The sequence below is a fragment of the Cytobacillus dafuensis genome (assembly GCF_007995155.1).
Classification (GTDB): Bacteria; Bacillota; Bacilli; order Bacillales; family Cytobacillaceae; genus Cytobacillus; species Cytobacillus dafuensis.
In genome coordinates this window covers 4,725,420-4,840,762 of the sequence record NZ_CP042593.1, presented here as the reverse complement: position 1 = coordinate 4,840,762, position 115,343 = coordinate 4,725,420, and the positions used below count along the sequence as shown (strand labels likewise).

Annotated in this window: 99 protein-coding genes, 1 pseudogene and 5 riboswitches (1 of these 105 only partly in view); of the genes and pseudogenes, 60 read left to right on the top strand and 40 right to left on the bottom strand. The window is 37.3% G+C overall.

Going from position 1 to position 115,343, the window contains the following annotated elements; all coding sequences use genetic code 11:
- Nucleotides 1-35, top strand: partial view of a response regulator gene (locus tag FSZ17_RS22885; protein ID WP_057772499.1) — the end only. The gene continues 694 nt to the left of window position 1, outside the view; 35 of the gene's 729 nt are visible here — the last part of the coding sequence; its start codon lies beyond the left edge, outside the window; its stop codon occupies nucleotides 33-35.
- Between the two features lie 52 nt (nucleotides 36-87).
- On the opposite strand, the gene FSZ17_RS22880 is transcribed toward FSZ17_RS22885, so the two are convergent.
- Entirely contained in the window at nucleotides 88-1,122 is a 1,035-nt protein-coding gene (locus FSZ17_RS22880) for a 2-hydroxyacid dehydrogenase (RefSeq protein ID WP_057772503.1), read from the bottom strand.
- A 133-nt stretch (nucleotides 1,123-1,255) separates the two neighbouring features.
- On the bottom strand, nucleotides 1,256-2,314 hold the full coding sequence (locus FSZ17_RS22875; protein ID WP_057772505.1) for an AEC family transporter: 1,059 nt from the start codon (nucleotides 2,312-2,314) through the stop codon (nucleotides 1,256-1,258).
- Nucleotides 2,315-2,708: 394 nt separating this feature from the next.
- Between FSZ17_RS22875 and lpdA the strand changes: the two genes are divergently transcribed.
- The 6 genes from lpdA (at nucleotide 2,709) to sucD (ending at nucleotide 12,186) form a co-directional block, all read left to right on the top strand.
- Complete coding sequence (gene lpdA, locus FSZ17_RS22870; RefSeq protein ID WP_057772508.1) at nucleotides 2,709-4,115, top strand: dihydrolipoyl dehydrogenase; 1,407 nt, start codon at nucleotides 2,709-2,711, stop codon at nucleotides 4,113-4,115.
- Between the two features lie 272 nt (nucleotides 4,116-4,387).
- Complete coding sequence (locus tag FSZ17_RS22865) at nucleotides 4,388-5,845, top strand: DASS family sodium-coupled anion symporter (RefSeq protein ID WP_057772510.1); 1,458 nt, start codon at nucleotides 4,388-4,390, stop codon at nucleotides 5,843-5,845.
- A gap of 62 nt (nucleotides 5,846-5,907) precedes the next feature.
- Entirely contained in the window at nucleotides 5,908-8,736 is a 2,829-nt protein-coding gene (locus tag FSZ17_RS22860; protein WP_057772512.1) for a 2-oxoglutarate dehydrogenase E1 component, read from the top strand.
- 98 nt (nucleotides 8,737-8,834) lie between these two features.
- Complete coding sequence (gene odhB / locus FSZ17_RS22855) at nucleotides 8,835-10,061, top strand: 2-oxoglutarate dehydrogenase complex dihydrolipoyllysine-residue succinyltransferase (RefSeq protein ID WP_057772514.1); 1,227 nt, start codon at nucleotides 8,835-8,837, stop codon at nucleotides 10,059-10,061.
- Between the two features lie 35 nt (nucleotides 10,062-10,096).
- Nucleotides 10,097-11,257 (top strand): ADP-forming succinate--CoA ligase subunit beta, encoded by a 1,161-nt coding sequence (gene sucC / locus FSZ17_RS22850; RefSeq protein WP_057772516.1) that lies wholly within the window; start codon nucleotides 10,097-10,099, stop codon nucleotides 11,255-11,257.
- 26 nt (nucleotides 11,258-11,283) lie between these two features.
- A complete protein-coding gene (sucD, locus tag FSZ17_RS22845) occupies nucleotides 11,284-12,186 on the top strand; it encodes a succinate--CoA ligase subunit alpha (RefSeq protein ID WP_057772518.1) in 903 nt (300 codons plus the stop codon).
- Between the two features lie 217 nt (nucleotides 12,187-12,403).
- On the opposite strand, the gene FSZ17_RS22840 is transcribed toward sucD, so the two are convergent.
- Nucleotides 12,404-17,614 carry an AAA family ATPase gene (locus FSZ17_RS22840; protein WP_057772520.1) on the bottom strand — a complete coding sequence of 1,737 codons (5,211 nt, stop codon included), beginning with the start codon at nucleotides 17,612-17,614 and terminating at the stop codon, nucleotides 12,404-12,406.
- A gap of 109 nt (nucleotides 17,615-17,723) precedes the next feature.
- Between FSZ17_RS22840 and FSZ17_RS22835 the strand changes: the two genes are divergently transcribed.
- The gene (locus tag FSZ17_RS22835) at nucleotides 17,724-17,897 is read left to right on the top strand and encodes a MerR family DNA-binding protein (protein WP_146846584.1); all 174 of its coding nucleotides are present in this window, start codon (nucleotides 17,724-17,726) and stop codon (nucleotides 17,895-17,897) included.
- Here FSZ17_RS22835 and FSZ17_RS22830 read toward each other — a convergent pair.
- Entirely contained in the window at nucleotides 17,878-18,597 is a 720-nt protein-coding gene (locus tag FSZ17_RS22830; protein ID WP_057772522.1) for a response regulator transcription factor, read from the bottom strand. The two genes, FSZ17_RS22835 and FSZ17_RS22830, sit on opposite strands and share 20 nt — an antisense overlap.
- A gap of 344 nt (nucleotides 18,598-18,941) precedes the next feature.
- Nucleotides 18,942-19,021, top strand: a riboswitch (ZMP/ZTP riboswitch).
- Between the two features lie 136 nt (nucleotides 19,022-19,157).
- Nucleotides 19,158-19,238, top strand: a riboswitch (glycine riboswitch).
- Nucleotides 19,239-19,538: 300 nt separating this feature from the next.
- Here FSZ17_RS22830 and FSZ17_RS22825 point away from each other — a divergent pair.
- Nucleotides 19,539-20,738, top strand: coding sequence for a phosphoglycerate dehydrogenase (locus FSZ17_RS22825; protein WP_057772524.1), 1,200 nt, complete (start codon nucleotides 19,539-19,541; stop codon nucleotides 20,736-20,738).
- A 321-nt stretch (nucleotides 20,739-21,059) separates the two neighbouring features.
- Here FSZ17_RS22825 and FSZ17_RS22820 read toward each other — a convergent pair whose 3' ends face one another.
- The 3 genes from FSZ17_RS22820 to FSZ17_RS22810 all read right to left on the bottom strand — a co-directional run bounded on the left by FSZ17_RS22820 (nucleotide 21,060) and on the right by FSZ17_RS22810 (nucleotide 22,566).
- Nucleotides 21,060-21,341: a hypothetical protein gene (locus FSZ17_RS22820; RefSeq protein WP_057772526.1), complete on the bottom strand. Its 282-nt coding sequence runs from the start codon at nucleotides 21,339-21,341 to the stop codon at nucleotides 21,060-21,062.
- Nucleotides 21,338-22,006: a hypothetical protein gene (locus tag FSZ17_RS22815; protein WP_057772528.1), complete on the bottom strand. Its 669-nt coding sequence runs from the start codon at nucleotides 22,004-22,006 to the stop codon at nucleotides 21,338-21,340. Before FSZ17_RS22815 ends, FSZ17_RS22820 begins: the two co-directional genes overlap by 4 nt.
- A gap of 146 nt (nucleotides 22,007-22,152) precedes the next feature.
- The gene (locus tag FSZ17_RS22810) at nucleotides 22,153-22,566 is read right to left on the bottom strand and encodes a MarR family transcriptional regulator (protein WP_057772530.1); all 414 of its coding nucleotides are present in this window, start codon (nucleotides 22,564-22,566) and stop codon (nucleotides 22,153-22,155) included.
- Between the two features lie 302 nt (nucleotides 22,567-22,868).
- On the opposite strand from FSZ17_RS22810, the gene FSZ17_RS22805 reads away from it, so the two are divergent.
- Together FSZ17_RS22805 and FSZ17_RS22800 are read left to right on the top strand one after the other, a co-directional pair.
- Nucleotides 22,869-24,125, top strand: coding sequence for a DUF445 domain-containing protein (locus FSZ17_RS22805; protein WP_057772532.1), 1,257 nt, complete (start codon nucleotides 22,869-22,871; stop codon nucleotides 24,123-24,125).
- Nucleotides 24,126-24,158: 33 nt separating this feature from the next.
- Complete coding sequence (locus FSZ17_RS22800; protein WP_057772534.1) at nucleotides 24,159-25,058, top strand: GNAT family N-acetyltransferase; 900 nt, start codon at nucleotides 24,159-24,161, stop codon at nucleotides 25,056-25,058.
- Between the two features lie 123 nt (nucleotides 25,059-25,181).
- Here the strand turns inward: FSZ17_RS22800 and FSZ17_RS22795 are convergent, their stop codons facing one another.
- Nucleotides 25,182-25,610, bottom strand: coding sequence for a MarR family winged helix-turn-helix transcriptional regulator (locus FSZ17_RS22795; protein ID WP_057772536.1), 429 nt, complete (start codon nucleotides 25,608-25,610; stop codon nucleotides 25,182-25,184).
- A gap of 120 nt (nucleotides 25,611-25,730) precedes the next feature.
- Between FSZ17_RS22795 and FSZ17_RS22790 the strand changes: the two genes are divergently transcribed.
- Entirely contained in the window at nucleotides 25,731-26,318 is a 588-nt protein-coding gene (locus FSZ17_RS22790) for an NAD(P)H-dependent oxidoreductase (protein WP_057772537.1), read from the top strand.
- Nucleotides 26,319-26,428: 110 nt separating this feature from the next.
- Here the strand turns inward: FSZ17_RS22790 and FSZ17_RS22785 are convergent, their stop codons facing one another.
- The gene (locus FSZ17_RS22785; protein ID WP_057772540.1) at nucleotides 26,429-26,617 is read right to left on the bottom strand and encodes a YgaP family membrane protein; all 189 of its coding nucleotides are present in this window, start codon (nucleotides 26,615-26,617) and stop codon (nucleotides 26,429-26,431) included.
- Between the two features lie 135 nt (nucleotides 26,618-26,752).
- The gene (locus tag FSZ17_RS22780) at nucleotides 26,753-27,436 is read right to left on the bottom strand and encodes a Crp/Fnr family transcriptional regulator (protein WP_146846582.1); all 684 of its coding nucleotides are present in this window, start codon (nucleotides 27,434-27,436) and stop codon (nucleotides 26,753-26,755) included.
- A 430-nt stretch (nucleotides 27,437-27,866) separates the two neighbouring features.
- On the opposite strand from FSZ17_RS22780, the gene FSZ17_RS22775 reads away from it, so the two are divergent.
- Entirely contained in the window at nucleotides 27,867-30,275 is a 2,409-nt protein-coding gene (locus tag FSZ17_RS22775; RefSeq protein WP_146846580.1) for an Ig-like domain-containing protein, read from the top strand.
- A 232-nt stretch (nucleotides 30,276-30,507) separates the two neighbouring features.
- Here FSZ17_RS22775 and FSZ17_RS22770 read toward each other — a convergent pair whose 3' ends face one another.
- Nucleotides 30,508-31,137, bottom strand: a complete 630-nt coding sequence (locus tag FSZ17_RS22770) for a GNAT family N-acetyltransferase (RefSeq protein WP_057772543.1) — start codon at nucleotides 31,135-31,137, stop codon at nucleotides 30,508-30,510.
- A 131-nt stretch (nucleotides 31,138-31,268) separates the two neighbouring features.
- On the opposite strand from FSZ17_RS22770, the gene FSZ17_RS22765 reads away from it, so the two are divergent.
- Entirely contained in the window at nucleotides 31,269-32,069 is an 801-nt protein-coding gene (locus tag FSZ17_RS22765; protein ID WP_057772545.1) for a MerR family transcriptional regulator, read from the top strand.
- 341 nt (nucleotides 32,070-32,410) lie between these two features.
- Here the strand turns inward: FSZ17_RS22765 and FSZ17_RS22755 are convergent, their stop codons facing one another.
- From FSZ17_RS22755 to FSZ17_RS22745, 3 genes are all read right to left on the bottom strand, one after another.
- The gene (locus FSZ17_RS22755) at nucleotides 32,411-33,634 is read right to left on the bottom strand and encodes a polysaccharide deacetylase family protein (RefSeq protein WP_057772547.1); all 1,224 of its coding nucleotides are present in this window, start codon (nucleotides 33,632-33,634) and stop codon (nucleotides 32,411-32,413) included.
- Nucleotides 33,635-33,678: 44 nt separating this feature from the next.
- The gene (locus FSZ17_RS22750; protein WP_057772549.1) at nucleotides 33,679-34,422 is read right to left on the bottom strand and encodes a hypothetical protein; all 744 of its coding nucleotides are present in this window, start codon (nucleotides 34,420-34,422) and stop codon (nucleotides 33,679-33,681) included.
- A 196-nt stretch (nucleotides 34,423-34,618) separates the two neighbouring features.
- Nucleotides 34,619-37,702 carry an efflux RND transporter permease subunit gene (locus tag FSZ17_RS22745; RefSeq protein ID WP_057772551.1) on the bottom strand — a complete coding sequence of 1,028 codons (3,084 nt, stop codon included), beginning with the start codon at nucleotides 37,700-37,702 and terminating at the stop codon, nucleotides 34,619-34,621.
- A gap of 93 nt (nucleotides 37,703-37,795) precedes the next feature.
- Between FSZ17_RS22745 and FSZ17_RS22740 the strand changes: the two genes are divergently transcribed.
- Both FSZ17_RS22740 and FSZ17_RS22735 read left to right on the top strand, forming a co-directional pair.
- The gene (locus tag FSZ17_RS22740; RefSeq protein WP_057772553.1) at nucleotides 37,796-38,629 is read left to right on the top strand and encodes a TetR/AcrR family transcriptional regulator; all 834 of its coding nucleotides are present in this window, start codon (nucleotides 37,796-37,798) and stop codon (nucleotides 38,627-38,629) included.
- 101 nt (nucleotides 38,630-38,730) lie between these two features.
- Complete coding sequence (locus FSZ17_RS22735) at nucleotides 38,731-39,213, top strand: methylated-DNA--[protein]-cysteine S-methyltransferase (RefSeq protein WP_057772555.1); 483 nt, start codon at nucleotides 38,731-38,733, stop codon at nucleotides 39,211-39,213.
- 119 nt (nucleotides 39,214-39,332) lie between these two features.
- Here FSZ17_RS22735 and FSZ17_RS22730 read toward each other — a convergent pair whose 3' ends face one another.
- The 4 genes from FSZ17_RS22730 to queF all read right to left on the bottom strand — a co-directional run bounded on the left by FSZ17_RS22730 (nucleotide 39,333) and on the right by queF (nucleotide 41,873).
- Entirely contained in the window at nucleotides 39,333-39,818 is a 486-nt protein-coding gene (locus FSZ17_RS22730; protein WP_057772557.1) for a GyrI-like domain-containing protein, read from the bottom strand.
- A 33-nt stretch (nucleotides 39,819-39,851) separates the two neighbouring features.
- Nucleotides 39,852-40,223 (bottom strand): VOC family protein, encoded by a 372-nt coding sequence (locus FSZ17_RS22725; RefSeq protein WP_057772559.1) that lies wholly within the window; start codon nucleotides 40,221-40,223, stop codon nucleotides 39,852-39,854.
- A gap of 317 nt (nucleotides 40,224-40,540) precedes the next feature.
- Nucleotides 40,541-41,173, bottom strand: coding sequence for a queuosine precursor transporter (locus tag FSZ17_RS22720; RefSeq protein WP_057772561.1), 633 nt, complete (start codon nucleotides 41,171-41,173; stop codon nucleotides 40,541-40,543).
- Nucleotides 41,174-41,372: 199 nt separating this feature from the next.
- The gene (gene queF, locus FSZ17_RS22715; protein ID WP_057772563.1) at nucleotides 41,373-41,873 is read right to left on the bottom strand and encodes a preQ(1) synthase; all 501 of its coding nucleotides are present in this window, start codon (nucleotides 41,871-41,873) and stop codon (nucleotides 41,373-41,375) included.
- Nucleotides 41,874-42,000: 127 nt separating this feature from the next.
- A riboswitch (PreQ1 riboswitch) is annotated at nucleotides 42,001-42,047 on the bottom strand.
- 254 nt (nucleotides 42,048-42,301) lie between these two features.
- Here queF and FSZ17_RS22710 point away from each other — a divergent pair.
- Complete coding sequence (locus tag FSZ17_RS22710; RefSeq protein WP_057772565.1) at nucleotides 42,302-42,832, top strand: phosphatase PAP2 family protein; 531 nt, start codon at nucleotides 42,302-42,304, stop codon at nucleotides 42,830-42,832.
- 287 nt (nucleotides 42,833-43,119) lie between these two features.
- Here the strand turns inward: FSZ17_RS22710 and FSZ17_RS22705 are convergent, their stop codons facing one another.
- Both FSZ17_RS22705 and FSZ17_RS22700 read right to left on the bottom strand, forming a co-directional pair.
- Nucleotides 43,120-44,409, bottom strand: a complete 1,290-nt coding sequence (locus FSZ17_RS22705; RefSeq protein WP_082625265.1) for an NCS2 family permease — start codon at nucleotides 44,407-44,409, stop codon at nucleotides 43,120-43,122.
- Nucleotides 44,410-44,655: 246 nt separating this feature from the next.
- Complete coding sequence (locus tag FSZ17_RS22700) at nucleotides 44,656-45,837, bottom strand: NupC/NupG family nucleoside CNT transporter (RefSeq protein WP_057772567.1); 1,182 nt, start codon at nucleotides 45,835-45,837, stop codon at nucleotides 44,656-44,658.
- Between the two features lie 377 nt (nucleotides 45,838-46,214).
- Here FSZ17_RS22700 and FSZ17_RS22695 point away from each other — a divergent pair, with 377 nt between their 5' ends.
- The 3 genes from FSZ17_RS22695 (at nucleotide 46,215) to FSZ17_RS22685 (ending at nucleotide 48,692) form a co-directional block, all read left to right on the top strand.
- Entirely contained in the window at nucleotides 46,215-46,547 is a 333-nt protein-coding gene (locus FSZ17_RS22695; RefSeq protein ID WP_057772569.1) for a PadR family transcriptional regulator, read from the top strand.
- A gap of 1 nt (nucleotide 46,548) precedes the next feature.
- Nucleotides 46,549-47,577: an HAAS signaling domain-containing protein gene (locus FSZ17_RS22690; protein WP_057772571.1), complete on the top strand. Its 1,029-nt coding sequence runs from the start codon at nucleotides 46,549-46,551 to the stop codon at nucleotides 47,575-47,577.
- 128 nt (nucleotides 47,578-47,705) lie between these two features.
- Nucleotides 47,706-48,692: a carbohydrate kinase family protein gene (locus FSZ17_RS22685; RefSeq protein ID WP_057772573.1), complete on the top strand. Its 987-nt coding sequence runs from the start codon at nucleotides 47,706-47,708 to the stop codon at nucleotides 48,690-48,692.
- A gap of 79 nt (nucleotides 48,693-48,771) precedes the next feature.
- Here the strand turns inward: FSZ17_RS22685 and FSZ17_RS22680 are convergent, their stop codons facing one another.
- Nucleotides 48,772-49,455 (bottom strand): lysoplasmalogenase, encoded by a 684-nt coding sequence (locus tag FSZ17_RS22680; protein ID WP_082625266.1) that lies wholly within the window; start codon nucleotides 49,453-49,455, stop codon nucleotides 48,772-48,774.
- Nucleotides 49,456-49,929: 474 nt separating this feature from the next.
- Between FSZ17_RS22680 and FSZ17_RS22675 the strand changes: the two genes are divergently transcribed.
- The 11 genes from FSZ17_RS22675 to FSZ17_RS22620 all read left to right on the top strand — a co-directional run bounded on the left by FSZ17_RS22675 (nucleotide 49,930) and on the right by FSZ17_RS22620 (nucleotide 64,700).
- Nucleotides 49,930-53,154, top strand: a complete 3,225-nt coding sequence (locus tag FSZ17_RS22675; protein WP_057772577.1) for a DEAD/DEAH box helicase — start codon at nucleotides 49,930-49,932, stop codon at nucleotides 53,152-53,154.
- Between the two features lie 667 nt (nucleotides 53,155-53,821).
- Nucleotides 53,822-54,757 (top strand): nuclease-related domain-containing protein, encoded by a 936-nt coding sequence (locus FSZ17_RS22670; RefSeq protein ID WP_057772578.1) that lies wholly within the window; start codon nucleotides 53,822-53,824, stop codon nucleotides 54,755-54,757.
- Between the two features lie 654 nt (nucleotides 54,758-55,411).
- Complete coding sequence (locus FSZ17_RS22665) at nucleotides 55,412-56,266, top strand: MurR/RpiR family transcriptional regulator (protein ID WP_057772580.1); 855 nt, start codon at nucleotides 55,412-55,414, stop codon at nucleotides 56,264-56,266.
- Nucleotides 56,259-57,284: a serine hydrolase domain-containing protein gene (locus FSZ17_RS22660; protein WP_057772582.1), complete on the top strand. Its 1,026-nt coding sequence runs from the start codon at nucleotides 56,259-56,261 to the stop codon at nucleotides 57,282-57,284. Before FSZ17_RS22665 ends, FSZ17_RS22660 begins: the two co-directional genes overlap by 8 nt.
- Nucleotides 57,285-57,428: 144 nt before the next feature.
- Nucleotides 57,429-58,718 (top strand): ABC transporter substrate-binding protein, encoded by a 1,290-nt coding sequence (locus tag FSZ17_RS22655; protein ID WP_057772585.1) that lies wholly within the window; start codon nucleotides 57,429-57,431, stop codon nucleotides 58,716-58,718.
- A gap of 20 nt (nucleotides 58,719-58,738) precedes the next feature.
- Nucleotides 58,739-59,689: a carbohydrate ABC transporter permease gene (locus tag FSZ17_RS22650; RefSeq protein WP_057772587.1), complete on the top strand. Its 951-nt coding sequence runs from the start codon at nucleotides 58,739-58,741 to the stop codon at nucleotides 59,687-59,689.
- Between the two features lie 12 nt (nucleotides 59,690-59,701).
- Nucleotides 59,702-60,526: a carbohydrate ABC transporter permease gene (locus FSZ17_RS22645; protein ID WP_057772589.1), complete on the top strand. Its 825-nt coding sequence runs from the start codon at nucleotides 59,702-59,704 to the stop codon at nucleotides 60,524-60,526.
- Nucleotides 60,513-61,514, top strand: a complete 1,002-nt coding sequence (locus FSZ17_RS22640; protein WP_057772590.1) for an N-acetylglucosamine kinase — start codon at nucleotides 60,513-60,515, stop codon at nucleotides 61,512-61,514. Before FSZ17_RS22645 ends, FSZ17_RS22640 begins: the two co-directional genes overlap by 14 nt.
- A 20-nt stretch (nucleotides 61,515-61,534) precedes the next feature.
- A complete protein-coding gene (gene murQ, locus FSZ17_RS22635; protein ID WP_057772593.1) occupies nucleotides 61,535-62,449 on the top strand; it encodes an N-acetylmuramic acid 6-phosphate etherase in 915 nt (304 codons plus the stop codon).
- Between the two features lie 270 nt (nucleotides 62,450-62,719).
- Nucleotides 62,720-63,454, top strand: a complete 735-nt coding sequence (locus FSZ17_RS22630) for a sulfite exporter TauE/SafE family protein (RefSeq protein WP_057772595.1) — start codon at nucleotides 62,720-62,722, stop codon at nucleotides 63,452-63,454.
- 400 nt (nucleotides 63,455-63,854) lie between these two features.
- Nucleotides 63,855-64,700, top strand: a complete 846-nt coding sequence (locus FSZ17_RS22620) for a VOC family protein (RefSeq protein ID WP_057772597.1) — start codon at nucleotides 63,855-63,857, stop codon at nucleotides 64,698-64,700.
- A 186-nt stretch (nucleotides 64,701-64,886) separates the two neighbouring features.
- Here the strand turns inward: FSZ17_RS22620 and FSZ17_RS22615 are convergent, their stop codons facing one another.
- Nucleotides 64,887-66,092, bottom strand: a complete 1,206-nt coding sequence (locus tag FSZ17_RS22615) for an MFS transporter (protein ID WP_057772598.1) — start codon at nucleotides 66,090-66,092, stop codon at nucleotides 64,887-64,889.
- A 12-nt stretch (nucleotides 66,093-66,104) separates the two neighbouring features.
- Nucleotides 66,105-66,524: a MarR family winged helix-turn-helix transcriptional regulator gene (locus tag FSZ17_RS22610; protein ID WP_057772600.1), complete on the bottom strand. Its 420-nt coding sequence runs from the start codon at nucleotides 66,522-66,524 to the stop codon at nucleotides 66,105-66,107.
- Nucleotides 66,525-66,734: 210 nt separating this feature from the next.
- Nucleotides 66,735-66,838, top strand: a riboswitch (cyclic di-GMP riboswitch).
- Nucleotides 66,839-66,936: 98 nt separating this feature from the next.
- Between FSZ17_RS22610 and FSZ17_RS22605 the strand changes: the two genes are divergently transcribed.
- The 10 genes from FSZ17_RS22605 (at nucleotide 66,937) to msrA (ending at nucleotide 78,786) form a co-directional block, all read left to right on the top strand.
- A complete protein-coding gene (locus FSZ17_RS22605) occupies nucleotides 66,937-67,503 on the top strand; it encodes a helix-turn-helix domain-containing protein (RefSeq protein ID WP_057772603.1) in 567 nt (188 codons plus the stop codon).
- 247 nt (nucleotides 67,504-67,750) lie between these two features.
- A complete protein-coding gene (locus FSZ17_RS22600) occupies nucleotides 67,751-68,515 on the top strand; it encodes an EAL domain-containing protein (RefSeq protein ID WP_057772605.1) in 765 nt (254 codons plus the stop codon).
- A 377-nt stretch (nucleotides 68,516-68,892) separates the two neighbouring features.
- Nucleotides 68,893-70,584, top strand: a complete 1,692-nt coding sequence (locus FSZ17_RS22595) for a methyl-accepting chemotaxis protein (RefSeq protein ID WP_407643418.1) — start codon at nucleotides 68,893-68,895, stop codon at nucleotides 70,582-70,584.
- A gap of 264 nt (nucleotides 70,585-70,848) precedes the next feature.
- The gene (locus FSZ17_RS22590; protein ID WP_057772607.1) at nucleotides 70,849-72,117 is read left to right on the top strand and encodes an MFS transporter; all 1,269 of its coding nucleotides are present in this window, start codon (nucleotides 70,849-70,851) and stop codon (nucleotides 72,115-72,117) included.
- 136 nt (nucleotides 72,118-72,253) lie between these two features.
- Nucleotides 72,254-73,462: an MFS transporter gene (locus FSZ17_RS22585; protein ID WP_057772609.1), complete on the top strand. Its 1,209-nt coding sequence runs from the start codon at nucleotides 72,254-72,256 to the stop codon at nucleotides 73,460-73,462.
- Between the two features lie 100 nt (nucleotides 73,463-73,562).
- Nucleotides 73,563-75,236, top strand: coding sequence for a M14 family metallopeptidase (locus FSZ17_RS22580; protein WP_057772611.1), 1,674 nt, complete (start codon nucleotides 73,563-73,565; stop codon nucleotides 75,234-75,236).
- 184 nt (nucleotides 75,237-75,420) lie between these two features.
- Complete coding sequence (locus FSZ17_RS22575) at nucleotides 75,421-75,954, top strand: sigma-70 family RNA polymerase sigma factor (protein WP_057772613.1); 534 nt, start codon at nucleotides 75,421-75,423, stop codon at nucleotides 75,952-75,954.
- Nucleotides 75,947-76,969, top strand: a complete 1,023-nt coding sequence (locus tag FSZ17_RS22570) for a DUF4179 domain-containing protein (protein ID WP_057772616.1) — start codon at nucleotides 75,947-75,949, stop codon at nucleotides 76,967-76,969. Before FSZ17_RS22575 ends, FSZ17_RS22570 begins: the two co-directional genes overlap by 8 nt.
- Before the next feature lie 325 nt (nucleotides 76,970-77,294).
- The gene (locus FSZ17_RS22560) at nucleotides 77,295-77,483 is read left to right on the top strand and encodes a hypothetical protein (protein ID WP_057772617.1); all 189 of its coding nucleotides are present in this window, start codon (nucleotides 77,295-77,297) and stop codon (nucleotides 77,481-77,483) included.
- Between the two features lie 346 nt (nucleotides 77,484-77,829).
- On the top strand, nucleotides 77,830-78,786 hold the full coding sequence (gene msrA / locus FSZ17_RS22555) for a peptide-methionine (S)-S-oxide reductase MsrA (RefSeq protein WP_057772620.1): 957 nt from the start codon (nucleotides 77,830-77,832) through the stop codon (nucleotides 78,784-78,786).
- 271 nt (nucleotides 78,787-79,057) lie between these two features.
- Here the strand turns inward: msrA and FSZ17_RS22550 are convergent, their stop codons facing one another.
- The gene (locus FSZ17_RS22550) at nucleotides 79,058-79,831 is read right to left on the bottom strand and encodes an SDR family NAD(P)-dependent oxidoreductase (RefSeq protein WP_057772621.1); all 774 of its coding nucleotides are present in this window, start codon (nucleotides 79,829-79,831) and stop codon (nucleotides 79,058-79,060) included.
- Between the two features lie 621 nt (nucleotides 79,832-80,452).
- Between FSZ17_RS22550 and FSZ17_RS22545 the strand changes: the two genes are divergently transcribed.
- On the top strand, nucleotides 80,453-81,625 hold the full coding sequence (locus FSZ17_RS22545; protein WP_057772624.1) for a ParM/StbA family protein: 1,173 nt from the start codon (nucleotides 80,453-80,455) through the stop codon (nucleotides 81,623-81,625).
- Between the two features lie 9 nt (nucleotides 81,626-81,634).
- Entirely contained in the window at nucleotides 81,635-82,246 is a 612-nt protein-coding gene (locus FSZ17_RS22540; RefSeq protein ID WP_057772626.1) for a hypothetical protein, read from the top strand.
- A gap of 258 nt (nucleotides 82,247-82,504) precedes the next feature.
- On the opposite strand, the gene dapA is transcribed toward FSZ17_RS22540, so the two are convergent.
- Both dapA and FSZ17_RS22530 read right to left on the bottom strand, forming a co-directional pair.
- Nucleotides 82,505-83,398, bottom strand: a complete 894-nt coding sequence (dapA, locus tag FSZ17_RS22535; RefSeq protein ID WP_057772628.1) for a 4-hydroxy-tetrahydrodipicolinate synthase — start codon at nucleotides 83,396-83,398, stop codon at nucleotides 82,505-82,507.
- Between the two features lie 127 nt (nucleotides 83,399-83,525).
- Nucleotides 83,526-83,705: riboswitch (Lysine riboswitch) on the bottom strand.
- A gap of 62 nt (nucleotides 83,706-83,767) precedes the next feature.
- Entirely contained in the window at nucleotides 83,768-84,160 is a 393-nt protein-coding gene (locus FSZ17_RS22530) for a VOC family protein (RefSeq protein ID WP_057772630.1), read from the bottom strand.
- A 243-nt stretch (nucleotides 84,161-84,403) separates the two neighbouring features.
- Between FSZ17_RS22530 and FSZ17_RS22525 the strand changes: the two genes are divergently transcribed.
- The 4 genes and pseudogenes from FSZ17_RS22525 (at nucleotide 84,404) to FSZ17_RS22510 (ending at nucleotide 88,107) form a co-directional block, all read left to right on the top strand.
- A complete protein-coding gene (locus FSZ17_RS22525) occupies nucleotides 84,404-85,702 on the top strand; it encodes a phytoene desaturase family protein (RefSeq protein WP_057772632.1) in 1,299 nt (432 codons plus the stop codon).
- A gap of 5 nt (nucleotides 85,703-85,707) precedes the next feature.
- A complete protein-coding gene (locus tag FSZ17_RS22520; protein ID WP_057772633.1) occupies nucleotides 85,708-86,571 on the top strand; it encodes an RNA polymerase sigma-70 factor in 864 nt (287 codons plus the stop codon).
- A 353-nt stretch (nucleotides 86,572-86,924) separates the two neighbouring features.
- Nucleotides 86,925-87,095: pseudogene (locus FSZ17_RS23840) on the top strand (MFS transporter); the annotation flags it as partial.
- A gap of 22 nt (nucleotides 87,096-87,117) precedes the next feature.
- Nucleotides 87,118-88,107 carry an ornithine cyclodeaminase family protein gene (locus tag FSZ17_RS22510; RefSeq protein ID WP_057772635.1) on the top strand — a complete coding sequence of 330 codons (990 nt, stop codon included), beginning with the start codon at nucleotides 87,118-87,120 and terminating at the stop codon, nucleotides 88,105-88,107.
- A 243-nt stretch (nucleotides 88,108-88,350) separates the two neighbouring features.
- On the opposite strand, the gene FSZ17_RS22505 is transcribed toward FSZ17_RS22510, so the two are convergent.
- Nucleotides 88,351-89,841 (bottom strand): peptide MFS transporter, encoded by a 1,491-nt coding sequence (locus FSZ17_RS22505; protein ID WP_057772637.1) that lies wholly within the window; start codon nucleotides 89,839-89,841, stop codon nucleotides 88,351-88,353.
- A gap of 263 nt (nucleotides 89,842-90,104) precedes the next feature.
- Here FSZ17_RS22505 and FSZ17_RS22500 point away from each other — a divergent pair, with 263 nt between their 5' ends.
- Complete coding sequence (locus tag FSZ17_RS22500; protein ID WP_057772640.1) at nucleotides 90,105-90,590, top strand: PaaI family thioesterase; 486 nt, start codon at nucleotides 90,105-90,107, stop codon at nucleotides 90,588-90,590.
- Nucleotides 90,591-90,642: 52 nt separating this feature from the next.
- Here the strand turns inward: FSZ17_RS22500 and FSZ17_RS22495 are convergent, their stop codons facing one another.
- A complete protein-coding gene (locus FSZ17_RS22495) occupies nucleotides 90,643-92,061 on the bottom strand; it encodes a PAS domain-containing sensor histidine kinase (protein ID WP_057772642.1) in 1,419 nt (472 codons plus the stop codon).
- A gap of 197 nt (nucleotides 92,062-92,258) precedes the next feature.
- Between FSZ17_RS22495 and ybaK the strand changes: the two genes are divergently transcribed.
- From ybaK to FSZ17_RS23835, 3 genes are all read left to right on the top strand, one after another.
- Entirely contained in the window at nucleotides 92,259-92,738 is a 480-nt protein-coding gene (gene ybaK / locus FSZ17_RS22490) for a Cys-tRNA(Pro) deacylase (RefSeq protein WP_057772643.1), read from the top strand.
- Nucleotides 92,739-92,922: 184 nt separating this feature from the next.
- Nucleotides 92,923-94,026, top strand: a complete 1,104-nt coding sequence (locus FSZ17_RS22485; RefSeq protein WP_057772645.1) for a PRK06851 family protein — start codon at nucleotides 92,923-92,925, stop codon at nucleotides 94,024-94,026.
- A gap of 293 nt (nucleotides 94,027-94,319) precedes the next feature.
- Nucleotides 94,320-95,225 (top strand): hypothetical protein, encoded by a 906-nt coding sequence (locus tag FSZ17_RS23835; RefSeq protein ID WP_228460256.1) that lies wholly within the window; start codon nucleotides 94,320-94,322, stop codon nucleotides 95,223-95,225.
- A gap of 64 nt (nucleotides 95,226-95,289) precedes the next feature.
- Here FSZ17_RS23835 and FSZ17_RS22475 read toward each other — a convergent pair whose 3' ends face one another.
- On the bottom strand, nucleotides 95,290-96,645 hold the full coding sequence (locus FSZ17_RS22475) for a YjiH family protein (protein ID WP_057772648.1): 1,356 nt from the start codon (nucleotides 96,643-96,645) through the stop codon (nucleotides 95,290-95,292).
- 184 nt (nucleotides 96,646-96,829) lie between these two features.
- Here FSZ17_RS22475 and FSZ17_RS22470 point away from each other — a divergent pair, with 184 nt between their 5' ends.
- The 3 genes from FSZ17_RS22470 to FSZ17_RS22460 are packed head-to-tail and all read left to right on the top strand — an operon-like array spanning nucleotide 96,830 to nucleotide 99,466.
- Nucleotides 96,830-97,633, top strand: coding sequence for an ABC transporter permease (locus tag FSZ17_RS22470; protein WP_057772650.1), 804 nt, complete (start codon nucleotides 96,830-96,832; stop codon nucleotides 97,631-97,633).
- A 3-nt stretch (nucleotides 97,634-97,636) separates the two neighbouring features.
- Nucleotides 97,637-98,443, top strand: coding sequence for an ABC transporter permease (locus tag FSZ17_RS22465; protein WP_057772652.1), 807 nt, complete (start codon nucleotides 97,637-97,639; stop codon nucleotides 98,441-98,443).
- Between the two features lie 15 nt (nucleotides 98,444-98,458).
- Nucleotides 98,459-99,466, top strand: coding sequence for an ABC transporter ATP-binding protein (locus FSZ17_RS22460; RefSeq protein WP_057772654.1), 1,008 nt, complete (start codon nucleotides 98,459-98,461; stop codon nucleotides 99,464-99,466).
- Nucleotides 99,467-100,328: 862 nt separating this feature from the next.
- Here FSZ17_RS22460 and FSZ17_RS22455 read toward each other — a convergent pair.
- From FSZ17_RS22455 to FSZ17_RS22445, 3 genes are all read right to left on the bottom strand, one after another.
- Complete coding sequence (locus FSZ17_RS22455; protein ID WP_057772656.1) at nucleotides 100,329-101,648, bottom strand: short-chain fatty acid transporter; 1,320 nt, start codon at nucleotides 101,646-101,648, stop codon at nucleotides 100,329-100,331.
- Nucleotides 101,649-101,801: 153 nt separating this feature from the next.
- Nucleotides 101,802-103,559 (bottom strand): ABC transporter ATP-binding protein, encoded by a 1,758-nt coding sequence (locus tag FSZ17_RS22450; RefSeq protein WP_057772658.1) that lies wholly within the window; start codon nucleotides 103,557-103,559, stop codon nucleotides 101,802-101,804.
- Entirely contained in the window at nucleotides 103,549-104,313 is a 765-nt protein-coding gene (locus FSZ17_RS22445; RefSeq protein ID WP_057772660.1) for a MerR family transcriptional regulator, read from the bottom strand. Before FSZ17_RS22445 ends, FSZ17_RS22450 begins: the two co-directional genes overlap by 11 nt.
- 315 nt (nucleotides 104,314-104,628) lie before the next feature.
- Here FSZ17_RS22445 and FSZ17_RS22440 point away from each other — a divergent pair, with 315 nt between their 5' ends.
- From FSZ17_RS22440 to FSZ17_RS22425, 4 genes are all read left to right on the top strand, one after another.
- Entirely contained in the window at nucleotides 104,629-104,820 is a 192-nt protein-coding gene (locus tag FSZ17_RS22440; protein ID WP_057772662.1) for a hypothetical protein, read from the top strand.
- A 62-nt stretch (nucleotides 104,821-104,882) separates the two neighbouring features.
- Nucleotides 104,883-105,539 carry a DNA alkylation repair protein gene (locus tag FSZ17_RS22435; protein WP_057772664.1) on the top strand — a complete coding sequence of 219 codons (657 nt, stop codon included), beginning with the start codon at nucleotides 104,883-104,885 and terminating at the stop codon, nucleotides 105,537-105,539.
- Nucleotides 105,540-105,595: 56 nt separating this feature from the next.
- A complete protein-coding gene (locus tag FSZ17_RS22430; protein ID WP_057772666.1) occupies nucleotides 105,596-106,453 on the top strand; it encodes a Cof-type HAD-IIB family hydrolase in 858 nt (285 codons plus the stop codon).
- 25 nt (nucleotides 106,454-106,478) lie between these two features.
- On the top strand, nucleotides 106,479-107,540 hold the full coding sequence (locus tag FSZ17_RS22425) for a PQQ-dependent sugar dehydrogenase (protein ID WP_057772668.1): 1,062 nt from the start codon (nucleotides 106,479-106,481) through the stop codon (nucleotides 107,538-107,540).
- A 358-nt stretch (nucleotides 107,541-107,898) separates the two neighbouring features.
- On the opposite strand, the gene FSZ17_RS23570 is transcribed toward FSZ17_RS22425, so the two are convergent.
- The 8 genes from FSZ17_RS23570 to FSZ17_RS22390 form a co-directional block, all read right to left on the bottom strand.
- Nucleotides 107,899-108,060, bottom strand: a complete 162-nt coding sequence (locus FSZ17_RS23570; RefSeq protein WP_156416243.1) for a hypothetical protein — start codon at nucleotides 108,058-108,060, stop codon at nucleotides 107,899-107,901.
- A gap of 207 nt (nucleotides 108,061-108,267) precedes the next feature.
- Nucleotides 108,268-108,915, bottom strand: coding sequence for a TetR/AcrR family transcriptional regulator (locus tag FSZ17_RS22420; protein WP_057773181.1), 648 nt, complete (start codon nucleotides 108,913-108,915; stop codon nucleotides 108,268-108,270).
- Between the two features lie 91 nt (nucleotides 108,916-109,006).
- A complete protein-coding gene (locus FSZ17_RS22415; protein ID WP_057772670.1) occupies nucleotides 109,007-110,035 on the bottom strand; it encodes an ABC transporter permease in 1,029 nt (342 codons plus the stop codon).
- Nucleotide 110,036: 1 nt separating this feature from the next.
- The gene (locus tag FSZ17_RS22410; RefSeq protein ID WP_057772672.1) at nucleotides 110,037-110,756 is read right to left on the bottom strand and encodes an ABC transporter ATP-binding protein; all 720 of its coding nucleotides are present in this window, start codon (nucleotides 110,754-110,756) and stop codon (nucleotides 110,037-110,039) included.
- Between the two features lie 180 nt (nucleotides 110,757-110,936).
- Complete coding sequence (locus FSZ17_RS22405) at nucleotides 110,937-111,662, bottom strand: hypothetical protein (protein ID WP_057772674.1); 726 nt, start codon at nucleotides 111,660-111,662, stop codon at nucleotides 110,937-110,939.
- Nucleotides 111,663-111,665: 3 nt separating this feature from the next.
- Complete coding sequence (locus FSZ17_RS22400; RefSeq protein ID WP_057772676.1) at nucleotides 111,666-112,364, bottom strand: fluoroquinolone export ABC transporter permease subunit; 699 nt, start codon at nucleotides 112,362-112,364, stop codon at nucleotides 111,666-111,668.
- Nucleotides 112,361-113,218 carry an ABC transporter ATP-binding protein gene (locus FSZ17_RS22395; protein ID WP_322107594.1) on the bottom strand — a complete coding sequence of 286 codons (858 nt, stop codon included), beginning with the start codon at nucleotides 113,216-113,218 and terminating at the stop codon, nucleotides 112,361-112,363. Before FSZ17_RS22395 ends, FSZ17_RS22400 begins: the two co-directional genes overlap by 4 nt.
- Nucleotides 113,208-113,807 (bottom strand): TetR/AcrR family transcriptional regulator, encoded by a 600-nt coding sequence (locus FSZ17_RS22390; protein WP_057772681.1) that lies wholly within the window; start codon nucleotides 113,805-113,807, stop codon nucleotides 113,208-113,210. Before FSZ17_RS22390 ends, FSZ17_RS22395 begins: the two co-directional genes overlap by 11 nt.
- A gap of 204 nt (nucleotides 113,808-114,011) precedes the next feature.
- Here FSZ17_RS22390 and FSZ17_RS22385 point away from each other — a divergent pair, with 204 nt between their 5' ends.
- Entirely contained in the window at nucleotides 114,012-114,731 is a 720-nt protein-coding gene (locus FSZ17_RS22385) for a Crp/Fnr family transcriptional regulator (protein WP_057772683.1), read from the top strand.
- A gap of 94 nt (nucleotides 114,732-114,825) precedes the next feature.
- Nucleotides 114,826-115,278 (top strand): SRPBCC family protein, encoded by a 453-nt coding sequence (locus tag FSZ17_RS22380; protein ID WP_057772686.1) that lies wholly within the window; start codon nucleotides 114,826-114,828, stop codon nucleotides 115,276-115,278.
- Nucleotides 115,279-115,343 lie beyond the last annotated feature (65 nt).

Here is a 115,343-nt window from a genome sequence, read left to right as displayed (position 1 = left end):
CTGAGAAAGAGCATTTAATCATGTCTTTTAAATAATTAAAAAGGGTCAAACTTAATACAGTTTGACCCTTTTTCATGGAAATAGTAATCAGCCCTTAGTAACAAGATCTCGTTTTTTTGGTAAAGGGACAGCATTGGCTGTGTGCCCTTTTGTGATAATATCATGTAGGTTTTCAAAGCTTGTTTCAATCATATTGGTAAGTGCTTCATCTGTATTCGATCCCATATGAGGTGTCACTAGGACACGAGGGTATAATTCCAGCAGTGCCTGTACAGTTGGATCTAAGCTTTTTGTTGTATTGTCAAATTTTTGGAAGAATATTTTTTCTTCATTCGCAAATACATCTGTTGCAAAGCCTTCTAGTTTACGAGATTGAATGGCTTTCAGAATGGCTTCATTATCTTGAAGTTCACCCCGAGCAGTGTTAATGAGAATGGCTCCATCCTTCATTTTTGAAATGAATTCAGCATTGACCATCTTTTCATTTTCTCCCGGAATATAAGGTACATGAATACTTACGATATCACTTTCTTTTAATAAATCGTCCAAATCCATAAAGGTAACCGTTTGTTTCGCTGCATCGCTTTGGAATAAATCATATCCAAGAACTTCAGCACCAAGTCCTTTAAAAAGTTTCGCTTCCGTTAACCCAATTTTACCAGTTCCAATAATACCAACTTTACAGTTTCTGATTTCCTTGCTAAACATAGCTTTATCTACTGTGAAATCTTTATTCGCTGTTTTTGTTGTCGTATAGGTAGTATGTCTTAATAATGACATGGCAAGAGTTAATGATAGCTCTGCAATGGCATTTGGAGAGTAAGAAGGAACCCTTGCAACATACATGTCGTAATCTGCTGCTGCTTGCAAATCAATATGATTATAGCCAACCGTACGTGTGAACAAATATTTTACACCGTATTCTTTTAATTTTAGAATGTTTTCCTCATCTGCTATGCAATTTCCTCTTAATAAAACAGCATCCATCCCGATAGCAGTATCTATATTGTCATGTCTAAGTAAATCTTCAATCAAGACTAGCTCAAAATGATACTTATTTAATTGATTAAAAAACGGTACCTCATTTTCCCTAACTCCGTAACAAGCTACTTTTAATGTCATGATCCATTTCTCCTTTGTTATATACTGTGTTAAAGCTCAGTGTTGATAATGCTATTTTGTTGTTGATTGGAGCGGGCCGCCCGCGATCGCTTAGTGCCTGCAGCGGAAATCAACAGGGAAGTTTAATATAGATTTATCCAAATATTCCTGTACTACTAATTAAATTAATGGCGACAATCCATATTGGAATCATCACAACGGCAGTGATCGTTGAAAGCAAAGACGCATTAGAAGCAAGAAGTGCATCCTTATCAAAACTAATTGCATAGGCAGCTGCTACAGTAGCAGTTGGTGTCGCCATCATAATGACAATAACCCCTAAGCTAACAGCACTCATCGGCAGAATTCCTGTTAGTGATAGAATCGCGAGAATAACAATATTGATAATAGGAACGAATACAATTTTGTTTACACTGTAGAATAAAGATGTACGATCTGTTATAGCTGTTTTGAAATTGACAGCACCGAGTGTTGCTCCGATAGAAAGCCAAGCAAGTGGTGAAGCGAGTCCAGATAAATAAGTCATAGGTTTATATAACCAAACGGCAGTCTGGTCGATTCGTAAAAATCCAAAATTGGATATTGTTCCATCAGCAGCTGCAACGGCCACTTGAGGCAGATAGCCTTGGAACATCCAAATGAATAGTCCTAGAAAGGTAGCAATGACAATAGGATTTAAAAACATTTCTTTTATATTTTTTGCTTCCATTTTTAGTCCACTCATTTTGATATAACCATAGGAATATAGAAAAATTCGATATCCAATATTAAAAATGGACGCGTACAGAACACCCTCAGGTCCGTATATAGCACCTACAATAGGAATACCAAAGAAGGTTGTTGAACCAAAAATGGTTAAAACACGCAAGGTATCTTGCTTGTCCCCTTTATATTTAAGATACATAGGTTTAGATACAAAAATTAAAATAATGTAAATAAGTAGTCCCCAAATTAAAATGTTCATTCCTTCAGATAAAGTTTTTTGATCAATATCCATCAAAAAGGATGTGAAGGCCATAGCAGGTAATGCAACGGTTAATACGACCTTTGATAGCATTTTTCCAATCTGATCATTAAAAATGCCTTTTTTACGACAAAAGAAGCCTAGTAGAATAATAAAGATTGTTGAAGTAATGGCACTTTGAATATTCTTGTCAGTAAGCGTTGTCTGAATAATTTCAAACATATTCATGGATTTTTCCTCCAAATCGATTCATTTGTGAACTTTTTCACAAATACCTATAAAAAATTTTAAGCCGGCTGTTTCTTACAAATCCATCATAAGTTAATTTGTCTTAAACAAAAATAAAATGTAATTAACATAATTTATGTAATTAAAGTAAGTGAAATGTTGAGCAAAGTATATGTGACTTCATCGTGATAGGAAAACGTATGCTTCCTTTCGATAATTACAAATCACTTTCTTTATTTACGTATTCTAGAAATGCTAGAATATTTTATTTACATTTAGAACGGAAATAGGATTCTATTATTTGTTCACATGAATGATATTTTACTAATGATTTGAAAGCGTTTCATTATAGACCGCTCTTGTGAACAAAATAAATGTATTAGGAGGATGAAATATGAACACAAATGAACTTCATTCAACAGACACAATTGTAATTGGGGCTGGTCCAGGAGGATATGTGGCAGCGATTCGTGCTGCACAGCTGGGACAAAAAGTTACGATTGTTGAAAAAGAGAACCTTGGAGGGGTTTGTTTAAATGTAGGCTGTATTCCATCAAAAGCATTGATTACAGCTAGCCATCACTTTCATCAAGCTCAAAATCTAGATGCATTTGGTATTTCAGTTCATAAGGTCGAGGTAGACTTTTCAAAGGTCCAAGCTTTCAAAGATGGTGTTGTCAAAAAGTTAACAGGTGGAGTCGGAACGCTTTTAAAAGGAAATAAAGTTGAAATCGAGAAAGGTACGGCTACTTTTGCTGATGCGAATACAGTGAAGATTAGCAGCAGTGAAGGAGAAAAAACAATTCGTTTTAAACATGCGATTGTGGCAACAGGATCACGTCCAGTCGAACTGCCAACTATGAAATTTTCTAATAGAATCATTGATTCGACAGGTGCATTAAATTTAAAGGAAATTCCGAAGAGTTTAGTCGTTGTTGGCGGAGGCGTAATTGGAATCGAACTAGCTGGAGTCTATGCTAATTTCGGTACAAAAGTAACAATTTTAGAGGGACAGAGTGATCTACTGGGTGGAATGGATAGTCAGATTACTTCTATTGTGAAGCGTAACATGAAGAAAAAAGGTGTTGAGATCTTTACAAAAGCTTTCGTAAAAGGTGCGAAAGAGGCAGATCAAGCAGTAGAGGTTACGTTTGAAATAAATGGAGAAGAAAAAACATTGCAAGCAGATTATCTACTTGTGAGCGTTGGAAGAAAACCGAATACAGATCAAATCGGTTTACAAGAAATTGGTGTAGAAATCGATCTTAAAGGAATCATAAAAACGGACAAGCAATGCAGAACTTCCGTACAAAATGTTTATGCAATCGGGGACATTGTAGCTGGACCGCAGCTTGCCCACAAAGCTTCCTATGAAGGGAAAGTGGCTGCTGAAGCGATTGCGGGAGAAAAGGCAGTTGTGGATTATACTTGTATACCAGCTGTTGTATTCTCAGAACCAGAAATAGCGGTTGTCGGTCTTACGGAAGAGAGTGCGAAAGAAAAAGGAATTGATGCTAAGAGTGCGAAATTCCCATTTGCAGTTAATGGAAGAGCGATTGCCCTCAACCAAACAGAAGGCTTCGTTAAACTGATTACACGACAAGATAATGGAGTTGTCATTGGAGGACAAATTATTGGACCGAGTGCTTCAGATATGATTGCTGAGCTTTCATTAGCGATTGAAGCAGGATTAACAGCTGAAGATTTGGCCTTAACCATTCATGCCCACCCAACTCTAGGGGAAATTGTAATGGAAACAGCAGAAGTCGAGCTTGGACACCCTATCCACATTGTAAAATGATAAATTGAAACTCAATCAGTGGGGGTTTTCCGACGTACAGGATGTGCTAGTGCAGATGTTGCGACACGACGTCGCGTACTTAGTCTGCACTCATCCCCCACTGATTGTTAGTTAATCTACGATAAATCGTTCGTTGGCATAAGCAAATGTGTCTAAGATGAACTATTTATGACTTCTGTAACTTATGAAAGTGATATGTAACTTTGTAAAACGCTTTCATCGTTTTCTTTTATTTTACAATAGTATTGTAAGTAAAAAAGGAGGGGAATAAGTTGGAAAAGAAAAAATTGATATCTATTTGCCTCGCATTTGCAGTATTTTTTATTATCATATTGCTTCCAAATCCTGAAAGTCTTCCGATTGCAGGACAAAGGGCACTAGCAATTTTAGCTTTAGCAGTCATTCTTTGGGTGACTGAAGCGGTGTCGTACCCAGTAAGTGCTGCCATTATCGTTGTACTCATTACGGTTTGTATAGGACTTTCACCAACGATCGAGGATCCATCCGTCACTTATACTAGTCAAGGTGCATTAAAACTAGCGTTTGGCGGATTTAGCTCTTCGGCTGTCGGACTTGTGGCAGGAGCATTATTCATCGCTGCAGCCATGGAAATAACAGGTTTGCATAAACGTCTGGCCCTATTCATTATGTCAAAAGTAGGGACAAAAACGAGCAGTTTAGTTTTTGGAACAATTTTAGTTAGTATCATTCTTGCTTTGTTCGTACCAAGTGCAACAGCACGTGCAGGAACAATCATTCCGATTCTAATGGGAATTGTAGCAGCTTTCAGTCTTCCAAAAACAAGTAGATTGGCAGCTTTACTTATCATAACAGCCGTTCAATCCATTTCTATCTGGAACATTGGTATTAAAACGGCAGCTGCGCAAAACATGGTTGGCTTAGGTTTTATGGAACAAGCATTTGGTTCTAATATTACATGGGGACAATGGTTTATATACGCAGCACCTTGGTCCATCATCATGTCCATTTTCTTATTCTTTATTATGAACAAGCTCATTAAGCCTGAAATTGGAGAATTAGAAGGCGGAAAAGAAATTATCAGTGCTCAATTAAAGGAATTAGGTAAGATTTCAACAAAAGAATTACGATTAATCATTATTTCACTCGTACTATTAGTCCTTTGGGCAACAGAAGGAATCCTACATCCATTTGATTCTACTACTGTTACCATTGCGGCAGTTGCTTATATGCTTTTCCCTGGTATTGGAATTTTTTCTTGGAAAGAAGTTGAAAGTAAAATTCCGTGGGGAACGATTATCGTATTTGCAATCGGAATTTCGTTAGGAACTGTATTATTACAAACTCAAGGTGCATCATGGTTGTCAGAAAATACATTAGAAGCTGTTGGATTAACCAGTATGCCACTTATTTTTATCATCATGATTCTAACTTTATTTAACATTTTAATCCATTTAGGTTTTGCTAGTGCAACAAGCTTAGCTTCAGCTTTTATTCCAATTGTTATTGCACTCGTGGCATCAATGGAACCAACGTCCTTTAATGGACCAGGGCTTGTGTTAATTCAACAATTTGCTATTAGCTTTGGATTTTTATTACCAGTAAGTGCACCACAAAATATGCTTGCATATGGAACAGGTGCCTTTACAACAAAAGACCTTTTGAAATCAGGTATTCCAATTACTATCGTAGGTTATGCCTTAATTGTCATTTTCAGTTTAACGTACTGGCAATGGGTAGGTTTGCTCTAAGAAAGAGGAAAAGTTCAAACTTCCTTTTAAATCGTTAACATAATTATAAGGGGTGTCAAAGTATGAATAACAAAACTAGCTCGTGGCATGATGTCTTTGGACCTAACTTAGGTTATTTGTTAGAACAGTATGATCTGTATTTGACTGATACGAATTTAGTGGACGAAAGCTTACAAGGGTTATTTGCGGCGTGGGGTGAACCACAATTAGAAATGACCCAAAATAATGAAGAAGGACCACAGCAAGGATATTCACCGACATTCGTTATGAATAAAATGAAGAAGCTTGTAGATGTATTGAAACTAGCGGAAAATATTCGCACAAATGGTCATTTAGAAGCAAATATTTATCCATTAGAAAAACAAGCTCCATCCAATTTACTCGCTTTGTCTTACTATGGTCTAACAGAAGAAGACGTGAGGGAAATCCCAGCAGAACTGATTTGTCCAGAGAAGAAGGGACAATTATCGGATGGGTTAGCAGCGATTCAATATTTAATGGACGTGTATACGGGCCATATCGGTTTCGAAATCGGGCATGTTGAACCAGAAGAAAGACTATGGCTTCAAAGCAAAATTGAAAATAATGATGGTGCATTATCCTTTTCAACAGCAAAAAAAGCGGATCTTTTAAGCAAGTTGTATAAAGCAGAAGGATTTGAACAATTTATTCAAAAAACGTATGTTGGGCAAAAACGTTTTTCTGTTGAAGGATTAGAAACGCTTGTTCCTTCCATTGAAGAATTGGTCGCTTTATCAGCAGAAGATGGAATTGAAAACGTCATGATCTCGATGGCACATAGAGGTAGATTGAATGTCCTTGCACATGTATTGGAAAAACCGTATGAAGCTATGTTTTCCCAGTTCCAACATTCAACATGGGTGAACGATAATCCTGATTATTCGGAAACAAAGGGCAGTACAGGTGATGTTAAATATCATATGGGGGCTGTAAAGAACAGACAAATCCAGGATAAAAAAATTAAAGTCACCTTAGCAAATAACCCAAGCCATCTGGAATTTGCAGGTTCAGTAGTAGAAGGTTATGCAAGAGCAGCTCAAGATGATCGTTCTGAAAAAGGTTATCCGAAGCAAGATGTATCTAAAGCACTTGCACTATTGGTGCATGGAGATGCCGCTTTCCCAGGCCAAGGTGTTGTATCAGAAACCTTGAATTATTCAAGAATAAAAGCTTATCAAACAGGTGGAACCATTCATATTATTGGGAATAACCGCATTGGCTTTACAACAGAGAGTGAAGATTCAAGATCAACAAGATATTCCAGTGATATGGCGAAAGGATATAGTATACCTGTTTTTCATGTCAATGCTGATGCTCCAGAGGCAAGCTTGGCAGTCATGCGCTTAGCATTCGAATATCGTCAAACATTCAAAAAAGATGTTTTAGTTGATTTAATTGGTTACAGAAGAATGGGCCACAATGAAATGGATGAACCAATGGCTACAAACCCAGTAACCTATAACATTGTCCGAAAGCATCCAACGATTACAGCTGTTTATAAGCAGCAGCTATTAAATGAAAAATCAATGACAGAAGAGCAAATAAAAGAAATTGAAACAACCGTATTAACGATGTTTTCAGAGGCGTATAAAAATATTGATAAAGAAGCTTCAGAAGTTCGTTCGATTGCAGAATTACAAGCGGAACATCATCATGAAATTCCAAAAGTAGATACTACTGTCGATAAAGCAACTTTAACAAATATTAATGCCGAGCTTCTAGAATGGCCTAAAGGCTTCAACGTGTTCGGCAAGCTGCAAAAAATATTGAGTCGTAGACTAGAAGTTTTTGAGAAAAAAGGAACGATTGATTGGGCGCATGCTGAAGCGTTAGCTTTTGCAACGATCTTGAAGGATGGCACTCCGATTCGATTAACTGGACAAGATTCTGAGAGAGGTACATTCTCCCACCGAAACATTGTTTTATCGGATGAAAAAACGGGTGAAAAATATTGCCCATTGCATGCAATTAGTACATCAAATGCATCCTTTGCTGTTCATAATAGTTCACTTTCGGAAGTATCAATTCTAGGCTTCGAATACGGTTACAATGTTATTTCACCTGAAACGCTTGTACTTTGGGAAGCACAATTTGGTGATTTTGCAAACGGTGCACAAGTCATCATTGACCAATTTATTTCGGCTGGTCAATCCAAATGGGGTCAAAAATCAGGAATGGTCATTTTATTGCCACACGGTTATGAAGGCCAAGGACCTGAACATTCTAGTGCTAGATTAGAACGTTTCCTTCAAATGGCAGCTGAAAATAACTGGACTGTTGCGAATCTGTCTTCCTCAGCTCAATATTTTCATATTTTGAGAAGACAAGCAGCGATATTAAATACAGATGAAGTAAGACCTTTAGTCTTAATGGCTCCAAAAAGCTTATTACGTAATGCTTCTGCTGGAGCGTATTTAGAGGAATTTACAAATGGTCAGTTCCAACCGGTTATTGAACAACCAGGGCTAGGAAGCAAACCAGAACAAGTAGAGCGAATTGTATTCTGTACAGGTCGACTTGCAGTTGAATTATCAGATCATGTGGCAGATTCAAAAGCCTTTAACTGGTTAGATATTATTAGAATTGAAGAATTGTATCCATTCCCAGAAGAGCAAATTAGAACCTTAATGGGCAAATATAAAAACCTAAAAGAAGTGATCTGGACTCAGGAAGAACCAAAAAATATGGGTGCATGGAGCTATATCGCACCAAAGTTAGTACGTTTAGTGTCAGATCAAATTAAAGTTTCCTATGCTGGTCGACCAGAAATGTCCAGCCCTTCTGAGGGAGATCCAATTATTCACAAAAACGAACAACAAAGAATCATCAATGAAGCATTAACACCAACGAAAGAAGCGGTAAGTATTTAATTGTTTTTGCGAAAGACGAAAAGCATAAGCTGACGGATTGATTTTTGAACTTGTTAATCCATTGGAAATTCATATTTATTAAAGGATGTGTAAAGAAGATGGCAGAAATAGTCGTTCCAGAATTAGCTGAATCCATTACAGAAGGTACTATTGCTCAATGGCTAAAACAACCAGGTGATCAAGTTTCAAAAGGTGATTATCTATTAGAGCTTGAAACAGATAAAGTAAATGTGGAGATTATTTCGGAATTTAGTGGTGTATTAAAAGAACAATTAAAAGCAGAAGGCGATAACGTAAATGTTGGGGAAACGATCGCTATTATTGATGAAAGTGGAGTTAGCAGTCCTGCACCACAAGCAAATGAAGAAAAAACAGTTGAAGAAAAAGCAACTCCAGAAACAGCGCCTGTTGTAGAAGCAGTTACTGAATCTTCAAGCGATGTGATTGCTTCCCCTGCGGCAAGGAAATTAGCGAGAGAACGCGGAATTGATTTACAAAATGTATCGACTGTCGATCCATTAGGAAGAGTTCGCCAACAAGATGTTGCGAACCATGTATCAGAAGGTCGTCCAGCTGCAAACACAGCACCTGCGGCAGCACCGCAACCAGCTGTAACTGATAGCAAACCAGTAGAAAGAATAAAAATGTCTCGCCGTCGTGCAACCATTGCCAAAAATCTTGTAGAAGTCCAGCATACAGCTGCCATCTTAACAACATTCAATGAAGTAGATTTGACTGCTGTTATGAATCTAAGAAAGAAAAGAAAAGACGCATTCGTGAAAGAGCATGATGTAAAACTAGGATTTATGTCGTTTTTTACAAAAGCTGTCGTCAGTGCTCTAAAAGCCTATCCGTTATTAAACGCAGAGATTCAAGGAAATGAATTAGTCGTTAAGAAATTCTATGATATTGGAGTGGCTGTTTCTACTTCTGATGGCTTAGTTGTTCCAGTTGTACGAGATGCAGACCGGTTAAATTTTGCTGAAATTGAAAAAGAGATTGGACGTTTAGCATTGAAAGCAAGAGAATCAAAACTTGCTTTATCCGATCTTCAAGGTGGTACATTCACGATCACAAACGGTGGTACATTTGGTTCTTTATTATCGACACCAATCTTAAATGCTCCACAAGTTGGTATATTGGGCATGCATTCTATTCAAAACCGACCTGTCGCTGTAGATAATGAAAGAATTGAAATTCGACCTATGATGTATCTTGCACTTTCTTATGACCACCGTATTGTAGATGGAAAAGAAGCGGTTGGATTTCTAGTGAGAATAAAACAACTTCTTGAAGACCCAGAAAAATTACTTTTAGAAGCATAAGAATAGAAAGTCTTACTTTTTGAAGGAGGCATAATATGAATATCCATGAATATCAAGGAAAAGAAGTCCTCAGACAATATGGTGTATCGGTTCCAAACGGAAAGGTAGCTTTTACTGTTGATGAAGCAGTTGAAGCGGCAAAAGAGCTTGGAACAAAGGTTTGTGTAGTTAAAGCACAAATCCATGCTGGTGGACGCGGTAAAGCTGGTGGTGTTAAGGTTGCCAAAAACCTTGAGGAAGTTCGGCTTTATGCTAATGAAATCTTAGGTAAAACGCTTGTTACACATCAAACGGGTCCTGAAGGTAAAGAGGTAAAACGGTTACTGATTGAAGAAGGCTGTGATATTCAAAAAGAATACTATGTCGGCTTAGTATTAGACCGTGCTACATCACGTGTTGTTTTGATGGCCTCTGAAGAAGGCGGAACGGAAATTGAAGAAGTTGCTGAAAAGACGCCGGAAAAAATCTTTAAGGAAGAAATTGACCCTGTTGTTGGATTAACTGCCTTCCAGGCACGCCGCATTGCTTTTAATATCAACATACCAAGCATTCTTGTTGGACAGGCTGTTAAATTTATGATGGGCTTATACAATGCCTACATTGATAAGGATTGCTCCATCGCTGAAATCAACCCGCTTGTTGTCACTGGTGATGGGAAAGTAATGGCACTGGATGCTAAGTTAAACTTCGACTCCAACGCACTATATCGTCACAAAGACATAATGGATCTTCGTGATTTGGAAGAAGAAGATGCAAAGGAAATTGAAGCTTCCAAACATGACTTAAGTTATGTAGCTTTAGATGGAAATATCGGCTGTATGGTTAATGGCGCGGGGTTAGCGATGTCCACAATGGATATTGTAAAGCACTACGGAGGAGAGCCAGCTAACTTCCTTGATGTTGGGGGCAGCGCTACAGCTGAAAAGGTAACAGAAGCATTCAAAATCATCCTTTCTGATCCAAACGTAAAAGGTATTTTTGTTAATATCTTTGGTGGAATTATGAAGTGTGATGTCATTGCAACAGGTGTTGTCGAAGCAGCAAAACAAATTGGCTTAACAGTACCTCTAGTCGTTCGTCTAGAAGGGACAAATGTTGACTTAGGCAAGAAGATTCTAGCTGAATCAGATATTGACATCATTGCAGCTGAATCTATGGCTGACGGTGCCCAAAAAATCGTTTCATTAGTGGGTTAACTGGATATCAGAAAGGGGAATTTGACGTGAGTGTATTTATTAATAAAAATACAAAAGTCATTGTTCAAGGGATAACAGGTTCAACTGCACTATTCCATACAAAACAAATGCTTGAGTACGGTACAAAAATTGTTGGTGGTGTGACTCCAGGTAAAGGTGGCCTTGAACTAGAAGGAGTTCCAGTATTCAATACAGTGAAAGAAGCAGTTCAAGCGACTGGTGCTACAGTGTCAGTTATTTATGTCCCAGCTCCATTTGCCGCTGATGCGATTATGGAAGCAGTTGACGCAGAGCTTGATCTTACAATCTGTATTACTGAACATATTCCTGTACTGGACATGGTTAAAGTAAAACGCTATATGGAAGGAAAGAAGACACGTCTTGTCGGTCCGAACTGTCCTGGTGTGATCAGTGCTGATGAGTGTAAGATTGGCATCATGCCTGGATACATCCATACGAAAGGCCATGTGGGGGTTGTATCTCGTTCTGGTACTTTAACTTATGAAGCGGTTCATCAGTTAACACAGGCTGGAATTGGACAAACCTCAGCAGTAGGGATCGGTGGTGATCCGGTAAACGGCACAAACTTTATTGATGTTTTAAAAGCCTTCAATGAAGACCCAGAAACATACGCAGTAATTATGATTGGAGAAATCGGTGGTTCTGCTGAAGAAGAAGCTGCTGAATGGGTGAAAGCCAATATGACGAAGCCTGTAGTCGGATTTATCGGCGGACGCACAGCACCGCCAGGAAAACGAATGGGACACGCAGGAGCCATTATATCTGGTGGTAAAGGAACAGCAGAAGAAAAAATTCGCGTCATGAATGAATGTGGAATTGAAGTGGCAGATACTCCATCTGTAATGGGAGAGACACTGATTAAGGTTCTTAAAGAAAAAGGGCTTTTTGAAAAGTGCAAAACAAACTAAATTTTCAGTAGGTAATAATGATAAACATTGAGGTATAACAGTCTTTTGACTTAACATTAGAAATACTTTTGGGAGCTCCTATTGTAGAAAGTTTGCTTGTGTGAACAAACATCCAACATTTCTACAATAGGAGCTTTTATGTATATGTCTACAAAATACTTTGATTAATTTACTAATTCTGGAACCTGTGAGAAGCTAGTGGGGACAGGTTCACAGTCTAAGTTTGAAAACTATTTAATTTTTTCTGTTTGTCGAAGATTAAAGGTGTAGACAGCAATTCATCTTCATCTATTTTTATCTTTGGAAGAGTAAAGTAAATGGAAGTTCCTTTGCTTACTTCACTCTCTGCCCAAATTTCTCCGCAATGTTTTCTTATAATTTCTTTGCAGATCGCGAGGCCTAAACCATGTCCTGTCTCTTTGGCCTGACCTTTTTTTGTATAGGATCTGTTAAAAATGGTTTCTATATCATTCGGTTCGATCCCGGTTCCTGAATCATGTACGGCAAAGGTTACATAATCCGATGTATCATCGATGATTAATTCAAGTTGAATTTTTCCCGCTTTTGTATATTTTATTGAGTTGTTTATTAAATTGGAAATCACTTGATCGATCCTTCTAATATCGACATAAACTAATGGATAGTACTGATCTGTTAAATTTGGAATGGTGATGATATAATCTAGGCCACTTTTCTTAACGTCCCATTCATATTGTCCGCTAAGATGGTGGAAGAGTTTGTTAACAGCGACATTTTCCATTAAGAAATGAATATTTCCTGATGTTAGCTGAGATAAATCGAATAAATCTTGAATTAAATGATTCAAGGAGATTATACGATCCCTGCTTCTTTTTAAATAAATTAATTGTTTGTCAGGTGTTTCTACTATTCCATCAATTAATGCCTCAATATATCCTTGAATGGATGTTATTGGAGTGCGGAGATCATGTGAAATATTTGCTAAAAAGTCGCGTCTAAGCGTTTCTTCCTGTTCAAGTTTTTTATTGGCTTCGGCAAGGTTGCTTATCGCAGCTTCAAGGTCAACTGTACGTGCTTTCACTTTATCTTCAAGCATCATATAAACTCGCGCATTGAAAATTGAGATAGCAGCCTGTGAAGAAAGAATCATAAGTATCTGTATTCTATCTTCTGTAAATGCGTGAGAAATCATATTGTTTTCTAAATATAAAATTCCAATTAGCAGATTTTGATACTTAATTGGCAACGAGAGTACTGATTTCGGTTTTTTTGATTTTATATATGGGTCTTCTGTAAATAATCCTATTTTACTTGCATTTTCAAGTACAATTGGCTCTTCCGTTTTATGAACATAATGAATAAGCTGCAGGGGAATTTCATGATGTAAATCATTGATGACCAATGGATAATCTAGAATAGATATTTTTTGTAAATCGCCTTGTATAGCAAGATTTAACTTGGCTTCTTCATTAAGAAATAAATACCCCTTTTCTGCACCAGCATTTTCAATCATAATTTTCATCATGACCACCATTAATTCTTCATAATTGATTTCCTTTGAAATTGCTAGCGCTGCTTTAATTATTGTTTGCGCATCGAGATTTAATCCTTTGGACGATTCTTCTCTAATATGCGGACTTAATCCTGGGTATTGGCTACTAAGATCTTCTGCTTTTCTAATTGTTCCCCAATTTAGAAATTGTTCGTATGCCATTTTCAGATAATAATGACCTAATTGCCTATAACCAATATTCATATAAAAATGACCAATACATTCATAAGTAATTGCCTCATCCTGTATAAAACCATTCTCACTAGCATAATGGGCCGCTTTTTCATAATGTCCAGCGATATCTTCCTTGCTTTTTTCCAAAACTTTCAAAAACTCTGCTTTCATTAAAAGATATTTATGTTGATAATTTGCGGGTGAATTTTTTGACCATTTTTTCATTTTTTTGATATGTTTCTTCATCGTCCGAATATAAACTTTTTTTTCTGCTGAATTCGAATTCTTATAAAAACGACAAAGCCATAATGTATGGTAAAAATAATAATCTGGTGTGATGACAAGGACATTCGTTTTATTAATTAAACGTGTCAGCTTTTCAAGTATTTTTTTTGCATGCGCCTCTTCATTTAATAAAAATGCCATTTGCAGTCTTAATGTGTAATGAATAACGTCTCCAGACTGATCATTGTTAGTAATAGGCATATCAAAATCCGGCTTAATATCCTGATTCATTAGCACTTCAAGCCAATGCTTCATTTCATTAATAAAGTCCACAGATATTCGATAATTAATACTTTTAACAAATTCCAGCTGTGTATTGACCCCTGCCAATACATCTTCAAGCCTCTCTCCCTTTAAGAGAAGAGTCATAATGATGAAGGAGCTTGTTGCCCCTGCTAAATGAATATTGCCAGATTCCACACTATAATGCTGTGATTCTCGTAAATAATCAAGATTTTTGTAAAGCGGGTTTTTCCAATGGTTAACAAATGTTCCGAATACAAAAAATACCCTTGCCTTTAAATCTATTCTATTGCTTTGCTCAACATGCTTTATAGCAAGGTTTCCGTATTCATAACTGGCAGTGAAATTTCCAAAACCTGCACTTTGAATAAGCGAGAAATTATTAAATACTAAACTAGAAGTGTCTGTTTTACCATATTTTAGTGTGAATTGAAATGCTTTAAGCATTAAGTACGTTGAAAGGTTTTGATTTACATGGAATGACGGCGCATTTAAATTAATTAGTGTTTGCAGAAATAATTTTTTCGATTCCTCCTTCATTTCTGGTAAATCGAGAAGGGATGCAGGATTTTTGTCTATAAGAGAAAGCTTAATAAGTAAAAGCTCCTTTGCAATATCAGTCTTACCTGGATTATGTTTAATTTTCCAACTGAATAATTGCATGCCTTTAAGACCAGCGTCTACAGCTTCATTTACTCGATGTAAATGAGTAAATAATTTGATCATCATATTATATAACTTTATTTTTTCTTCTTTTGTATGGGCTTTTTCTAATACCTCATTAAATGCATGCTCAGCTTCATCAAACTTGCTATTTAAATAAGCCGATTCTCCTAACCCTTTCATTATTTGAAAGGTTAAAGCATAGTTTTCTTTCCATGAATTTTCATGCAAAAGCTTCCTCGCATGGGAAAAGTAGACGTAGGCCGCTTGAAATGCAGCTGCTTTTATCGCTTCATTACCCGATACCGCATTTAAGGATGCCAGTTCCTTCCGCTCCTCAACTAACAATAACCGGTCGCTAAAATTTAAATGGGAAACAACCTCAAATAAATCTTCCTTATCTAAATGGGTATTTCCGTTCGATTTTAAATGCCTGCCAATATTCAAATGAATAATTTGTTTTTCATCTAATGTTAGGAGCGAATACAATGCTTGCTGCACTCGATCATGGATAAATAAAAAGTCTGCTTTTTCATTCTGATTATTTTCATTAACCAAAACTAAAAAACCTTTATTTACAGCAGCTAAAAGTAAATGATCTGTTAATTGATTATCCATATTCAATACAGCAGCTAATTTATTGCCATCTACTTTTTGGCCAAAGCATGAAGCAGCTTTTAGTATTTCCTGTTCTTTTTGTGGAAGCTTTTTTATTCGGCTTATAACATAGCTGACAATGTCTTCATTTATTGATAGCTCTTTTAACACTGTGTAATGAATCTTATGCGCGGTCCCATCAGCTTGGACAATTTTTTCTCTTGATAAGCTTCGGAAAATTTGTGTAATAAAAAATGGATTTCCAGCTGTAATTTTGTAAATAATCGAAGATAACTGTTTACTTTTGCTGCTATCTTTCTCAATATCATAGTGAACACATATCCATTGCATAATTTGTTCTTCTGTAAGGGGTTGAAGGGGGATGACGATATTGTCATCATGAACTGCAAGAATATTTCTCAATGCATCATTTACCGGTTTATTTTCATGGAGATCAGTTCCATCTCTATATGCAATCATGATATATACTCGATTTGAATGATTATTTGTGACTAAATAACAAATTAACTCTAATGATGCAGCATCAGCCCATTGAAGGTCATCAATAAAAAATATAAGCGGACAATCATCTGAAATAAGTTTAATCAATTTATGAAACATGATTAAATAGAGGCTGTGATTATCAAATGATGATAGACCCTCAATAATCGGCTGGTTTCCGATGATCCATTCTATTTCAGGCAGAAGAAATGATAGTGAACTAGCATTTGGCCCTAGTTCATGTAGAATTTTTGTTTTCCAGATAGATAGTTCTGCTTCTCCCTTTGATAAAATAATGCGAATCCATGTTTTGAAGGCTTGAATAATTGGCGTATAAGGAATATATCTATGTAGTTGATCAAATTTTCCCTCTAAAAAGATTACCCTATTTTCTATGACACTATTTCGCATTTCGTATACCAGAGAAGTCTTTCCGCTTCCAGAAGTTCCAAAGATAAAAGCGGTTTTTTGATGGCCGCTTAATACATGTTGCAGTCCTTCAGTTAAAATATTTAATTCCTGCTCTCTGCCATAAAGAGTATTTTTTCTTTCGCTTGTCTGTTTGTTTAATATACGAAGAGGGAAATTTTTGACCCAGCCTGTTTTTAAATATTCATGATAACAATGCTCGAGGTCCTTCTTTAATGAATTAGCTGACTGATAACGTTCATCGGGTGATTTCTCTAAGAGCTTCAAAATGATAGTAGAAATAATTTCTGGGATTTCAAGTTGGAATTCTGAAGGTGATTTTGGAAGCCGTGTTAAATGAGAGTGGATAGTTTCTGAAAGACCTGCAGCTGCAAAGGGCAATTGCTTTGTCAGCATTTCGTAGAAAATAATCCCTAGTGTATAAAGGTTAGCGCGGGAATCCGCATGGACATTCATTCTCCCTGTTAATTCAGGTGAGATATAAGCAATTTCCCAAGCAGGAAGTATTTTATTCATTCGGTTACTTTTTAAAGTTTTCCCTTTTATTATAGAATTGAAAATTCCTAATAAGAATACTTGTTGTTTTTCAGTATTGACCATGAAATTATACGGGTTTAAATGAAGAAACATAAAGTCTTTATCATGAGTATTTTCGACAATTTCACATAATTGAATAGCTAAAACAAAAAATTCTTTTAATGAATAGGTTTGTGTATATACATATTTTTTAAAAGGGACACCTCTAAACGGTTCATAAACAGGAAAAATCTCATTGTTTTTTTTCTCTAGTCGCATAGGTGGGACAATACTTGGATGATTCATTTCAGAAATCAATTCAGCTTCTTTCTGTAAATGTTCAAAATCATATGAAGATAAGAGAGAAGGCTCAATTACTTTTTGAATAATGACATAATGGTGATCTATGGAGGAAAAGCCCATGTAATATTTTGCGAATTGGTCAGCATCTTTTTGTTTTAATCGCTTATATCCAGATAGATTTATCAATTTCCTCATCCTTTGGCAAAACTTTAATAAAACTTAAAGTGAATTTATACAGTTCTTATAGTATATATACTAATCTATTTTTAATATAAATTAGATATTGGAGGTCAATATGAAGGAAAAGTATTTGTATGATCGAAAGCCTTCTACTGAGAAATTGAATCAGGTAAACCTAGATAAAGAATGGCTATCCCTTATCATCAAAGCAAAAGCATTAGGTATTTCCTTATCGGAAATAAAAGAAATTTTAAGAAATCACTCCTCAGTTATTCAAAAGCATCGTTAAACTTATAGCCTATTCCTCTCACGGTTTGCACATATTTAGGTTTTGCAGGTTCTGTCTCAATTTTTTTTCTTAAGTTACTAACATGTACCATCACGGTTCGATTATCTCCGAGACTATCCTCACCCCAAATGAGCTGAAAAAGTTGTTCGACACTATATACTCTGCCAGCATTCCTAGCTAAAACGCATAATAATTGATATTCTTTAGCAGGTAAGGTGACTTTTTCTCTTCCTCTTTTTACGACACACTTCTCCATATCAATAGTCAAGTCGGGAAAATGGAGAATGGGGTTTTCCCGAGTTTGCTGTTCTTCACTATTATCAAAACGGCTTTGCCTAGCTCTTCTTAATAATGCTTTTATTTTTGCTACTAACACAGCTGGACTAAAAGGTTTAGTTATATAATCATCTCCGCCGATTCGTAAGCCTAAGATTTTATCGATATCATCTTCTTTCGCACTCAAAAACAAAATAGGAATATTTGATTTTTTTCGTATGGACTGACATGTTTCAAAACCATCCATTCCTGGCATCATTACATCTAATAAAACTAAGTCAAAATCATGCTCCTCAAAAAGAGTAAGTGCCTTCTCACCGCTCTCTGCCATAATTACTATATAGCCTTCATTATTTAAATAAAGATTCAAGACCTCCCTGATATCCTGATCATCATCAACGACTAATACTTTCTCTGCTCTCATAAACATCCCCCTAAGAGTAACCTTTTTACTCCTTTCACTTTTTAATAAAAATAAATGAAATATGCAGTCCCTTTCATCTTATATTACTATAAAAATACCAAATACTCCCTAAATTTCTAATAGATAAAAAATAATCAAGTGCCGAGTATCATTCCGATAATACCTGTCATAATGACAAAAAAAAAGCCGCAATCTTAGAGATACCGCCAATTTACCTGAAATGCTCAAAGCAATTGGCGTTGTGATGGAAAAGGGACAATTTGCGAGCGGGGATAAACGAATTAATTATTTGAAAATTTTAGGTTGAAGGTTGATAGAGGATCTGATAAGATAAAACAAATGAAAAGACTATGTGTGACTGGCGAAAACGGATAACCGTGGGGGAGCACATAGTGTCGAGTAGCCGTTCGCCTGGGCAGAGGTAAGGAAAGTTTTCCTTGCCTCTTTATGTTTATAAGGGGGATCGTGGAGGCGAATCAATACAATATATTTATTTGGATATTCCGCTAACTAAAAACTAAATAATAGATGCTATGATTGTTATGGATCACACTATAACAGGAGCAGCTTCTGGAGAGAATGCAGTTTAACAGCAGCGCCGAAGGGTTCAAAATCTCAGGCAAAAGGACAGAAGAGAGACAAATATTAATACCTATTTGTTTTTTTGACGTCTAAAGAGATTGGAGAACACCAGTCTCTTTTTTTACACTTTAAGAAAGTATAAATTGCCAGCGCAGAAGGTGATCCGACGCAGTTCCCAATTTTAGGAATTAAGTACGACGGACAGGATGTCCTAGTCGGGCGAATGCCACAGGACGTGGCATGTATGAGCGCGATAAGTGCAACTACGCCTCTGTCTTCGCCTTTCCAAGGCTCGCCAATCAGCGAGTTTTCTTTAGTAGATATAAAAAACTATTATATTTAAAGAGGAGAAAACGAAAATGAACACAGTGACTGAAATAAAAGTAAAAACAATAAAAACGTTAAATAATATTGCAGAAAACGGATTGAATGTATTTAATAAAGATCAATATACAATCGACAATGTCAGTGAAAACCCTGATGCTATTGTTGTTCGCAGTTTTAATATGCATACAATTGAGTTCGGCAATCATTTAAAGGCCATAGCACGCGCTGGAGCGGGTGTCAATAATATTCCAGTCGACAAATGCACAGAACGTGGAATTGTAGTTTTTAATACCCCTGGAGCGAATGCGAACGCAGTAAAAGAACTTGTGTTAACTACATTAATGGCTTCATCTCGTAATCTTTTTGCTGGTGTTGGCTGGGTAAAGACATTAGAAGATGAAGGAGAACAAATTCCTAAGCTTGTAGAAGCAGGAAAGAAACAATTTGTTGGAAAAGAAATTAAGGGGAAAACTCTCGGTGTAATCGGTTTAGGTGCAATTGGTGCGCTTGTAGCGAATGATGCGCTCGATTTAGACATGGATGTGATTGGGTTTGACCCGTTTATCTCTGTTGATACAGCTTGGAACTTGTCCCGCAATGTACAGCGCGCTTTGACGATTGAACAGTTGTTTGCTAACTCTGATTATATCACTGTACATGTTCCGCTAACCGATGATACAAGAGGAATGTTCAATGAAGCATCCTTTAGCATCATGAAACCAGGTGTTCATATTTTGAACTTCTCTCGTGGTGAGCTTGTGAATGAAAAGGATATGGCGGTTGCACTTGAAAGTGGAAAAGTAGGGCAGTATATAACGGACTTCCCGAATGAGAATGTGTTAAAAATGAAAAATGCCGTTCCAATCCCTCATCTTGGTGCTTCTACGATAGAGTCAGAGGAAAACTGTGCCATCATGGCGGCTCGTCAGGTAAGGGAATTTCTTGAAACAGGTAATATTAAAAACTCAGTAAATTTTCCAAACGCTTCCATCCCTTATACAGGAAAGCGTCGTTTGACAGCTTTCCACCAAAATGTTCCAAACATGGTTGGCAAGATCACATCTGCTATATCAAACTATCAATTGAACATCGCTGACATGGTTAACAGGAGCCGAGGGGATTACGCCTATACGATCATTGACATTGATAATAAAGTAAACGGCGATATCATTCCTAGTTTGGAGGAAAAAATCAACGAGATCGAGGGTATTATAACAATTCGTATGATTTAAATAAAGTGATCGTCAGAACCGTTCTAAAACATTCAAAAGGGACGAGGTTCCTCGTCCTTTTACTCTTATTTTGTACGTTAAAGAAAGTATAAATTGCCAGCGCAGAAGTCTGGCTATTTGTATCGTAATCCTTTACCGTCCCAACCCCATATATTTTAATAGAAGAATAATATAATTATTATATTGAAGCAGGGAAATAAAAAGAAAAAGCAAATGGACTCGGCAATTGATAAAAGATTCTCGAATCCATTTGCTTTTCATTATTTCTCTCAGTTAACCGCGTTTGAAGACTGTAAGTAATATACAGGTTAATCCCCTTTCTTAAAATCTAAGATTCGTAACACAAAATTTAATGGAACGTTTTACATAAAGCGAACCAATGATTAAAAAGATTGAAACAACAAGTGAGACAGGAATACTTAAAGCGACAGGAAGATCAATGCCATGCCAAATACTCATTTTAATTTGTTCAAAGCCGACTGTTCGTAATATGCCAGCAAGTACTGAGATTAACGCACTCAAAATCAGTCCAGCGTATAGGACGGATAGGACAGGGATTGTTAACGAGCACAAAAAGGTCCGTATCATTTTTTTTATTTTCATTCCTTTTCACTCCTTATGATATGCTGTACTTTAGCGTCTGGAGAGATTGTATAGCTTTCTTTATAATAAAGTGTTTGGATATGACAATTTTTTCCGATTGCTACAACATCCCCTTCGACAATTTCCGCATCTGTATAGGAAAGCTGCAGGTTTTTCCCTTTAATATATTTGCAAGTCAGCTTTTTTTTAAATAAAGATAAAGATATCTTATCCTTTTCTACACATGCTTCATCCGTGATAAGCCTTTCGATTTTACTTTCACCTGACAATTTTAACTGAAAGTGATTTGCCTGTATTTCCTTCGCAAGAACAAATCCGATGGAATCAAATTGTTCGGCATGAAGAATTTGTTCGATTGTCAGCTTTCCTGTACTGGTAATTTTGGTTGTTTGAACAGTCCTCATCTTTAAATTACCTGCATTCGAAATTTCTTTAACCTCACAACGGTCTTTTATGACACATGATCCAGTATTTTTTAAAACATCTGCTATAACATGAGCATGAAAAGAACTATGTCCATGAGTAGAGATTTCTTTTAAGCGTACTTCTTGGTATAAAGCAACGGAGCCACGAATTTTTAATACTTCACATTCTGAAGCTAATTCTTTGATATTGCCATTTGTAAGGGTTATACTGCGTAGCTTTTGAGCTTGTTCAATTATCATTCATAAACACCACCATATTTTAATTAATATATATTTTAATTACTAAAACATATATTAATTAAAATATATTCATCCTTATTTTGTCAAGAACAAAAAATTATGCCGTATTTGGACAATAAAAAAAGGATTTCAACTTTATGAAATCCTTAAAAAATTGTACTCATTAACTTATTCACATCTATTAATACTTTCGCTATATCTGTTAGCTTTTCTTGTGAAAATTTTAAAAATAATTCTTCGACCTTAACTTCACCACTATTCGTTAAGATCATTTTCACGACTCGTCGGTCTTCACTTTCTCTTACCCGTTGTACTAAATTCAATTTTTCTAGTTTGTCGCACATCGATGTAACAGCTCCAGGGGTTACATTGAAAAAATCAGCAATTTCAGTTGCTTTCATTCCCTCATTGAATTTCAGCTGAAGAAGAAGAATAAGCTGGCTTTGGGATAGCGACTCTCCTTCAGAGAGCAGATTTACAAACATCTTAGACTTCTGTTGTATTTCAAGCATTTCTCTCATAATGATTTCAACATTGTGCATTTGACTATTTTTTGACATATGATCACAGCCTAATATAATATTTACTAATTAAAATATATAGTAAGTATATAATTAATCTCGGCAACTGCCAATCCCCATAGGCAGCTTAAATTAAATGCCATTATTATTGTGCTTACCAAATATAGTGGTAAAGCAGAGGAGACATCTATTGAAATCCGTTTTAAATTACATGAAATATTTATCACAGTAAGAAAGATGAATCGTATCATAAGGAAATGGAATTTTTTTATAAGTAAATGGCTATCAAAGTGGTAAGATATTGATAAAAGAAATTCAATTTATATCCGAGGGAAAATACTATGTCAAAACAACAAAAAAAATCAAAATATTTTGCAGGAATTTCATTAGGAATTATGGGGGCAGGATTTATCTTAACGATTCCTTTCCAAGAATCTTTTATTGTCCGATTATTGCAAGGAGGTTTTGAGGCGGGTTTGGTAGGAGGGCTGGCAGATTGGTTTGCCGTCACAGCTCTTTTTCGCCATCCCCTTGGTATTCCGATTCCACATACTGCATTACTACCAAAAAACCGTGATAGAATGACCAGAGCTCTTATTTCCATGCTTGAAAATGATTGGCTGACAAAAGAAAGTATTCAGGAGAAAATGAAACAATTTCATATTGCAGAAAAATTAATACAGGTTGCAGAGATGGAATTATATTCGGATTCCTTTAAAAAGTGGATTAGCTCTATTCTTCATCAGACAATCAATCATGTAAATTTAGAAAAAATAGCCCCTTTAATTGAAAAGGAGCTAAAGGAATACATTCTTACTTTAGATGTGAAGAAATTACTTCAATCACTCGTCAATCAAGCTTTAAATCGAAATTTGGATGAAAAAGCCTTGGACTATATTCTGGTTGAGGCTGAAAAGTGGATAGCGAAAGAAGAAACAAAAATGAAAATAGGGGTAACGGCGAAACAATTACTTGATAATACGGAAGCGGATGGCTTTTTAAAGTTAGCCCTTAGCTCTTTTAGTAATTTTATTAATGAGGAAAAGCTTGGGAATATGCTTCAACCCTTTATTTTGAAAAGAATCATTCTCCTTCAAAAGGAGGATAATCCATATAGGCAATTGATTCTTTCTCGAATTCAAAATGAGTTAGAAAGTGTGCTAGATAGAAAAGAACTGGTATCTGAACTAAATGAATGGAAGAATACATTCGTAAATGACTGGAGCCCAACTGATCAAATTACAGTGATGTTGAAGAAGCTGCAGAATAAATTGATGCTACTTATCGAAAGTGAAGAATTTATAGATCAATATGTACTTACATTTATTAGAGACATCATAGATAGAATGAAAGAGGCTCCTGAAAAAATCGATAGCATTGAAAATTGGATTCAAAAACAAATTTTCAATATTATTAACAAAAACCATTCCAAAATAGGCATTCTTGTAAAAGAAAACCTTGATAAGCTGGATAACGAAACGCTTATCGATATAATGGAAAATAATATAGGTAAAGATTTACAATGGATCCGAGTAAATGGAGCAATTTGCGGCTTTTTAATAGGAATTATCTTAACGATTATTAAAGCTGTTGTATAGAGCTAATATTTTTTAAATAAGGCAGGGAAATATATGAAGGCTAAAGCTTTGAAAAGCGAAAGGATAGGGGAGTTTATTGCTTATTGCAAGAAACACAGGCAAGAAGTAGATGAATCATTTCTTTATGACGAGGATCTAAAGGAATTTGAGCCTAATGATGAAAATCCTACTTATATTATTTCCGATACAAATGGGGAGATCATAGCAGCAGTTTCATTAATCATGACTGATTATTTTAGGAGAGGAAGAAAAGCACGTTTTAGAATTTTTCATTCGAAAATTAAGGATATCGATTGTTATAAGTCGCTCATGCAAGCTCTTTTAAGTCATACTGAAGGTCTTGATAAGGTTTTTATCTTTATTCCAACGACGGATAAAATAGGAATGGAGTTCATGGAAGAATTATATTTTACTGTAGAGAGACACGCCTTCTTGCTTGTAAGAGAGAACTTGGAAGTACAGGATTATAACTTACCAGAGGATTATGTCATTCGCTCTTTTAGACCAGGAAATGATGAAGAAATATGGTGTGAGATTAGAAACGCCAGTTTTGCAAAGCTTAAGGGAAGTGAAACACCGATCATTCCTGAAATGGTTACGAAGATGATTCTAAGCGAGGAATATATAGAAGGCGGTATGATGATCCTGTTCCATAAGGATAAACCCGTTGGCATCGTAAGAGGAGCGTTAGACGAATATGAGGATGAACCGATCATGAATATCGGACCGCTTGCCATCATTCCAGAATATCAGGGTAGAGGATTAGGAAGGGTGTTATTAAGAGCTTCCTTGCACTTTGCTGAAGAAAAATCCTTTAAAAGGACCATACTTTCCGTGAATGGTGAGAATGAGAGAGCAAAAGCTTTATATATCCAAGAGGGCTTCAAACAAGTTGAAGCCGTTACATGTTATGAATATCATTTGAATTCGTAATGAAGGAGAAAAATAGTTTAAAAGACCTGTAAGGGTGAACTGTATCAAAAAATGAATTATAAGCGTGTAGCAAGCCGAGGGAAATTTTTTTCCTCGGCTATTTTTCATCTTAAAATAATACAATTAATAAAATAGTTTTGTCTGAAGAATATCTAGGGCGCGTTCAATATCCTCTAAATCTTCTTTCGAAGCATTTTGTATTCGATTTAGAAAACGAGCTTCTATAGATGCAAAGGCTTCATTCATCATAGTTTCCCCATCATTCGAGAGACGAATATATTGTTTTCGTCGATCTTCGGTATCATTTATCTTTTCAATTAACCCTTTTTCACTTAATTTTCTAAGCTCACGACTTGTGTTTGGCATAGACATATATTGACAATCGCTAATTTCACTTGGAGTTACAGGCTGACTAACCGTTATATGTTCAAGAATATTATATTGAACTTGCGTGATTGAATCTGACTTGGCATTTTGAGTTAATTCATGTGTCACACGATGAACAGAAGATGTAAATGACACAAGTTTATAAAAAAGAGCTTTTTTGTCCATATCTTTCACCTCTTACAGTCAAGATAACAAAAGTGTTATCAAAATACAATTATCATTTGACAACAAAAAGGGAAGGGTGCTACTATTTACTTATCAAATGATAAGTAAGAGGTGAACGATATGAAGATGCTAGTAATTTACACATATCCTAATCACAAAAGTTTAAATTATGCATTTTTACAAAAAGTTATTAGAGGAAGTAATGAAAACCCTAATATAAAGGAATTAAAGGTTTTAGATTTATATGAAGAGGACTTTGATCCACTTCTAGTCTTTAACGAGGAAAAACGAAGACGTGATATGCATACTGATTCTGCTACGGAGAAATATAGAAATCAAATTTCGTGGGCTGACAAGATTGTCTTGATCTATCCAATTTGGTGGGGAAGACCTCCGGCAATGCTTTTGGGATACATAGATCAATTATTTTCTTCCGATTTTGCCTATAGGGATAAGAAAGGACTTTTCCCAGAGGGGCTTTTAAAAGGAAAGTCCGTTGTATGTGTGTCGACCATGAAGGGACCTGTTCACTATCCATTTCTCTGGTTGAATAATGCACATAAAGTTCTGATGAAAAGAGCCTTATTTAATTTTGTGGGAATCAAGAAAGTGAAGTTCTTTGAATTTGGGAATATGGAAAGTCCAAAGGGAAATCAAATAAAAAAGCTAGAAAAAATTTATCATTATTTCAAAAATATAGACCGTTAAAAAATATACACCGACTAAACTTCAGTCGGTGTATTTCACTTTTATACATATAAAACTTCACATCGGTGTTACTCCGAAAATGGATGATTAAGAATAGTGGGTTTGATCCATTACCGTTTACAAGTATTAATACCGAAAATAGTATACAAAGGACAGAAACGAATAATTGAAGTAAGTATGAAAACAATTCCTAAAATGCCTAGATATTTCACATTACCATCAAGCATAAATAAGCCTAGCATTAATACCCCAAGTACAAGTCTTAAAATACGGTCTGGACTTCCAATATTTACTTTCATAAACGTTACCTCCATAATTGTTCAAAAAGATAAATCTTCATCGGAAGGAAGTCTATCTTTTCCTTTATGAACAAATTTTGTTATAAATTAATTTTAAGTTATAACAGAGGAGCTAACAGTGACTAAGTCACATATTCACACTTTTGTCATGTTTAGTTTTTTATTTAATAATCCTTCGCGATTAACCATGGAGATTTTTCCTCTAGAGATTTGAATGAAACCTTCCTTTTCAAGTTGCTTCATCATACGACTAATGACTTCACGGGCCGATCCCAGATCAGAGGCGATTTCATCGTGAGTCATGCATAATACGGAGCCATTTTCTTTTAGGTGATCTAGTAGGAATGTAGTAATTCGATCATCAATTTTCCGGAAAAATAGGTTATCAAATAAAGTCATCATATCAATAAACCGGAAAGACACTTGCTGATAGATTTGATTTTGAAGTAATGGTTTCATGCTTAACCAGCGTTTGAGGTCCTGATTTGGAATAAGGAAGAGCTTTGAATCTTTCTCTACAATTGCTTCAGCAGGGTAAGGATGCTCTGATAATGAACTGGTAATGGTTAAAATGCAAGGTTGGCCAGAATAAATTCGATACAAATTTATTTCTCTTCCATTATTCCCCGATTTACACACCTTCATTTCACCTTCATAAAGAAAGGCAGCAAAGCTGCACATATCCCCTTCTCGAAAGAGTATGTCTCCACTCTTAGCAGTCATCCAATGAATATGTTGAAGCTCATCATCTGATAATGAATTTAAAAATGGAAATATTAATTTTGCTTGCTCCATCTTCTCACCTACACGATTCGTCAATAGTATGGTTACCTAATAAAACAGTTCGTTCTTAATGTATGAAAATGTTACCAATCATACAACTTTTATTATAAGGTATTTGACATACTATAAGTCTAAAATCATGAATAGTTTGATATTCTGTCAGTTTTTTATCAATCTTTCGTAAAAAAAGTTTAAATCCTTCTAGGTGGTAAAAGGGGACTCTTAGATAGTAAAAGAAAACCTCGATAGGCTGGATAACGAAATGATTATCGATAAAATGGAAAATAACATAGGTAAAGATTTACAATGGATCCTACTCTTTTTTTTGTTTCTAATAAGCACCTGTAAACATGTAATGTTTAGATCTAATTATAAAAGAATATCATTACAAAAAATTAATATTAGATTAATATTTATTAGGTTTAATTGAATTGTAAACTATAAATCTACTAGGAGGATTTATGAGATGATAAACAAGAAAATTGCGAAAAAAGGAGCTGCTTTAGCACTTGCTTTAGCTGTTACAGTTCCAGCATTGTCACCTGCAGCAGCGGCTGCTCAGAAAGATATTAAAATAGAATCTGTTAGATTTAATGGAATGAAAGCACCAGCTACTATTGATGAAATGGTAAAAACGTATACAGCTGCAACCGTTGATGTGAAATATAACAATGGAAAAGTAAAGACATTTCCGTTGTCTTACAACTACCTCTTTAAATCGGAAGACGAGGTTGCAACAGCTAAAGGTGGAAAAATCCCTGCAGGAACACCGATTGATGTAAAAGGAAATCCAATTAAGGATCCTAGCAGCACAGACGGAAAGTACTTTGTCTCCGATGCTCCGGATTCAAACAGCTTATTGATGCCTATTGACGGCAAACTTTATATGGTTACACATTATGAATATCAAACAATTGATGCTGCTGGTAAATCAGCATACGGTTTAGTTCCAGCATCTATGTCTTTAACTGAGTTGAAGCAGGACAAAAAAACAGGTGAACTTGAACCTATAAAAGTAGAAAAAATTGATTTTTCAGCAGTAAATGGACTTTGGATTCCATGTAACGGATCTTTATCTCCATGGAATACACATTTAGGTTCTGAAGAGTACGAGCCAGATGCACGTCTTTTCTTAAACCCAACTTCGAAAGTAAGAAGTCAAGTTGAAACATTCTCTGAATTCTATTTTGGTGATAAAGCAAAGGCTAATCCTTATTTCTATGGGTACACTCCTGAAATTGCAGTAGAGAAGAATGGTAAAACATCGGTTGTTAAACATTACAGTACAGGACGTTTCTCTCATGAGTTAGCTAAAGTAATGCCTGATAACAAGACTGTATTTTACGGTGATGATGGTGGTAATACAGGACTGTTTATGTATGTAGCTGACAAAGAAAAAGATTTATCATCAGGTACATTATATGCAGCTAAATTTAAACAAACAGGTACTGAAAACGGTGGTTCAGGAGACTTACAATGGATTAATTTAGGACATGCAACAGATAAAGAAGTGAAAGATATTATTGACAGCGGCATTACATTCAATGATATTTTTGAAACTTCAGATGCTCCTAAAGAAGGTTTTACAGCTATTAAAACATACTCAAATGAAGGAAAAGTTGAGTACCTAAAACTTAAACCTGGTAAAGAAAAAGCAGCAGCCTTCCTTGAAACACGCCGTTACGCAGCAATGCTTGGTGCGACTACTGAATTTAACAAAATGGAAGGTGTAGCATTAAACGAAAAGGATAAAAAAGTTTATATTGCTATTTCCGATCAAAGTAAGGCCATGGAAAAAGATTCAACAGGAAAAGACCCAGCAGACCATATTCAATTACCAAAAATTAAAGCTGGTGTAACCTATCAATTAGATTTGCAAGGTGGTCAAAAAGATAGCGAAGGAAAGGCTATAAATAGCTCTTATGTAGCACCTTCAATGTCTGGATTGGTAGTAGGGGAAGACCTCCCTGCTGCTGATGCGTATGGAAACACTGCGAATGTAGATAAAGTAGCTAATCCAGATAACTTAAGTTACTCTGAAGCAATGAGAACACTCTTTATTGGTGAAGATAGTGGTGCTCACACGAATAACTACGTTTGGGCTTATAATGTCGATACGAAAGAATTGGATCGTATTTTATCTGTTCCAACAGGAGCAGAAGCAACTGGATTATTTGCTGCTGATGACCGCAATGGTTTCTCATACATTTTCAGTAATTTCCAACATCCTGGTGATGAAGTAGATGGTAAGTCAATTACAGCTGTTAATAAAGATGAATTATTGAAAGCTGTTGACGAACAAATTGGTATTAATAAAACAGGTGGTATTGGTTATATCTCTGGTCTACCTTCTTTAACAAAAATGCCAGATATCACTGCACCAGGTGTTCCAGTAATAAACAATGTGACTGATTCTGCAACATCAATCAGTGGTAAAACAGAAGCTAATTCAGTAGTGAAATTGTATATAAATGAAAAATACAGCCAGCAGACAAAGGCTGATAAAGATGGAAACTATAAGTTTAAAATTTCTAAGCTAAGCGCAGGCACAAAAATTAAGGTAACGGCTACTGATGAAGCTGGTAACGAAAGTGCTGCAAGTACTACTACAGTAATTGATAAAACAGCTCCTAATGCTCCTAAAGTAGATAAAGTAACAGTAAAATCTAAATCAGTTACTGGTACAACTGAAAAAGATGCTACTGTACAGGTGTATAATGGGAAAACATTATTAGGGGAAGCAAAAGCAAATTCAAAAGGGAAATTCACAGTAAAAATTAAAACCCAAAAAGCAGGCACAAGCCTAACCGTTATGGCTAAAGATAAAGCTGGAAACAAAAGTAAATCAACAGTAATAAAAATTGCTTCTAAATAATAAACAAGTTCATTTATTGGGTCTATAAAAAAGAAAAGGGCTGTCATAAAAGTGATTAAAAAATGACTTTTGTGACAGCCCTTATTCGTTTTTATTTGGCTCTAATATTTGTTGGGGTCAAGACAATTTGATAGAGAACCGTATCGCAAATAATGGGTACCGTTTTTACTAAAAAAAGGTAATGACTAAATGTGTGAAGGCATTACCTTTAGTACTTTCATTTTTCTATTCGTTAAAAATGATAACCGTATAAAAATACATTAAGTTTTTCCTTTTTTGAATTAAAATAAATTTGTTTTTCTTTTATACGTTCAAAGTTTTGACTATCATAAAATCCATAGTTACATCTATTATCTGTATATAGATATAAAGATTTCACATCCGTACTTTTCATATAATTAAACAAATGATGAATTAGAGACTTTCCAACCCCAAGACCTCTAGATTCCGCTGATACAATAAATAATTGTATACAACCTTGAAAATCATCTTTTTTTCCTTGTATGAGTTCTTCATATGTGTCTTGAACCTTTGAAAATTCTTTCATAAATTTTTTATTGTCTTTATTAGCTATGCTTACTTTCAGCATGGTATAGGCAAGACTTAAAATATTATGAGCTTTCTTTAAACGATTTTTGTCATTTTTTGAATCCCCCAAAATAACACCAATAATCTTATTGTTTTTTACTGCTACTTTGCTAAATGTACTTTCTAAAATACAACATTGTAAATAGATGTTTAATATTGAATCTAAAAATTTCTTATCCTCAATAAATTTATTGAAACCAAATGCCTCACCAATTAATTCTTTAATGGAGTCATAATCTTCTTTAACGAGACTTCTGTATATTACTTTATCCATATTTATCAAATCCCTTTGATATAAGTAAATTTTAATTTAGTATTTTATTGTAAATAGCTTATTATGATACTAAAGTCTCCTCTAGCAGGAGAGTCAATGAATAATGTGAAAAAATAAGGGAAGTGTTTAGGGTGAAAAACTTATTTTCTATTGGGGAAGTTGCTAAGATAAAAGACATTACAATAAAGGCATTAAGATATTATCACCAAATGGGTATTCTTATTCCAAGATATATTGATGAGAAAACAGGTTATAGATTTTATTCTATAGATCAATTTATTTATATAGATATTATAAAAAGTTGTAGAGAGTTAAGAACAAGTATAAGTGAACTCCAGGCGATATTTAAGGATTGTGATACTGATAAATTACTTAAATTTTTACAATTAAAAAGAGATGAAGCAGAAAAAAACATCAAAAAAATGCAAGAAGTAATTAAAAACATTGATACCTTAAATATGCAGGTAGAAAATTCTAAGGATTTATTAAATGATGATGAAATAGCTATCAAATTCTTTGAAGAGCGTTACATAATTGTAGCACCATGTAAAGAAGTGGGAGGTTTAAAGGAGTTACTTTACTATTCGGACTTAGAGAAAATCCTTCAAGATAGAGAAGAAAAAATGTCAATGGATAGAGGTATCATATATAACTTAAATTCAGAGGGCAATGTAGAACCTAAATATGTTTTTAGTCAATTTCAAGGGACTTCTTATATTAAAATTGAAGAAAATGTAAAAATATTACCAAAGGGACAGTATTTAACTTTAGCCTATAGTAAAGAGAATGAGGAGGAACGTAGAAGAAAAATGGTTAAATATATAAAAGAAAATAACTTGAAAATTGATAGTTTTATTGAAGTGGAGTTATTTGCTGATTTCTTTAATACAGAATCCTATAGTTGTCAAATTCAAATGTTTATCCCGCATTAACGGGCAGTAAGACCCCCACCTCAAGATTGAGAGAGAAGCGAGGAAGATAGGTGGGGGACAACTGCCCGTAAAAGCCCGACGACGGACACGATGTCCTAGTCAGGCGAAAGCCACAGGACGTGGCGTTTTGAGCGTGATTGGTTCAACTAACCATCAGTGGGGGATGAAAAAACCCCCCACTGATGGAAGTTTCACTTTATTGGAAATAATGAGTCAGTTGACTGTAATCTTCAATCCTAACAAAGATCCTATAGAACGAAGTAATTCATCGATCTATAGGATCTATTTTGTGGGGGTAAAATTCAATAACATTATTCGTATCAGCAAAAGAACTCTCTTATTTACTGCAAACTGACAATTTTTAGATTCTGTGCTTGCAAGTGCTCAATGATTTTGGGCAAAGCATCAATCACAGCTTGAGATTCGTGTAAAAGGATGATAGAACCGGATGATTCCGTGTTACGAATATAATGAAATATCTTATCTGCATCACGAGATTTCCAATCTTCCGTATCCCTATTCCATAGTACAATTTTGTTTTGGTGATGATTGACTGCATTTTTTGTCTGGTCATTAAACGCAGCATAAGGTGGTCTGAAGAGGGTTACTTTGTCATTCGTAATATCCTCTATCACTTTATTTCCTTGTATAAATTCATTTTCTTGTTTTTCATAGGAAAGGTCCGACATGATTAGGTGATTCATAGAATGGCTGCCAATCGAATATTTATTTGATTGAACATATCGAACATCGTCAGGACGTTTTTTTGCATTCGTTCCTATAAAGAAAAAAGTACCGCCAACCTTGTATTTCTTTAAAATATCAACGATCTCCACTGTATATTTAGAAGGTCCATCATCGAAAGTAAGGGCCACATTGCCTTCTGGAAGGCTGTATGCTATGGACTCATCCAGTTTTATATAAGGAGGACTAGATTCATCTTCTACTAAGTTAGCAGCTGGCGTAACAACGTTATTATTATTTACTTCATTGACATCAACAGTTTTAGCTTCTGCAATTGGAATAGTGTTTTTATTGATTGCAGGCTCATTTAAATTTGAGTGATTTGAATATCCAAACAGTATGGAAAAAATAAGACAAATCATGACAACGCTTACCCATTTAAATGGAAGCTTGTACCCTTTTGGAATGACTACTTCACTTTTCTCTTCCACCTTTTTTTCTTCAATTGCTGATAGCTTAGCAGATAAAAATGGAAGATTTTCAAAATCGTTAACGCTTTGTGTGTTTTTAATAGAATCTAAGTTGTTTTTGTAATCTGCTGAACAAGCAAAATAAATTCGTTCACTTTTTTCACGGTATGTCCTTGTCATATAACTTATGTATTGTTTTTTGATTGTGTCCAATGTTGTATGTAACGATAATCTGTATTTGTGATTTTCATCAAATACAGATATGGTTTTTAAATTTTCAGCTGTATTACTGTCAATTTCCCAAAATAGTTCATCTTCTTGTTCAAAGGATAACTTTATGCGTAAATATGATTTTTCGTTACTTTTTTCAATCGCTACTAGTTCAAGTATTTTTCCGTGGTAGACTGACATGGTTGCCCTCCCCTCTCTAGTTGTCTCGAACGAGCGGCTAGCTGTTATTCTGATTGATTAGAAGTAGTTGCCTTTGTTGTGAAAGAAAAGGACATTTTCTCTGTAAAATCATTAATGGTTTGCATTAATTGAGCCTTATCATCAACGAGCTTCCGATATTGTTCAGCATATTTTTGATTTTCTATTTCTAGGTTTCTAATTTTATCTTCAAGCTCATTAATTTTTAACATACTTTGATATTGAGCATTCGTAGATTCTTCAGTAAGCTTGTTGTATTTAGCTGTTTCTGTTTCAAGCTGATTGGAGATTTTCTCAAATTCCAAGTTTGATGTAAGCTGATATTCCTTATAGTCCTCAAGGAGTTGATCATATCTCATTTGTTTGTTTGTCAGGTTATTTTCTAATTCACGAATTTCCTTATTCTTTTCTTGTATAAGCTGGTCTTTTTTAATTTGATCATGCTTATAACGATTGATCGTTTCATTTGCTGTAAATAATTGATCTTCAAGCCCTTTATATTTATAAGACTGCAATTGACGATCCTTAAGCATGTTTTCTAAAGAAACAATGACATCCAAAGCTATTTTATCCTGGTCATCTTTTGAAAATAGGTTTTTATTACTATTTGTAACGGGCGGTTCATACTCGTTCATAGTATTAGCCGGCTCATCTACAATCACTTCAGTTACGATTTCCTTCTGTTCTGCACTATTTTTTTCTGCTTGGTTTTGATAAGACAGGACGCCTTTAAACCAACCAATTCCTTTTTTATCCATTTCACTAGCCAAAATCTCATCTCCTATATATGAATATTTAAGATCAAAGACCTATCCATACTAAAATATTAACATACAAAATATAGTATAATATATTAAAAAAGTCCTAATTTTGTAGGATTTATGTCGAAAAGTGTAAACTATTGTATAAATTAAGCTAAATAAATAGCCCTACAAGATGAAGTATCACCTTGTAGGGCCTTTTGTTTTAGTTTTCTTCTACTTCCTTACGGTTTTTCTTGAATAACTTAGATAATACTTCAAAAACAATTGGGACAATAAATAATGTTAATAACGTCGAGCTTGTTAATCCACCGATTACTGTAATTCCAAGCCCTTTTGAGATTAAACCGCCACCGCCTGTGCCAAGTGCTAATGGGATTAGCGCACCGATCGTTGCGATTGCTGTCATTAGGATTGGACGTAGACGTGTAGAGCCAGCTTCTAGAACCGCTTCACGCATACTCATACCATCACGTTCCATATGAATAATACGGTCCACGAGTACGATGGCGTTCGTTACAACAATACCGATTAACATTAATAGACCCATCATGACAGAAACAGAGATGGTTTCACCAGCGATAAATAAACCAACAAATGAACCAATTACTGCAAATGGTAATGAGAATAGGATCGCAAATGGTGCGACACCTTCACGGAATGTTACAACAAGAATGAAATACACGATTGCGACTGCCGCAAGCATGGCAACACCAAGTTGAGTAAATGTTTCCGTCATATCGGCAGCTACACCCGCAACACCGACTGTTACACCTTTAGGAAAATCTAATTTATCAATAGCTTTATCTACTTCAGATGTCGCTTTTGAAATATCTTCATCAATGACTGTTCCTGAAACAGAAGCGTAGTATTCACCCTTGCTACGTGCAAGTGTATTTAAAGTTGTACCCTTCTCAACGGTTACAAGCTCAGAAAGCGGCATTGTCGTACCAAGTGCTGTTGGTACTTGTTTTGCTAAAATATCATCGATTGATTTTGGTTGTGCAGCTTTTTCCTGCTGAACGATCACATCTAGTGAGTCACCATTCTTTTCAACCGTAGTTAGAACATCTTGTGTTTTTGTTGGGTTTAGCATCATGACGATTTGACCCGTTGTTAAACCATACTTCAGTAATTCATCTTGTGCTACTTTGAATGTGTACTCAACATAGGCATCCTCTGCAGATGAAGAAACGTCTTTTATGCCTTCATTTTTCTTCATAATGTCTTCTACCATTTTTACAGAATCATTTAGTTTATCTAAATTCTCACTGTAGAATGTATAGCTGATTTCATTTGCAGGCATCGACATAGACGAGAAGTTCTGACTCTTCCATTCGCCAGTTTGGTCAATGTTAAACACATACTCTTCAATTTCCTCACGGGCTTCTGGGAAGTTTTCCATTTCAGGATCAAAGATTAGGTACATTAATGCACCGCCTGCTCCGCCACCCATCATGGCTGCCGCTGGATCGCCGCTTTCCGTTACCGATATTTGAACGATGTCAATATCATCCCGTTTTAGCATCTTCTCTTCGACTTCACTAATATTTTTTAACGTATCTTCTGGCAGCTCGCCTGCTTTTGGTGTGTATGTTAAATACATTACTTTTTCTTCTTCACTACCCATAAAGCTAAAACCGATTAATGGCGTTAATGCCAAACTGCTTGCTAATAAGACAACAGCAAGGATTGAAGTAATCACTTTATGGTTAAGTGCCTTATTAAGAAGCCCTTTGTACCATTTAGCCAATTTACCAGCCTCTTTATGACTGCTTTCTGTCTTCTCGCTATATAATTTTTTCTTAAATAAGTAGTGAGATAATGCAGGAACAATGGTTATGGCAACAATTAATGAAGCTCCAAGTGCAAACGTCATTGTTAGTGCGAACGGCATGAACATCTCGCCGACCATACCGCCAACAAAGATAAGCGGGGCGAATACCGCAACCGTTACTAATGTTGATGACAGGATTGGTTTGAACATTTCAATTGTCGCTTCACGTATAAGAGCGCGACCTGTTAATTTCTCTTCTTTTAAATGCATACGACGATAAATATTTTCAACTACTACAATAGAGTCATCGATTACACGACCGATGGCAACTGTAATTGCGCCAAGCGTCATAATATTAAGCGTTATGTCCATCCAGTTTAGTATCAATAAAGCCATGAAAACCGAAACAGGAATAGAAATGATCGAAATAATGGTTGATTTAAAATCACGTAGGAATAGAAGTATGATTAATACGGCAATTAAACCACCAAATAACGCTTTTTCAATCATCGTTGAAACCGATTGTTCAATTGGTTTTCCTTGGTCAAGTGATACATCGATGATAAGACCGTCGATGTTTGCCTTTTCTTCTTTCATCAACTTTTTCACACTGTTTACAACTTCTACAGTGTTTGCTTGTTGCTCTTTGACGATTTGAATGGCAATGGCATCTTTACCGTTTGTACGTGAAACCGATTGAACTTTACCAACTACATCAATTGTCGCAATGTCGCTAAGTTTCACAAATGGTGAAGGATTGCTTGCTGATGGTGTGACAGGAATAAGCATATTCTTTAATTCATCAGCTGTCATGAACTTGCCGTCTACTGCTACAGCTTGTTCACCTTCTTCAAACTCGTAAAGTCCTAATGAAACGGCTAGATTACTTGCTTGAATGATTTCCTTTACCTTATCTTCGGTTAAGCCAAGCTCATCCATTTTTGCTTTGTTATAAGTAAGGTCCACTTCTTCAATATGCTGACCTGTAATCGTTGCAGACGCAACACCATCGATTTTCTCAATTTTCGGCAGTAAAATTTCCTCTACTGTTGACGTTAATTCAACAATATCCTCTTTCGAACTACTTACACTTAGTGCAACAACTGGCATCATGTTCATGCTAATGGCCGAAGTTGTTGGCTTTTGTGCTCCTTCTGGTAATTTCACTGCATCCAACGCAGATTCTAATGCACGTTTCGCCTCGTCCATATCTACACCGTAGTCGTATTCCACTTGAATACTTGCCATGTTAGAATATGAATTTGAATAAACGGCTTTAACGTCTTCAAGACCTTCTACTGCTTTCTCTAAAGGTATGGATACTTCTTCCATTACTTTCTCAGGAGTTGCTCCAGGATATACGTCCATTACCATCAAGTAAGGAATTGAAATATCAGGAATTGTCTCCATATTCATTCGTGTACCTGAATAAATACCAGATGCAGTAATGATAATTGTAAGCAGCCATACAGCTAGTTTATTACCAAGAACAAAATTGACTAAACCTTTCACTGTGACACCTACCTTAAATTGACATATTAAACTCAATTATTTATAATAATGACTAATGGGTCATTTGTCAACGAAAAACCTAGGAGTGATCAAATGATTAAAAAACAATTAATTATGGAAAAGGCGTTAGAGCTTTTTGCGAGGCAAGGATTTGAAGCTACCTCGGTTCAACAAATAACAGAGCATTGTGGTATTTCAAAAGGTGCTTTTTACTTATCCTTCAAGTCAAAAGATGAATTGATTATAGCATTGATTGACCATTTTATGATGCAATTTACTTCTGATATTGACTATATAGTCAGATGTGCAATTAGCGATGAGGAACTTTTATATAAATTTTATTATGAAGCATTTCAATCTTTTCATAAGCATTCTGATTTCGCAAAAATCATTATGAAAGAGCAATCGCAAACATTAAATAAAGAACTCATTTTAAAGACGCAATACTACGACAAATTAATTGAGAACATTATTTTATCGATGATTGAACGTATATATGGTGAAGAAGTTAAAGAGACAAAATATGATTTAATTTATTGTGTTAAAGGCTTCATGAATATATATTCACAATTAATTCTATTCTATAATATTCCGTTAGATTTGAAATTACTGTCGGAGTCGCTTGTGGAAAAAACAAATTTACTAGCTCGACATACGACCGTCCCATTTATTTCGCAAGAGCTAATCCAAGTATTTACGCAACCGATGAATGAAGAAGTAACAAAGGAACAGATCCTTGAAATTTTGGAACAAAGAATAGATGAAATTGAAGAACCTATTGTAAAAGAATCGGTCATCCTGCTAAAGCAGCAACTGCTTGAACCGACATTCAGTCCTGCTATTGTGAGAGGATTACTAGAAAATATTAAAAATCATCCTCATTGTAAATGGATTTCTTATTTACTTCGTCGCTATTTTGATTTTTAAAAATCTAAGAAGGTTTGGGGGGCAGTCCTAGCGAATTCTTAGTAAATAGAATTCGCTATTAGAGTGGCTACGATGAATCGTTTACCTTTGGAGGTCCTTATATGAATAAATGGCATAGAGTAGATTGTGAATCACCAATTGGAGTTATTGAAATAGTGGCAACAGATGAAGCGATTTGTTCTATCATGTTCTCTGAACGGGATAAAGCACTATATCGTTTTAAAGAGGATACTCCCAAGGTTTTAGTAGATTGTTCTAGTCAACTTGATGAGTATTTTAAAGGGGCTCGCAATCAATTTACATTCCCTTATATGATGGAAGGAACGGACTTTCAAAAATCGGTATGGAACGCTTTAACAAGGATACCCTGCGGTCAAACCGGATCCTATAAAGATATTGCTTTTTCGATTGGTAATGAAAAGGCTGTCAGAGCAGTTGGTAGTGCAAACGGGAAAAACAAGTTAAGTATTGTCATTCCTTGTCACAGGATTATTGGTGCAAATGGAAAATTAACGGGTTATGCTGGTGGTTTGTGGAGAAAAGAATGGCTCCTTCAACATGAAAATTCTTTCCAAAAACGATAAGTATTATAGACAAATAAAATGTAAACTCTACCCCTCATAAACCAGAAAAAAGGCATGGAAGGTCACAGATTTCTGCATTTTCTAAATGACAATCTGCTATCGTCCTTCCATTACCAGCCTTATTGTTTTTTAACGGCAATAAAAAGATCAATCTCATTATCGGAGCTATCTGGCTTATATCGTTCATCCCACAGCTCAAAATCATACCTAATTGGTATATAGCCATTTTCCCCTATCCATTTGCCATATAAGTAATCGTACGTTTTGTGTAATTCAGCTTCAGGTCCTTGGTGTGTATAGGCTACATATAAGTTCTCCTCAACGGTATGGTGGATTGCTCCCTCAGGAACATCACTTGAATCGGAGCCCTCATAACCGACAATTTGTGTGAATTGATCTTCAAATGGGTTAAAATCCTCTTTCAAAGGATAAATTTGAATTAAATAGACATGATTTCCCAGTTTATTTAAGAATTTATCTGCATTCTCCTGTAGTTTTTCAAATGCTTCCTTACATAGGTTTTTTTCCTCAATTTCCCGAAGATTTGCTTCAAAATGATAACCGATTACCTGAAATGATGGTTTCTTAATAACTTTAGGTTCCAAAATTAGGCATCTCCTTCACAATCTAATGAATTTTTATTTATCCACTATGACGCCGAACATATTGCCATCCAAGTCATAAAAATCAAAACACATGACGGGACCGTGATCTTTAATTTCTGTAACCTCTACCCCTTTCAGTTGTAAGTGTTGGTGATAAGCTTCTATATCTGTTGTTGTAAAGTTATAGTAGGCATTGTAGTGTTTAGCGTTAATGGCAAACTCTATTTCTTGCTTTTCCTCTACTTTTACGAGCGACAAATATTGTTTTTCCACGGTAAAATAAAAATCTGCTCCGGTGTTTCCAGGCCATGTGCCTACATGATTAAGTCCAAGCTTCTCCTTATACCACTCGATTGCTGTTTCAACATTACGAACAGGTACAAATATGGCTCCAATTTTGATCAAGTTAATGCTCCTTCCTAGGATAATAGAACTTTCAGTAAAAGGAATGAAAATTAATAGTAGGTCAAAGAAGTGTAAGATTAGGAAAGTGGATTTGAGTGTAATGGTATTATCTGATTTAGTCATAGGGGCAGTAATCGTGAGTATTTTCCCATTATTAGTTTTCGCTGTCTTTTTGTTTTTTCCTTTTTTAAATTTCGGGGATATGTGATTTTACTCAATAAAATGGCTGCTTCGCTGTTAAAAGTGAAAAGCTAGTGTAATGACTAAACCCCTTGGCAATTCATAACCAAGGGGTTTAGTGTTATTAAATAATATTTTTATACTTCTTTTGACAAAGAAGCTTCTGGCTCCCGTTTCCTAATAATATAAACGAGTAAATATACGAGCGGAGTAATGAATATTGATGCAAAAAATTTAAAGATGTATTGTGTCACGATTAAGCCGCCTAATACAGCTAGAGGCATTGTTCCTATGAAGGCAATCGTAATAAAAATGGTCGTATCAATCAATTGACTCAGCATGGTTGAAGCATTATTTCGTAGCCATAATTTCTTTTGCCCATGTTTGCTCTTTAAACGGTTAAACACAAAAACATCTAGATTTTGACTTACTAAATAGGAGATAAGGCTTGCAACGATTACTCGAAAACTTCCATTTAAAATCGTTTGAAAGGATTCCTGATCTTTAAAAACAGGAGCTGCTGGCAAGTGGACGGTAATAGCAATAAAGATAAGAGCAAGAATTTGTGTCATGAGTCCCGCCTGAACCGTTCTTTGCCCTGCTTTTTTTCCATAAACCTCTACAATTACATCGATAATAGGATACGTAAAAATATAGACAATGACAGCAGCAGGAAGTATAGCCCAATCTCCTATGCTAAAAAGCTTTACAGCCACTATATTTGCTAAGATTAATAGTCCTACAAAAATACCATTTAAATATAAAATCATTTCTTTGCTCCTTGTATAGGAAATTATAATTTTCGTTATCTGTTGATAACTTGAGATATAGTTTATCTACGTTTAGCTCCAGCGCCTACCTCCTCGAGGTCACAAGCCAATCCTCCCAGAAAGGTAAGGAACACCTTTCCGAGAGGCTCGTCTTGTGCTTGTCGGAGGTGAGCAAGGCGCTTGCGCATTTGTTCTTCCCTTAACGATTATCTATTTTTTCAGGATAGATATCATGGTTCATTAAACGAAAATGGGCCATTTCCTCGTACTTTGTACCAGGTATTCCATAATTGCACCAAGGATCAATAGAAATTCCACCACGTGGTGTGAATTTACCCCAAACCTCAATATATCTTGGTTCAAGTAATTTGATTAAATCGTTCATGATAATATTGACGCAATCCTCATGGAAGTCACCGTGATTCCTGAAACTAAATAGATATAATTTAAGGGATTTGCTCTCTACTATTTTTTTATTAGGGATGTACGAAATGTACATCGTTGCAAAGTCAGGCTGATGTGTTAATGGGCATAAACTGGTGAACTCTGGACAATTAAATTTTACGAAGTAGTCACGATTGGTATGAAGATTATCGACTGCCTCTAATACCTCTGGAGCATAATTAAATGTATATTTTGTTTGTTGATTACCTAATAATGTTAAGTCCTTTAAACCTTCTTCATTGCTTCTGCCAGACATGAAAAAAACCCCCTTGTAAAATTGTCCCGAGACTTTTTCAAGAGAGTTTTCTTAAGCCATTCTATTTCAACTTATAGGATCAAAAACATAAAAAGCCATGTCCAGTATGGACATGGCGTATTGTCATGTATCCATAGTTTTTTATAGAGGGTATTAGCTATGAACCTCTCCCGCTAAAAGTACGGGTATTCTCATCACAATATAATATAGAATAATTCATAAATCGTCAAATGGGATTTTAACCCTTTAGCTGCAATACTATAAGTCTTTACCTTATCTTGAAATAAATTTTTAATACTGTCTTTACACTAGCTCAAGAAAAATTTAAAGTTCTTCAAATAAAATGGAAGTAGATGTAGCAATCAATTTAAATACCCTTCAACAAACTCTTGTTGTTATGAAAATAAATAGAAAAAGGGGCAAAGACAATGATGAGAAAACTACATTTGTTATATGATTATGAATGCCGCTTATTTAATAAAGTTAATCGTTATTTTCATAACAGACTGTTGAATCTTTTTTTTCGCCGTATCACTCATATTGGAGGAGCGACCGTTTTGATTACAACGCTCCTATTACTGATGTTTATTCTGAATGGACAGAGCAGGATGACGGCTGTTTCCAGCGCAGTAGCCTTAACCATAAGTCATATACCAGTACACATTGTCAAAAAAATGTACCCTCGTAAAAGGCCGTATATGATTTTGGCAAGTGCCCATTTTCCCTCAAATCCGTTGCAAGACCATTCATTTCCTTCAGGGCATACAACGGCTATTTTTTCGGTAGTGATTCCTTTTGTCTTGTATATACCTATTTTAGCTTCTGTGCTGCTTCCTTTAGCGTTTATTGTCGGCTTATCAAGAATTTACCTTGGGTTGCATTACCCTTCAGACGTAATAGCTGGCGGGATATTAGGAGCAAGCTTGGGGAGTCTCTGTTTTTATTTTTTTAATGTATAAATAGGATCAACCTTCGATCCTCGAAAAAAAGGAGAATGACAGATAATGTCATTCTCCTTTTTGTGCCTTACCATTTATCGCAGATTAACGGTCAGTAAGACCCCCACTTCAAGGTTGCGAGAGAATCAAAGAAACCTAAGTGGGGGATCAACTGCCCGTAAAGGCCCGACGACGGACACGATGTCCTAGTCAGGCGAAAGCCACAGGACGTGGCGTTTTGAGCGTGATTGGTTCAACTAACCATCAGTGGGGGATGAAAGAAAACCCCCACTGATGGAAGTTTCACTTTATCCGACTGCATGCAGAAGGAAATTGGTTAAGAACAGGATAGAAATAATAAAGATTGATAGAGAAAGCTGTTTTTGTTTATTTGTAAAAATTTTCAACAGCGGGTAAGCGATGAATCCGAATGCAATTCCATCCACAATGCTATAGGTTAACGGAATCATAATAATAACAAGAAAAGCCGGAAATGCTTCTGTAAAATCAGTGAAATCAATATTTACTACATTTGTCAGCATCAATCCTCCGATAATAATGAGGATCGGAGCAATTGCAGAATCCGGTACTAGTTTAATAAAGGGCATGAAGAATAGAGATGATAGAAATAATAACCCTGTGACAATAGAGGTTAACCCTGTTCTTCCGCCTGCTGTAATACCTGCCGCTGTTTCTACCGTTGAAACAGGAGGACTTGTACCTAAAAATCCGCAAACGACTGTAGAAATAGAAACGGCTTTTAGTGCTTTCTCATTTTTTTCAGGCTGCTGCAGCATTCCATTCACTTGGGAATGAAGGATGCCGATATTCTCAAAAACAAGCACTAAAACGAGTGAAAAGGCAGCTGTCCAAAACGGAATGGTCGCTAATTTTCCGAAGTCTGCACTAAGAAAGACATTTTTATAATCCTCAAAGGAAATAAAGCTAGTATCCATTGCCGAAAAATGAACAATTCCAAAGAAATAGGATACGATCGTACCTAAAATGATACTGATTAAAAAATTTCCTGGTACTTTCTTCAAAAACAAAAATAGCGTTAGGATTAAATTAATAATCGAAGCTAGGACAATCGGCGTAGACAAGTCACCAAGCGCCACAAAGCTTGTCGAGTTTCCAACAATAATTCCACTCTTTTGCAAGCCAATAAACGCAATAAATAAGCCAATTCCAACTGTAATCGATTCCTTTAACGAATGCGGAATGGCTTTTGATATAATCGTGGATAATTTTGTAAAGGCCACAATGACAAAGAGAATGCCTGATACGACAACTGCTCCTAAAGCTTCCATATAATTTAACCCTAATGAACCTACAATCGTATAGGTAAATAAGGCGTTGATTCCCATTCCGGGAACAATGATCAATGGTGCATTTGCAATAAATGCTGCCAATAAACAACCAATTAGTGAAGAAAGTACAGTGGCAATGATACCAGCTTCAAGCGGTATTCCTGCATCCTTTAGAATATTTCCATTTACGGCAATAATATAGACAATGGAAAAGAATGACGTAAATCCTGCTAAAACTTCCTTTTTTATCGTTGTTTCGTGCTGCTTAAGCTTGAAAACTCCTTTCATATTGTAATCACACTTTCATGTTGCCCTCTCCCACCCGCATGAAGTAAATAATATTTCAATTCAACTTATGCCGGGAATATTATAACACAGAAAATGGGGAAGACAAGAATGCTACAAAAAAGAGCCACTAACCTATTTTTGGGAATAGATTTAATGGCTCTCCTTGAATTAAATTTCCAAATAACTAAAATCTTTATTACGGTCGATGATAAAGAAAAATTTTCTCACTTATTGATGAATTGAGAATCAAAGCATGATACCAGTAATCGCCGCAGCCAGTAAGCTTACGAGTGTTGCTCCATAAAGCAATTTAAGACCAAACCTAGCTACTTGATTTCCTTTCTTTTCATTCAAGGCTTTTACTGCTCCTGTAATGATACCGATGGATGAAAAGTTCGCGAAGGAAACAAGGAACACTGAAATAATCCCAACGGTTCTGCTTGATAAAGAGTCAGCAATTTTTCCTAAATCCATCATAGCGACAAATTCGTTTGATAATAATTTTGTTGCCATGATTGTTCCGGACTCCACCACTTCATTAGCCGGAACTCCTATAATAAAGGCAAGTGGTGCAAAAAGATAGCCAAGGGCTACTTGGAAGCTGATTCCGAAAATCGCTTCAAACACTGCATTAATCATGGTTATGAGGGCAACAAACCCGATTAACATGGCACCAACGATAATTGCCACTTTAAAACCATCTAAAATATATTCCCCCAGCATTTCAAAAAATGATTGCTTTTCTTCTGCTTGAACTTCAAAAATATCCTCTTCTTCGGATACTTTATATGGGTTGATAATATTTGCAATTATGAATCCGCCGAATAAATTTAACACAAGTGCCGTAATGACATATTTCGGTTCAATCATCGTCATATAGGCACCTAATATTGAAGCTGAAACCGTTGACATGGCAGATGTGCACAATGTATAAAGGCGATGTTCAGGGATTGAAGGGAGCTGTTTCTTAACAGAAATAAATACCTCTGATTGTCCAAAGATAGCTGATGCAACACCATTAAAAGACTCAAGTTTTCCAAGACCATTCACCTTACTTAATACGAGACCAAGATAATGAATGATAAAGGGAAGGACTCTCAAATATTGTGCAATCCCAATTAAAGCAGAAATAAATACAATGGGCATTAATACGGTTAAGAAAAAAGGCATTGTTCCTTCATTGGCGATGCCACCGAATACAAAATTGATTCCTTCTCCTGCGTATGCCAATAGATGCGTAAACAAGTTAGATATCCCTTGAATGACGAAAAGACCTGCTTCTGTATTAAGAAGAAGAAAGGCTAGTCCGAGCTGCAAGACAAGCATGATCAAAATGGGCTTAAACTTGATGCCCTTTCTATTATTACTCGCGATATAAGCCAGTAAAAAAATAATGATTAATGCTGCTAAAAATAAAATTAATTTCAAAACAGTATCTTCCTTATCTAAGTTGGATTCTATAACAGTCTTTATAAATATTTTTTTATATTACCATTAAATTATTCACATGCTTAATTTTTTTAATAATGCCACTGTTGAGATAGTGGTTTCACATCAGATTACTAGCTAGTATCTTGTTACCAGTTTAATGGATAGTAATGCTTCTAGGATTAGGTTTCCCTCTAGAAAAGAAACTCATGTAAGTTAATTATTCTAAGATTGAAAGGCATTTGAAAGTTTTTTGTATAATGATAATTTCCTAATATTATAAAAATTTTATTGTTGTTGGAACAATAATAGTGTACGATACATAGTATAGATTATACTGTATGACACATAGCAAAAATGGATGATGAGGTGACGAGATGGATGCTTTGCTGAATTCGTTAACGACGGAATTAAGAAGAGGGACTTTGACTTTGGCTGTTTTAAGTCAGTTACAGACACCTCAATATGGATATTCTCTTGTCCAGTTATTGGAGAAGAGTGGGATTTCGATTGACCAGAGTACCCTATATCCATTGCTTCGCCGTTTGGAAAAACAAGAGTTAGTGACGAGCAGCTGGGATACTTCTGAGAGCAGACCACGCAGGTATTATGTATTAAGCGAATATGGAATTAAGATTTTCCACCAATTGAAGAAGGAATGGGAAAAGACATCTGAGGAGCTATACAATTTATTAAAAGGAGAGGAATGAAATGAATCTGATTGAGCTTTATATTCAGGAAGTAACACGGAGACTTCCCGAAAAAAATCGTGAAGATATTGCGCTTGAGCTGCGTTCGACTATTGAGGATATGCTTCCTAAGGATTATTCGGATCAAGACGTAAAGGCAGTGCTATCGAAGCTTGGCAATCCAGCAGTTCTTGCTAGTGGCTATTCAGATCGACCAATGCATTTAATTGGACCCTGTTATTATGAAATATATATCAGTCTGTTAAAAATGATTTTGCCAATAGCGATTGCCATTTCCACGATCCCCTTAGTGGTCGATAGCATTTTGTCATATAACGGTGATCAAGTGCTTTTAGAAGTCTTGCTTTCCTTTTTAGGGGAAGGAATATTGAATGTTTTCAGTACGGGTATACAGGTGTTTTTCTGGCTAACACTGGTCTTCGCTATATTGGAACGTACCGATCATGGGAAAATAACAGTACCTATAACAGCTCGTTTTAAGGAATGGACTCCAGAAGATTTAAAGCATATTCCTTATATTCCTAAGGAAAAGGCCATTTCAAAGATGGATGTATTTGGAGGATTATTATGGACAGCGATATGGGCAACTGTTTATTTTAATGCAGCCAAATTACTAGGGATTTATGAAAAAGGGGAGCGTGGTCTTGAATTTATCGCTCCAACCTTTAACCATGAGGTCTTGCTTTCCTATTGGCCAATCGTTGTCATCGTAATCGGCATAGAAGTAGCCTTAACCATTTATAAATGGATCACTGCACAATGGACAATAAGGGTCGCATGGCTCAATGCGATTGTTCATATCGTTTCGTCCATTGCTATCATTGTCATGTTCAGCGATACAAATTTGCTGAATCCAACATTTATTGAATATTTGAATGAATTATTTAGTTTCTCATTCGACCTGAAAAGCAAGATTATGTTGGGTGTCATGATCATATTCGTTTTCTTTGCTGCATTAGATACGTATCAGGGCTTTCGAAAAGCTAGAATTCCTTCGGATAAAAACAATACCGTGAATCGGCATATGTAAAGGAATATTCTTCAAATTGGTATTAAAAAGGATATAGATTGGTTTTCGGAATGTGAATGCTGAAGATCTCTATTTTGATATATTGGCAATATATGAAGATACTTGTTCCAAGATTTGAGGTGAACGCATTGAAAAGGGCTTTTTGCATAGGAGAAGCATTAATCGATTTCATCCCTGTTCAAAAGGGAAAATCATTGAAAGAAGTGGATGGTTTTGAGCGTGTGGCTGGCGGAGCGCCGATGAATGTCGCCATTGCGATTGCAAAATATGGCGGCAAATCGGTGATGCTGACAAAAATAGCGAATGATCATTTTGGGGATTATTTAATCGATGTGCTTAAAGAAAGCAATGTAGACACTTCGCAAATTATCCGAAGTGATGAGGGTGAAACGGGTTTAGCCTTTGTTTCTGTCGATCAATTTGGAGAAAGAACCTTTCATTTTTATCGAAAAAATGCTGCCGATTTGTTGCTTTCAGCGGATGAGGTGAGTTCAAAGTCGTTTCAGGAAGGGGATTTTCTTCATTTTTGCTCAGTGGATTTAATTGAAAGTCCAATGAAACACACCCATAAAAAAGTAATTGATGATTTTCGGAACATAGGTGGAATCGTAAGCTTCGATCCGAATGTGCGGCTTCCTTTATGGCCCGATGCAGAAAGTTGCAGACTAGCCATACACCAATTCTTGCCACTAGCTGATATTGTGAAAGTGTCTGATGCTGAATTAACCTTCATAACAGAAATCGAGAATGAAAATGAAGCCATCCAATCTCTTTTTGTTGGCCATGTCAAAATCGTTATCTATACAAAGGGGAGTGAGGGGGCCATTATTTTCTTCAAAAACGGCGAAAAATATGAAGATAAAGGATTTACAGTAAGTGTTGCGGATACAACAGGTGCAGGCGATGCCTTTATCGGTGGATTTTTATCAGAATTACTGTCACTTAATATAACAATCCATAATCTATGTCAAAAGATCAAAGAAAATCATCAGCGCTTACTTACCTTTGCCAATGCTAGTGGGGCTTTGACTGCTACAGTTAAAGGAGCCATTCAAGCTGCACCTGGAAAAGACGAAGTATTAAAGCTAATCGCTGCCCAGCAGGGAAAAAAGTAGAAAAGAGGCAGGTATCCTTAGGAACCTGCCTCTAGTTATTTTTCGTATAGACGGGAGTAAAAATGGCCCTCTTTGTTTATCAGCTTTTAACTACTCCATATTTAGTAGAAGATAGTGTGTCTTTGCTCGAAAGTGTTCGAATGCTAGAGGCGATAAAAAACTGAGCCGTGTAATATGTGGACATAATAAGTGCATTTGAGTACGGAATATCGGATACGAACATGTTCCATGATAATATGGAATCAGATATTACAAACAAAATACTGCCTATCATGGCCCATTTATCACCAGTCATAATAGCAGACCAAGCCATTAAAGAAATAATGATCACATAAGCAAGGACAGGAAAAAATAATTCGCTATTACCATCTTGAATGATTGAGGCTAACAATCTTTTACTAAAAATAAACGCGTAAACAGCGATTGGTATAATCATTGCAAACCGAATGATAGAAAAGCTCCAGTTCTTGAAAAATCCAGTCAAATAAAAGAGGTGACCAATAAGAAAAGCAGCTAAACCATAGACAAACCACCACTGAATCAAGAAGTCGCCAAACATACAGAATATCAAGCCTAAAAATAGAATCCAATGAGTACTCTTTGCTTGAGTGGGAAATTGTCGGAATGCATAGAAGATAATTAACCACATCGGGATTAACTTAAAAAGGATCTTAATGGAAACCGGCTCAGACGGAATAATAAAAATATAAAGTAAGCCCATAATCAAAATGAGCAATGGCAGTACATATTTTTTCAAAGTCATCATCTCCTTCATAATCATTTTATAAATATAGTTTATTAGATTTTCTTCATGAATATATAATAATCCTCTAATCTTCTTATAACTAATTTTCTGCTTTATCGCAGATTAACGGGCAGTAAGACCCTACTTCAAGTTTGCGAGAGAATCAAAGAAACCTAAGTGGGGATCAACTGCCCGTAAAGTTCCGTAAAATGAACACAGACTAAAAGCGCCACATCGTGTGGCAACGTCTGCGTGACCCACTTCCTGTGGGCCGCAACTAACCATCAGTGGGGATGAAAGAACCCCCCCACTGATGGAAGTTTCACATTATTAAATTAGTTAGGAGTGAAAACCCCATCCCTGATGAGTGAAAAGCCATTTGCGTGTATGATACAATCGTGATAACAATATTTATTGCAGATTAACGGACAGTCATACTAATTCATTTTTTCCTAAGCACAAGGGAGATGTCCCTAGGAAGGAGCTAGTCCATTGAATGCTGAAATAAATCATAAAATCATTAAAGAAATGTGTGGCACAGTCTCCTTCAAAAGAGGGGACTCTTTTTATCGCGCTAATAAAGTTATATTAGAATATTACAGTCCTGCCCGGTGTGAGGCGACAGTTAGAGGAATGGAAGCTTTTTATGTCACAATTGAAAAGGATGAGAACGGCAGTCTCCTTACTGCTTGCAGCTGTCCTACGCTCGCCTCTGTTAAAACGGATTGTCAGCATATTGCCGCCGCTTTACTGGCGATTTATGAGCATCAACAACAAGATACAGCTCCTATAGTTCAAAGAGAATTTTCGTCTGACTCTACAACAAATCAAGCGTTGACAGAAGGGCTTCTGTCTCTTTTCAATCATCAGCCTATCCGTTCAAGCAGTCATCAGCATCATTTTGAAAACAGGAAAGTGCTTGATGTGGAATTTACGTGTAAACCCGTCTCGATTGGAAAAGGGCAATTCATGTTCGGGATTGAAATGAAGATTGGTTCGACCCATGTGCAGCCTATCCGTGATTTCCTTGAGCAAATAAAAGGAGGAAATCCGAGCTTAATCTCCCAATCACTAACTTACGATTCAAGCCTTCACTGCTTTCAAATGGAAACCGATGCTGTTATTCAGCAGCTCATCCAAGTCGTTCATGATGAGGAAGTGTTTGTTGACTCACTCCAGGATCAATTCGACTGCAGTAATCGTATGCTGCTCATTCCACCTTCTTCCTGGGAAAGGCTCTTGCCGTTGCTAGTAAAAGCCCCATTGGTAAAGCTAGAATATGACGGAGAAACATATGAAGGGATTCTCTTATCGGAAGAATTGCCTCCTTTACATTTTTCTTTTACAAAGACGGAGAGAGGCAATTATCAACTAAAAATTAATGGACTTCATCGATTACTCGTATTGAATTCCTATCAGTCTGTTTTATCTAGGGGGAAATTAATCCGGCTAGAAAAGGAGGACTGCGTGCGTCTATCGGAACTAAAGCAAATGCTAGAGCTTTCCGGAACGAATCAAATTCCGATCCTCAAGGAGCAACTCGAATTTTTTATGGAAAAAGTGGTACCAGGTTTGAGGAGACTTGGCGAAGTCCAAATCTCTCCATCTATAACGAATCAGCTTATGCAGATTCCGCTGATAGTCAAGCTATATTTGGACCGTGTAAAAAATCGCCTGCTTGCTGGATTGGAGTTTCACTATGAAAATATTGTCATAAATCCACTAGAGGACCGGAATATCCAGAAAGAAGCAGCGTTAATAAGGGATGAAGCAAAGGAGAATACAATCCTGCAGCTTATGGAGGATAGCTCATTTGCTAAAACAGAGGGCGGCTATTTTTTGCATAATGAAGAACTGGAGTATGAGTTTTTGTACCATGTTGTTCCAAAGCTGCAGAAGCTTGTACAAATCTATGCAACGACAGCAGTAAGAAATCGAATTTTTCGAGAGAATACCCGTCCTCAGATTCGCGTGAAGGTCAAGAAGGAACGGACGAATTGGCTGGAATTCAAATTTGAAATGGATGGCATTCCTGAGAAGCAGATACGTGAAGTTTTAATGGCTCTTGAGGAAAAACGGAAATATTATCGGCTGCGGGACGGTTCACTGCTCTCGCTGGAGGCAAGAGAATTTGAAGAAATTCAACGTTTCCTTCATGCCATTCCGACTCAGAATGAGGATTTAGAAAGCGGCTTGAATATGCCGATTGTTCAGGGACTTCGCCTTCTTGATTCTGCCGACGAAAGCAGTGTATTTACATTAGAAGAATCATTTCATCAGTTCTTGGAAAATATCCTCAATCCAGACAGCTTAAAAATCGAAGTGCCAAAGAGTGTAGAACCGATATTGCGCGACTATCAAAAACATGGCTATAAATGGATGAAGACACTCGCAAGCTTTCAATTCGGAGGCATTCTCGCAGACGATATGGGACTTGGAAAAACGCTGCAGAGCATTACATTTATTCTATCAGAGCTATCTAATATTCGAAAAAAGAAGCAGCCTGTCCTGATTGCTTGTCCATCCTCCTTGATCTATAACTGGCTTAGTGAATTCATGAAGTTTGCCCCAGATGTACAAGCTGTTGTGATCGATGGCCATAAAACAGAGAGAGTGAATCTACAAAAGAATGTTTCGGATATAGACGTCGTCATTACATCCTATCCGTTGTTACGAAGGGATATCAAGTGGTATGAAAAACAAATTTTTCACACCGTGTTTTTTGATGAAGCACAGGCCTTTAAAAATCCTATTACACAAACCGCAAGAGCGGTAAAGAGGATTCAGGCTGATCATCGCTTTGCTCTTACTGGCACACCAGTAGAAAATTCGTTGGAGGAACTGTGGTCCATTTTTCACGTTGTGTTTCCTGAGTTATTCATGGGGTTAAAGGAATACAGCCATCTTACAAGGGGGACCATTTCAAAAAGGATTCGTCCGTTTTTACTTCGGAGATTAAAAGAAGATGTCCTAGCGGAGCTTCCTGAAAAAATTGAGATGGTCGATTCGGTGGAGCTGCTTCCTGAGCAGAAAAAGCTGTATGCTGCCTATTTGGCAAAGCTGCGGCACGAAACATTGAAGCATCTCGACAAGGAAACCATACGGAAAAATCGCATAAGAATCCTTGCAGGGTTGACCCGGCTACGTCAGATTTGCTGTCATCCCGCTCTATTTGTAGATGGCTATAAAGGCAGCTCAGCGAAATTTGAACAGCTGATGAAAATAATCGAGGAATCCATGCATTCTGGCAGAAGGGTACTGATTTTTTCACAGTTTACAAAAATGCTTCAAATCATCGGGAGAGAATTAGCGCATCAAAGGCTTCCTTTCTTCTACTTAGACGGCCAAACACCTTCAGAAGAAAGAGTAAAAATCACCAATCGATTTAATGCAGGCGAACGCAATCTATTTCTCATCTCCTTGAAAGCAGGCGGAACAGGACTCAATCTAACGGGCGCCGACACCGTGATTCTGTATGACCTTTGGTGGAATCCTGCAGTGGAGGAGCAAGCGGCCGACCGTGCCCACCGTATTGGGCAAACAAAGATTGTCCAGGTCATCAAGCTTGTCGCACGAGGGACGATTGAAGAAAAAATGAACGAGCTGCAAGAGAAAAAGCGAGATTTAATTGAAGAGATCATTGATTCAAATACTAACGGACCTGCTCTAACGGAAGAGGATATTCGGAAAATCTTTGAAATGCCTTTAAGTGAATGAACTTGTTTAGAGTCAATCTTAGAAATGGATTGGCTCTTTTTGCGCATTGTAACTAGACTACTTTAACTGGAATTGGTTTATTACCAATAATTCCTGCTAAAGGTTTCGGCTTGACAATTTTGTAAATAGAATTAAAATTAAGGCAAATGTCCCCCACTTTTTTACAATTTTCAAACCCCACTCTTAAAAAATCAACCATTGTAATGCAATCTTCATAAGTAACCTCTTCATTTAATAAAATCGTTCTTATCCTTGGATTGGTTAACTCCCTCTGTTTGAAATCACTTCAATTCGCTCAGGATTCACGCTTTTTCATTCATAAAAAAATTAATATTCGACATTTTTTTCTATTATGTAAAGGAGATGATGCTATGGCATCTATTTTGTATGCAGTAAAAAGTCCTCAGTTGAAATCACTGCTGCTGAAATAGAAAAATACAAAACTGAATTTACAGCGGACGAAATTGATCAAGAGAAAAGCTTTTTAGCTACCTTTAAAGGTGGGAGATTTACGATACAATTCGGCAATCCCTCAGACAATTTTCATTTGTCCTTTGAGGAGTACACGGAGAAGATGATCAAAAAATATGGAGGGATAGACTTTTTAGTTCCTATTGAAGAATAGTTGATAGTCAGTGAGAGAAATAAGTTAGAGGGGAAGTGTAATATGATCATAAAAACGCGCTCTGAATCAGCAGAATTAATGCTTTTGAGATCATTAAGTATACGAATGAGTTTATCAGAAAAGGAAAGAAGTAATTTTTTGAACTTAGAAAAGGGATTTAAAGGGGAGCAGCAGTTTGATAAATGGTTTGAGACGAATTTTTCAAATGAAGGATTGATTCTAAATGATTTATTGCTAGAAAGCAATAATACCATTTTCCAAATTGATTCATTGCTAATCACTTCAGATGTGGTTTACCTTTTAGAAATAAAAAACTATGAAGGTGATTTTTATAGGGATGGCGATAGGTGGTGCACATTATCGGGAAATGAGATAAAAAATCCGTTACTTCAGCTTAAGCGAAGTGAGTCCTTATTCCGACGATTACTTCAAGATTTTGGATATAAAATATCGGTCGAAGCTAATCTTATTTTTATTAACCCCGAGTTCTTCTTGTATCAGGCTCCCCTAAATCCTTCAATTATTTTCCCATCACAGTTAAACCGCTTTATGGACAAATTAAACAAGAAATCAACTAACTTAAAAGATAGACACCAAAAACTCGCAAAACATTTAGTCTCTATTAAATTAAAAGACTCACCTTATACACGGCTGCCAGATTATTGCTATGACCAGCTTGAAAAGGGGATTAGCTGTGGTGGCTGCAACACATTAATGGATGATATCGACGCGAAAGAAGAAATATTGGAATGTAAAAAGTGTGGTAATAAAGAAGATGTCCCAGCTGCAATTTTACGAAGTGTGAGGGAATTTAGTATGCTTTTTCCCGATAAAAAAATCACTACTAATACGATTTACGAATGGTGTAAAGGAATTAGGACGAAGAGAACACTTCAAAGAATTCTTTCGCAGAACCTTAATCTTATAGGATTTGGTAGACCATCTTTTTATATTTTCTTTCAAGCTAAACCTGATTAGTTAATAGTAACTATACAAATGTACAAGTAGTCTTGATTGTTCTTATTGTAGGCATGAAATCGTATAAAATGTGATTTTCTATCCTAAGGAGCTGAAAGAAGTCACTGAACTGCAAAAAGTGCACCCCCGTGTCCACATTGAGGCGGAAAGAAGCCACGAAATAGGAAAAAGCGAAGCTCTGTGTCCACATTGAGGCGGAAAGAAGCCACGAAATAGGAAAAAGCGAAGCTCTGTGTCCACATTGAGGTGGAAAGAAGCCACGAAATAGGAAAAAGCGAAGCTCTGTGTCCACATTGAGGCGGAAAGAAGCCACGAAACAGGAAAAAGCGAAGCCCTGTGTCCACATTGAGGCGGGAAGAAGGCACGAAACGGGAAAAAGCGAAGCCCTGTGTCCACATTAAGGCGGAAAGAAGCCACGAACCCAGAAAAGGCGGCAAGCGGTCATCAAAGAGAAGTATTACTTCTCCCACTCCAAAGAAAAATCAGTTTACCTTCACAAAACTCAAAAACCCCCTGTTTTTTCGACTTAAATGGAATATATCAACCTACTAAAGTGCATTTTTTGTTGAAATAAAGTTTCATAATATTATTGTTTTTTGAAATTTTATTTTATATAATGTGAATTAAGAAATTTCAGAGAATGGTGATGTTTTTATGAGCACTGAAATTAACTTTATCGAGGAAAGCATTCATACCTTTAAACCAACAGAGAAAAAAGCAGCAGAATATATCCTAAAATATCCTGATAAAGTGGTAAATCTATCTGTTCAGAAATTAGCAGAAAAAGCAAAGGTAAGTGAGGCTACTATTATACGATTATCAAAGTCGTTAAAATGTAAGGGCTTTCAAGAGCTGAAGTTAAGAATAGCTTATGAACTGGCAAAATCTGAAAATACAAATAGCTTGTATGATGATATTCCAAGCGATGATTCGATGAAATCCTTTATTCAGTCTGTCTCGCAAAACAATATACAATCAATCCAAAATACACTTCTTGTCCTTTCAGAGGAAGATCTGGAAAAAGCGGTTTTGCTTATTTCGAATGCTCGACAGGTGGCTGTGTATGGAATTGGTGCTTCAGCGATCATAGCGCAGGATTTTAAACAAAAATTAACCCGTATTAACCGTTGGTGTGAGGCTGCTTTTGATGGGGATACACAATTGACGGTTTCTGCAAACCTTTCCGAGCAGGATGTTGCTTTTGGCATCTCCTATAGTGGTCAAACAAAAGATGTAATTGAATCAGTTAAGGTGGCAAAGGAAAATGGTGCAAGTATTATTACCTTGACCAAATCAGGGGATAATCCTCTATCTTCCTTGGCGGATGTAAAGCTAAATACGACATCTTTAGAAAGAAATGTTCGAAGTGGGGCTACGAGCTCGCGAATTGCCCAGTTAAATGTCATAGATATTTTATTTCTAGGCGTGACGAAATCAAATCAAGATCGGAATATCCGTGCATTGGAAAGAACCCGTAAAGCCGTGCGGATATCTAAACAAAATGGTTAGAAATTACTTGCATCAACTTGTTGAAGATAGGCATATTCCTGGCGCAGTTCTGTATATTTCTAAGAATAAAGAAACGAAATTTTTTCAATCGTTTGGGTCATTTTTAGATAAAAATAATCAAAAGCAGTTAATCAATCAAGATACGATTTTTGATGTTGCGTCCTTAACGAAAGTAATGGCAACGCTTCCATCAATATTATTGCTGGCTTCTAAGAAAGAGATAGAATTAGAGAGCTCTATTCATTCTTTTTTACCAGCATTCAAAAATAAAGATATAACCATCAACCATTTATTACAGCATATATCAGGACTTCCTGCTGATCTTCCTTTTCATGATCGAAATACGCAGAGAGATGTCATGAAAGAGATATTGGATACAAACCTAGTCAATACACCAGGAACCACAGCATTATATAGTGATTTAGGCATGATTCTATTAGGAAAAGTGATTGAAAAAGCTTCTGGCCAGCAGCTGAATGTTTTTACAAAAGAGAATATTTTTGAGCCATGGGGTTTATACGATACTACTTTTCTATTACCTGATGAAAAAAAGCAGCTAGCTGCATCGACAGAATGGTATAAAGATTACTACATTCAAGGGGATGTCCATGATGAAAAGGCTTTTCAGCTGAGTGGGGTGAGTGGAAGTGCAGGAGTATTCTCTACTGCTAAAGATGTGGCTATATTTGCATCCAAATGGCTTTATCCAGTAGAGCAGGATTTAATTCCGCAAGACTTTTTAAGAGAAGCCGCTACACATAGACAAAATAATCGGGGTCTCGGCTTTGAGGTGTGGAGTGGAGCTGGAGATTCACTCTCAATCGGGGAGCTTTGGCCAATTGGATCCTTTGGGCACACAGGGTTTACAGGCACAAGTGTATGGATGAGCCCATCGGAAAAGTTAGCCGTCGTATTTCTGACAAATGCAGTGCATTTCGGCAGGGAAACAGCGATAAAAAAGATTAGAAAGCAGCTTCATTCGTTCATTTACTCCGCGTATATCGCAAATCCACTGTAGAGTGATCCTAGCTAATTTGGAAACTACATTTACAGTAGGCGTGATATAAGCTCAACTATCATCCATGGGTGATCGTTGCTGATAGTTGGTCTTCACTTTGTGGAGGTAAATATATATAAAATTTTTTAAAGGAGGTTAATTGTTATGAAAAAAGCGAGAAAAATTTGGTTGTTTGGTTTATTTTCTTTTCTATTAATTTTTGCTTCAGCATGCTCTAAAGATACTGGCAGCTCTGAGAAACCAGAAAAAACAGATGAAGGAACAAAGGAAAAAGTAACTTTATCCATTGGAAGCTGGAGAACAGAGGATACAGCTGGCTATGCTAAGGTAATCGAGGCATTTAATAAGCAATATCCAGACATTAAGGTTGAATTCAAGCCTTCGAAAAACACAGAATATAACACGATTCTAAACACAGCGCTACAAAGTGGTGAAGGTCCAGATATTTTCCATCTGCGTCCATATGCACCTGGTATTGCATTAGCAGATGCAGGCTATATTGAGCCATTAGATGGATTAGAGGGCTTAGATGCATTTCCTGAAACAGCTCTAGCAGCTTCAAAAGGATCAGATGGAAAGCAATATGGCGTCCCTTTAAATATGAGTACGACTCAAATGTTCTATAATAAAAAGATTTTTAGTGGTTTAGGCTTAGAAGTGCCAAAAACATGGGATGAATTCATCGCATTAAATGAAAAAATTAAAAAAGAAGGCATTATCCCAATTGCATTAGGAACGAAAGAAGGCTGGTTATTATCAGCTGCACACGGAATTATCGGACCTGCACATTATGGCGGAAATGACTTCGTAGAGAAAATCACAAATGGTGAGACAGACTTTAAGAGTGCTGAATTCGTTAACTCTATTAAAGCGATGGATGAGCTAAAAGCATACTTCCCTGATAACTATGAAGGACTTGGGATGGAAGATATCCGTACATTATTCTTTACTGGTAAAGCAGCGATGTTCCCAATGGGAAGCTGGGAAATTGAAGTATTGCGGAAAATGAACCCTGATTTAGAGCTTGGCTTTTTCCCAATGCCTTCTGCAGTTGGAAAAGATGCAACGATTACGGCTTGGGCAGATGGATCATTTGCGGTAAACGCAAATTCCAAGCATAAAGAGGAAGCAAAGAAATTCCTCCAATTTTTAACGACAAAGGAATTTGGCGAACTATTTACAAAAGAATTTAAAATGATTAGTGCGAATCCTGAAGTTAAATCAGACGACGAATTAGTCAATAGTTTAAGTGAAGCTGTTACTAAGATTTCTACTCCGTATATGATGGTTGTCTATTTTGCTGGAGGAAACCCTACTTCTAAGGCAACATTAGAACTTGAGCTCCAAGGCATGTACCTTGGCCAGCAAACACCAGAAGGAGTTGCAGGGAAGGTTCAAGAAAATGCAGAAACTTGGTTTAAGCCGTTTCAATAAAAAGTAAGGTGGCGGTGAATATGCAGACAGAGTTAAACACAGAAACGATAAAGCAGATTAAGCAAAGGAAGTGGAAAAGATGGAATATCCATCTTTTCCCTATTCCCGCCCTCGTAATATATGGTTTATTTATTGTTTATCCTTTACTTGCGGCCCTTTCCTACAGTTTTTTTGATTGGAAGGGAATAAAAAGAGGGGCCTTTATCGGGTTTGATAATTATAAAGATCTTTTTACCCTCGAACCATTCAGCAGCATGTTTTGGAAGGCCTTTTCGCATAATGTTTTGTACTTTGTTGTGCAAATGGTGGTTCAGAATGGATTAGCCTTCCTCCTTGCATTCATTATTTATCAAAAAATTCGAGGAGCAGAGTTTTTTAAGATCGCTTATTTCCTGCCAAGACTGTTGTCTGTTATTGTAGTAGGATTTTTATGGAAGCTTATCTTTAATCCCAACTTTGGAGCTTTAAATGTGCTTTTAGGAAAATTTGGGCTAGAGTCTCTTCAAGAAGCATGGCTGGGGAATCCAAAGACTGCACTTATGGCTATTATATTGGTGAATTGTTGGTTTGGGCTTGGCTTTTCTGTATTAATTTTTCTCGCTGGCTTTCAATCGATTCCGAAAGAATTGATCGAAGCCGCAAGATTAGACGGGGCGAATGGCCTTAAGATGTTAACAAAAATCTTGCTGCCTCTAATGGTTCCATCCATCATGATTATCACCGTGCTAACATTTATTCAATCATTTGAAGCCTTTGAATTGGTTTATGCGATGCAAGGATCACAGGGGGAGCCTTATCGTTCAACGGATACACTAGCAGTCTATTTCTATAGACTTGCCTTTGGAGGATCCTCTGGAGATTCCACGGCAATCGGACTTGGGTCTGCTTTAGCGGTTGTATTATTTATCTTTATATCAACATTTACGGCTATTTTATTGAAAATGATGAAGAAAAAAGAGATAGAGATGTAAGGGGGAAATAAGGTGAAACATACGATCTGGACCAGACCTATATACTATATTATTGCCTTTTTATTTGCCTCTATTAGTCTGTATCCTATTATACTAATGATTCTTTCCTCTTTTAAACCGAGTGCTGAAATATTTATGAGTCCACTCGCGTTTCCAAAAAGCTTTAGCTTGGATACGTATCGTAACCTTTTGGATCAAATTCCATTTATGACTTATTTCTATAATAGTGTGTTTGTAAGTGTTGTTTCTGTTTTGCTTATTCTGATCACGACATCATTAGCTGCTTTTTATATTGCTAGGTATACATTTTGGTGGAATAATATTATGTTCTTCTTTTTCTTAATGGGGATGATGATCCCTATCAAGCTAGGAATTGTTCCCCTGTTTTTATTAATGAAGGATCTTGGCTTAACAAATTCCTTATGGTCTTTGATTATGATGTATACAGCTCAAGGGATACCTCTATCCATCTTAATCCTGACAGGCTTCTTCCGAACAATGCCAGCTGAGCTGGAAGAAGCGGCTCGGATTGATGGAGCAAGTGACCTTCGTATTCTATGGAATGTTGTATTGCCATTAATGCGTCCTGCCTTAGGGACAGTCATGATTATTAACTTCATTTCTGCATGGAATGATTTCTTCTTCCCTTTGATTTTTATCTCAGATGAGATGAAAAAGACGATTCCAGTAGGGATGATGAAGCTATTTGGAGAGTATTCAGCCGACTGGGGAGCATTATTTGCCGGCTTGACGTTATCATCACTTCCAATGATTATCCTATTCTTCATCGCTTCAAAGCAATTTATGGAAGGGTTGACAGCTGGTGCCGTTAAATAATGATTTATTTATAGGCTTTGATGGTGGAGGTACGAAAACGATCGCTATCCTTGGAGATTGCTATGGTAATATCATTTCTTCTGCAACAGGTGCCTCCACCAACTTAAAGTCAAGGCCGCAAGAAAAAGTGAAAGCTGTTATCCATGAGTTGTTAGAACAACTTCTTCAACTGGAGAATACGAGGATACACCAAATAAAAGGTGTATTTGTATCGACAGCTGGAGGCGATCGAGAAGAGGATCGAAAGCGCTGGGAGCAATGGACACTTGAATATGGGCTTCAGCCTAATCGGATCATCGTAGAAAATGATGCGGCAGGAGCTTTAACAGCAGGTACAAAAACGAAAGATGGAATTGTATTGATTGCAGGAACAGGCTCGATTGCTTACTTTGTAAAAGATGGTATGGGAAAGCCTGTACGTTCAGGGGGCTGGGGTTATCTATATGGCGATGAAGGCAGTGGCTATGATATCGGAAATCAAGCACTAAGAATGATCGTCCGGTCACATGATGGAAGAGATGATAAAAAAGAGGCATTTACAAGCTATATTTTAGAGCAGGTTGGCTTAGAAAGCCCTGAACAACTCATAACCTTTATATATGAAGATCCTTACCCGAGGAAATTAATCGCTTCTATTGCCGAACATGTCATTTCTTTAGCTAAACATGGAGAGTCAAATGCTAAGGCAATCATTCAGCATGCTATAGATAGCTTAGTAGAATTAGTTGTTTCCATTATTCGTCGTGAACGAGACGGGAACGCATATCCATTAGTCATTTCTGGAGGATTATTTCATTCAGCCTATTTTAAAGAGGTATTTGAACGCTCGATAAGGATAAAAGGTTGTCATATTCCGATTATTTCACCTAAGTATCCTCCTGTAGTAGGTTCATATATCCGTGCTCTTCTTCAAAATGGAGAAATCATAACAGATGAAGTCGGACATAACATAGATAATTCATGGGAAAGAGCCCTAAAGAATGTTTAACAAATATGGAGGCAGAACATATGAATGAAATGAATCCTACATCTTTAACGGAAATGAAAAATAAGGAGTCTGAGAATTTACATCTATTTTCAACTCTCGAAATTATCCAATTAATGAATCAGGAGGATAAAAAGGTACCAGAAGTTGTTGAAAAAGCATTGCCGCAAATAAGTAATGCGATTGATGCTGTAGTAGACGCCCTTAAGCGTGGAGGCAAGCTGTTTTATATTGGGGCGGGGACGAGTGGACGTCTTGGCGTGTTGGATGCTTCTGAATGTCCGCCTACCTTTGGGGTATCTCATGAATTAGTAAACGGTATTATTGCTGGTGGAGAAAAAGCTGTTCGTTATCCAATTGAAAATGCTGAAGATAATCGAGAAGCGGGAATCGCTGAGGTAGATCGTCTATTGACTCAAAAGGATATTGTCATAGGCATAGCTTCTAGTGGAAATACTCCCTTTGTACTAGGAGCCCTTGAAAGAGCGAATGAAAAAAACATTTCTACGGTAGGAATTTCATGCAATATAGGTTCGAATTTAGCAAGAATATCCAAGTACCCAATTGAAATTCCAGTTGGACCTGAAGTCGTTACAGGTTCTACACGCTTAAAAGCGGGAACTGCACAAAAAATGGTATTAAATATGATATCAACTGCAAGTATGATCAAGATGGGCAAGGTCTACAAAAACTTAATGGTAAATGTTCAAGCCACAAATGAAAAACTGAGACAAAGATCCATTTCCATCATTCAAGATGTTACAGGTGTGGATGAGGCAGTGGCCAAGGAAATGAGTAAGAAGGCGAATGGGGACACGAGGATTGCCATTTTAATGATCTTGTTTTCAATAGAATGTGAAACAGCAAAATCCATCCTTAATGATTATAATGACCATTTTCCAAAAGCATTAGAAGAGCTTCAAAACCAAAAGAGTTAAAAAACTTGGCATTTGCCAAGTTTTTTTCATTAGCTAATAAGAAAGTTTAAGTTTATTAACGTACTAAAGTAAAGTGTGAGTTCAATTAAATATCTGCTAATAAGATCGCATAAGAAAAACTAAGGCATTCACCAAAAAGGACTTGGCGAACGCCAAGTTTTTCTAATGGTACACAGAAAGTTGATAAGATTTTCTTATTAATTTTCATAAAAACAATTAAATTTATTTATGTACCAATTAATTCTATACTTTAAGAAGGGGGTGTAAAATATGGAATATGTGTTGCTTTTTATTATTGGTGTTTGTGCGACAACGCTAGGCACGCTGGCGGGTGGAGGAGGGCTCATTAGCTTTCCAGCAATGCTGATTATGGGGATACCTGTCCACTCTGCAATTGGTGCGAACAAAGTATCGAATACCATTAGTTCCTTCTCAAGCTTCTATCACCTTTATCGAAAAAAAGAAATCTCGCTTAAAGAGTCATTTTGGATCATACCTGTTAGTCTTTCAGGTGGAATAAGCGGAGGCTATATTGCGTCGAAAATATCTGCAGAGAATATGTCGATCATCGCAATGATCCTTCTTATATTTGCGTTCATCGCATCTTTTAGTGGAAAGGGTAATTTCAGTGGTGAAGAGCCTTTGAAAATGAACAAATTCAGTGTGCCTGGTCTCTTCGGTATAGGGATATATGATGGACTTTTTGGACCTGGCCAAGGAACCTTGATGCTCTATTTATTTGGTTATTTGAATATTGCCTATATCCAAGCTGTAGGATTGGTTCGGCTTGCAACTTTTTCAAGCTGTTTTGGAGCAGCTATCACCTATATCGCAACTGGGAAAATTATCTGGCCCCTTACCATTGCCCTTCTTCTTGGCTCCCTAACAGGTGCACAAATAGGTGTACGTATTGCCAAAAAACTAAAACCACAAATCATAAAACCCATCCTGCGAATGGTAACAGTTGCTCTAATTATTCAAATCTTTGTGGATCAAGTTCTTTAAATATTCATTAGTTCAATAATCTTTACATTTTATTTATCTCGAATTAAAATATATTTAAATCAAGATAAAAACACGATGTTGAATGAATTTTTTTAAGATTTAGGCTGTGCTAAAGCCCAGTGTTGATAATGCTATTTTGTTGTTGATTGGAGCGGAAGGCGCGAGATCCTCGAAAATGCATTCGCATTTCCTTCGTGCGGTGTTTATTCGGGGAAGATTATTCAACGTCCTGCGGGAGAAGCGAGTCAAAGGGAGACCCCGCAGGAGCGATAGCGACGAGGAGGCTTCCGGACCGCCCGCGGAAAGCGAGTGCCTGCAGCGGAAATCAACAAGTGAGTATAACACAGCCAAGATATAAATAATAATAGGAATGAAAATTTTAAGTAAAGGTAGGGTAAAAATGGAAAAATTTCATCAGAAACCAAATGTCTTCGTTGGTGAGGTCAATATTAAAGTAAAAGATTTACAAAATGCTATTACTTTTTATCAAAATATAATGGGTTTTCAAGTTTTGGAAAAAAAAGATCAAACCGCAGTTTTAACGACAGATGGGAAAAACCGCATTTTAACACTTGAACAGCCTGCTGATGTTATTCCGAAAGCTGGGCGTACGGCAGGCTTGTATCATTTTGCGATTTTACTGCCATCTCGCGCGGATTTAGCTGTATTTTTACGGCATTTGCTTCAGACCGGTTACCGATTTGGAGCAGCGGATCATTATGTAAGTGAAGCGTTATATCTTAACGATCCAGACGGTAATGGAATTGAAGTCTATCGGGATCGCCCTTCTCATGAATGGACGTGGAACAACGGTTTAGTGGACATGGCAACCGTACAGCTTGATGGAGAAGGGATTCTTGCTGAAAGTAATGCGGAATGGACCGGTCTGCCTACTAATACGATTATGGGGCATATTCATCTTCATGTAGGAGATCTTCATAAAGCAGAAGAGTTTTATACAAAAGGGCTTGGCTTTCAGACGGTTAGTTACTATCCTCAAGCTGCATTTCTTTCTACCGGAGATTACCATCACCATATTGCTATCAACACTTGGCAAGGAGTTGGGGTTCAAGCGCCGCCAAAAAATAGTGTCGGTTTAAATTGGTACACCCTTGTTTTTCCTGATGAAGCAGCGAGAAAGCAGGTGCTCGCACAGCTGCAGCAATTAGGTGCTCCAGTAGATGAAGAGGGAGATTATTTTGTCACTACTGACCCATCGGGAAATCAAATTCGATTAATCATTTAATAGTACTTGATAAGAAAAGGGATATCCTGATAATAGGATATCCCTTTTCTTAGCTAATAGGAAAGTTTAAGTTTATTAACGTACTAAAGTGAAGTGTGTTTTTAATTAAATATCTGCTAATAAGATCGCATAAGTAAAACTAAGGCATTCGCCAAAAAGGACTTGGCGAACGCCAAGTTTTTCTAATCAAACAGAAGAAGCGTCAATCTCAGGCTTTGCTGTTCGCTCTTTCTTGCCATGCATAAAGTAGTAAAGGATCGTAGTCATGAGAACAACAATGCCAATAATGACATACAGCGTACTGTAACCTGTCATAGGGATGACGAATCCAAGTAAATAAGGGCCAAATCCAAGCCCTGCATCAAGAAAAATAAAGAAAGTCGACGTGGCCAATCCCATTCGATGAGGTGGGGTCAATTTAACGGCCACTGCTTGGGTGCATGATTGCATATTACCGAAGCCTAAGCCAATAAGGGCACCCGCTAATAATAATGTGAGACTGTTGCTTGCTGTACTTAAAAGTAGCATTCCAGCACCAAAAATTATAAAGGCTGGATACATAATGAAATTCGCACCCTTTAAGTCCATGATCCGCCCTGTGAACGGACGCGAAAGTAACACGGCGATTGAGTATACAATGAAGAAGAAGCTTGCTGTATTTACCAGATTGATTTCCATTGCATAAAAATTAATAAATGAAAGGACGCTGGAGTAACAGAAGGCGATAACGAGCGTAATGATTGCGATGGGCAGTGCCTTTGGCTCAATAAAAGTGGAAAGCTTGAAACCCTTTATTTCATCTGTAGAGACGGATCTATCCAATTTAGGAACATTCAAGAAAAGTGAGATAATAAAACAAATGACTCCTAACGCCACGCAGAAACTAAAAATCATTTTGAAGGTTGTGTGCTGGCTCATATAAAGCCCGATGAATGGTCCGATTGCTGTGGCCAGTGATGCACTCATGCTGTAATAGCCGATACCCTCGCCTTTACGTGTGGCAGGGATAATCTGAGCTACAATCGTTCCTGTCGCTGTACTAGCCATGCCAAGAGCAATTCCATGTATAAAACGATTGAAAAGTAAAAAGCTGATCCCAAAATTAGCAAAATATAATAGCGTCGTCGCAATAAAAAAGAGCAGCCCAATAAATAAGGTTCTCTTTCTGCCGATCGAATCAATCATCCGGCCAATCACAAGCCGTCCAATTAATGTACCGATAATAAATATCCCTGTAACAAGCCCAGCTTCGCTTGTAGATGCATCAAATTCATTAACTGCATAAACAGCAATAGTCACCATTAATAAATAAAAAATTAAGGTTAAAAAGAAGTTGACGGAGGAAACAACAATAAAATCCTTCGTCCATAGTTTCGGTCTTGAGTGTGTCAAAGTTATTTCCCCTTACTCTATAATATTTTTTCGGATATCCTTCATGATACGGATTGCTTCAAACTGCTCTTTCTCTGTAATTCCTTTAAGAATGCTCTGTTCAAATTGATCAATCGTTACACGGACATCCTCATAAACTTCTCTCCCTAGGTCTGTAAGCTGCATTCTCTTTTCACGTTTGTCTTTGCCGGGGACTTGTTCAACATATCCCAGTTCCTCCAAGCGATTCATCGTTCTCGTTATGGTTGGTTTCTCTACGTACTGAAAATCGGAAAGCTCGACAAGCGTAGCAGAACCGTGATTGGCTAAGTAAAAAAGAATTGACCATTGAGCTCTGTATAACTGATGCTTGGCAAGTTGAATATTAAGTTTATTTTCAAAAGGCCGGTATAATAGCATAAACTGGTGAAAAAATTCCCTATACACTTTCATGGGAAATCCCCCTTTTTAAATAAAATAGTTATCGATGGTAATAGTTAGCTTCGATAACTATAATAATATAATAGAATGACAAAAATATAAATAGGCATAAAGACTTACGATTAACCAGTCTTATGTTAAACATATGTTGAATTTTAGATAATTTTGTTGAATTATGGAGGAGTATAGTTTATTATGAATACGTTATTAATGAAAAAGTCCTATATGTAAAGGCAAACTATTCGAAAGAATAGGACGCAAAGCCAAGGGTCTAAGGGTTTATAGTGAGTATAATTTCCTATAAACTACGACAGCCGGTTGCCCAATTTTTGGATTGGTTTATAAAAACCTTAGGCTATTCTATGTTTTCAGAGAATAGTCTTTTTTCTGTTTTTTTTAAACATAAAAGGAGGACTAGCTAGAATTGAGTAAGGTTTGGAATTTAGAAGAAATTGAGTATTTAAAAGAACAAATTGGTGTCAATAAAATCACGACAATCGCAAAAACAATGGAGCGCTCTTATCACTCTGTGATCGTAAAAATGAATCGATTAGGAATATCGAATACAAAGCTGCACACAGGATTGATTACAATTGGAGAACTCGCCAAGCTGGTAAAGGTAGATAGAAATACAGTTAAATGGTGGGTTGATAAGCATGGGCTGCCCTGTACGAAGAAGGTAACAAGAAAGTCAAAAGGTTTTTATTTCATAGATCCATCTGACTTTTGGAAATGGGCAGAAGAAAATAAAAATAGAGTTCAATTTTCGAATATTGATTCAAAGGTTTTATTACCTGAGCCTGATTGGGTTCAGGAGGAGAGACTAAAGGAAAATGATGTTGTCAAAAAGAAAGCCTACAAGGCATGGACAACAAAAGAAGATCAATTCCTACTACAACTGCGAAGTAAAGGCCTAACTTTTACAGAAATCGGTGTAAAAATGAACAGAAGTTCTATTAGTGTGGCACGCAGAATGAAAAGGATTTTATAAAGTGAAACTTCCATCAGTGGGGGGTTTTTCCATCCCTACTAATGGTTAGTTGAACCAATCACGCTCAAAACGCCACGTCCTGTGGCTTTCGCCTGACTAGGACATCGTGTCCGTCGTCGGGCTTTTACGAGCAGTTGTCCCCCACCTATCTTCGTCGCTTCTCTCTCAATCTTGAGGTGGGGGTCTTACTGCCCGTTAATACGGGATAAATTTGCTAGCTTTTTAATCTGCAGAGTAAAAAGAGATAATGAAGGAAGAAGGGTGCAAAATAGAGCCAAATATACCGTCACTGATCAGGGATAATTCCCTGTTCAGTGAATATCAACCACTTACTAATTCTAGTAATGATTCAGTTTTTGCCTATGAAGCCTTAATGAGAACGACACCACGAATAAATCCACTTATTGTTTTTCAACAAGCACAAATTGACGGATTGTTATATGAGCTAGATATAGCTTGTATTTCTAATGCTATCAAAGAATTCCCTAAAGAATATTTTGGACATTATTCATTATTTATAAATATTTTGCCGACCACGATTTTACATAATGAATTTAAAAGCTTTATCCATAACCTCCTAATACATTATCCGATGATCGAGGGGCAAATTGTTTTTGAAATTAATGAAAATGTTGTCATGGAAAGCATATGGGAGCAAAGGGAATTTCTAAATCGTTTAACTTTCATAAAATCATTAGGTTTTCATATCGCTTTTGATGATTTACCTGTTTCAAAGGCTTCCTTTCATATCATTGAAAACCTTTCCCCTGATTTTGTTAAGCTGGATCACACAAAGTCAAAAGGGTTATCAAGCTCAAAGGAAAAACAAGATTTAATTTCTCTATTTTTAGAATACACGGATAAAAAAGTGAAATTAGTGTTGGAAGGCATTGAAACAGAGGAGGATCTATTGACCGCCAAACGATTAGGAGTCCCATTACTTCAAGGCTTTTATATATCAATGCCGAAGCGATTGCAGATGTTTGACAGAGTACTAGAGATAGAGGTTTAAACTTAATAGCTAAAAAATGTTATTTAGGTTTTCATTCTTGATTTTACTTGTTAAGGGGTTGCTGCACTCTTCGAAATATGTCGATATTATGGTTTAAAAGGAGAAGTAGAATGATCCGCTAGTGGTGATTTTGCTTCTTTTTTGCTTTTATTGCCACTTTTATATAGATAAAAGAGTATCAAAAATCATAGTCACAAAGAAGTATTTATTGTAGAATTTTGTAATAATTTCACTAAATGGTCCAATAATGCAAAATTAGTTAATAAATAGGGAAATTAGTGAATGGTTATGAAAGAAAGGTGGGAGTTAAGAAGACTCTTGTAGTGAAAGATAGTATGTAATATTATTTCCAAAACTATGAAAAATAGGTGATTACTTTGAAGATCAAATTAAAATTAGGGATGAAGATTAATTTAATAGTTTTGTTTGTTATTCTCTCTTTATCAGCGATTATAGTAGTTGTCGTAAATAAGGAAATTGAGAATGGAATAGAAGAATTAGCTGTTGAAAAGGCAAAAGGTGATGTAGCTCTTGCCTATAGATACATAGATGAAAAATATCCTGGGGAATGGTCCATTAAAGGTAACCAGCTTTATAAAGGAACTGCTCTCATGAATGGAAATGAAGAAATTGTAGATGAAATTGCTAAGGATACAGGGGATACTGTTACGATATTTCAAGGGGATACACGTGTATCGACAAATGTGATAAAAGACGGAAATCGAGCCGTTGGAACACAAGTTTCCCAGGAAGTGTCAGATGTTGTTCTTAAAAAAGGTGAATACTATTATGGTGAAGCAAATGCTGCAGGAAATATATATCAAACAGCCTATATGCCTATTAAAAATGGGAATGATGAAATTATCGGTATCTTTTATGTTGGTGCTTCTCAGAGCATTATCGAAAGGATTATATCCGATGTTTTAATGGAGGTTTTAACCATCCTAGGTATCGTGATTATCTTGTCGAGCCTTGTTATTTATTGGTTTTCAAGAAGAATAGTAAAGAGATTAAATAATATATCATCCGCTCTTGAATTAGCGGGAGATGGGGATTTCACGAAGAAAATTAGTGATCAAACAGGTGATGAAATAAGTAATCTCTCGATAAGTTTTAACCGAATGTCTGATAATCTTAGGAATATGATAAACGAAGTAAACAACGCTTCGGAGCAAGTTTCTTCTTCTTCCGATGAATTAACAGCAAGTGCAGAGCAAACAAATAAGGCCATCGAAACGATAACAGAGACCATTCAACAAGTAGCTCATGGTGCCGAGCATGCGACAGCTAGTGTACAAGAAAGTGCAACTGCACTAGAGGAAGTTAGTAGTGGAGTACAAGCTATTGCTGAAGCAGCTTCTTCCATTTCAGAAGCAAGCTTTCAGGCAACAGAAAAAGCGAAAAGTGGTGGAGAATATGTGGCGAGCACGGTTCAACAAATCCATGCAATTAGCCATTCTGTTAAAGAAAGTGGAGAGATCATTCAATTATTAGATAAGCGTTCAAAGGAAATTGGTGAAATTACGAGTGTCATTTCTGATATTGCAGAGCAGACGAACTTGCTGGCGTTAAATGCAGCTATTGAAGCTGCAAGAGCAGGTGAACATGGGAAAGGATTTGCGGTTGTGGCAGATGAGGTGCGGAAATTGGCAGAACAATCTCAAAAATCCTCATCCCATATTTCAAGCTTAATCGTTGAAATTCAACAGGATATGGTGCATTCGAATAAATCAGTCAAGCAGGTAACAGAGGATGTGAAGGGCGGGCTGAAAATAGTCGAACAGACAGAAGGCAGCTTTAAAGAGATCCTTCACTTTATGGAGCAGCTCGCAGATAAGATTCGTGATATGGCCGCAACAGCAGAACAGGTATCTGCAAGTATTCAGGAAGTTACGGCAACTGTTTCCAGCATTACCCGAATTTCAGCCGATGCTTCCGAGCATTCACAAAATGTCGCAGCATCAACAGAAGAACAGCTTGCTTCTATGGAAGAAATATCATCATCCGCCCAAACACTGTCCAAACTGGCAGAAGATATGCAAATGTTAATTAGCAAGTTTAAAATATAAATTTAATTTTCGAATTTTTTTGATATAGACCATATAAAAGGAGAAGAAGAAATCATCTTGTACAGGTGATTTTTTCTTCTTTTTTCTATGTAGAAATGAGTCCGACGACATTTTACAATTCAAGGTTGAGAGTAGATATTCATGATTGTTTAACTGGAAAAAATTTTTTTGAAATGTAAGCGCCCTCATTTGAAATCTAAATTCATATCTAAAAAATCTAGCGTATAATATAAAATTGAATATGACTAATAGGAGTAGAGATCAGTGGAAAAGCAAAATAGTAGATATAGATGGGTTGTTTTTGCAACGGTATTGTTTACCTATTTTTTAATCGTTAGTCAACGAACAGCGCCTGGACTTATTACAGATCAATTGATGAAAGATTTTAATATGACAGCATCGACCATTGGATTACTGACAAGTATTCAATTTTTGGCATATGCTAGCTTACAAATACCGATTGGGTTATTGTCAGATCGTTTTGGCCCCAATCTTTTTCTTATTTTAGGGACGATTTTAAATGGAGTCGGAACGCTTATTTATAGTCTGGCAACGGGTGAAGAAGTGCTGCTTATTGCCAGATTATTAGTGGGAATTGGAGATGCTGCTATTTGGGTTAATTTAGTATTAATATTAAGCCTTTGGTTTAAAGGGAATGAATTCGTTGGATTAATTGGCATAGCGGGAATGGCAGGAAGCTTTGGATTCTTGTTGGCGACGGTTCCCTTTTCAGCTTGGATCACCTTATGGGGATGGAGAATACCTTTTCTAGCAGTAGGAATTATTCTATGTCTTAGCGGCATCGCCCTTTATTTTGTTCTCGTTGTCAAACCAAAGAAAATGTTTCCCAATAAAACAGATAAAAAGGAATCATCACCAAAAGCAGAGCAAAAACGGGAAAAAACGCTCACGTTATTACGACGTATTCTTTCGAACCGCCAAGCGTGGGCTACATTTTTTTGCCACTTTGGAGTAGTCGGAACATATGTAGGATTTATTGGCTCATGGGCAGTCCCGTATGGAATGCATGTGTATGGAATGGCACGATCAGATGCAAGTCAGCTCATTATGGTTGGTCTTATTGGAGCCCTTCTTGGTGCTCCAATAACAAATTGGATGGCAAACCGCATGAATTCAATCAAAAAGCCGTATACTGCTGTACATTTCGTAACTTTTTTATGCTGGGTTGCTTTTCTTATGTTTGGCGGAAAACCGCCATTTTTCATGCTTATCATTCTTTTCTTTATCATAGGGTATTGTAATGGGGCAAATACTTTAACATTTGCAGTTGTACGCCAATCTTTTGATACAAAAGAGGTTGGTTTTGCTTCTGGGTTTGCGAATACGGGTGGATTTTTAAGTGCTGTCCTGCTGCCTGTAATTTTTGGAAAAGTATTAGATCATTTTCATGCAGCACCAAGTTATGTAGGTTATCAATACGCTTTCATCATTCCGGTCTTATTCTCCATGCTCGGATTACTTGGAGGAATAATGATTAAAGAACAGAGACAAGAAGCAAAGGGAACAGTTTAAAACAAATCGAATCACTCCCTCGAATTTTGCTGAAATAAATTGTAAGAGTTTCCTAGTAATTTATATTATTCAAATAATTTTTGGTATATAATCATATATATTTCGATTATCGAATGGATCTTGAAAGGAAATTAATATGTGGACTAACAAAAATGTTTGGATTATTTTAACGGGGGAGCTTGTTGCAGGACTCGGATTATGGATGGGGATTATCGGAAACTTAGAATTTATGCAGGAGAAGGTACCCTCGGATTTCATGAAATCTGTCATCCTTGCGATTGGATTATTAGCTGGGATTGCAGTCGGGCCACTTGCGGGGAGAATTACAGATCAAAAACGAAAAAAGACTGTCATGATTTATGCAGGTCTTGGCAGAATGGTTAGTGTTATATTTATGTTTATTGCTTTGTATATGGATTCCGTTATATGGCTTGTTGCCTTTGTTATTTCCATTCAAATGGCGGCGGCTTTCTATTTTCCAGCACTGCAGGCAGCGATTCCTTTAATTGTCGAGGGAAAAAACTTATTAAGAATGAATGGTGTACACATGAATGTGGCGACGGTTGCCAGGATCCTAGGTACGTCTCTAGCTGGCATCTTACTTGTAGTGATGTCTCTGTTTATGCTATACCTATCTTCTTTTATCGCTTATTTTCTATTATTCGTCTTTACATTATTTTTAAAAATTGATGAACCAACAGAACAGAAGAATACGGTCAAACAAAAATCAAAAGGGAGTTTTAAGGATGTACTGCCTGTCATTAAAGGGCTGCCGATTGTATTGATGACACTTATCCTGACACTGATTCCTCTGCTATTTTTAGGTGGTTTTAACCTCATGGTGATCAATATAAGTGAGATTCATGATGATCAAATGATCAAGGGGATTATTTATGCGGCAGAAGGAATTTCCTTTATGCTAGGTGCTTTTGTTGTGAAGAAAATAAGTGATCGCTGGTCTCCGTATAGCATTATGTTTTTCTTTTCGTTGATTGTCGGATTTGCACAAATTTCATTGTTCTTTGTCGAAATGAAAATTGTAGCTGTTGCTGCATTCGCGATTGTTGGCTTTTCATTGGGATGCTTTTTTCCGACGGCTGCAACGATCTTTCAAACAAGAATGCCAAAAGAATATCACGGGCGCTTCTTTTCTTTCCGTAATATGTTAGAAAGGGTTATGTTCCAAGTGGTTCTTCTAGGTACAGGATTCTTATTAGATCTCGTAGGTCTGCAAATAATGGTCGTTATATTTGGTATGATCTCAGTAGGATTATCTGGTTTCTTCTATTTTCGCTTTAAGCGGCATTCCAAAGAAGAGGATACCAAAAAAGCTGTTTCCTTATAATCTAAAATCAAAAGGGCTATCTTAAAAGGAGTATAAACTTTTCCTTTAAGATAGCTTTTTTTTATGAATTTGAATCATTATACAAACAGGAGATGAAAGAATGTTCCGTGTTATTTTACTAGCTGCAGTACTTATCTTTAGCTCTATATTTCCTTTTTCAGGAATTGAGATTCAGAGAATTGTGTTTGCAGAGCAGATGGATCTTGAATTTACACCTTATTATGGGACAGGACCTAGCTTTGTCCAACCAGAATACATTGCCTATCTCTTTCCAATGCCAGGCATGAAATTCAGCACTCCTGGATTTGAAAAAGGAAAAACCGTGTTCACAAGCCAGGAAGAGATGATGTCCTTTTTGAAAAATTTATCAAACAAATATAAGCATGTTTATCTTGAGACCATTGGTAAATCGTTAGAAGGCAGAGACATTTCATTGCTAATATTCACAAAAGACAATCCTAAAAAAGTAAAAGAAAATAAGAAAAAGCCGCTCATTTGGATTCAAGGACAAATTCATGGAAATGAACCAGCTGCAGGAGAGTCCAACCTTGTCGTGGCACAGCTACTGGCGGAAGGGAAGCTTGGTGATGTTCTTGATAAGGTGAATGTTGTCATTGTCCCCCGTATTAATCCAGATGGCTCTTATTATTTCAAGCGATTTAATGCGACTAATCTTGATGCAAACCGTGATTATATGAAGGTGGAATATCCTGAAGTACAGGCAATACATAAAGCCATAAACGAGTATCGGCCTGAGGTAGTGTTAGATACACATGAATATACCGTAAATCCAAGTGTATTAAAGGATTATGGAGAAAAAGGATCAATTACTTACTACGACGTGCTTATTACATCTGGAAAAAACTTGAACATTCCAGAACAGCTTCGTATGGCATCAGAAAATCTCCTTCTTCCTGACGTTATGAAGGAATTGGATAAAGAAAAGTTGACTCACAATGATTACTACACTCTTAGCAAAAATGACAAGGGAAAGCTTGTGGCTACTGAAGGAACCGGAGAAGCACGCATTGGCCGAAATGCGCTTGGCTTAAAAAATACGCTAGCCTACTTAATCGAAACCCGAGGCATTAATATCGGACGCGCAGACTTTGAACGTCGCGTTTATGCTCAAATGATTGCTCAAACGAATTTCATTAAATCAACGGTGGCAAATGCAGATAGGGTTAAAAAAATCGTTAATGATGCTCGCAATGAAGTCATTGAAAAAGGAAAGCGGGTTAATGATCAGGATAAAATTGTGATAAAGAGCGAAAACAAACTGATCCAAGACCAAACTTTAGATGTCGTTGATCTGGCAAAAGGAGAGCGAAACGCAATCACGATTGACTGGATGGATTCCACAGAAGCCTATGCAACACTAGAACGAGAGCGTCCGACTGCCTATATTATGCCGCCTGCCTATCATGACATTGCACGCAAACTGGAAATCATCGGAGTAAAGGTCCAAAAGCTTGATAAGCCAATGATTCTTCCAGTTGAAAGCTACAAAGTTACAGATAATAAAGTTTCAACAACTTTAGAGAACGGACATTATACAAATCAAGTGACAACAGAGGTAACTGAGAAAAACAAATACTTCCCTAAAGGCAGCTATGTGTACACGATGGCTCAGCCAAATGCAAACTTTATCGCATTAGCTTTAGAACCTGAGTCAGTCGATAGCTATATCACCTTTAACTTCATCCCTGTTCAAAAAGGAGATGAGATCCCAGTCTACCGTTATATGGAGGAAGAGAAGCTTCCTAAGAAATAAGTCACGATCCAATAAGAAGGGTTCAAACAAATTAATTTGTTTGAACCCTATTTTTATTTCTAGTAAGGTTTTACATAAGATCAGTAGCAACTTTTTTCTCAGTAGTAAATACAACTGAATTAATTTTTTGCAACGATTTTACGTTCCCATTCGACTTTATTGTGAAAAGGAGGGAAAAACAAGAATGGACATTGCAAATTTAGTAACAAAGGCGAAAAAGGGAAACGAAGAAGCATTTGAACAACTTATAAGCTCAGTTCGCCATAAATTATATCGAACTGCATATTCATATGTAAAAAATGAACAAGATGCTCTTGATATTTATCAAGAAACCATCTATAAGGCATTTACGACGCTGAATACATTAAAAAAACCGGAAGCATTTCAAGGGTGGATTACGAAGATTCTTATCTATAAAGCAATTGACTTTATTCGAAAAGAGTCAAAGCATTTTCCAACTGATAAGGAAGAGTTGTTTTCACAGCTAATGACGGAAGAAAATATTGATACTATCACCTATTCATTGGATTTAACAGAAGCCTTTAATCATTTGTCTCCTACATATAAAGCCATCATTTTGTTGAGATATTATCATGATTTATCAATAAAAGAAATTGCTGACATCATGAATTATCCAGAAGGCACGGTGAAGTCTCATTTAAACAGAGCAAAAAAAGAGCTGAGACCGATATTGAAGGAGGGCTATATTTATGAATAAAGATAAGATTCATCAATATATGAATGACATTGAGGTTCCTGTTCAAAAGTTAGTGGCTAGAGAAAAGGCAGCAATTTTTCAAGCGAAGAAAAAAAGAAAGGCTGGAAAAGCGGCGAGGTATTCGATTCTTGTCGCCTGTGGATTATGTGTCTCTATTTTAGGCTCTGGCTTCGTATCAACAGGGATGGCCACTGCATTAGCAAAAGTACCGATCATTGGTCCAATTTATGAGCAATTTCGCGATATTTCTTCTGATAAATTACAGCGTGACAAATTAGCAACAGTCATTGAAAAACAAGATAGTCAAAATGGTTTAACCATGACAGTGAAGGAAGCGGTTTACGATGGTGGACGATTAATTGTAACAGTGGCTTATACGGGAGAGAATGCATTGTCCCTTGAGGAGACAAAAGTAGGCAATAATGAAGTCTTAATCAACGGGAAACAACCCGAAGTGGCGATTGGATCGACGACTCAGGATCCCATAAACGAAAATACGATTATCGAGTACCACCAGTTTACTCTATCGAAGTTTAATGAGTTTGGTGACAACATTGATGTTACAGTACAAGGTAAAGATTTATTTGGATATTCTGGTGAGTGGAAAGTGGACTTCCCCTTGAAAAAAGTTCAAGGGGAAATTCAAGAATTTCACCCTCGGGTAAAGGCAAGTACATCTGATCAGATTTATTCTCATACAGCTGAAAAAATTACGTTTTCTCCGCTTTCAACGAGAATTGATTTAACTTCAGATTACCCGAAAGAAATGGATGAGAACGATACCTGGCCGTGGTTTGAATACGTGATAAAGGATGACAAAGGAAAGGTATATGAAGGCCTTGATCAGCAAATAGGGATGTCAGGTAAATACGGTAGAAAAGTCGTCTTGGCACTACCTCCAATGGAGAAGATACCGAAATCCTTCACGATCTTACCTTTCGTTAGAGATGACGAAGGAAATGAGGAGGAAATGAAAGAATTAGAGTTAGTTATCCAATTGGATATGAAGGAATAGTTTTCAAAATTTAGTTCATATAAAGTGAAACTTCAATCAGTGGGGGGTTCCTTCATCCCCCACTGATTGTTAGTTGAACCAATCACGCTCAAAACGCCACGTCCTGTGGCTTTCGCCTGACTAGGACATCGTGTCCGTCGTCGGGCTTTTACGGGCTGTTGATCTCCCACTTAGAAATTTATTCTTAACTCAACTCAACTTCTTGAAGTGGGGGTCTCACAACCCGTTAATCTGCGATAAACTATTGATGCTAGGTCATGACGAATAATGTCTGCTCCTTTGGAAAATCTATAAATGTACTTTTGATAAAAAGGAGAGTAATGACATGCCGAAGAATCGTAATGCAAATGAAGAACAACAGCAAGTAATTGCAGCACAAAATCAAGCAGGGCAATTTGACAAGACGGATACAGAGTTTTCATTAGAAGAAGGTGTGCAAGGAGCGGTAGCGAAGAGCCAAGCTTTCCAAGCGCAAAACCAGCAGCCAACATACGAGCCAAACAAACCATTTTAAACAAAATGCGAATTAAATCCCGTCCTATATAGGTGCGGGATTTTTATTGGTTAGTTAGTAAGGAGATCGCATTAGAGAAACGAGTATTCCTAGCGAACGCCAAGTTTTTCTAAGCTAACAGGAAAGTTATAGTTTATTAACGTACTAAAGTAAAGTGTGTTTTCAATAAAATATCTGCTAATAAGATCGCATAAGAAAAACTAAGGCATTCGCCAAAAGGGCCTGGCGAACTCCAAGTTTTTCTAATGTTTTTAATATGGTTATACTATAATTAAAATAAGTGAAATGTTCTAGATGAAGAGCAGTAAGGTGAATTTTATAAAAGTAATGAAAGGGGTTGGAAATAATGCCTGAACAATATGAGTTGGCAACATTTGCGGGAGGCTGTTTTTGGTGCATGGTAGCGCCATTTGATGAACAGCCGGGAATTAAAGAGGTCATCTCGGGTTATACGGGAGGCTATACAGAAAACCCTACATATGAAGAGGTATGCTCAGATACAACAGGGCATTATGAAGCGGTTCAAATTACATTTGATCCAAGTGTGTTTCCTTATAAAAAACTACTTGAGCTGTTTTGGCAGCAGATTGATCCAACAGATCCAGAAGGACAGTTCAATGATCGTGGCCATTCTTATAAAACGGCTATTTTTTATCATAATGAAGCACAAAGGGAATTAGCTGATGCTTCGAAGCTTGAGCTTGCTGCGAGTGGTCGCTTTCAAAAGCAGATTGTAACAGAGATTCTTCCGGCAGGTCCTTTTTATAGGGCGGAGGAAAAACATCAGCATTATTACAAAAAGAACTCGTTTCACTATAATCTTTATAAAGAGGGTTCCGGCCGAGCGAGGTTTATCCGCGAGAACTGGTCAAACCGCAAAAATGATGAGCAATTGCGCAAGGAACTGACGCCGATTCAATTTGAGGTGACAAGAAGAAATGGTACTGAGCCGCCATTCCGAAATGAATATTGGAACCAAACGGAAGACGGGATCTATGTCGACATCATTTCCGGTGAGCCGCTTTTTAGCTCAAAAGATAAATATGATGCTGGCTGTGGTTGGCCAAGCTTTACGAAGCCAATACGACGAAATGAAATTGAAGAAAAACTTGATACCTCACACGGAATGCGGCGGATTGAAGTGCGAGCAAAAGCATCCGATTCTCACCTAGGCCACATATTCGATGACGGACCTGGCCCTGATCATTCAAGGTATTGCATTAATTCAGCCGCGCTTCGGTTTATCCCTAAGAATAAGCTCGAAGAAGAGGGATACGGACAGTTTCTAAGTCTGTTCAATTGATGAAAGCAATCATTATTCCTTGTTGAAAAAATAGTAGTAGCCCTTCTGTTCTTAAAAAGAATGGAAGGGCTGCTTTTTTTCTCTTATTCATGTTAATTTTGCAACAAAACTATCTGCAAAGGCGTTACGGCCGAGTAGTGGGTTGTTCTGCTTAAAAAAACGAGCCTCAGATTATAACGAGGCCCGTTTTTCTAAAATTCTATTTTTTTAAAAGACTCCATATCGTATTCTTGAAAATCTGCGTTACAGTTAAAAGTATCGTCCTAACTTTTTAGTAATAAACGGTATTTCCAATGCCGCCGGTTACTGAAATGACATCGCCGCTAATCGATGCAGACAAAGGTGAAGCCAGGAAGGTAACGACATTTGCAATTTCCTCCGCTGTAATCAAGCGACCGAGCGCATTCATCGACGCGAACTGGCGTAAAGCATCCTCATCCGTAACCCGTTCTCTAAATGCTTCCGTACTTACAATCCCTGGATAAATCGCATTGACGGTAATTCCGTGCTTCCCTAATTCCATTGATGCAGATTTTGTTAAATGAACAACAGATACATTACGCGGACCGGAACTAAAATAATTGCCGCCTATTCTGGCAGCCAGACCGCTTATATTAATGATACGTCCCCAATTATTTTTGATCATATAAGGTGCTACAGCACGAATACTGCGAAAATAGCCCAAATACTTTTCTTCAAAATCTTTCAGAATAAGTTCATCTTTAATGCTGTTAAAATCCTCTGGCTCTTGACCGCCAACACGTGCCCCACTGTTGATTAGAATATCAATACTCCCCATCGCCGCAGCTGAATTTTCAACTAATTTTAGGATAGAGTCAGGATTCGTGGTGTCTGCAACAATCGGATAGATATTTCTTTTTGTTTCCTGTGCCAATTCTTCTGCAGCGATTTTTAGCGAGGATTCGTTTCTTGAACAAATCGTACAGTCGACACCTTCCAGAGCCATTTGGCGGGCAATCGCTCTACCAATGCCACGGCTTCCTCCTATAATTAGTGCTTTTTTTCCAGATAACTTTAAGTCCATAGCTGCAACCTCCTAGTTTAAATTAACACGATATATACGACAAAGTTAAAAGTGATTTTTGTGATTATTAACTTATTTCTTCATTTCATTCTATCTATAAATAAAACTTGAATCAATTTCATAATGTATAGCTACTGAATCAATTATTAACCAAAGTGAACAAATTAAAATGAACTCTAGAGTCGGAGAGATATCTATAGTCACTTGACAGGTAGACACTGCCGATACAAATTTACTGCCCTATCTAGCATAGTGTTCAAGGAATTTTTAACAGTGCTAGATAGGGCAGTTTATCATTTTTAAAGCAGCATTTTAATATGTTTACAAAAATGTTTACATGTACACAAAAAGTAAACAAAGTGTATGCATATGCGTTTACATGTATGCAATCACGTTTACTTCTTTTTATATCAATACGTGTACAAATTTGTCATCGATGTATACGGATTGTTTACAAAATGACTGCCAGTTTACGAGTTGTTTACAAATTTACAATTTGATTTAATTTCGGTTGGTATTATTGAAGAATGTATTCAGCCCCTTTAACCTTAATACAGAAACACACAACATACATAACTATTAATAAAAATAAATTTATTGATTGAGGAGAAGGATGTATTTATGACGAAATCCAGAATTGCAGCGATTGATGTAGGAAATGATTCAGTTAAGTCTATTTTTGGGGAATTAGAGTACGAATTAAATATTCCTAACATTGTCGCAAGGGATACAGAAGATCGTCCCGTAATCGGAATTGAAGAGCTAGATAGTAAAAATCCGCTAGATGGTATTCATATTAAGGTGCACTCACCAGCATTGAAAGAGAATAACGTGATATATCGAATCGGTATGCTAGCTACAAAAAGCAATAATGCTGCAGAACTTGATCCGGGCAGCAGTAAGTCTGAGGAAGATCAGACGTTAGTTATGCTCTTTGCCACATTGGCATTAGATGCGGTAAGGGAGGAAAATAAGGACATTTTCCAACGGACGAAAAATGTGATTGATGCCAACTATACGCTAGGAACTGGTCTTCCTCTTCGTGAAGTAAAGGAAGGCAAGGACGCGGGATATCGCTCGAAATTAATGGGCTCAGTCCATCAGGTTGAATTTCTAGTTACACCAAAGTACCAAGGACTTAAAGTGAATATTAAATTTGGCGAAGTAAAGGTGTATCCCGAAGGATTTGCGGCCTATATTAACCTTGTGATAGACAATCAACTTAAGATTATTAATAAAGATTTAATTGATAAAAGGATTATCATTCAAGATATCGGGGGCTTGTCAACAGATATCGCGGTCATTAAGAATCGAAATGTCGATGATGATAAGGCACAAGGCTTTAATCTCGGAGTATCGGAATCATTGGAAGCGATAAGAGAAGAAATCAGATCCAAGCATGGTGTTGAATTAGATAGCCGCAGAGATGTGGTAGAAATTATTACGAAGAAAAATGACCGTAATCATATTATGGTTAAAGGCAGCCGGACAAGCGTTCATGATATTACAGATCGAATCCTTCTTGATTTAGCAAAAAAACAATATCGGTTGCTGCGAAATGTATGGCAGAAAAACTCCCAAACTGAAATCTGCTATTTTGTAGGGGGAGGAGCCGCAGTTCTAAAGGAATATATTAAAACATTAAATAATAATTTAGATGGCTATAATATTGATTTTTTTGAAGATGAAAAAGAAAGTATTTGGATGATGGCCAATGCTTATTATAAGTTAATTACCGATTTTGTAAGGAAAACAGAGAAGCCGAAAGCGGTCAAAGAGCCTGTTAAGAGCTAAGGTGATTCTATGGATAAGTCTAAATCGGGAAATATTAAGAGGGGGCAAGCCATTTCTTTTCGCGTCCCTTCTGATACACCTGACCATTTATTAAAGCATCTGCAAAAGCTAAAGGAAACAGAAAGAAGAAATTTCTCAAGTAAAATTGCTGATTTTGTCCTACAAGGAGTCGGGAAATCTTATTCAAGGGAAAGGGAGACAATCACAATTCCCCTCCCACATAGATTAAATAAATCCCAGCGAGATTGGTTAAAGCATGAACATTCAGAGGCATTGCTCGGAAATATTATTTATCAGCTGTTAACTGACCCCATTCGATCTGTTTCATTACTAGCTTCATTAAATAGTAACTCTTTAGATATAAATGAAGCATTGTATCTCCAAGAAGAAACAGCAATAAAAGATCACGAAGTTGCAGCTTCCTATGTTGGCAGCCAATCAAAATTTATTGAGGAGACAGCCTCAGACCCGGATTTAGACATAGTGAATGATGATTTAGATACATTTGATTGGGATAGCGCAAAACATGCTCAGCATCCTATTGCAGATGAAGAAAATGACGAAACAGAACATGATTTAGATGACCTGCTGGGTGATTTTCTTGCTAAAATGAATAAGTAGAATAAAGTGAAACTTCCATCAGTGGGGGTTTTTCTGCATCCCACACTGATGGTTAGTTGAATCAATCGGGCCTTTACGGGCAGTTTGATCCCCCACTTACTCTTCATTGTTTTACTCGAATCATTGAAGTGGGGGTCTTACTGCCCGTTAATCTGCGATAAAAGAATATTTCTTTCAAGAATTGAACACATGATAGGGTATATTAAAAAGCCGGAGAGAATAGGTTAAGCTCTCCGGCTTTAAATTTTTTAGAATATATTAACAAGATTTTTGGTCGCTAATTAGAATCGGCTGGAGTGCTTCTTCAAGTGCACTTTTTTCTTCATTGTTTAATGCAACTAATGGCAATCGAACACCACCAGCATATATTCCCCTCATATTTAAAGCTGCTTTTACCGGTGATGGGCTAGGGGCTGCAAATAATGCTTTCATAATCGGGAGAAGGCTGCGATGGGCTGAAGCTGCACCCTCGACATCACCGTTTTTAAACAGATTGATCATGTCTTGCATTTCGTTTCCGATAATGTGTGAAGCAACAGAAACAATTCCTGCTCCGCCAATTGCTAGAACTGGTAATGTTAACCCGTCATCACCACTGTATAGCGTAAAGTCATCTGCTGTATCGCTAATGATTTTTGCCATAGCATCTAAGTCGCCGCTTGCTTCCTTTACAGCTACAATATTTTCAATCTTTGATAGTCTAACAATTGTCTCTACTGATATGTTCACTACGCTTCGGCCTGGAATATTGTAAAGCATGATAGGTAATGCTGTTGATTCGGATATCGCTTTAAAGTGCTGGAATAATCCCTCTTGAGAAGGCTTGTTATAATATGGAGCTACGAGCATAATTCCATCAACACCAGCTTCCTCTGCCTGTCTTGTTAAGCTGATTGAAGCTCTTGTATTATTTGACCCTGTTCCTGCAATAACTGGGACTCTGCCGTCTACTGCTTTGACAACAAATTTAGATAATTCAACTTTCTCTTCCACCGTTAGGGTTGGAGATTCCCCTGTCGTCCCTGCCACAACCAATCCATCTGAACCATTTTCAATTAAATAATTCACTAAAATTCGAGTAGCTTGAAAATCAATCTCCCCATTTTGATCGAATGGGGTAACCATGGCTGTTAAAACTTGGCCAAAATTCATTACTTCACACCCTTTTTAATTTTTTTTAAAATTAGAGGTGATAGGGCTGCTCGAAATGGAACGCAAAAAAGCAGCAACGAGGGACTCGCTGCTGCAGTAGAAACAATAAAATAACAATAATCGTTTCCTGTGCGATAGCCCTCCATATAGTTCCCTATATGACAGTCCTGTATTTATTCAACACAGACCCAGCTTTAAGAACATGAGATTCTAAAAAAGCTTCGGCAAATTCCCCTTTCCATAATCATCCTAGGACCTCATTATCCTCCGATTATGTACTGATGGTTTTTGCGCCTCTATCCTCACTTCAAATGATCTTGAAATAAGAAAGTATTTAATTGTATACAATATAACTGAAAATTCATTTGATTACAAGGGGAAATCCTGTATTTGCACTTCACTTAAGAGAGCGTGGGTATTGTCTTCTGAGTCCTTAAAGAAGGTCATCCACGTTTCTGTATCACCTATTTTGGCAACAACATGAGGTTCATCGATAAAGCTAACTCCCTTGTCGATAAGATCCTCATAAGCTTTTTTAATATTTTCAACTTGAAAATAAATAACAGAGCTTGAGTGAGCAAATTCCTCTTTTTCGGGCAGGCTAAGAAGCAATCTAAGCCCATTGCACTCAAAAAATGCCATACTGTCTGTATTGAAAAGAAGCGGGAGCCCAAGCTGATTTTTATAAAAACCAATGGCTTTTTCTAAATCTTTAACAGGTACTCCAATTTGTCTAACCTTTTGAATGGTGTTCGTTCCCATTGTCATCTCTCCTAAAATACTAAATTTTCTGATAGGTAGATTATACATAAACAGGGAAAATAATACGATAAAGATTAGTAGTTTTGTTTTTTTTTTAGTAGTAATAAGAAAAAGAAATAACTTTTTCGCTCTTTATATTATCTTTTCACTATGAAATATTAATACAAAGTTTTTTTTATTGGCTGTCACAAAATCCTTTCCTCATTCGTTTTGATTACAGAATAAATGTAGGAGGGATTTTTTATGTTTAAATATGATGTTGCAGTCGTGGGTGGAGGATTGGCTGGGTTGACAGCAGCTAATATATTGGTGAGGGAAGGAAAAAAGGTCGTTGTTTTGGAAAAATCGAATCATCTAGGTGGAAGGGCGATGACAAATGATAAAAATGGGGTTCTTATGAACTTGGGACCGCATGGATTGTATATGTCAGGGGATGCTACAAACATTTTAACTGAACTTGGAATATCTCTTCCAGGTGGGAATGCTACGAAAGCTATTCATATTCACGGCATTTTAAATCATGCCGTTCATGTCATTCCAACAGATTTTTCATCGATCATGTCATCAACACTTATATCGTGGAAAGCTAAATTTATGTTCGGCAAATTAATGTTAAAGATTATGAAATTAAATATTTATTCCATTCCGGAAGTTAGCCTTAAGGAGTGGGCAGATTCTGAAATATCCGATCCGATGGTGAGGCATATATTTTATTCGATTTGTCGTTTGACTTCCTATACGAATGCCTCGACTTTACAGCTTGCAAAGCCAGTATTGAAGCAGGTGAAGCGCTCATTAAATGCGGGTGTCTTATATGTTGATGGAGGTTGGGAAACGATTGTCCAAAAACTTAAGAAGCAGGCAGAAGCGTGGGGGGCTGAAATATTAACGAACAAAAATGTAACAAATATTGATCATCATGAGCAATATCAAATCATACAATGCTCAGATGGTACGGTCATTCACGTTCCTGATTGTATCGTTGCAGCCCCTCCAAAAGAGACAATGAATATGATCAATGGTGCAGAACATACTTCGTTACGTCTATGGAATAAACAAGCAATTCCTGTTACGGCATGCTGTTTAGATATAGGGATTAAAAAGTTACCTAACCCACAACATCAATTTGCGATAGGACTCGACCAAGCTTTGTTTTTCACAAACCAATCAAGGGCTGCAAAGTTAAGTGAGGACGGAACATTGGTTGTAAGTTTAGCAAAATACCATAATCCAATGGAAGAAATTAACGTAAACGCAGATAAGCAACAATTAGAATCAGTAATGGATTTGCTTCATCCCGGATGGCGAAAAGAAGTCGTAGTGCAACAATTTTTACCGAAACTAACGGTATCGCATGATTTTCCACATGTAAAACGAAAAGAAAATCCGGGTCCAAGCATACCAGAAATGAAAGGAATCTTTATAGCAGGAGATTGGGCAGGACATGAAGAAGTATTAGCTGATGCTGCAGTTGCGAGTGGGAAGCGTGCAGCGCGAGAAATTTTAAAAGCAAACGAAATGATTTTAGCAAAGGAAGGTTAATCGTTTTGGAGACTGAAAAATTGTATCAGACGTATAAACCTTTGTTATTTTCGATCGCCTACCGAATGACGGGAAGTGTTGCGGATGCAGAAGATCTTGTACAAGAGGCGTTCCTAACGTATAACCGTGTTAGCAGCGAAAAAGTCATTGAAAACAAGAAAGCGTATTTATGTAAGATCGTGATGAATAGCTCTATAGACAAATTGCGATCAGTTGCTAGTAAGTGCGAGGTTTATGTTGGAGAGTGGCTGCCAGAACCATTGGTAGATGCAGAAAATGACCCTTTTCATACTTATTTGATGAAGGAATCTATCTCGACCGCTTATCTCTTGCTTTTGCAGCAGTTATCTGAAGATGAACGAGCTGTCTTCCTATTACGAGAAGTTTTTCAGTATAGCTATGAAGAAATTGCAGTTATTATTGAAAAATCATCTACCAATTGCAGGCAGATTTTTCACAGAGCCAAAAAAAGCATGGAGAACCGCCCGAAAGCTTCTACATTGGATTTCCAATCGATGAGAAGCAGCGTAGAACAATTTACGATGGCGCTACAAAAAGGGAATATTCATAAAATGTTGGAGTTAATGAAGACAGATTCTGTATTTATTTCTGACGGAGGTGGCAAAGTAAAAGCTGCGCTAAATCCAATCTATACATCAGAGCGAATTGTCTTTTTGTTTACAAGCATTATGAAAAAGCTACCTGAAAACTCAAGAATGGAATTCGAAGTTGTAAATGGATATCCAGGCGTTGTCGTATCAATTAATGGCTATGTCGCTTATGTCATCTCGATGGAGTTCCAAGATGATAAAATTTGGCGTATTTATATGGTGGCCAATCCGGATAAATTGGAACACTTGCAAAAATAAAAATGGCAGTCAATAATTTTTACCTTTTAAACCATATTATTTTCTGAGGTGAAAATAATTAGAATCTTCAGACAAAAGAGGGCAACAATGATTAAAGCATTGATAGACTAAGGTTTTCTTTTTAAGAGTTAAGATAAATGCGGTTTCCTGACGCTACCTTAGCATAAAGAAATTATCATGAAAATGGCTTACGAAACATATGGTGAAAAATAGATTGTTAATAAGACAGGGAATTTCCTTTTTAGGAGATTCCTTTTTCATTTTGATCAATATGCTAAAATATTTAAATAATCAGATTTTAGTATTGTAAAGTAGTAGAGCAACCGTTATGATGTAATAAAGAAAATGGGGGAGCAACAGCACTGCTTGCTTATGAAAATTCTTATGTACCGGTTGCGCTTTATATCATATTAGCTTCAGCTATTTCCCTTATTGCAGTAGCAGCTGTTCGTGATCGCAAGAATGAGGAATTAGACTCGGAAGCTACTAATATTAGTGGAATCGCCCTTGAAGCGGTTCTTTAATCTAGAAGGAAGGTAACGCGCTATGCTTATATTATCAGAAAAACAGATTCGCTCTTTATATAAGATGAAGGATGCGATTCATGATTTAGAACAGGCATTATCTAACTACATGGAGGGGAAAATTCTTAATCCGCACAGAACTGTACTTGAGTTCCCTGAAAAAAGCGCATCTGCACTTTATATGCCAAGTGCAATGGAACCAATTGGGAAAACAGCGGTAAAGGTAGTGACCATTTTTCCACATAATCCATCTTTAGGAAAGAAAACAACACAAGGGATGATTGTCTTGAGTGACACTAATAATGGAGATCACCTTGCTTGTATGAATGCATCTTATTTAACTAGGCTGCGCACTGGAGCAGCAAGTGGTATTGCAACGAAATACCTTGCGAAGGAGACGGCCTCAACAGTAGCTGTGATCGGCTGCGGGGCAATGGCAGAGGAGCAGCTTCAGGCGGTGCTTGAGGTTCGAGACATTAAGACGATCATGTTATTTAACAGGACAAAAGACAAGGCCCATTCCTTTGCTGAAAGAATTGCCGATTTCAGTCCAGAGTATGAAGGTGAAATCATCATCATGGATGAAGCGGATGAGGCAGTGTCTAGAGCTGAAATTGTCATCTGCAGCACCCGTTCCGAAACCCCTGTTTTTTCAGGGAAGGCATTGCAGCCGGGAACACATATTAACGGAGTAGGCTCCTATCTCCCTCATATGCAGGAAGTAGATGTCGAAACGCTTTTGAAATGCTCAAAAATTGTTGCCGATACAATAGAAGGAGTGAAGGATGAAGCGGGTGACTTCATTATTCCTGCAAAGGCCGGGGAGTGGAGCTTTTCTGCCTTGCATGGTGAGCTTGGGGAATTGATAACCGGACAAATTTCGAGCAGAGAAACAGAAGATGAGATCACATTTTTTAAATCAGTAGGTATTGCTTATTTCGACCTTGCCGTTGCCGCTGCTGCCTACGAAAAAGCTATTCAAGCAGGTGTAGGGACTGAAGTGGACATTTAATAGAATAAGGAGCAAAAAAAGATAAAGTTTTTCTTTTTATGCTCTTTTGTTGTTGATTGGAGCGGAAGGCGCGCGACTCCTGCGGGAGAAGCGAGTCAAAGGGAGACCCTGGAGGAGCGATAGTGACGAGGAGGCTTCCGGACCGCCCGCGGAAAGCGAGTGCCTAAGCGGAAATCAACAGGGAAGTTTAACATAGTAGAAAATAGAAAAGGACAGGGGATGCCTGTCCTTTTTAAAGTAATATTATTGAACGCCCTTCATATAGCTTTGAATTTTTGGAGCTAATACGAAAAGGATGATGGAGAGCACAATAGACGCTCCGCCAATGATTCCAAAGTACATTATTTCTGTTTCAGGCGTATAGAATTTAACAAGTTGTGCATTGATAGCCTGTGCAGCAGCGTTTGATAAGAACCATAAGCTCATAGTCTGCGCTGAGAATGCTGCAGGTGCTAGTTTAGTTGTAGCTGATAATCCAACAGGGGACAAGCATAATTCACCTAGAACAACAATGAAATAGCTAAGAACAAGCCATAGTGGACTTACTAATGCATCAGCACCGCCGAAGTATGCTGGTAAAAGAATGACTAGGAATGATAAACCAGCAAACAATAGACCTAATGAAAACTTTTGTGGAACAGATGGCTGGCGTTTCCCTAATTTCACCCATAACCATGCAAACATAGGTGCAAAAATGATAATAAATAATGGGTTTAGTGATTGGAACCAAGCAGGTGAAATTTCAATGCCTGCAAATTCTAATTGTGTACGTGTATCCGCATAGCTGGCAAGGATGGTTGCACCTTGCTCTTGAATCGCCCAGAACATAACTGCTGCAATGAACAGAGGGATATAAGCGATAATTCTTGAACGCTCCACAGCTGTTGTTTTAGGACTGCGGTACATGACAATAAAATAAGTAGTCGGGATTAATATACCTAGAATTCCGACAAGAGCAATAAAGCTATCAAATGTTAGATAACCAGTAGGAATGGCAATACCAATGAGGATAGCAAGAACAACTACAGCTGCTCCAAATATTGTATATACTTTTTTCTTCTCAGCAGGTGACAGTGGATTGTGGACAATTGTTCCGGCAAGGCCGAGGTTTTTTTTCTTTGTAAAAACAAAAATTAAAAGTCCAAAAAACATTCCGACTGCAGCAATACCAAAGCCTAAGTGGAAGCTATAATCCATCACACTTCCGACAATTAACGGAGAGAGGAATCCTCCAAGATTAATTCCCATGTAGAAAATACTGAATCCAGCATCGCGTCTGTTATCTTCTTCGCTATATATTTCACCAACAACACTTGAAACATTTGGTTTCAATAATCCCGTACCAAGCACAATCAATACCATAGAAATAAAGAATAGTGTGACATTTCCGGGAATAGCTAAGCAAAGATGACCAAGCATGATTAAGATTCCGCCATAAAATACGGCTTTCGATGTTCCGAAAATCCGGTCAGCAAACCAGCCGCCAATGATTCCAGACATGTATACCAATGATCCATAGATGGACATTATTGAAAGGGCAGTAGTGTGATCAAGCCCTAAACCGCCTTTAGAGACTTCATAGTACATATAGAAAACAAGGATTGCCCTCATTCCATAATAAGAGAATCGTTCCCAGAACTCTGTGAAGAATAATGTGAATAGGCCTTTAGGATGACCGAAGAAGCCTTTTTGGGGAACGCTTTCAACAATTTTTTGTTTATCAAAGTTTGCCATGAAAAAACCTCCTTATGTTATACTATAATACTTTTGATTGTTTTTAATTGTCAAAAACAAAATTTGCAAAAAAATAAATAATCCTGCATAAACATTGATAATACTAGTTATTTTGTAAATAATCAATTAAAAATAAGTTTTTTTAAAATAATAAATTTATTTAGATAAAAAAGAATTTTTTCATAAAATGGCCATTCTGAAATACCTGAAGGTTTCCTGCCATTGTTCAAATGATATATAATACCTAAAAAGGGGGAGAGGAAATGGAAGGGAAAATCCAGAATGCAGTTCAAGATTATTATCCAGATGATTTTGCATGGTGCTATGGGTGTGGGCGCCAAAATGAGAGTGGTCATCATTTCAGAACAGTATGGCTTGGGGAGCAGACGGTAACCATTTATACACCGAAACAGGAGCATACTGCAATTCCGGGTTTTGTCTACGGCGGCTTAATTGCCTCGCTAATTGATTGTCATGGGACTGGATCAGCAGCATTAGCCTTGCACCGTAAAAATGGTCATGAGATTGGGGATGGGACAGAGCCAGCGCGGTTTGTGACAGCTTCATTAAAAGTAGACTTCGTTAAACCAACCCCACTCGGTGTGCCGTTAAAAGCGGTTGGAACGGTTCAAGAAATTCATCCGAAAAAGTGGAAAGTAGACGTTGAGGTATTTGTGAACGACGACGTTTGCGCACGTGGTGAGGTTGTTGCAGTCGTGATGCCAAGTACATTTGTGAAAAAGGATTAATAAGCTACATAATTGGAAAAAAGCAGGTTAATCCCTGCTTTTCTTATGAACATTATGAAGTTGGGAAATGGATTTCGATGCGAGTTCCGCTAGGAGAACTCTCAATTTTAATCTTCCCTTTATGCTCTTCAATAATATTTTTACAAATCATTAACCCTAAGCCAGTCCCTTTTTCCTTTGTTGTAAAAAAAGGTTCGCCTATGCGATTTAATAAATGCTCTGGAATACCTGAACCTTGATCCACAATTCGAATTAGAATGGACGTGGGAGACTGCTTGAGCACATCAATATGGATCATGCCGCCCCGAGGCATCGCTTCAATTGAATTCTTTAGGAAATTTATAAATACTTGCTTTAATTGGTTTTCATCACATTTAATAAGTGGGATGCTAGGTTCAATATTTTTAATGATTTGGATATTATTCAAATTTGTTTGGGATTCCAATAATGTAAGGACATGATTTAAAATTACTTCTATGTTTTTGAATTCAAATTTCGCTTCTTGCGGTTTGGCAAGTAATAATAATTCATTCAGAATGACTTCAATTCGATTAATTTCAGAGCCAATCACATCGAAGTACAGTTTATTTTCCGTTACGTCCTTCTCCATCATTTGAAAAAAGCCTTTGATGGCAGTTAAAGGATTTCTAACTTCATGTGCTATCCCAGCAGCTAATTGCCCTGCAATCGTCAGCTTTTCTGAATTGATCATAAGCTCCTGTGCTTTCTTACTCGCACTAATATCTCTAATGTTTACATGTACAGCAGGCTCATCCCGGAAAGTGGTTGGAATTGCTTTTAGTTCAACAGTGATAATCTTTCCATCCATACGTATAAACCTTTTTTCTAAAGGACCTACCGATTCTCTGCAAAAATCTCTTTTTTTATACGCCTTGTGATCCTTCTTATGTATGAAATCAAAAATGGTTCTTCCGATAATGTCCTTTTTACTGCTCAGACCAAGAAGTTCAACCCCTGTCTTATTAATAAAAACACATCTTTCTTCTTTTAGTATAATAACTCCATCTGGGGATTCTTCAACTAAACGATGATACCTTTCCTCACTTTCTCGCAGCTTTGCCACAGTACGTAACTGAACCGAAATATCTTGGATTTGACTTATATAGAAACGAGGTTGATCATTCTCATCCCTTACTAACGAAACATTCATAATTGCCCAGATTTCATGGTTGTCTTTATGGATATAACGTCTTTCCATTTGATATGATTTTCTTTTTCCTTCTGTCAATTCTTGAATAATAAGTTTATCAATAGCTAAATCGTCGGGATGCAAAAGATCTTTCATCGATAAATGCAGTACCTCTTCCGCTGTATAGCCGAAACTAGTACATAGAGACTGATTTACTTTTAATAGTTTTCCATCAAGTGATATTATCGCCATTCCGATTCCGGCGTTTTCAAAAGCATGGATGAATAATTGTGGATTCTCTACATTAATCTTATCCAACATTCAAATTTACCTCTCATCAATGTGATCGTGAATACTTATTATGCCTACTGATTAAATGTGAAAAAGTATGAAGATCCTTAGCTATATAATAGCATTTTTCAACTAATTATTGACAGAAAAAACAAAAAAATCTATTAGCGTGCGAAATCTAAAAAAAGAAATGATAAAATAGAGGAAAAAATTTGTAAGGTGATAATATGGCTCAAGGGAAAACAAATGCAATGCGTATTCTTGACGCAAAAAAAGTAAAATACGAATTGATGACTTATGATAATAAAGATGGGAAAATTGATGGCGTTTCAGTCGCGCAAAAAATCAATAAAGATCCAAAGGCGGTTTTTAAAACACTTGTTGCTCATGGAACGAGCAAGCAATTATTTGTATTCATCATTCCGGTCGAAGAAGAACTCGATTTAAAGAAGGCTGCAAAAGCGGCAGGCGAAAAGAAGATTGAAATGATTCCGGTCAAGGACATCCAAAAGCATACGGGTTATATCCGCGGCGGCTGCTCACCAATCGGCATGAAAAAGCAATATCCAAGTTTTATTGCTACACAAGCCTCTGAGCTTGGGGAAATAATTGTCAGCGGCGGTAAAATAGGTGTTCAAATTGAAATAGCTACTGAAGATCTGATTCAAGTCATACAAGCTAAATTAGAAGATATTTGTAAAGATTAGTAAGAAGATGGGGGTGCAAAATCGAAAAGATTTCTGCACTTCTTTTTTTTTTGAAAACGAAAGGACAATGCATGAGCAATGGAAGTAGTGAGCCGTTAAGATAGGCTTTCACCCATCAATGCTTTTTTGCATATGGTAAAGATGAATACAAATTAGGCAATTGAACGGGAAGGGACGTGTAATAGTGGCTGGAAAAATATTAAATTACTATGGCGGAGGAAATACAGCACGTGGTTTTTACAGCTTATTCGAGTCAAACCTGCAAGGGCTCGAACGGTTATTCATTTTAAAGGGCGGTCCTGGAACGGGAAAATCATCGCTAATGAAGTCAATCGGTTCAGAATGGGCAGATAAAGGGTACGATCTTGAGTACATTCATTGTTCTTCAGATAATAACTCAATAGACGGGGTAATCATCCCTGCGCTCAAGGTAGGGATTGTAGATGGAACAGCTCCTCATGTCATTGAACCGAAGGCACCTGGAGCGATTGAGGAATATGTCAATCTTGGAGAAGCTTGGGATTCAAAAGCGCTAGCAGTGAGAAAAGAAGAAATTGAGAATCTTACCGAGCAGGTCAGTCAATCCTTTGAAACTGCTTATAATAAATTGAGTGAAGCACTAAAAATACATGACAAATGGGAAAACATATACTTTGACAATATGGATTTTGCAAAAGCCGATCAGCTGACGAACCAGCTCATTCAATCTTTTTTCGGTAATATGTGTTTAAATAAGCAATCGAATGTGAAGCACCGTTTTTTAGGAGCAGCAACACCAAAGGGTGCAGTGGACTTTGTTCCGAATCTTACAGAGGGGCTTCCGAAACGGTATTTTATTAAAGGCCGTGCGGGCACTGGGAAATCTACTTTGCTAAAGAAAATAGCTGCAGAGGCGGAGAAACGAGGCTTTGATATTGAAATTTATCATTGTGGATTTGATCCTCATAGTCTGGATATGCTGATTCTTCGTGAGCTTGGTTTTGCGATCTTTGATAGCACGAGCCCTCATGAATATTTTCCAGACCGAGCAGGAGATGAAATTATTGATATGTATGAAATTCTAGTCACGCCTGGTACAGATGAAATTTTTGCTGAACAAATAAAGGAAGTTAGCCAGCAATATAAAGGAAAAATGAAAGAATCTATCTCTCATTTAGCTCATGCTAAAACGCTGCGGGATGAATTAGAAGATATATATATTCATGCAATGGATTTTGCGATCGTTGATAGTTTGAGAAATAGCATTCGCTCGGAAATTTTACAAAAGGCTGCTGAAGGATCTAAGTGATTAGACATGTTCTTGGCTAAAGGTATGTTTAAGTTTATCGCAGATTAACGGGCAGTAAGACCCCCACTTCAAGGATTCGTGTATGCAAAGAAGAGTAAGTGGGGGATCAACTGCCCGTAAAGGCCCGATTGGTTCAACTAACCATCAGTGGGGGATGAAGATAACCCCCCACTGATGGAAGTTTCACTTTATTCACGTCTTAAAGTGAAATATCCATTAGGTTTCTGTCAAACACCATTGTAGGCGATTTGCATACATTAAAAGGAAGGCATAAAGAGAGGAGGTAAAGACCTATGGATTTTAGAAACTATCCTTATTCATTTCCTTATGATGAAGAAGTGTCTATATCTGATGAAAGAATGTTTCCAGGAGGAATGCCAGGCGGGATGCCAGGAGGAATGCCAGGAGGAATGCCAGGGGGAATGCCAGGAGGAATGCCAGGAGGAATGCCAGGCGGGATGCCAGGAGGAATGCCAGGCGGGATGCCAGGCGGGATGCCAGGAGGAATGCCGGGCGGGATGCCAGGAGGAATGCCGGGCGGGATGCCAGGAGGAATGCCAGGCGGGATGCCAGGAGGAATGCCAGGCGGGATGCCAGGAGGAATGCCAGGAGGGATGACAGGGGGAATGCCAGGAGGAATGCCAGGGGGAATGCCAGGAGGGATGCCAGGCGGGATGCCAGGAGGAATGCCAGGCGGGATGCCAGGAGGAATGCCGGGCGGGATGCCAGGAGGAATGCCAGGGGGAATGCCAGGAGGAATGCCAGGCGGGATGCCAGGAGGAATGCCAGGGGGAATGCCAGGAGGGATGCCAGGAGGAATGCCAGGCGGGATGCCAGGAGGAATGCCAGGGGGAATGCCAGGAGGGATGCCAGGGGGAATGCCAGGCGGGATGCCAGGAGGAATGCCAGTTGGCAACCCAGGTGGAGTCCCAACTGGACAGCAAGGAGGACCGCCAAGCATGCCTCCCCCAACCTTCACACCACAAATGCAGCAGGTTACTCCTTTTGCTGTAGATCCAGGTGCTATACGTGGCTGTTTGTTCCGATTTACTTATATTTGGCTGGTAAGTGGCCGCAACTTCTGGTTTTATCCAACATTTGTTGGAAGAAACTCTGTTGCTGGGTGGCGCTGGAGAAGGAATCGATGGGTATACTACGGAACAGACCTGCGCAACATCAGTTCCTTCCGATGCTTCTAGTTATTTTCGGTGTCAGACATCATATAGCGAAAAGACGGGATCTCATGAGCCCGTCTTTTCCAGTTTAGAATATAATATGTGCCGCTAAAACAATCACGGGCAATGTAATAAGGGTTCTTTCTAAAAAGATAATGAATAGATCCTTTAGTGAAACAGGGATTTTTGACCCAAGTAAAAGGCCACCGACCTCTGACATGTAAATTAATTGCGTCACCGATACACTTGCAATAACAAAGCGAGTCATATCGCTTTCAATGGATGCACCGATAACAGACGGAAGAAACATATCAGCAAACCCAACTACTAATGTTTCAGAAGCAGCTTTTGCTTCGGGAACTTGCATAATTTCGAGCAACGGAATGAATGGCAACCCTAAAACTTGGAAAACAGGTGTGTATTCAGCAATCACTAATGCAACTGTACCTAGTGCCATTACAATCGGCGCTACACCCATCCACATATCCAAAATATTCTTTGCACCTTGTTGAAAAAAGTTTTTCACACTTTGATTTGCTTTTGCTTTGTCTACAGCTTGGAAAAGCCCCCAGCTTAATGAAGTATACCCTTTTGGAACCGACTCATCCAGCTCCTTCGTATGATCACGATAATACGTATCCGGCTTTCTTGATAGCGGCGGAATTCTTGGGCAGATAATCGCTGCTACCAATCCAGCAATCGTAACCGTCGCATAGAAAGGGACAAATAAATGTTCTAAATGCACCTGTGAAATCACGACTAAGCTAAACGTTATCGAGACGACAGAAAAGGTTGTCCCAATTATCGCTGCTTCCTTCTTCGTGTAAAACCCATCCTCATACTGCTTGCTTGTTAACAAAACACCAATCGTTCCGTCACCAAGCCAAGAGGCAGCACAGTCAACAGAAGATCTTCCTGGAAGCTTAAAAATCGGCCGCATAATTTTTGTAAACAAAGTGCCAAAGAATTCTAATAGCCCAAAATCTAAAAGCAATGGCAAGAATAAACCGGCAAATAAAAAGACAGAAAAGAGAATGGGAAGCAGATTATTTAATAATAATCCTCCCGTATTTTCTGACCAAATAGCTTCGGGTCCAATCTGAAAAAAGGTCATGACCGCAAAAATACCGCCTAATATTCTAGCAAAAACCCAAACTTTTGGGACATTAAATAAATTATTAAAAAAGTGGTTATTGACAATCAAAGCAGGCTGGAAAAACTTTGTTACTAAAGTACCTATTAATGTTAATAAAATAATAAAAACCATAATCCCTGAGAGGTAAGATGCGAGAACCTCTTGAATCCACCCTGAGAAAATGGCAATGGGAATCGTAATGTCTCCCTGATATTTAATCGGAACCATAAATAAGGTAATCCCTATAAGGGAAGGAATAAGAAATTTTAATATATCTTGCAATGAATATGTTCTTGCTAATTTGTTCAAATCTATCACCTATGTTGTTATATTTATAAGCCAAAAGTAATTTTAATGCATAATTGGATAAATGCCAACTATTTTATTCTATCTTCCACTGCTTTCCTCTTTATTTTATCCATTCATACCTCATTAACCCATTTTATGTTAAAATAACGAATAGTCAGAAAAATTAAAAAGCAGGTGTGATTAAATGCTTCAATTTCGTATGTACTGTATGTTTACAAGGAAAGCTTTCCTGCGCTCGGCTGTTTATCGATTCGATGTTTGGTCGAGACTTGGGTCTAATCTCATCTTCCTGCTTATGTGGGGATCTATTTGGACCGCTCTTTATGCTGGAAGGGAAGAAGCAGGCGGCGTCAGCTTTGAATCCATGCTTACCTACATAGTCATTAGCCAATTTTTATCAGGGATTAATGGCGCGGGCACTCCTCTTTGGGAGATTCAAGAGAAGGTGAGAACAGGAGATATTGCTCTTGAGCTAATGAGGCCCTTCAATGTTCCCCTGCGCTATTTATTTGCGGATTTTGGCAGTGTAGCATTTTATATCATCACTGCTCTTTTACCGCTCTATATTGTTTTATTTATTTTTATGGATTTAATGGTGCCTACAAGCTGGCTGACTTGGGTTTATTTTATCGCAGCAGCCTTTATTGGATTTTTAATTCGATATTGCATCGAAATGGCATTTGGACTGTTATCCTTCTTTTTAGTCGAAACAGGTGGGATTGTGGATATATTCTATTTTGCGATGTCACTGCTGTCTGGCTCTGTAATTCCACTTTGGTTCTTTCCTGATTGGCTGGAAAAAATCGCAGTCTACCTGCCATTTCAAGGAATCTATTACATACCAAATGCTATTTTCATTGGTGAAATTTCCAGCGGGGAAATCCTTTTCTCGATTGGCATACAGCTTTTTTGGGTCATCGTATGTTTTTTCCTCTTGAGATTTGTCTGGAATCGCGCCTCACATAAAGTCATCGTTCAAGGGGGATAGAATATGCCTATTCTAAAATATGTGGATCTCTATTTTAAGCTTGTTTCAGCAGGTATTAGAGCACAGTTTCAATACCGCTTTGCTTTTTTCATGCGAATTATCGGTTTGATTACGGCATATTCAGGTACGGCAATTACAATGTGGGTCATGCTATACCGGTTTCAGGAGCTCGGTTCATGGAGCTTTTTCGAGATGCTTTTCCTATTTGCCATAGCTATATTATCATGGGGTTTTTGTATTATCTTATTCTTCCATTTTCGCAGTTTAGATACGTACATCATCAATGGAACCTTTGACCGGTTTTTAGTCAGGCCGATTAATCCGTTTTTCCATTTTATGGCGATGAAGTTTGATGTCGCTTCTTTCGGTCAGTTTATTTTTAGTATTTTAATATTTATTTGGGTCAGCATTGAACTAAATATCGGCTGGACAATTGGGAAAACCTTATTTTTATTAGCGTCTATTATTGGAGGAATTCTCATTCAAGGAGGAATGCTCGTCATCATTTCGGCGCTTGCGTTCTGGACGACGAAATCAGAGCAGTTTTATTGGGTAGCGATGTACCCGGCAAGGAATTTAACGAACTATCCTTTAGTGATTTATCCAAAGATTGTTCAATGGTTTACAGCCTTTGTCGTTCCATTTGGATTCGTGAATTATTTTCCTGCTGCCGTTATTTTAGAAAAAGAAACACCGTTCTTTCCTGCCTATATCGGATATTTTTCCCCATTGGTAGGGTTGGTGTTCTTTATGATTGCCTACTGGATCTGGATGCTCGGATTAAGCCGGTATAAAAGCACAGGTTCATAGATGAGGAGGATGACAATGCCGATTATTGAAGTAGAGAATTTAAGAAAAGACTTTATGATAGCCAAAAGAGAAACAGGCATGATGAGTGCATTGAGAAGCTTAGTGAAACGAGAATATACGAAAAAAGAGGCAGTCAAGAACATTAGCTTTTCGATTGAGAAGGGAGAGGTCATCGGTTATATTGGACCGAATGGTGCAGGTAAATCAACAACCATTAAAATGCTGACGGGGATATTAGTGCCAAGTGACGGAAAGGTTCTCGTAAACGGGATTGTCCCTTATGAAAATAGGCAGAAAAATGCCAAGAACATTGGAGTCGTGTTCGGGCAAAGAACACAGCTATGGTGGGATCTGCCTACAATTGAATCTTTCGATCTTTTAAAGGAAATCTATCAAGTGTCTAATGAAAGGTATAAGAAAAATATGGATACCTTTACGGAAATACTAGGCTTAGATGAATTTTTAAATACACCGGTTCGACAATTATCTCTTGGCCAAAGGATGCGTGCTGATATTGCGGCATCACTTTTGCATGACCCGCCTATTTTGTTTTTAGATGAACCGACGATTGGTCTTGATGTTGTTGCGAAGGAGAAGATGAGAACCTTCATAAAGGAAATTAATCAGGATAGACAAATTACCGTTATTCTGACGACCCATGATATGGAGGATATTGAAAAGCTCTGTGAACGGATGGTGCTCATTGATCATGGTACGAAAATGTATGATGGTGAAATAGCGTTAGTGAAGGAGAGATTTGGGAAAACACGCACCTTAATTGTTGATTTAGAAGAATCTAAACAAAGACCTCATCTTACTGGAGGAGAGATTTTTAAAGAAGAAGGCAGCCGCTTCTGGATCAAATTTAACCGTGATGAAGTATCGGCCTCGGATTTGATTTCACAAATTACAAAGACTCATAACATTAAAGATTTAACGGTTGAAGAGCCTGAAATCGAATCCATTATTAGCAAAATCTATCAAGAGGGGTTTCAGGACCTGCCTGAAACGGTTAGAGTATAGGCAAATTTTGAAACAATAAAAGAGTAGGATTAGCTGAATGTTTGTCCTTTTGCCTTTGTAAACAAGAGTTATAGCGAGTAGGTATTGCTCTATCCCCGCTTAATAGTAATAAACATTAACTTTGTTTAGGGACCATTAAAGGTAAAGATAGGAGATATAACGGTCAAATAAAACCCGAAATAGACCATTAAAGGTGAAAATTTGAGAGAGAGTAGCCAGAAAAAGCCTGAAATAGACCATCAAAGGCGAAAAAAAGAGAGAGTGTGGTCAGAAAAAGCCTGAAATAGACCATTAAAGGTGAAAATTTGAGAGAGAGTAGCCAGAAAAAGCCTGAAATAGACCATCAAAGGCGAAAAAAAGAGAGAGTGTGGTCAGAAAAAGCCCGAAATAGACCATTAAAGGTGAAAAAAAGAGAGAGAGTGGCCAGAATAATCTCGGAATAGACCATCAAAGGCGAAAAAAAGAGAGAGAGTGGTCAGAAAAAGCCTGGAATAGACCATTAAAAGCGAAAAAAAGAGAGAGAGTGGTCAGAAAAAGCCCGAAATAGACCATCAAAGGTGAAAAAAAGAGAGAGTGTGGTCAAAAAAAGCCTGAAATAGACCATCAAAGGTGAAAAAAAGAGAGAGAGTGGTCAGAAAAATCTCGGAATAGACCATCAAAAGCGAAAAAAAGAGAGAGTGTGGTCAAATAAAGCCCGAAATAGATCCTAAAAATAAAAAAGTTAGAATAATAGTCTCTAACAGCACATGCGAGCCAGTTAAATACCAAAAAGCCTGTGGAGCACACAATTAAAATGCGATTCAAAAAAGAATCAGAATTTTGCCGTATACCCCACAGGCAAGACAAGTAATTTAGGCTTTATTTAAAAAAATGTAAGACCGAGCGAAATAATGACACCCGATACGACTAGCGTTAGGACACAATATCCCATAATATCCTTGGCTCTCAAACCGGCAATGGCTAAAGCTGGAAGAGCCCAGAATGGCTGAATTAAATTTGTCCATGCATCTCCCCAAGCCACCGCCATGGCTGTTTTTGGAATAGAGGCATTTAATGCCTGAGCCGCTTCAAGCATGATAGGTCCTTGTACAGCCCATTGGCCTCCTCCCGACGGAACAAAGATATTCACAATCCCAGCACTGATAAAAGCAAAGAATGGGAAGGTAAAATCATTTGAAATCGATACGAAGGCTTCCGAAATAACAGCTGCTAAACCTGAAGCAGTCATCATGCCCATAATTCCTGCATAGAAAGGGAACTGTATAATAATTCCGCTTGCCCCTTTTACTGCATTAAGGACAGCATCAAGGAAATGCTTTGGAGTTCCATGGAAAAGGATGCCTAAGAATAGGAATAAGAAATTAACAATATCAAGATTCAATTTAAATCCGTTAGTAGCAAAATAATAGAATAGGAATACTAATCCGAAGATCCCGATTAATAAAGAAATAATACGGCTGTTTTCAAGCTTTTCAGCAGGCGTCATTGCCCCTTTTTCTAAAGTGGCTGCCTGAACATCATCCTGTAAAATCGCTGGATCAATCGTAATCGTTTCTTCCTTGGATGGCATCATCATTCTATTAACAAATGGAATAATTAAAAAAATACCTCCTACAATCACCATATTAAATACAGCAAAAATGGTTTGATCCGTTGGGATGATTCCAATCATATCCTCTGTAAAATGGCCTTTTGTGGCAATCGTTAAAGGCACAGACCCTGATATCCCCCCATGCCAAACGACAAATCCAGAGTAAGCGCTGGCAATTAAAAGACGGTAGTCTACATTTTTCACCTTTTTCGCTAATTCCTTTGCGAATAGAGCTCCAATAACAAGTCCGAATCCCCAGTTAATTAAGCTGGCAATGATGGAAACAACCGTGACAATAATAATAGCCTGACCTGGCGATTTCGCAGTGCTTGCAAGTGCGCCTAACCCTTTTTTGAAAATCTGGCTGCTTGCTAGTACGTGGCCTGTAACTAATACGAGCACCATCTGCATGGAGAACGTGAGAAGCCCCCAGAAGCCAGTGCCCCAATGCTGAACCATTTGATATGGCCCGCTGTCAGTGAAAATAAGCCCTAATCCAAAAACGACAAAAGTTAAAATGATGACAAATAAAAATGGATCGGGCAAGAACCGCTGCATGACGCGGTTAAAAAAAGAAACTAACGACTTCAATGGTATTAACCTCCTAAAAAATAAACTGTTTACCACTATTATTTTCGACAAAATTACCAATATTCCTCTAATTCAGAATAATTAAACGAAACCTTTTACTTGTTTCGGTGATATGAGAAAAAGGTTAGCCGGTAAAAAGGCTAACCTTTCTGCTCAATTAAATGAATGTTCAAACTGCTGTTCAGCAAGCTCCCGATAGAGAGAATGGGTTTCTAGTAATTCAGAATGTGTCCCAGTACCTGTAATGGTTCCAGCCTCAACAACGGCGATCTGGTCCGCATCAACAATCGTTGATAAGCGGTGGGCGATCATTAAAGTCGTTCTGCCGTCCATGAGTTGTTGAAGTGCCCTTTGAACAAGATGCTCGGAGGCGCTATCAAGATTGGATGTGGCTTCATCAAGGAGAAGGATCTTTGGATTGCGGATAATGGCTCGTGCAATAGCAATTCTTTGCCTTTGTCCGCCGGAAAGCTTCATTCCTCTCTCTCCTACCTCTGTTTCATACCCATCCGGCAGCCGTTCAATAAATTCTGCTGCGTGGGCAAGCTTAGCGGCTTCCACGATTTCTTGATTAGATACTGTTCTTTCTATTCCATAAATAATATTGTCTTTTATGGAGCCCGACATAAGGGGACTTTCCTGTGACACATAGCCAATTTGGCTTCTCCATGAACGGAGGTTGAAATCTTTAATATTTGTTTCGCCTAGCCTGATCAACCCGCTATCAGGTTCATAAAAGCGTTCAAGCAGTGCAAAAAGAGTTGTTTTTCCTCCGCCGCTTGGTCCTACGAAAGCAGTTGTTTTTCCAGCAGGAAGTGTTAAATTTATATTTTTGATAATCGGATTTTCTTTGTAAGAGAATGAAAGATTTTGGAACGTAAGATTTTGAGCAGGGTCCTCCACAAGAAGTGTCTGTTCGGATGGCTCATTATTTAGGCTTAGGATCCCTTGGATTCGTTCCGTTGCTCCAATTGCTTTTTGAAAAGCTGTAAAGAATGAAGCCATTTGCGTAAAAGGAACAATGATTTGGAACATATAAATAATGATGGCGACAAGCGAGCCTGCTGTTAAATCACCAGAGGCAACGCGTACCCCTCCATAGCCAATGAGAATCACAAGGACAAGCATCATCACAAAGGTCATAAATGGAGAAATGATTGCTTGAATCCTCGCTTCTCTCAGCCCGAATTGGAATAGATGCTTTATTCCTTTTTCGCCACGGGCTTTTTCTGCATTTTCCGCATGGTAGGCTTTCACAAGACGGATGTCTGTAAGAACACGACCAAGGTTACCGGAAAAATCAGCCATTTCATCCTGTGTGGCTTTTGATATTTTATACATTTTTTGTCCGAGCGGCATAATCAATCCGATCGAAATAGGTACAGAAATAATCATAATTAAGGTCATTTTCCAGTCGATCATTAATAGAATGGAAACGGCTCCGATAATTGAGATGAGCCCTGTTAAAAATGTAATCATATGCTGTGTAATAAGGGTTTTTACAATATTTGTATCCTGTGTTAACCTGCTCATTGTTTCCCCTGATTGATGCTTGTCAAAAAAAGGAATTGGCAAGTGTAAAATTTGCTTCCATAGTCGTTTTCGAATAGAAGCCACGATCGACTCTCCAATGTAAGTCATGAAGTAAAACGAGAAGCCTGAAGAAATCGTTTGGATGATAAAGGCGGATGCCAGCAAAACGATCAAGGAAGTTTCTAGTGCAGATGCTGCAAGCTGATCAACGAGATTTTTTGTAAAAAGCGGAACAATCAACCCTGCCCCCGTTTCAATGAGGCTTAGTACGATTGCTAAAATAAAAATCCACTTTGGAGGATTTGCTTCTTTTAATAATTGCCAGAAGGATCTCCAGTTTGTACTGCTTTGGCTTTTTTTAGTCACTTTACTTTCCATCGACAATCACACCCTTCTTTCTTAAATAAATGTCCATTGCCTTTGTCACCCATTCTTCCTCCTCTGAAGTAAATGGGGAATGAAAGAGCTGTGGATCATCATCAATGACAATATCTTTTTCGTAAAGATCTTGGATCAATTTTAGATCGTCTCCAGTAATTTCATGAACAATTTCCATATAGTCCTTTATCAGCTCTTGAACTTGACTGCTCGCAGGATCCTGCCCAAATTGCAGCTTTAATCCAGAGAAAATCTCGAGAGCCTTCTTATTCAATTCCAGCTGCTTCTCCTCTGATATATTAAACATTGCGTCAACCTTTTGCTCCTCGATAAATCCTTTCAGCCACTCTTTATGCTCACTTTCCATCTGAATATTATTAATAAGCGAGATAAAGATGGAGGAATCGACCTCCCCATCATCGTCTATAATATGAAGGGCATGATCGAGTGCACGGATTACGTTTTCGATGTGCAGCTTTTTTTGCAGCATTTCTTTTCTCTGAAAAGTTAGGGAATCCTTTAAATTCCATTCGTTCATATGAATAAACTCCGTAATTTTCTCTAATGAATAGCCTAAATATTTTAGTGAGACAATTTTTTGCAATTTAATTAAATCATCATCTGAATAATATCTTCGTCCTGACTCTGTAATGAATGCAGGCTTCAAAATGCCGATTTCATCATAGTAACGAAGAGTTCTAATAGTCGTACCAGTCTTTTTTGAAAATTGTCCGATGGAATAGTTGGCTGTCATGGTTTTGCCTCCCCATTTATCGCAGATTAACGGGCTGTAAGACCCCCACTTCAAGAAGTTGAGTTAAGAATAAATTTCTAAGTGTGGGATCAACAGCCCGTAAAAGCCCGATTGGTTCAACTAACAATCAGTGTGGGATGAAGGAAAACCCCCACTGATTGAAGTTTCACTTTATTATCTATATTAATCATAAAACCTAACGTAACGAGAGATGCAAGCAAAAACTTATTTAATCACCAGTAAATGTAAAAAAAGTCAATTTGACTGTCTTTATTGTCAGAAAAATGTTAAAATTAAACAAAGGGGTGATGAAATATGTGGTATCTCCTTATTTTCTGTATCGTATTACTTGGTATTGGTGTCATCGTCGATTGGTGGAATAAAAAGAATGGAATTCGAAATTTTGATCCAAATGAAAATGAAAAGCATGTTTCAGAAATGGAAAAAGCATATGTCGAATCCTATATGCATAATATGAAAAATGATCATAGCAACGGGCCATTTTGATAAATGGGCATACTGCATAAGGGCAGTGATGCCTTTTTTAGTTTAAAAAAGGAGTACATAACATGATTCAATTATTAGTTGACCTTTTTGAGCAGAAAAGGAATAGGGAAAAGGCGATCCCGATGGAAAACTATATGAAAAATCACTTTCCTTTCCTTGGAATTAAAACACCGGAAAGAAATCAGTTGATGAAGCTTTTTTATCAGGAAAGCGGAATATTGAAGAAAAGCTTTCAGCCGGACTTAGTGACTGCATTATGGGAGAAGGATGAAAGGGAATACCAGTATGCTGCGCTCGATTATATCGGGCGCTCTTTAAAAAAACTGGACAAGCAGCATCTGCCGCTCATGAAGAAGCTTATTATGATGAAGCCATGGTGGGATACAGTGGATCTGCTAGCTTCGAAACCAGTGGGAACCATTGCAGCCAATCATCCGGAAGTAATTTCAGAAGAGATAGATACGTGGGCTTATGGTGATCATTTATGGTTAAGGAGGACCGCCATTCTTTTTCAATTAAAATATAAAGAGCGTACAAATGAAGAACTATTATATCGCTATATTCAGCAAAATAAAGAGAGCAAGGAGTTTTTTATTCAAAAAGCCATCGGCTGGACATTGAGGGAATACTCCAAAACAAACCCCACTTCTGTAAAGGCATTTATAGAATCCACCCATCTTCCTAAATTAAGTGTCAGGGAAGGAAGCAAATATATTTAGTAAAAGTGGAATCTGGCTGATAAGTATAACAATAAAATGAATTAGAAGGTGAAAACATGATTAAATGCATTGCAATTGATATGGATGGAACACTCTTGACAGCGACACAGCAGATCACAGATGAGAATATTGCTGCCATTCGAAAAGCGCAGTCACAAGGAGTGGAGGTTGTGATTGCAACTGGAAGATCCTTTAAGGAAGCAAGATTTGTTTTAGATAATGCGGGGCTTATTTGTCCTGTAATTTGTCTAAATGGGGCAGAAATCCGCTCGGTTAACAATGAAACTATTGCGGCAAACTCTCTTGAAAAATCGATTGCGAAGCAGGCTGCTTCCATTCTTTCAGAGAAAAATGTTTATTATGAAGTTTATACGAATCAAGGAACATACACACTGGATGAGGACAAGGCTATTTCCATAATCGCGGACATTGTTTTAAGTGCAAATCCAGAAGCAGATATAGATCAAATCATGAAGGTGGCGAAAATAAGACTTTCGAAAGGTCTAATCCAAAAAGTAGACAGCTATGATGCTATTTTTAATCATAACGAGCATCAAATTTATAAACTATTAGCTTTTTCGTTTGAGCATGATCTTTTAAGTTCTGCTAAGGAAGCTTTACTCCAGCTCGACCAATTATCGGTAAGTGCCTCTGGGGATGAGAATCTTGAGTTAACAAGCTTGGATGCTCAGAAGGGCATTGCCCTTGAGGCATTTGTGAATGAAAAAGGAATCACTTTACAGGAAACGATGGCCATCGGTGATAACTACAATGACCTTTCTATGTTTAAGCGAGCAGGCAGAGCGGTCGCAATGGGGAATGCTGATGAAGTGATTAAAGCGCAGTGTGATGCAGTAACATTAACAAATGAGGAAAGCGGAGTTGCCAAAGCGATATTGGAGGTTTTAGCCTAAAACACTTGTATGGGGAGGAACATGAATGAAGCATGTGCTCGGCATTATTTTTCTTGCCATTGTTTTCGTTGTAGGCTGTTCAGGTGCAAAGGAAAAGAAAATAGAGGAACGGGAAGTAAGTATCCCATATGCAGATTTGGAAGTTTTGGCTGATGAACTGCAAATACCATGGTCAATTGATAAGATTGGAAGTACCTTTTATCTTTCGGAAAGACCTGGGAGCATCTTCAAAATAGAAGAGGGGCGAAAGGAACGCCAGAAGGTATCTTTTGAAAAATCATTAGCCACAGCTGCGGAAGCTGGATTTCTTGGGTTTGTACTAAAACATGATTTTTCACAATCGAAGGAAGCCTTTGCGTATTATACCTATGAGGATCAAACAGGGCAATTTAACCGTATTGTTGTGCTGCAGCTAGAGGACAATGTCTGGAAAGAAAAGCGCCTGCTGTTAGATAAAATTCCGAGCGGCCAGTTTCATCATGGAGGAAGACTTGAAATTGGGCCGGACGGCAAGCTATACGCAACGACTGGAGATGCGGCCATTAATCCGGAAATTGCTCAGGAATTGAATTCTTTAGGTGGAAAGATTTTAAGAATGAATCTAGATGGCTCCATTCCTTCTGATAATCCTATTCCGAATTCCTATGTATACAGCTATGGCCATCGTAATCCGCAGGGACTTGACTGGTCTTCAGACGGTACACTTTATGAAAGTGAGCATGGCCCTTCAGCAAACGATGAGATTAATAAAATTATAGCTGGGAAAAATTATGGATGGCCAGTCATCAGGGGTACAGAAAAAAAGGAAGGTATGGAATCGCCTTTATTTACTTCTGGAGAAAATACGACTTGGGCGCCATCAGGAATGGCTTATTCGAACGGGAAGCTTTATGTTGCGGCATTGAGAGGAACTGCCGTATTGGAATTTAACCTGCAAACAGGAGAACAAAAAGAATTCATTACCGGTCTAGGTCGAATCAGAGATGTGTTTATAGAGGATAACACGCTCTACTTTATTAGCAATAACACGGATGGCCGCGGGGTCCCGCTTGAGAAGGATGACAAGCTATATAAAGTTCAACTTTAATCAGTGGGGGTGGGACCCACTGATTATTAGTTGAACTTATCACGCTCAGTACGCCACGTCCTGAGGCTTTCGCCTGACTAGGACTTCCTGTCCGTCGTCGGGCCATTACGGGCTGTTGGACCCCACTTAGAATTTTTTATTTCCTTAATTTCTTTTTTCTAAGGGTCTTACGACGCACAGGATGTGCTAGTGCCAACATTGCCACAGGACGTGGCGTTTTTGTTGGCCAGCCCGTTATTCTGCGATAGAGTTCAACTTTAATCACAGAACTATAAGTATTAGGGGCTGTCCTAAAATCATCAAATTGATTGTAAAGGACAGCCCCTTTTAATGTACATGCCGTTTTTTAACTTGCTAGCTATTTATTAGTCTCCTCCTTATCATCTTTCTTTTTATCGACTTTATAGATATGGACACCAGGCTCTGCGTCCTTATCTATATTAACTGAGCAACCAGAGGCGAGAAGCAACGAAAATATGATAAAACAAATGGACCAAAGCTTATTTTTATTCTCAAACATAATTTCCACCCTCTTGTAAAATGCATTAGTGACCTAGTTAGATAGTACACTAATACAAGGTGTTCTGTCAATGACTTCCAATTGTTTATTAATCATTTATAAGATAGTAAAAAAAGGAGCTGAATGATCAGCTCCTTTCTGAAATATTCTTTTTATAAACTCGGCAATCTTGGTATTTTCTTAGACACAGACTGTGTCTAACACCAATTAATTTGCAGCTAGCCCTCTCATTAAAAATTGTATCGTAAGTTCGATTTCTTCCTCATCGTTCCAGTCCGCTTCCGGAAGAAATAAGTATCTGGCTATGAAATAGCCCATAATCGTTGTAATCGTCAATCTTAGGATTTGTTGGGGTGGAAGATCAATAATTTGCCCTTTTTCCTGATAATACTCTGTTAATTTTATAAATCGATCGAAGACCTTCTTGGCAATATGCTCAGTGAATTGTTCCTTTAGCTCTGGGTGAAAAGGAATTTCCTGAATTAAAATTTTAAAGAGTGGTAAGTTTTTCTTCAAAAAAGCCGCTCGGTTTTCAATCATCGCTCTAAGAAAGTCCTCAAAATGCTCGTACTTCGTATCTAATACTTTATATAAATCCTTAATGACAAATGGAGCAAGTAATTTCGCCATTGCAGGAGCAACAATTCCTAAGAGCAAATCCTTTTTTGTTTTATAATGCCTAAAAATCGTTCCCTCTGCTACTCCAGCTTTTTTTGCGATTTCACTTGTGGATGTAGCAGCATAACCCTTTTCTGAAAAAGACTCGATCGCTGCTATAATAATTTTTTTCTGCTTATCTGTTAACTCTTCTTCTTCGTCGAAAAGTTGTGTAATCAATGAATCTTGATCTGCTATGATGAACAACCCCTTTTTACACACATATCCTAAAAATATTATAAATGATTTTGCCAGTGAAAAGAAACGAGCCTATTCTAGGAGTTAATGATTAGAGCTTTCGATATTTTCTTAATGCGGCAATATTGAGTATCATGAACAACAACGAGAAACCTAATAATATAAGCAAATCTTTATAAATCATATCCCATCCATATCCTTTAATCATTACACCGCGCAATGCTTCACTTGCATAATACAGCGGTGTTATCGGGCCAATCCAGCTAAGCCAGTCTGAGACAGTTTCAAGATTGAATAGACCTGAAAAGAAGACCTGCGGGACAATGACAAGCGGAATAAATTGAATCATTTGCAGTTCATTGTTCGCAAAGGAAGATAGTAAGATTCCTAATGTTAAGGCAGTAAGGGAAACGAGTAACGTAATAAGCAGGACATAACCGAATGCACCTTCCATCATCATGTCTAATACATAGATGGAATACCAGGCTATGATCGTTGCTTGGATCATGGTAAAAATACCAAAGCCAATGACATAACCCATGACAATCTCCCATTTTCTTAGCGGGCTAGATAATAATCTTTCTAGTGTTCCAGTCGTCCTTTCTCGCAAGAAAGACACACCGGCAATAAGAAAAACAAAGAAAAAGATAAAAAAACCTAGCAGGATGGGGCCAATATAGTCGAACTGTCTCATTTCACTTGAGCCATACAAATAATCAACGGCTATTTCCTTCTGGGGAGCATTCTGTTGTAAAGGCTTTAAGGCCGTTTGCATCCATTTCATAACGGACCCATTAATACTAGGATCACTTCCTTCTAAAACAACAGAAGGCTGTTGATTTTCAAAAAGAAAATATGCATCGAGCTCATGATTTGATAAAGCTTTTTTTGCCTGATTAATAGAATCATATTGTGTGATTTCAGCATCATCTAAGTTTAGTTGATCCTGGATCTGCTCAGGAATATCTACAAAACCAATTTTTGGAATATAATCATCCCCATTAAAAACCAAATAAAGCATGGATAATACAAGGATTGGAGCAAAAATTAACAGGGCCATTGTCCTTTTATCACGAATAATTTGCCGAAGAATTCGAATGACTAGAGCCTTTATTCTCATATTAAGCACCTCCGTACACTAGGAACGCTTCTTCAATACTAGTGGACTTTGTTTTATTTTTCAGCTCTTCAGGAGTCCCTACAGCAATGAGCTTTCCATCTCGGATCATCCCAAGCCGATCACATTTTTCTGCCTCATCCATCACATGAGTGGTCACGATAATCGTTGTTCCGATCTCTTTCAGCTCATAAAAGGCATTCCATATGCTTTTTCTTAGAACTGGATCGATGCCCACAGTCGGTTCATCGAGAATGAGAAGCTGAGGTTGATGTAAAAGAGCAATGGCAAGCGAAAGACGCCGCTTCATTCCACCAGAATAGGTTGATACAAGCTTATTTATGTGTTCTGATAACGAAACTATTTCCATTACCTCTTTGATTCTCTGTTTTCTTTTTGCTCCTTTTAATCCATACAGGGAAGCAAAAAATTCAAGGTTTTCTTTCGCGGATAGTTCCCCATATAAGGCATCAGATTGAGCCATATAACCTGTTTTTTCGATTAGCTTTAGGCTTGGCATTTTTTCTTGAAAAAGATAAATTTCTCCTTCTGATGGGAGATCAAGGCCGACCAGCTGTTTAACAATTGTTGTTTTGCCAGCACCTGAAGGGCCAAGGAGACCGAATATCTCCCCAGATTTCATTTCTAAGCTGATATTCTTGAGGACTTGATGTTTTCCGAAAGATCTGGACACGTTGTGGATAGTAACAATTTCCTTCTCCATCCTTTTCACCTCATTCTTAATAGTGAGTAATCACTCACATTTATTTTAAAATGATTTTTTTCATTTGTAAAGTGAGTAATCACTCATTATTGCGATAAAATTAAAGCCTCTTCCGGAAGAAAGAGGCTCTTTAATAGTGTCCATCTTTTGCAGAATGAGAGTTGTCATGCACCAATTAGATTATTGAATGGATGCAAACCTTTTATACAAAAGGAAAATTGCTAGGGCATGCGTACAAGCTGCAATGATTAAATTTACGATAGTAAGAGAAAGAGAGGATTGAATACCTGTAAAAAAGGCAGCAGCAATCCAAAAAGGAGGGAGAAGTCCTCCTAAGTACTTCCAATTACCTGAAACAAAATAATAAAGGAACGGAACGAGTAGCAGTACACTTGCAGCTTTAGCCACTGCTAGCCCTTCGACTTTATTTTTAGCAAAGCTAATAATGAATAATGTGACAAGAGGTGCTTCAATCCCAGAAAAAAGGATGACAGGCATCGTATAGGCCGAAATGACAGATTGATACCCGGCAAGGAAGAGGGCAGTAACTGATAAGCAAGTGCTGATAAGAACAGGTCCTCCTAATCGATAAATTAAATAGCCTCGCTGAGATAAGGGCGTAACAGCCATATACATTAATAGATTCTCATCTTGTTCATCAAGAATGACAAAAGCGGCAAACATGCCAAGCATGACAGGCACTGTAAGCAAAAGAATAAGCGCAAATAATTCAGTATAAAGTTCAGGTTGGAATACGATCTTATCTTCTATGAATGTTGCAAAGGCTGGTATGCCAAAGCGGAAAAGCAGGGCCAACAAAAAAGGAGCAATGATCGCTACAATAAGCATAAAATCGCGATAAAAATATTTCATATCAAATATAGTTAAAGCCATTATTTTTTTCATTTGTCATCCTCCAATTTTTAAAAGGACATGCTTGGTAAAAGATTGATAGGCTAATTGAAAAGCAAGAATGATGAATAAGAAAAGCGTCGATAATGAATATATCCAGCCTTCCACTGATAAAGGAGAGAAGGCATTTTCCATTAGTAAAAGCCCTGCTTTTCCAGGCAGCAAATAAAAAAGAGGGGTATGGAAAAGGTCTATAACATCCAATATAGGGAGAAAAAAGACCGTAACGAATAACGGTGAGATAAGTAAATATTGATTAATGGACTTAACACGAACAGCAAAGATTAAACCTAGCAAGGTGGCAAAAACTGAATTAAAGAGAACTCCTAGCAGCAAAGGCAATGCTTTATAGGTTAATCCGAACGTACAAATGTAAATGAGCATAGCGGAAGCAGCAGAAAGAACTGAAAGTGAAATCACTTTTGACCAAATAAACTCCGATATGCGGATGGGTGTGACGAATAATTGGTTATGAATCCCTTGGTCTTTTTCTAATAAAATTATGCCACCAATGAAAAAGGAGCCGAGAAAGGAGCAATCTGAAAAAAGAAAGACCAAAGCTGTCTTCTCTTTTACTTCAATTGGTACAAAAGATAGTATTAAAATATAGAACGTGCTAACGAATAAATAGACATAGTAAAAATAATGTCTAAATTGAAATTGAATATCTGCTTTAATGGAGGCGATAAGTCTCATTGCAATCCCCTTCCGGTTACTTCAATAAATATATCTTCTAAAGTGGCTTCTTGTGTATGAATTGTTAAGATTTCATGGTGCTGAATGAGCTGAATAAAGCGATCATCCTTCTTAAGCCGATCGAGGTAAAACTCAGCTGTCTTAATTTCTTGCTTCTCTTTAAATTCAATTTGAACAATTTTTTTGCTTTTTTGCCGTTTTAAATTTTTCGGGGAGTCGATTAAGCTAATTTTTCCATCGACAATAAAAGCAACTCGATCACAAAGTTCCTCAGCTAATGCCATATTATGAGTAGTGATGACGATCGTTTTCCCCATCCTTTTTAGATCCATTATCTTCTCTCGCATAATTCTTGAATTGGCAGGATCTAATCCAGAAGTTGGCTCATCAAGAAAAATAATATCAGGGTCGTTTAGTAAAGAACGGATAAAGTTCAATCTCATTTTCATCCCTTTAGAAAAAGCAGCCACTTTTGTATTTTGAAATTTCTCGAGACCTACAGAATGTAAAAGCTGGATAGGATCCGCAGTCTCGACAGAATAAAGACGCTTAAAGTGAAGCAGATTTTCTAATGCTGAAAACTTGCTATAGAAATTAGGGAACTCAAAGGTAACCCCAATTTTTTCGTAGTAGTCCCTGTTTAAGTCTCGCACCTCTTTATCAGCTACTTTGACTGAACCTGAATAGCCTTTTAATAAGCCAATTAAAATTTTTTGTGTTGTGCTTTTTCCAGCTCCAGATGGTCCGAGAAAGCCAAAGATTTCCCCTTTTTGAATAGAGAAGCTGATTCCTTGGATGATCTTATCCTTTTGACCCGGGTATGCATATTCAAGATTGCTGACATCAATCATCATTCATTCTCCTCGCAAATATTTTGTCTGCAATGGCTTCAGCTAGAAATTGAATCGTTTGATCATAATGTGCATTTCCTATAGCCTTTTCGTGAACGGCTAACAGAAAGAATGAACGAATTGCACCGCTAACTATATCTTGTTCTTGTTTATCTTTGATTCCCCATGAATCCAGCAAAGGAGCAAGAAGATCGGTATCCTTATGAATATGCTCTTCCACTATTTCTTTTGGAAGCTTTCGAATTAATGTCTCTAATTCACCCTCGAAAAATAACTGGCGGATAAACGGGTTGTCTTGAATGAGCTGGATTCCTGATAATAAGAATGCTGCAAAGGTCTTTGCTGTCATAGCTGAAGGTAATTGCCTCGTAATGATGCTCTTTATCTTTTCTTCTTCCTCTTCTAAAATGCGAAAATAAATTTCTTCCTTTGATTGAAAAAATAAGTAAAAGGAGCCTTGGGCAATCCCAACTGCATTTGTTAAATCTTTAATGCTTGTTTTTTTAAAGCCATGAACGGAAAAGAAGGAACGACCTTTTTCCAGTAGCTGTGTGCGTAAATATATTTTTTCTTCCTCAGTAAAGCCTCTCAATGTAGAATGACCTCCTTATTATGAATATATGAATTAAATAACTTTATATTCATATAGAAGATAACACAAATAAATTGATAAGAAAACAACATTTTATTCATAGATTTCTTCTGCTAAAGCACCTATATTATGTGAAATATGTCACATTCAATGAATCGAAGCTTCGATAGAATGTAGAGAGAAAACTGGGTGAGGTGTATAAGAATGAACAGCCATGCAGCCATACAAAAATCAGATCTGGAGAATTTTTTAGGGAAAATTGAGATTTTTAAAAATCTCCCAAAGCAAACAATCCGGTTAATGGATAAGAGAATTGTCAAAAAAAGCTTTAAAAAGGGAGAGCAGGTCTTTTCGGAATATGAAAAGGCAGAAGGAATATACTTTGTTCATTCCGGCATAGTGAAGATGACAAAGCAGGATGATCAAGGAAACGAAGTAATTACTTGTATAAAGAAAAAGGGAGAAATATTCGCAGAGGTATGCCTCTTTAAAAAAGAGGGGGCGTGTTATCCTGCAACTGCCACAATGATTCAAGAAGGAGAAGTTTACTTCTTAAACTCGGAGGATTTGGAGCAGGAGCTAATGGTCTCTCCAGAAATGGCTGTTCAAATGATCCGTTATATGAGTGATCAACTGCGAGATTTAACAGTGATATTAAGGGATGTAGCTCTTTTAGATGTTTACATGAAAACGATTCGGACATTAGATCGACTAGCAGAAAAATTTGGTGCGAGCCACAGCAATCGGATGTTCATTGAGCTGCCTATTACCGTTCAGGAGTTCTCAACATTGGTCGGAGCCTCTCGGGAAAGCGTAAGTCGAGTATTCTCAAAGCTAAAAAGGGATGGAATTATTGAAATTAGAGGGAAGACGATTGTTATTTCAGATTGGAGCAAATTTTGTTCCCTATATCATAAGCTTTAACAAAGCCAAAATATAAACAGGATTCTAGTTCGAAGAATTCTGTTTTTTTGTTATATAATAGTTGTATTGATTATATTTTATTGAGGTGCAGAACATGGCGGATTTTCGTTCAAGTGTGATTATTCATAAACCGGTCAAGGCAGTATTTGATTATATTACCAGCATGGAGAATACATCAGAAATAATGCCGAATGTAGTCAAAATGGAAAAGCTGACTGAAGGACCAATTGGCAAAGGAACAAAGTTTAAAGAAACAAGATCAGTAAGAGGAAATACTGTAAATGCTGATATCGAAATGGTGGAATATGAACAAGATAAATTATTTAAAACCCGGAGCGATTCAAATGGTTTGATTGTGGAGTATACATACATCTTCCATGAAATAGAAGAAGGAACACAGGTAGAATTAGACGCATCTGTGAAGACAAGCGGGTTAAGAATGAAATTAACAAAACACTTTATTGTCAAGATGATCAAAAGGGAAGACGGCTTTCAGCTTGAATATTTAAAGGAAATGCTTGAAGATGGGAAAAGTGAGGATGAGTGATTGTCCTTCGTACATAAAGGCTTTTTCTAAAATGCCTGCTGACAATTTTATATATAGAAAAAAAG

Coding starts and splice junctions, on each gene's coding strand:
- FSZ17_RS22880 (WP_057772503.1), bottom strand. CDS start 1,122: ATGACATTAAAAGTAGCTTGTTACGGAGTTAGGGAAAATGAGGTACCG.
- FSZ17_RS22875 (WP_057772505.1), bottom strand. CDS start 2,314: ATGAATATGTTTGAAATTATTCAGACAACGCTTACTGACAAGAATATT.
- lpdA (WP_057772508.1), top strand. CDS start 2,709: ATGAACACAAATGAACTTCATTCAACAGACACAATTGTAATTGGGGCT.
- FSZ17_RS22860 (WP_057772512.1), top strand. CDS start 5,908: ATGAATAACAAAACTAGCTCGTGGCATGATGTCTTTGGACCTAACTTA.
- odhB (WP_057772514.1), top strand. CDS start 8,835: ATGGCAGAAATAGTCGTTCCAGAATTAGCTGAATCCATTACAGAAGGT.
- sucC (WP_057772516.1), top strand. CDS start 10,097: ATGAATATCCATGAATATCAAGGAAAAGAAGTCCTCAGACAATATGGT.
- FSZ17_RS22835 (WP_146846584.1), top strand. CDS start 17,724: ATGAAGGAAAAGTATTTGTATGATCGAAAGCCTTCTACTGAGAAATTG.
- FSZ17_RS22830 (WP_057772522.1), bottom strand. CDS start 18,597: ATGAGAGCAGAGAAAGTATTAGTCGTTGATGATGATCAGGATATCAGG.
- FSZ17_RS22825 (WP_057772524.1), top strand. CDS start 19,539: ATGAACACAGTGACTGAAATAAAAGTAAAAACAATAAAAACGTTAAAT.
- FSZ17_RS22820 (WP_057772526.1), bottom strand. CDS start 21,341: ATGAAAATAAAAAAAATGATACGGACCTTTTTGTGCTCGTTAACAATC.
- FSZ17_RS22815 (WP_057772528.1), bottom strand. CDS start 22,006: ATGATAATTGAACAAGCTCAAAAGCTACGCAGTATAACCCTTACAAAT.
- FSZ17_RS22810 (WP_057772530.1), bottom strand. CDS start 22,566: ATGTCAAAAAATAGTCAAATGCACAATGTTGAAATCATTATGAGAGAA.
- FSZ17_RS22805 (WP_057772532.1), top strand. CDS start 22,869: ATGTCAAAACAACAAAAAAAATCAAAATATTTTGCAGGAATTTCATTA.
- FSZ17_RS22800 (WP_057772534.1), top strand. CDS start 24,159: ATGAAGGCTAAAGCTTTGAAAAGCGAAAGGATAGGGGAGTTTATTGCT.
- FSZ17_RS22795 (WP_057772536.1), bottom strand. CDS start 25,610: ATGGACAAAAAAGCTCTTTTTTATAAACTTGTGTCATTTACATCTTCT.
- FSZ17_RS22790 (WP_057772537.1), top strand. CDS start 25,731: ATGAAGATGCTAGTAATTTACACATATCCTAATCACAAAAGTTTAAAT.
- FSZ17_RS22785 (WP_057772540.1), bottom strand. CDS start 26,617: ATGAAAGTAAATATTGGAAGTCCAGACCGTATTTTAAGACTTGTACTT.
- FSZ17_RS22775 (WP_146846580.1), top strand. CDS start 27,867: ATGATAAACAAGAAAATTGCGAAAAAAGGAGCTGCTTTAGCACTTGCT.
- FSZ17_RS22770 (WP_057772543.1), bottom strand. CDS start 31,137: ATGGATAAAGTAATATACAGAAGTCTCGTTAAAGAAGATTATGACTCC.
- FSZ17_RS22755 (WP_057772547.1), bottom strand. CDS start 33,634: ATGTCAGTCTACCACGGAAAAATACTTGAACTAGTAGCGATTGAAAAA.
- FSZ17_RS22740 (WP_057772553.1), top strand. CDS start 37,796: ATGATTAAAAAACAATTAATTATGGAAAAGGCGTTAGAGCTTTTTGCG.
- FSZ17_RS22735 (WP_057772555.1), top strand. CDS start 38,731: ATGAATAAATGGCATAGAGTAGATTGTGAATCACCAATTGGAGTTATT.
- FSZ17_RS22720 (WP_057772561.1), bottom strand. CDS start 41,173: ATGATTTTATATTTAAATGGTATTTTTGTAGGACTATTAATCTTAGCA.
- queF (WP_057772563.1), bottom strand. CDS start 41,873: ATGTCTGGCAGAAGCAATGAAGAAGGTTTAAAGGACTTAACATTATTA.
- FSZ17_RS22710 (WP_057772565.1), top strand. CDS start 42,302: ATGATGAGAAAACTACATTTGTTATATGATTATGAATGCCGCTTATTT.
- FSZ17_RS22705 (WP_082625265.1), bottom strand. CDS start 44,409: ATGAAAGGAGTTTTCAAGCTTAAGCAGCACGAAACAACGATAAAAAAG.
- FSZ17_RS22695 (WP_057772569.1), top strand. CDS start 46,215: ATGGATGCTTTGCTGAATTCGTTAACGACGGAATTAAGAAGAGGGACT.
- FSZ17_RS22690 (WP_057772571.1), top strand. CDS start 46,549: ATGAATCTGATTGAGCTTTATATTCAGGAAGTAACACGGAGACTTCCC.
- FSZ17_RS22680 (WP_082625266.1), bottom strand. CDS start 49,455: ATGACTTTGAAAAAATATGTACTGCCATTGCTCATTTTGATTATGGGC.
- FSZ17_RS22670 (WP_057772578.1), top strand. CDS start 53,822: ATGATCATAAAAACGCGCTCTGAATCAGCAGAATTAATGCTTTTGAGA.
- FSZ17_RS22665 (WP_057772580.1), top strand. CDS start 55,412: ATGAGCACTGAAATTAACTTTATCGAGGAAAGCATTCATACCTTTAAA.
- FSZ17_RS22660 (WP_057772582.1), top strand. CDS start 56,259: ATGGTTAGAAATTACTTGCATCAACTTGTTGAAGATAGGCATATTCCT.
- FSZ17_RS22655 (WP_057772585.1), top strand. CDS start 57,429: ATGAAAAAAGCGAGAAAAATTTGGTTGTTTGGTTTATTTTCTTTTCTA.
- FSZ17_RS22650 (WP_057772587.1), top strand. CDS start 58,739: ATGCAGACAGAGTTAAACACAGAAACGATAAAGCAGATTAAGCAAAGG.
- murQ (WP_057772593.1), top strand. CDS start 61,535: ATGAATGAAATGAATCCTACATCTTTAACGGAAATGAAAAATAAGGAG.
- FSZ17_RS22630 (WP_057772595.1), top strand. CDS start 62,720: ATGGAATATGTGTTGCTTTTTATTATTGGTGTTTGTGCGACAACGCTA.
- FSZ17_RS22620 (WP_057772597.1), top strand. CDS start 63,855: ATGGAAAAATTTCATCAGAAACCAAATGTCTTCGTTGGTGAGGTCAAT.
- FSZ17_RS22610 (WP_057772600.1), bottom strand. CDS start 66,524: ATGAAAGTGTATAGGGAATTTTTTCACCAGTTTATGCTATTATACCGG.
- FSZ17_RS22600 (WP_057772605.1), top strand. CDS start 67,751: ATGAAGGAAGAAGGGTGCAAAATAGAGCCAAATATACCGTCACTGATC.
- FSZ17_RS22585 (WP_057772609.1), top strand. CDS start 72,254: ATGTGGACTAACAAAAATGTTTGGATTATTTTAACGGGGGAGCTTGTT.
- FSZ17_RS22580 (WP_057772611.1), top strand. CDS start 73,563: ATGTTCCGTGTTATTTTACTAGCTGCAGTACTTATCTTTAGCTCTATA.
- FSZ17_RS22575 (WP_057772613.1), top strand. CDS start 75,421: ATGGACATTGCAAATTTAGTAACAAAGGCGAAAAAGGGAAACGAAGAA.
- FSZ17_RS22570 (WP_057772616.1), top strand. CDS start 75,947: ATGAATAAAGATAAGATTCATCAATATATGAATGACATTGAGGTTCCT.
- FSZ17_RS22560 (WP_057772617.1), top strand. CDS start 77,295: ATGCCGAAGAATCGTAATGCAAATGAAGAACAACAGCAAGTAATTGCA.
- msrA (WP_057772620.1), top strand. CDS start 77,830: ATGCCTGAACAATATGAGTTGGCAACATTTGCGGGAGGCTGTTTTTGG.
- FSZ17_RS22550 (WP_057772621.1), bottom strand. CDS start 79,831: ATGGACTTAAAGTTATCTGGAAAAAAAGCACTAATTATAGGAGGAAGC.
- FSZ17_RS22545 (WP_057772624.1), top strand. CDS start 80,453: ATGACGAAATCCAGAATTGCAGCGATTGATGTAGGAAATGATTCAGTT.
- FSZ17_RS22540 (WP_057772626.1), top strand. CDS start 81,635: ATGGATAAGTCTAAATCGGGAAATATTAAGAGGGGGCAAGCCATTTCT.
- dapA (WP_057772628.1), bottom strand. CDS start 83,398: ATGAATTTTGGCCAAGTTTTAACAGCCATGGTTACCCCATTCGATCAA.
- FSZ17_RS22530 (WP_057772630.1), bottom strand. CDS start 84,160: ATGGGAACGAACACCATTCAAAAGGTTAGACAAATTGGAGTACCTGTT.
- FSZ17_RS22525 (WP_057772632.1), top strand. CDS start 84,404: ATGTTTAAATATGATGTTGCAGTCGTGGGTGGAGGATTGGCTGGGTTG.
- FSZ17_RS22510 (WP_057772635.1), top strand. CDS start 87,118: ATGCTTATATTATCAGAAAAACAGATTCGCTCTTTATATAAGATGAAG.
- FSZ17_RS22505 (WP_057772637.1), bottom strand. CDS start 89,841: ATGGCAAACTTTGATAAACAAAAAATTGTTGAAAGCGTTCCCCAAAAA.
- FSZ17_RS22500 (WP_057772640.1), top strand. CDS start 90,105: ATGGAAGGGAAAATCCAGAATGCAGTTCAAGATTATTATCCAGATGAT.
- FSZ17_RS22495 (WP_057772642.1), bottom strand. CDS start 92,061: ATGTTGGATAAGATTAATGTAGAGAATCCACAATTATTCATCCATGCT.
- ybaK (WP_057772643.1), top strand. CDS start 92,259: ATGGCTCAAGGGAAAACAAATGCAATGCGTATTCTTGACGCAAAAAAA.
- FSZ17_RS23835 (WP_228460256.1), top strand. CDS start 94,320: ATGGATTTTAGAAACTATCCTTATTCATTTCCTTATGATGAAGAAGTG.
- FSZ17_RS22470 (WP_057772650.1), top strand. CDS start 96,830: ATGCTTCAATTTCGTATGTACTGTATGTTTACAAGGAAAGCTTTCCTG.
- FSZ17_RS22465 (WP_057772652.1), top strand. CDS start 97,637: ATGCCTATTCTAAAATATGTGGATCTCTATTTTAAGCTTGTTTCAGCA.
- FSZ17_RS22460 (WP_057772654.1), top strand. CDS start 98,459: ATGCCGATTATTGAAGTAGAGAATTTAAGAAAAGACTTTATGATAGCC.
- FSZ17_RS22450 (WP_057772658.1), bottom strand. CDS start 103,559: ATGGAAAGTAAAGTGACTAAAAAAAGCCAAAGCAGTACAAACTGGAGA.
- FSZ17_RS22445 (WP_057772660.1), bottom strand. CDS start 104,313: ATGACAGCCAACTATTCCATCGGACAATTTTCAAAAAAGACTGGTACG.
- FSZ17_RS22440 (WP_057772662.1), top strand. CDS start 104,629: ATGTGGTATCTCCTTATTTTCTGTATCGTATTACTTGGTATTGGTGTC.
- FSZ17_RS22435 (WP_057772664.1), top strand. CDS start 104,883: ATGATTCAATTATTAGTTGACCTTTTTGAGCAGAAAAGGAATAGGGAA.
- FSZ17_RS22430 (WP_057772666.1), top strand. CDS start 105,596: ATGATTAAATGCATTGCAATTGATATGGATGGAACACTCTTGACAGCG.
- FSZ17_RS22425 (WP_057772668.1), top strand. CDS start 106,479: ATGAAGCATGTGCTCGGCATTATTTTTCTTGCCATTGTTTTCGTTGTA.
- FSZ17_RS23570 (WP_156416243.1), bottom strand. CDS start 108,060: ATGTTTGAGAATAAAAATAAGCTTTGGTCCATTTGTTTTATCATATTT.
- FSZ17_RS22415 (WP_057772670.1), bottom strand. CDS start 110,035: ATGAGAATAAAGGCTCTAGTCATTCGAATTCTTCGGCAAATTATTCGT.
- FSZ17_RS22410 (WP_057772672.1), bottom strand. CDS start 110,756: ATGGAGAAGGAAATTGTTACTATCCACAACGTGTCCAGATCTTTCGGA.
- FSZ17_RS22405 (WP_057772674.1), bottom strand. CDS start 111,662: ATGAAAAAAATAATGGCTTTAACTATATTTGATATGAAATATTTTTAT.
- FSZ17_RS22400 (WP_057772676.1), bottom strand. CDS start 112,364: ATGAGACTTATCGCCTCCATTAAAGCAGATATTCAATTTCAATTTAGA.
- FSZ17_RS22395 (WP_322107594.1), bottom strand. CDS start 113,218: ATGATGATTGATGTCAGCAATCTTGAATATGCATACCCGGGTCAAAAG.
- FSZ17_RS22385 (WP_057772683.1), top strand. CDS start 114,012: ATGAACAGCCATGCAGCCATACAAAAATCAGATCTGGAGAATTTTTTA.
- FSZ17_RS22380 (WP_057772686.1), top strand. CDS start 114,826: ATGGCGGATTTTCGTTCAAGTGTGATTATTCATAAACCGGTCAAGGCA.